95 protein-coding genes and 1 tRNA gene (1 of these 96 running past the window's edge) are annotated in these 115343 nt (G+C 73.2%); 52 read left to right on the top strand and 44 right to left on the bottom strand.

The features are described from left to right. Window positions 1–1172 carry the 5' portion of an NAD(P)/FAD-dependent oxidoreductase gene (locus SYYSPA8_RS00480; protein WP_323444838.1) on the bottom strand. 265 nt of this gene lie to the left of the window's left edge, so only the first 1172 of its 1437 coding nucleotides appear in the window; its start codon is at window positions 1170–1172; the stop codon falls past the left edge of the window. A 5-nt stretch (window positions 1173–1177) separates the two neighbouring features. Then, window positions 1178–2632 carry an FGGY family carbohydrate kinase gene (locus SYYSPA8_RS00475; protein ID WP_323444837.1) on the bottom strand — a complete coding sequence of 485 codons (1455 nt, stop codon included), beginning with the start codon at window positions 2630–2632 and terminating at the stop codon, window positions 1178–1180. 355 nt (window positions 2633–2987) lie between these two features. Between SYYSPA8_RS00475 and SYYSPA8_RS00470 the strand changes: the two genes are divergently transcribed. Then, window positions 2988–3983: a hypothetical protein gene (locus SYYSPA8_RS00470; RefSeq protein ID WP_323445491.1), complete on the top strand. Its 996-nt coding sequence runs from the start codon at window positions 2988–2990 to the stop codon at window positions 3981–3983. A gap of 145 nt (window positions 3984–4128) precedes the next feature. Then, window positions 4129–5667, top strand: coding sequence for an amino acid permease (locus tag SYYSPA8_RS00465; protein WP_323444836.1), 1539 nt, complete (start codon window positions 4129–4131; stop codon window positions 5665–5667). 144 nt (window positions 5668–5811) lie between these two features. On the opposite strand, the gene SYYSPA8_RS00460 is transcribed toward SYYSPA8_RS00465, so the two are convergent. Both SYYSPA8_RS00460 and SYYSPA8_RS00455 read right to left on the bottom strand, forming a co-directional pair. Next, window positions 5812–6231 (bottom strand): DoxX family membrane protein, encoded by a 420-nt coding sequence (locus SYYSPA8_RS00460; protein WP_323444835.1) that lies wholly within the window; start codon window positions 6229–6231, stop codon window positions 5812–5814. Window positions 6232–6395: 164 nt separating this feature from the next. After that, entirely contained in the window at window positions 6396–7442 is a 1047-nt protein-coding gene (locus tag SYYSPA8_RS00455) for a Ppx/GppA phosphatase family protein (RefSeq protein WP_323444834.1), read from the bottom strand. A gap of 242 nt (window positions 7443–7684) precedes the next feature. On the opposite strand from SYYSPA8_RS00455, the gene SYYSPA8_RS00450 reads away from it, so the two are divergent. The 4 genes from SYYSPA8_RS00450 to SYYSPA8_RS00435 all read left to right on the top strand — a co-directional run bounded on the left by SYYSPA8_RS00450 (window position 7685) and on the right by SYYSPA8_RS00435 (window position 10827). Beyond that, window positions 7685–8206: a hypothetical protein gene (locus tag SYYSPA8_RS00450; protein ID WP_323444833.1), complete on the top strand. Its 522-nt coding sequence runs from the start codon at window positions 7685–7687 to the stop codon at window positions 8204–8206. A gap of 120 nt (window positions 8207–8326) precedes the next feature. Then, a complete protein-coding gene (locus SYYSPA8_RS00445; protein ID WP_323444832.1) occupies window positions 8327–8734 on the top strand; it encodes an SHOCT domain-containing protein in 408 nt (135 codons plus the stop codon). 397 nt (window positions 8735–9131) lie between these two features. Then, window positions 9132–9419: a hypothetical protein gene (locus tag SYYSPA8_RS00440; protein ID WP_323444831.1), complete on the top strand. Its 288-nt coding sequence runs from the start codon at window positions 9132–9134 to the stop codon at window positions 9417–9419. A 280-nt stretch (window positions 9420–9699) separates the two neighbouring features. Then, a complete protein-coding gene (locus SYYSPA8_RS00435) occupies window positions 9700–10827 on the top strand; it encodes a hypothetical protein (protein ID WP_323444830.1) in 1128 nt (375 codons plus the stop codon). Here SYYSPA8_RS00435 and SYYSPA8_RS00430 read toward each other — a convergent pair. Beyond that, window positions 10778–11548, bottom strand: coding sequence for an N-acetyltransferase (locus SYYSPA8_RS00430; protein ID WP_323444829.1), 771 nt, complete (start codon window positions 11546–11548; stop codon window positions 10778–10780). The two genes, SYYSPA8_RS00435 and SYYSPA8_RS00430, sit on opposite strands and share 50 nt — an antisense overlap. Before the next feature lie 20 nt (window positions 11549–11568). Next, window positions 11569–12414, bottom strand: a complete 846-nt coding sequence (locus SYYSPA8_RS00425; protein WP_323444828.1) for a class I SAM-dependent methyltransferase — start codon at window positions 12412–12414, stop codon at window positions 11569–11571. A 262-nt stretch (window positions 12415–12676) separates the two neighbouring features. On the opposite strand from SYYSPA8_RS00425, the gene SYYSPA8_RS00420 reads away from it, so the two are divergent. Next, on the top strand, window positions 12677–14161 hold the full coding sequence (locus tag SYYSPA8_RS00420) for a N,N-dimethylformamidase beta subunit family domain-containing protein (protein ID WP_323444827.1): 1485 nt from the start codon (window positions 12677–12679) through the stop codon (window positions 14159–14161). Here SYYSPA8_RS00420 and SYYSPA8_RS00415 read toward each other — a convergent pair. Then, window positions 14127–14864: an HAD family hydrolase gene (locus SYYSPA8_RS00415; protein ID WP_323444826.1), complete on the bottom strand. Its 738-nt coding sequence runs from the start codon at window positions 14862–14864 to the stop codon at window positions 14127–14129. The two genes, SYYSPA8_RS00420 and SYYSPA8_RS00415, sit on opposite strands and share 35 nt — an antisense overlap. Window positions 14865–14867: 3 nt before the next feature. Beyond that, a complete protein-coding gene (locus SYYSPA8_RS00410; protein ID WP_323444825.1) occupies window positions 14868–16034 on the bottom strand; it encodes a serine/threonine protein kinase in 1167 nt (388 codons plus the stop codon). Between the two features lie 301 nt (window positions 16035–16335). Here SYYSPA8_RS00410 and SYYSPA8_RS00405 point away from each other — a divergent pair, with 301 nt between their 5' ends. The 4 genes from SYYSPA8_RS00405 to SYYSPA8_RS00390 all read left to right on the top strand — a co-directional run bounded on the left by SYYSPA8_RS00405 (window position 16336) and on the right by SYYSPA8_RS00390 (window position 20894). Further along, window positions 16336–17637 carry an extracellular solute-binding protein gene (locus SYYSPA8_RS00405; protein WP_323444824.1) on the top strand — a complete coding sequence of 434 codons (1302 nt, stop codon included), beginning with the start codon at window positions 16336–16338 and terminating at the stop codon, window positions 17635–17637. A gap of 177 nt (window positions 17638–17814) precedes the next feature. Further along, window positions 17815–18798: a carbohydrate ABC transporter permease gene (locus tag SYYSPA8_RS00400; RefSeq protein ID WP_323444823.1), complete on the top strand. Its 984-nt coding sequence runs from the start codon at window positions 17815–17817 to the stop codon at window positions 18796–18798. Beyond that, window positions 18795–19649, top strand: a complete 855-nt coding sequence (locus tag SYYSPA8_RS00395; protein ID WP_323444822.1) for a carbohydrate ABC transporter permease — start codon at window positions 18795–18797, stop codon at window positions 19647–19649. The genes SYYSPA8_RS00400 and SYYSPA8_RS00395 overlap by 4 nt, the downstream gene beginning before the upstream one ends. A gap of 144 nt (window positions 19650–19793) precedes the next feature. Next, a complete protein-coding gene (locus SYYSPA8_RS00390; protein WP_323444821.1) occupies window positions 19794–20894 on the top strand; it encodes a radical SAM protein in 1101 nt (366 codons plus the stop codon). A 3-nt stretch (window positions 20895–20897) separates the two neighbouring features. On the opposite strand, the gene SYYSPA8_RS00385 is transcribed toward SYYSPA8_RS00390, so the two are convergent. The 3 genes from SYYSPA8_RS00385 to SYYSPA8_RS00375 are packed head-to-tail and all read right to left on the bottom strand — an operon-like array spanning window position 20898 to window position 23478. Further along, the gene (locus tag SYYSPA8_RS00385; protein WP_323444820.1) at window positions 20898–21863 is read right to left on the bottom strand and encodes a GHMP family kinase ATP-binding protein; all 966 of its coding nucleotides are present in this window, start codon (window positions 21861–21863) and stop codon (window positions 20898–20900) included. After that, window positions 21860–22414, bottom strand: coding sequence for an NUDIX domain-containing protein (locus SYYSPA8_RS00380; protein WP_323444819.1), 555 nt, complete (start codon window positions 22412–22414; stop codon window positions 21860–21862). Before SYYSPA8_RS00380 ends, SYYSPA8_RS00385 begins: the two co-directional genes overlap by 4 nt. After that, window positions 22411–23478: an NAD-dependent epimerase/dehydratase family protein gene (locus tag SYYSPA8_RS00375; protein ID WP_323444818.1), complete on the bottom strand. Its 1068-nt coding sequence runs from the start codon at window positions 23476–23478 to the stop codon at window positions 22411–22413. Before SYYSPA8_RS00375 ends, SYYSPA8_RS00380 begins: the two co-directional genes overlap by 4 nt. A 247-nt stretch (window positions 23479–23725) precedes the next feature. Here SYYSPA8_RS00375 and SYYSPA8_RS00370 point away from each other — a divergent pair, with 247 nt between their 5' ends. After that, window positions 23726–25480 carry a hypothetical protein gene (locus SYYSPA8_RS00370; protein ID WP_323444817.1) on the top strand — a complete coding sequence of 585 codons (1755 nt, stop codon included), beginning with the start codon at window positions 23726–23728 and terminating at the stop codon, window positions 25478–25480. Window positions 25481–25748: 268 nt separating this feature from the next. On the opposite strand, the gene SYYSPA8_RS00365 is transcribed toward SYYSPA8_RS00370, so the two are convergent. The 3 genes from SYYSPA8_RS00365 to tpx form a co-directional block, all read right to left on the bottom strand. Continuing rightward, the gene (locus tag SYYSPA8_RS00365) at window positions 25749–26360 is read right to left on the bottom strand and encodes an RICIN domain-containing protein (RefSeq protein WP_323444816.1); all 612 of its coding nucleotides are present in this window, start codon (window positions 26358–26360) and stop codon (window positions 25749–25751) included. Window positions 26361–26645: 285 nt separating this feature from the next. Beyond that, window positions 26646–27161 carry a DUF2165 domain-containing protein gene (locus tag SYYSPA8_RS00360; RefSeq protein ID WP_323445490.1) on the bottom strand — a complete coding sequence of 172 codons (516 nt, stop codon included), beginning with the start codon at window positions 27159–27161 and terminating at the stop codon, window positions 26646–26648. Between the two features lie 255 nt (window positions 27162–27416). Next, complete coding sequence (tpx, locus tag SYYSPA8_RS00355; protein ID WP_323444815.1) at window positions 27417–27917, bottom strand: thiol peroxidase; 501 nt, start codon at window positions 27915–27917, stop codon at window positions 27417–27419. 56 nt (window positions 27918–27973) lie between these two features. Between tpx and SYYSPA8_RS00350 the strand changes: the two genes are divergently transcribed. The 3 genes from SYYSPA8_RS00350 (at window position 27974) to SYYSPA8_RS00340 (ending at window position 31258) form a co-directional block, all read left to right on the top strand. Beyond that, entirely contained in the window at window positions 27974–28249 is a 276-nt protein-coding gene (locus SYYSPA8_RS00350) for a hypothetical protein (RefSeq protein ID WP_323444814.1), read from the top strand. 210 nt (window positions 28250–28459) lie between these two features. Further along, the gene (locus SYYSPA8_RS00345; protein WP_323444813.1) at window positions 28460–29899 is read left to right on the top strand and encodes an aldehyde dehydrogenase family protein; all 1440 of its coding nucleotides are present in this window, start codon (window positions 28460–28462) and stop codon (window positions 29897–29899) included. Between the two features lie 90 nt (window positions 29900–29989). Then, window positions 29990–31258: an acyl-CoA dehydrogenase family protein gene (locus SYYSPA8_RS00340; RefSeq protein ID WP_323444812.1), complete on the top strand. Its 1269-nt coding sequence runs from the start codon at window positions 29990–29992 to the stop codon at window positions 31256–31258. 7 nt (window positions 31259–31265) lie between these two features. Here SYYSPA8_RS00340 and SYYSPA8_RS00335 read toward each other — a convergent pair whose 3' ends face one another. Together SYYSPA8_RS00335 and paaK are read right to left on the bottom strand one after the other, a co-directional pair. Further along, window positions 31266–32249: an AraC-like ligand-binding domain-containing protein gene (locus SYYSPA8_RS00335; protein ID WP_323444811.1), complete on the bottom strand. Its 984-nt coding sequence runs from the start codon at window positions 32247–32249 to the stop codon at window positions 31266–31268. Window positions 32250–32420: 171 nt separating this feature from the next. Then, window positions 32421–33905, bottom strand: a complete 1485-nt coding sequence (paaK, locus tag SYYSPA8_RS00330; protein ID WP_323444810.1) for a phenylacetate--CoA ligase PaaK — start codon at window positions 33903–33905, stop codon at window positions 32421–32423. 438 nt (window positions 33906–34343) lie between these two features. Here paaK and SYYSPA8_RS00325 point away from each other — a divergent pair, with 438 nt between their 5' ends. From SYYSPA8_RS00325 to paaE, 7 genes are all read left to right on the top strand, one after another. Next, on the top strand, window positions 34344–35555 hold the full coding sequence (locus SYYSPA8_RS00325) for a thiolase family protein (protein WP_323444809.1): 1212 nt from the start codon (window positions 34344–34346) through the stop codon (window positions 35553–35555). A gap of 67 nt (window positions 35556–35622) precedes the next feature. Continuing rightward, window positions 35623–36528: a 3-hydroxyacyl-CoA dehydrogenase family protein gene (locus SYYSPA8_RS00320; RefSeq protein ID WP_323444808.1), complete on the top strand. Its 906-nt coding sequence runs from the start codon at window positions 35623–35625 to the stop codon at window positions 36526–36528. Between the two features lie 160 nt (window positions 36529–36688). Beyond that, window positions 36689–37663 (top strand): 1,2-phenylacetyl-CoA epoxidase subunit PaaA, encoded by a 975-nt coding sequence (gene paaA, locus SYYSPA8_RS00315; protein ID WP_323444807.1) that lies wholly within the window; start codon window positions 36689–36691, stop codon window positions 37661–37663. Continuing rightward, window positions 37660–37956 carry a 1,2-phenylacetyl-CoA epoxidase subunit PaaB gene (gene paaB, locus SYYSPA8_RS00310; protein WP_323444806.1) on the top strand — a complete coding sequence of 99 codons (297 nt, stop codon included), beginning with the start codon at window positions 37660–37662 and terminating at the stop codon, window positions 37954–37956. Before paaA ends, paaB begins: the two co-directional genes overlap by 4 nt. A gap of 10 nt (window positions 37957–37966) precedes the next feature. Next, window positions 37967–38794 (top strand): 1,2-phenylacetyl-CoA epoxidase subunit PaaC, encoded by an 828-nt coding sequence (paaC, locus tag SYYSPA8_RS00305; RefSeq protein WP_323444805.1) that lies wholly within the window; start codon window positions 37967–37969, stop codon window positions 38792–38794. Then, window positions 38788–39306 carry a 1,2-phenylacetyl-CoA epoxidase subunit PaaD gene (gene paaD / locus SYYSPA8_RS00300; RefSeq protein ID WP_323444804.1) on the top strand — a complete coding sequence of 173 codons (519 nt, stop codon included), beginning with the start codon at window positions 38788–38790 and terminating at the stop codon, window positions 39304–39306. Before paaC ends, paaD begins: the two co-directional genes overlap by 7 nt. After that, window positions 39306–40433 carry a 1,2-phenylacetyl-CoA epoxidase subunit PaaE gene (paaE, locus tag SYYSPA8_RS00295; RefSeq protein WP_323444803.1) on the top strand — a complete coding sequence of 376 codons (1128 nt, stop codon included), beginning with the start codon at window positions 39306–39308 and terminating at the stop codon, window positions 40431–40433. The genes paaD and paaE overlap by 1 nt, the downstream gene beginning before the upstream one ends. A 33-nt stretch (window positions 40434–40466) precedes the next feature. Here paaE and SYYSPA8_RS00290 read toward each other — a convergent pair whose 3' ends face one another. The 6 genes from SYYSPA8_RS00290 to SYYSPA8_RS00265 form a co-directional block, all read right to left on the bottom strand. After that, window positions 40467–42308 (bottom strand): bifunctional serine/threonine-protein kinase/glutamate ABC transporter substrate-binding protein, encoded by a 1842-nt coding sequence (locus tag SYYSPA8_RS00290; protein ID WP_407705878.1) that lies wholly within the window; start codon window positions 42306–42308, stop codon window positions 40467–40469. A 272-nt stretch (window positions 42309–42580) separates the two neighbouring features. Further along, window positions 42581–43003, bottom strand: a complete 423-nt coding sequence (gene panD / locus SYYSPA8_RS00285; RefSeq protein WP_323445488.1) for an aspartate 1-decarboxylase — start codon at window positions 43001–43003, stop codon at window positions 42581–42583. 128 nt (window positions 43004–43131) lie between these two features. Then, complete coding sequence (locus SYYSPA8_RS00280; RefSeq protein WP_323444802.1) at window positions 43132–47229, bottom strand: non-ribosomal peptide synthetase; 4098 nt, start codon at window positions 47227–47229, stop codon at window positions 43132–43134. A gap of 31 nt (window positions 47230–47260) precedes the next feature. After that, window positions 47261–49141, bottom strand: a complete 1881-nt coding sequence (locus SYYSPA8_RS00275; RefSeq protein ID WP_323444801.1) for a non-ribosomal peptide synthetase — start codon at window positions 49139–49141, stop codon at window positions 47261–47263. A 1740-nt stretch (window positions 49142–50881) separates the two neighbouring features. Further along, window positions 50882–51835, bottom strand: a complete 954-nt coding sequence (locus SYYSPA8_RS00270; RefSeq protein WP_323444800.1) for a terpene synthase family protein — start codon at window positions 51833–51835, stop codon at window positions 50882–50884. Between the two features lie 86 nt (window positions 51836–51921). Further along, window positions 51922–52560: an HD domain-containing protein gene (locus tag SYYSPA8_RS00265; protein ID WP_323444799.1), complete on the bottom strand. Its 639-nt coding sequence runs from the start codon at window positions 52558–52560 to the stop codon at window positions 51922–51924. Between the two features lie 104 nt (window positions 52561–52664). Here SYYSPA8_RS00265 and SYYSPA8_RS00260 point away from each other — a divergent pair, with 104 nt between their 5' ends. Further along, window positions 52665–53639 (top strand): GlxA family transcriptional regulator, encoded by a 975-nt coding sequence (locus SYYSPA8_RS00260; RefSeq protein ID WP_323444798.1) that lies wholly within the window; start codon window positions 52665–52667, stop codon window positions 53637–53639. 94 nt (window positions 53640–53733) lie between these two features. On the opposite strand, the gene SYYSPA8_RS00255 is transcribed toward SYYSPA8_RS00260, so the two are convergent. Beyond that, complete coding sequence (locus tag SYYSPA8_RS00255; RefSeq protein WP_323444797.1) at window positions 53734–54408, bottom strand: TetR/AcrR family transcriptional regulator; 675 nt, start codon at window positions 54406–54408, stop codon at window positions 53734–53736. A 303-nt stretch (window positions 54409–54711) separates the two neighbouring features. Between SYYSPA8_RS00255 and SYYSPA8_RS00250 the strand changes: the two genes are divergently transcribed. Further along, window positions 54712–55770, top strand: a complete 1059-nt coding sequence (locus SYYSPA8_RS00250; RefSeq protein WP_323444796.1) for an alpha/beta hydrolase — start codon at window positions 54712–54714, stop codon at window positions 55768–55770. Between the two features lie 560 nt (window positions 55771–56330). Here the strand turns inward: SYYSPA8_RS00250 and SYYSPA8_RS00245 are convergent. Beyond that, complete coding sequence (locus SYYSPA8_RS00245; protein ID WP_323444795.1) at window positions 56331–57461, bottom strand: methyltransferase domain-containing protein; 1131 nt, start codon at window positions 57459–57461, stop codon at window positions 56331–56333. Window positions 57462–57521: 60 nt separating this feature from the next. Next, a complete protein-coding gene (locus SYYSPA8_RS00240) occupies window positions 57522–58100 on the bottom strand; it encodes a hypothetical protein (RefSeq protein ID WP_323444794.1) in 579 nt (192 codons plus the stop codon). A 225-nt stretch (window positions 58101–58325) separates the two neighbouring features. Between SYYSPA8_RS00240 and SYYSPA8_RS00235 the strand changes: the two genes are divergently transcribed. Next, complete coding sequence (locus tag SYYSPA8_RS00235) at window positions 58326–59366, top strand: transcriptional regulator (protein ID WP_323444793.1); 1041 nt, start codon at window positions 58326–58328, stop codon at window positions 59364–59366. Window positions 59367–59852: 486 nt separating this feature from the next. On the opposite strand, the gene SYYSPA8_RS00230 is transcribed toward SYYSPA8_RS00235, so the two are convergent. Next, window positions 59853–59929, bottom strand: a tRNA-Pro gene (locus SYYSPA8_RS00230). Between the two features lie 131 nt (window positions 59930–60060). Here SYYSPA8_RS00230 and SYYSPA8_RS00225 point away from each other — a divergent pair. Next, window positions 60061–60588, top strand: a complete 528-nt coding sequence (locus SYYSPA8_RS00225) for a DUF309 domain-containing protein (RefSeq protein ID WP_323444792.1) — start codon at window positions 60061–60063, stop codon at window positions 60586–60588. Window positions 60589–60630: 42 nt separating this feature from the next. Here the strand turns inward: SYYSPA8_RS00225 and SYYSPA8_RS00220 are convergent, their stop codons facing one another. The 8 genes from SYYSPA8_RS00220 to SYYSPA8_RS00185 form a co-directional block, all read right to left on the bottom strand. Beyond that, entirely contained in the window at window positions 60631–61317 is a 687-nt protein-coding gene (locus SYYSPA8_RS00220) for a LutC/YkgG family protein (RefSeq protein WP_323444791.1), read from the bottom strand. Then, window positions 61314–62759 (bottom strand): lactate utilization protein B, encoded by a 1446-nt coding sequence (locus SYYSPA8_RS00215; RefSeq protein WP_323444790.1) that lies wholly within the window; start codon window positions 62757–62759, stop codon window positions 61314–61316. Before SYYSPA8_RS00215 ends, SYYSPA8_RS00220 begins: the two co-directional genes overlap by 4 nt. Beyond that, window positions 62756–63514 carry a (Fe-S)-binding protein gene (locus tag SYYSPA8_RS00210; protein ID WP_323444789.1) on the bottom strand — a complete coding sequence of 253 codons (759 nt, stop codon included), beginning with the start codon at window positions 63512–63514 and terminating at the stop codon, window positions 62756–62758. The genes SYYSPA8_RS00215 and SYYSPA8_RS00210 overlap by 4 nt, the downstream gene beginning before the upstream one ends. A gap of 151 nt (window positions 63515–63665) precedes the next feature. Continuing rightward, on the bottom strand, window positions 63666–64724 hold the full coding sequence (locus tag SYYSPA8_RS00205; RefSeq protein ID WP_323444788.1) for a polyprenyl synthetase family protein: 1059 nt from the start codon (window positions 64722–64724) through the stop codon (window positions 63666–63668). A gap of 594 nt (window positions 64725–65318) precedes the next feature. Next, complete coding sequence (locus SYYSPA8_RS00200) at window positions 65319–65600, bottom strand: hypothetical protein (RefSeq protein WP_323444787.1); 282 nt, start codon at window positions 65598–65600, stop codon at window positions 65319–65321. 8 nt (window positions 65601–65608) lie between these two features. Next, the gene (locus tag SYYSPA8_RS00195; RefSeq protein ID WP_323444786.1) at window positions 65609–66286 is read right to left on the bottom strand and encodes a TNT domain-containing protein; all 678 of its coding nucleotides are present in this window, start codon (window positions 66284–66286) and stop codon (window positions 65609–65611) included. 253 nt (window positions 66287–66539) lie between these two features. Then, a complete protein-coding gene (locus tag SYYSPA8_RS00190; RefSeq protein WP_323444785.1) occupies window positions 66540–66758 on the bottom strand; it encodes a hypothetical protein in 219 nt (72 codons plus the stop codon). A 266-nt stretch (window positions 66759–67024) separates the two neighbouring features. Next, a complete protein-coding gene (locus SYYSPA8_RS00185) occupies window positions 67025–69853 on the bottom strand; it encodes a hypothetical protein (RefSeq protein ID WP_407705877.1) in 2829 nt (942 codons plus the stop codon). A gap of 380 nt (window positions 69854–70233) precedes the next feature. Here SYYSPA8_RS00185 and SYYSPA8_RS00180 point away from each other — a divergent pair, with 380 nt between their 5' ends. Together SYYSPA8_RS00180 and SYYSPA8_RS00175 are read left to right on the top strand one after the other, a co-directional pair. Beyond that, the gene (locus tag SYYSPA8_RS00180; RefSeq protein ID WP_323444784.1) at window positions 70234–71277 is read left to right on the top strand and encodes a Rossmann-fold NAD(P)-binding domain-containing protein; all 1044 of its coding nucleotides are present in this window, start codon (window positions 70234–70236) and stop codon (window positions 71275–71277) included. 103 nt (window positions 71278–71380) lie between these two features. Continuing rightward, window positions 71381–72505, top strand: a complete 1125-nt coding sequence (locus tag SYYSPA8_RS00175) for a saccharopine dehydrogenase C-terminal domain-containing protein (RefSeq protein WP_323445486.1) — start codon at window positions 71381–71383, stop codon at window positions 72503–72505. A 31-nt stretch (window positions 72506–72536) separates the two neighbouring features. Here SYYSPA8_RS00175 and SYYSPA8_RS00170 read toward each other — a convergent pair whose 3' ends face one another. Next, window positions 72537–72896, bottom strand: a complete 360-nt coding sequence (locus tag SYYSPA8_RS00170) for a hypothetical protein (protein ID WP_323444783.1) — start codon at window positions 72894–72896, stop codon at window positions 72537–72539. Between the two features lie 103 nt (window positions 72897–72999). Continuing rightward, a complete protein-coding gene (locus SYYSPA8_RS00165; RefSeq protein WP_323444782.1) occupies window positions 73000–74199 on the bottom strand; it encodes a hypothetical protein in 1200 nt (399 codons plus the stop codon). 294 nt (window positions 74200–74493) lie between these two features. Here SYYSPA8_RS00165 and SYYSPA8_RS00160 point away from each other — a divergent pair, with 294 nt between their 5' ends. The 6 genes from SYYSPA8_RS00160 (at window position 74494) to SYYSPA8_RS00135 (ending at window position 82523) form a co-directional block, all read left to right on the top strand. Continuing rightward, on the top strand, window positions 74494–74979 hold the full coding sequence (locus tag SYYSPA8_RS00160) for a histidine kinase (protein WP_323444781.1): 486 nt from the start codon (window positions 74494–74496) through the stop codon (window positions 74977–74979). Window positions 74980–75123: 144 nt separating this feature from the next. Next, window positions 75124–75672: an SRPBCC family protein gene (locus SYYSPA8_RS00155; RefSeq protein ID WP_323444780.1), complete on the top strand. Its 549-nt coding sequence runs from the start codon at window positions 75124–75126 to the stop codon at window positions 75670–75672. A gap of 266 nt (window positions 75673–75938) precedes the next feature. Further along, window positions 75939–77513, top strand: coding sequence for a class I adenylate-forming enzyme family protein (locus tag SYYSPA8_RS00150; protein WP_323444779.1), 1575 nt, complete (start codon window positions 75939–75941; stop codon window positions 77511–77513). Continuing rightward, window positions 77510–79501, top strand: a complete 1992-nt coding sequence (locus SYYSPA8_RS00145; RefSeq protein ID WP_323444778.1) for an FAD/NAD(P)-binding protein — start codon at window positions 77510–77512, stop codon at window positions 79499–79501. The genes SYYSPA8_RS00150 and SYYSPA8_RS00145 overlap by 4 nt, the downstream gene beginning before the upstream one ends. Beyond that, the gene (gene pcaB / locus SYYSPA8_RS00140; protein WP_323444777.1) at window positions 79498–80913 is read left to right on the top strand and encodes a 3-carboxy-cis,cis-muconate cycloisomerase; all 1416 of its coding nucleotides are present in this window, start codon (window positions 79498–79500) and stop codon (window positions 80911–80913) included. The genes SYYSPA8_RS00145 and pcaB overlap by 4 nt, the downstream gene beginning before the upstream one ends. Before the next feature lie 50 nt (window positions 80914–80963). Continuing rightward, window positions 80964–82523, top strand: coding sequence for a class I adenylate-forming enzyme family protein (locus SYYSPA8_RS00135; protein WP_323444776.1), 1560 nt, complete (start codon window positions 80964–80966; stop codon window positions 82521–82523). 1032 nt (window positions 82524–83555) lie between these two features. Here SYYSPA8_RS00135 and SYYSPA8_RS00130 read toward each other — a convergent pair. The 6 genes from SYYSPA8_RS00130 to SYYSPA8_RS00105 all read right to left on the bottom strand — a co-directional run bounded on the left by SYYSPA8_RS00130 (window position 83556) and on the right by SYYSPA8_RS00105 (window position 91352). Beyond that, entirely contained in the window at window positions 83556–85451 is a 1896-nt protein-coding gene (locus SYYSPA8_RS00130; protein WP_323444775.1) for an anthranilate synthase family protein, read from the bottom strand. Further along, entirely contained in the window at window positions 85448–86077 is a 630-nt protein-coding gene (locus tag SYYSPA8_RS00125) for an isochorismatase family protein (RefSeq protein ID WP_323444774.1), read from the bottom strand. The genes SYYSPA8_RS00130 and SYYSPA8_RS00125 overlap by 4 nt, the downstream gene beginning before the upstream one ends. 44 nt (window positions 86078–86121) lie before the next feature. Continuing rightward, window positions 86122–86892, bottom strand: a complete 771-nt coding sequence (locus SYYSPA8_RS00120; RefSeq protein ID WP_323444773.1) for a 2,3-dihydro-2,3-dihydroxybenzoate dehydrogenase — start codon at window positions 86890–86892, stop codon at window positions 86122–86124. Between the two features lie 43 nt (window positions 86893–86935). Next, window positions 86936–88111, bottom strand: coding sequence for a 3-deoxy-7-phosphoheptulonate synthase (locus tag SYYSPA8_RS00115; RefSeq protein ID WP_323444772.1), 1176 nt, complete (start codon window positions 88109–88111; stop codon window positions 86936–86938). Between the two features lie 307 nt (window positions 88112–88418). Beyond that, window positions 88419–90578, bottom strand: a complete 2160-nt coding sequence (pabB, locus tag SYYSPA8_RS00110; RefSeq protein WP_323444771.1) for an aminodeoxychorismate synthase component I — start codon at window positions 90576–90578, stop codon at window positions 88419–88421. Window positions 90579–90590: 12 nt separating this feature from the next. Beyond that, window positions 90591–91352 (bottom strand): class I SAM-dependent methyltransferase, encoded by a 762-nt coding sequence (locus SYYSPA8_RS00105; RefSeq protein ID WP_323444770.1) that lies wholly within the window; start codon window positions 91350–91352, stop codon window positions 90591–90593. 264 nt (window positions 91353–91616) lie between these two features. On the opposite strand from SYYSPA8_RS00105, the gene SYYSPA8_RS00100 reads away from it, so the two are divergent. Then, window positions 91617–93548 (top strand): helix-turn-helix domain-containing protein, encoded by a 1932-nt coding sequence (locus SYYSPA8_RS00100; RefSeq protein ID WP_323444769.1) that lies wholly within the window; start codon window positions 91617–91619, stop codon window positions 93546–93548. Between the two features lie 22 nt (window positions 93549–93570). On the opposite strand, the gene SYYSPA8_RS00095 is transcribed toward SYYSPA8_RS00100, so the two are convergent. Continuing rightward, window positions 93571–94839, bottom strand: coding sequence for an IS701 family transposase (locus SYYSPA8_RS00095; protein ID WP_456115154.1), 1269 nt, complete (start codon window positions 94837–94839; stop codon window positions 93571–93573). Window positions 94840–95309: 470 nt separating this feature from the next. On the opposite strand from SYYSPA8_RS00095, the gene SYYSPA8_RS00090 reads away from it, so the two are divergent. The 15 genes from SYYSPA8_RS00090 to SYYSPA8_RS00020 all read left to right on the top strand — a co-directional run bounded on the left by SYYSPA8_RS00090 (window position 95310) and on the right by SYYSPA8_RS00020 (window position 112467). After that, on the top strand, window positions 95310–96305 hold the full coding sequence (locus SYYSPA8_RS00090) for an NADPH:quinone reductase (protein ID WP_323444767.1): 996 nt from the start codon (window positions 95310–95312) through the stop codon (window positions 96303–96305). Between the two features lie 165 nt (window positions 96306–96470). After that, window positions 96471–96953 (top strand): RrF2 family transcriptional regulator, encoded by a 483-nt coding sequence (locus SYYSPA8_RS00085; protein WP_323444766.1) that lies wholly within the window; start codon window positions 96471–96473, stop codon window positions 96951–96953. 47 nt (window positions 96954–97000) lie between these two features. Further along, on the top strand, window positions 97001–98221 hold the full coding sequence (locus SYYSPA8_RS00080) for an MFS transporter (RefSeq protein ID WP_323444765.1): 1221 nt from the start codon (window positions 97001–97003) through the stop codon (window positions 98219–98221). Between the two features lie 325 nt (window positions 98222–98546). Continuing rightward, on the top strand, window positions 98547–100523 hold the full coding sequence (locus SYYSPA8_RS00075) for an acetolactate synthase large subunit (RefSeq protein WP_323444764.1): 1977 nt from the start codon (window positions 98547–98549) through the stop codon (window positions 100521–100523). A 370-nt stretch (window positions 100524–100893) separates the two neighbouring features. After that, window positions 100894–101334 carry an HD domain-containing protein gene (locus SYYSPA8_RS00070; protein WP_323445485.1) on the top strand — a complete coding sequence of 147 codons (441 nt, stop codon included), beginning with the start codon at window positions 100894–100896 and terminating at the stop codon, window positions 101332–101334. Between the two features lie 735 nt (window positions 101335–102069). Further along, window positions 102070–103074 (top strand): ABC transporter ATP-binding protein, encoded by a 1005-nt coding sequence (locus SYYSPA8_RS00065; RefSeq protein ID WP_323445484.1) that lies wholly within the window; start codon window positions 102070–102072, stop codon window positions 103072–103074. Beyond that, window positions 103071–103874 carry an ABC transporter permease gene (locus SYYSPA8_RS00060; protein WP_323444763.1) on the top strand — a complete coding sequence of 268 codons (804 nt, stop codon included), beginning with the start codon at window positions 103071–103073 and terminating at the stop codon, window positions 103872–103874. The genes SYYSPA8_RS00065 and SYYSPA8_RS00060 overlap by 4 nt, the downstream gene beginning before the upstream one ends. A gap of 1 nt (window position 103875) precedes the next feature. Beyond that, complete coding sequence (locus SYYSPA8_RS00055; RefSeq protein ID WP_323444762.1) at window positions 103876–104691, top strand: ABC transporter permease; 816 nt, start codon at window positions 103876–103878, stop codon at window positions 104689–104691. 185 nt (window positions 104692–104876) lie between these two features. Then, window positions 104877–105470 carry a hypothetical protein gene (locus SYYSPA8_RS00050; protein ID WP_323444761.1) on the top strand — a complete coding sequence of 198 codons (594 nt, stop codon included), beginning with the start codon at window positions 104877–104879 and terminating at the stop codon, window positions 105468–105470. Window positions 105471–105975: 505 nt separating this feature from the next. Beyond that, complete coding sequence (locus tag SYYSPA8_RS00045; RefSeq protein WP_323444760.1) at window positions 105976–107313, top strand: hypothetical protein; 1338 nt, start codon at window positions 105976–105978, stop codon at window positions 107311–107313. Window positions 107314–107525: 212 nt separating this feature from the next. Continuing rightward, the gene (locus tag SYYSPA8_RS00040) at window positions 107526–108629 is read left to right on the top strand and encodes a glycosyltransferase family 2 protein (protein WP_323445483.1); all 1104 of its coding nucleotides are present in this window, start codon (window positions 107526–107528) and stop codon (window positions 108627–108629) included. 77 nt (window positions 108630–108706) lie between these two features. Further along, a complete protein-coding gene (locus tag SYYSPA8_RS00035) occupies window positions 108707–108991 on the top strand; it encodes a hypothetical protein (protein ID WP_323444759.1) in 285 nt (94 codons plus the stop codon). 77 nt (window positions 108992–109068) lie between these two features. Next, window positions 109069–110223, top strand: a complete 1155-nt coding sequence (locus tag SYYSPA8_RS00030; protein WP_323444758.1) for a hypothetical protein — start codon at window positions 109069–109071, stop codon at window positions 110221–110223. Window positions 110224–110299: 76 nt separating this feature from the next. Further along, window positions 110300–111166, top strand: a complete 867-nt coding sequence (locus tag SYYSPA8_RS00025) for a DUF6065 family protein (RefSeq protein WP_323444757.1) — start codon at window positions 110300–110302, stop codon at window positions 111164–111166. After that, window positions 111163–112467, top strand: coding sequence for a glycosyltransferase family 2 protein (locus SYYSPA8_RS00020; protein ID WP_323444756.1), 1305 nt, complete (start codon window positions 111163–111165; stop codon window positions 112465–112467). Before SYYSPA8_RS00025 ends, SYYSPA8_RS00020 begins: the two co-directional genes overlap by 4 nt. A 52-nt stretch (window positions 112468–112519) precedes the next feature. Here the strand turns inward: SYYSPA8_RS00020 and SYYSPA8_RS00015 are convergent, their stop codons facing one another. Next, window positions 112520–112996 carry a ricin-type beta-trefoil lectin domain protein gene (locus tag SYYSPA8_RS00015; RefSeq protein WP_323444755.1) on the bottom strand — a complete coding sequence of 159 codons (477 nt, stop codon included), beginning with the start codon at window positions 112994–112996 and terminating at the stop codon, window positions 112520–112522. A 271-nt stretch (window positions 112997–113267) separates the two neighbouring features. On the opposite strand from SYYSPA8_RS00015, the gene SYYSPA8_RS00010 reads away from it, so the two are divergent. Continuing rightward, complete coding sequence (locus SYYSPA8_RS00010) at window positions 113268–114506, top strand: helix-turn-helix domain-containing protein (RefSeq protein ID WP_323444754.1); 1239 nt, start codon at window positions 113268–113270, stop codon at window positions 114504–114506. Window positions 114507–114631: 125 nt separating this feature from the next. Further along, window positions 114632–115343: helix-turn-helix domain-containing protein (locus tag SYYSPA8_RS00005; RefSeq protein WP_323444753.1), on the top strand; the 712-nt coding region annotated here is incomplete at its 3' end.

Below are 115343 nucleotides of genomic sequence, written 5' to 3'. Positions count from 1 at the left end.
AACGCCTCGCCGAGGTTGGGCATGCGGGGAGGCTCGTTCTCGCGGGCGGGCCCCGGGGCGAGTCCGGCGTCGGTGAGCAGGTCCTTCACGTACGCGGCGATGGCCATGCTCGCGGTGAGGCCGGTGGAGCGGATGCCGCCGACGGTAATGTACCGCTGCCCGGGGTGGGCGCGGATGCGGTAGTCGTCGTGTTCGGTGGCGGCGCGCAGCCCGGCGTAGACGGTGGTGACCTCCTCGTCGACCAGCTCCGGCAGGATGCGCCGGCCCTTCTCGCGCAGTGCCGCGAGCCCGTCGGCGGTGGAGCCGGTGTCGCGTTTGTCGTCCAGGTCCTCGGCGGTGGGGCCGAGCAGGACGTTCCCGTACACGGTCGGGGAGACGAGGACGCCCTTGCCGAGCGCGGTCGGCACCGGCAGCAGGATGTGGTTCACGAGGTCGCGGGCGAGCTTGTCGTAGACGATGAGCTGGCCCCGGCGCGGGGTGACGGTGAAGTCGTGGTGGCCGAGGAGCCGGTCGACGGTGTCGGCGTGCAGGCCGGCGGCGTTGACGAGGTACCGGGTGCGCAGGGTGCCGCGTCCGGTGGTGAGTTCGTGGTGGTCGCCGTGGTCGGTGACGGTCTCGACGCGGCAGCCGAGGTGGAGTCCGGTGCCCGCGCGCACGGCCTCGGTGGCGTAGGCGAGGGTGGTGGTCCAGGGGCAGATGATGCTCTCGCCGGGGACGTGGAGCGCGCCGAGGGCGCCGGGGCCGAGGCGGGGTTCGCGCCGGTGGACCTCGTCGGCGTCGATGATCCGGACGTCGTCGCAGCCGTTGCGCGCGGCCTTGGCGGCGAGGCCGGGCAGGGCGTCGAGCTGGTCGCGGTCCCAGGCGACGAGGAGCGCCCCGAGCCGTTCGACGGGGATGCCGGTCCCGGCCGCGTACGCGGTGAGGCGGCGGGCCCCGTCGCGTACGAGCCGGGATTCCAGTGAGCCGGGGACCGCGTCGAAACCGGTGTGCAGGATCGCGGTGTTGGCCTTGGAGGTGCCGTTGCCCACGTCGTCGGCGGCGTCCACGAGCGCGGTGCGCAGCCGGGGGTGGCGGGCGAGTTCGCGGGCGATGGCCGAGCCGACGACCCCGGCGCCGATGACGACGACGTCGTGGAGTTCGCCGGGGAGCGGGGCGTGATGGGTGGTTCTCACAACGATCAAGGTACCCGGGTGGTGGCGGGGCTCCGTTCGAGGAGGGCGGTCACCCCGCCCCGGAAGCGGGCCATCCGTTCGGCGGCCTCGTCGGGGCCGATGCGGGGTTCGTAGACGGCGGAGGGTTTGGCGTCGGGGAGCGCTTCGGCGACGGGGAGGGTGGGGTCCAGGCCGAGCCGGGCGAGGGCGCCCGCGCCGAGGGCGGTGACGTCGGGGAGGGCGGAGACCTCGACGGGGATCTGGAGCAGGTCGGCCTGGGTCTGCATCAGCAGTGCGGAACGGGTGAGTCCGCCGTCGGCGCGCAGCCCGGTGAGCGGGGCGCCGAGGTCGGCGGAGGCGGCCGAGGCCAACTCGACCACCTGGGCGGCGATTCCCTCGCAGAGGGCGCGGACGAGGTGGCCGGGGCCGCTGCCGAGGCCGAGGCCGGTCAGCGAGCCCCGGACGTCGCCGCGCCACCAGGGGGCGGCGAGCCCGGCGAGTGCGGGGACGAAGCAGACGCCGCCGCTGTCGGGCACGGATCCGCCGACGCGGTCGAGGTCGGCGGCGCCGGAGATCACTCCGAGGTCGGTGAGCCAGCGGACGGCGGAGGCGACGGTGTAGACCTGGCCGTCGAGGCAGTAGCTGGTGCGGCCGCCGAGCCGCCAGGCGACGCAGCTGACGAGGCCGCTGGTGGTGCGGCGGGGGCTGGTGCCGGTCTGGGCGAGGAGGAAGGCGCCGGTGCCGTAGGTGCACTTGGCGCCGCCGGCCTCGGTGACGTTCTGGGCGAGGAGGGCGGCCTGCTGGTCGACCAGGAGGCCGGTGAGCGGGACGGGGGCGCCGAAGGCGGTGGTGGTGCCCACGGGTCCGGCGGCGTCGACGATCGCGGGGAGGCGTTCGTCCCCGAGTCCGAAGATCTCCAGGGCGCGGGGGGACCAGTCGACGTCGTCCAGGTCGAGGAGCTGGGTGCGGCCGGCGGTGGCGGCGTCGGTGACGAAGGCCCCGGTGAGCCGGTGGACGAGCCAGGAGTCGCTGGTGGTGACGACGCCCTCGGAGGTGCGTTCCCGCCTGATCCAGGCCATCTTGGGCGCGGCGAAGTAGGGGTCGAGGGGGAGGCCGGTGATCCGGGTGAGTTCGGCCGCGCGGTCGTCGAGTCCGGCGCAGAGGTCCGCGGAGCGGCGGTCCTGCCAGACGACGGCGTCGGTGAGGGGTGTCCCGGTGTCGGGGTCCCAGGCCAGTACGGTCTCGCCCTGGTTGGCGAGGCCGACGGCGGCGACGGGTTCACCGGCCTCGGCGAGCGCCTGCCGGCCGGCGTCCAGGACGGAGGAGAGCAGGTGCGCCGGGTCGACCTCGACGCTGTCGCCGGGGCCGTACCGGGGGGTGACGGGAGCGGTTCCGGTGCCGATGACGCCCCTTTCGGGACAGATCACCAGGGCTTTGGTGCCCGAGGTTCCCTGGTCTACGGCCAGTACCGCTCTTGACATGGGCCACCACGCTTCTTTTCCGGAGGGGTGCGTCGCGGCGTCGGGCAAGTGGCCCACAGCGACGGATCATTGACCAGAAGGGACGAGAAGACAGGGTGGAGCAGGCGGAAGGCCCCGTCAAGCGCGGGTCAAATGTCCCTGTCTTCCCAGCTTCTGCCCCATCATGCGACCGATTGTGGCCAACTTCTTGTCGTCTTCGTCTGGTTGAGTAAGATCGGCGCGCAAACGGAGGGCAGATTGTGAACACTGCCCCCGGAGACCACCCCCCACTGTCCCGATGAGGACCCATGACGACCATTTCGCGACATCCGCACCGGCAGGGCCGGCCGAGAACGACGGAGGCGGCGGCGGACTGATGTCCCAGGACCAGTTCCGTCCCGTCTACCACCCGGCCGGCCACGACAACGAACTCCGCAGCGCTCTGCAGGATTTACGAACGGGACGCTGGCTGTCGATGCGCAATCTGCTGCATCACACCTCCAGTTGGGCCCAGTGGACCCAGCGGACCCAGGTGCTCGCGGCCGTCGCCGCGGGATCGGACGCGGTGCAGGCGTGGCGGGCCGAGGAGCCCGGTTCGGTCGCCGCGGCCGTCATGCACTGCCGGATCGGGGTCGAGCGGGCGCTGCGGGCGCACCGGGAGAACCACCCCCGGACGCAGGAGCTGTGGCACGAGGCCTGGGACGCCTGCCGGATCGCGGCCCACCAGGGGCCGGACGACCCGGTGCCCTGGGTGTGCCTGCTGGCGCTGGCGCAGCTCGACGAGCGGCAGCGGCTGGAGGAGCACCGGCAGATCCCCCCGGGTCCGATGCTCTTCCCCGGCCCCTGGGGGCTCCTCGCGGAGGCCCACAAGCGCGATCCGTACAACCGCGAGGCGTACCACCGGATGCTCCAGTTCGCGTACGCGCGCACCTCCGGCTCGCATGTCTCGGACGCGGTCAACTTCGTCCAGTGGGCGGCGTCGGCGGCTCCGGCGGGTTCGGCGCTGCTGGCGCTTCCGCTCCATGTCCGGGTCGAGCGCTACCGCCGTGACCGCGGCCATGAGCGCGCCCTCGACCTGCACTGGGTGACGGAGGACGCCATCCGGGAGGCCGTGATCGCGCTGGAGGGCTGGTTCGACCGCAGCGATCCGCGCGAGGCGTCCCTGCTCGATCTGAACCATCTCGCCCACGCGCTCTGGGGCGCGGGCCGGTTCGCGGAGGCCGCCCGGGTCTTCGAGGCGCTGGGCCCGTACTTCACCGCACCACCCTGGCTCTACCGGTCGCAGAACCCCGGCGACCCGGCGCTGGCGGAAGAGGTCTTCCTCCGCGCCCGTACCCGCTGTCTCTCCGCCGCGCGCGGCGCCGGTCAGTGATCTCCGCGGGACCCCGCGGCGGTCGCCGACCGGTCGCCGGGTCCGGCGGCCGGTGCGCCCACCCCCACCCAGGGCGGCGCATCAGTACCCCCCATCCCCCCACGACAGTTCAGTGCCACACCTTTCCCCCGGAGGTTGATCAAACATGTCCATGCCCTCATCACCCAGATGGTCGGGTTCGGACCCGAAGTCCCCCGTCGACGAGGAGGAACGGCTGAGGGAACTCGGCTATCAGCCGGTTCTCGCCCGCCGTATGGGAGGCTTCGGCAATTTCGCCATCAGCTTCTCCGTGATCTCCGTCCTGTCCGGCTGCATGACGCTGTACGGGTTCGGCATGAACACCGGCGGCCCGGCCGTGATGCTGTGGGGCTGGCTGGGCGTCGGGCTGTTCGTCCTCTGCGTCGGCATGGCGCTGGCCGAGGTGACCAGCGCCTATCCGACGTCCGGCGCCCTCTACTACATGGCCGACCGGCTCGGCGGCCGCAAGTGGGGCTGGTACACCGGCTGGCTGAACCTGCTGGGCCTGCTCGGCGCCATCGCCGGTATCGACTACGGCGCGGCCCTGTTCACCGGTGCCTTCCTCCATCTCCAGTTCGGCTTCGAGCCGTCCGCGGGCTCCACCATGGTCATCTTCATGATCATTCTGCTGCTCCACGCCACCCTGAACCTCTTCGGCGTGAAGCTCGTCAGCGTGCTCAACTCCATCAGCGTGTGGTGGCACATCGGCGGTGTGTCGATCATCGTCGGCGTGCTGGCCATCGTGCCGAAGAACCACCAGTCGCCGGAGTACGTCTTCACCGAGTTCGTCAACAACACCGGCTGGGAGAACCCGCTGTACGTGGCGGCGATCGGTCTGCTGCTCGCGCAGTACACCTTCTCCGGCTACGACGCGTCGGCCCATCTGTCGGAGGAGACGTCCAACGCCTCCGTCACCGCCGCGCGTGGCATCGTCCGGGCCATCTGGGCCTCCTGGATCGCCGGTTTCGCCCTGCTGGCGGGTCTCACCTTCGCCATCCAGGACTACGCCGGAGCACTGGACTCCGAGACCGGTGTGCCGCCGGCCCAGATCATGATCGACGCGCTGGGCACGGGCGGCGCTTCGGCGCTGCTGCTGATCGTGATCGTGGCCCAGCTCTTCTGCGGCAACGCCGAGGTCGCGGCGGCCAGCCGGATGGTCTTCGCCTTCAGCCGGGACAACGCCCTGCCGGGCTCCTCGCTGTGGCGCAAGGTCAGCGCCCGCACCCAGACCCCGGTGAACGCGGTGTGGCTGTCGGTCATCGTGGCCTGCCTGCTGGCGCTGCCGTCGCTCTACTCCCCGACCGCGTACGGCGCGGTGACGGCGATCAACGTCATCGGCATCACCCCGGCGTACGTGATCCCGGTCTACCTCAAGCTGCGCGCCGGCGACAAGTTCCAGCCGGGCCCGTGGAGCCTGGGCAAGTGGAGCAAGCCGATCGGCTGGATCGCGGTGGTCTGGGTCGCGTTCGTGACCGTGCTCTTCCTGCTGCCGCAGACCAACCCGGTCAACGTGGACACCATGAACTACGCCTCGATCGCGCTGGTCGTGGTGTTGACGCTGGCCACCGTCTGGTGGTTCGTGGCACGTCGTTCGTACGGGGTGCCCCAGCCGCAGTCCTACGGCTCGGCCCGGGAACAGGCGGAGCTGGCGGACCACATCGTCTGACGGACGGTCCGTACCGCTCCACCGGATGCCCCAGGGGCCCGGTCCACGCTCCTTCGGGAGCCGGGCCGGGCCCCTGCCGCATGCCCCGGTCGCATGCCCCGGTCACCCAGCCAGTCCGGGTCGCTCAGCCGGTCAGGGCGTCGCTCAGCCGATCCGGAACAGCGGCCCGGTGAGCGTCAGCCCGAGGTCGTGCCCGGCGTACGAGAAGAAGGCGATGAGCATCAGGGCGGCACCGCCGAGCGACACGTCCTTGAAGAAGTGGATCATGTCGCCCTGCTTCGCCATGGGGTCCTCCTCCTGCCAGAACCGGTGCATCAGCAGGGCGGTGGGGAAGAGGAAGAGCGCGAGGAGCAGCGCCCCGAGGTCGGCCCAGATGCCGAGCAGCACGCTCACGGAGCCCGCGAGCAGGAGCAGTCCGCTGAGCACCACGGCCGCGGCGGGGGCGGGGACGCCCTTGGACGCGGCGTACCCGCTCATCGCCCGGGCCTTGGTGAGATGGCCGACGGCGGAGTTGAGGAAGAGCAGCACGAAGAGAATGCGCCCGATGAGTACCAGCACGTCCATGAGTGCCTCCGGGGGAGGGCAGTTGAACCGCAGACGATCCCCGGTCCAGATTAACGCCGATCACCGGGGGCCGCCCGGCGACCCGGCCGGCCGCTCCCCCGGCGCTGAGGGGCAGGGCGGTTACGGTACGTGAACGGCCGGCCGGTCCGCGGCGAGGAGCGGGCTCAGCCGACGGCGTCGACCGCCGCGAGCACGGGTACCGGGCGTATCCGGGGCTCGTCGGCGTCCCCCGGGCCCTCGTGCCCGTCCGTCGTCTCCCCGTGCCGGGCCGCCGGGGGCCACCACACAGCGCCGCCCTCCTCGATGCACCGCAGCAGCATGCCCTCGCGCAGCCCCCAGGGGCAGATCGTCAGCCGCTCGATGCCCATCAGCCCCATCGCCGTGTGGGCCACCAGGGCTCCCGCGAGGCTCTGTCCGGCCCGCGCCGGGGAGATGCCGGGCAGGCCCGCGCGTTCGGCGGCGGTCAGCCCGCGCAGCCGTCGCACCGCGGGACGCAGATCGGCCAGGTCCAGCACCCGGGGCACGAACGGCCCGTGCCGCCCGGCCGGCGCCCCGCACAACCGTCCCAGTTGCTGGAACGTACGGGAGGTGGCCACCGTCGTCGCCGGGCCCTCCCAGCGGATCCGGGCGGCCACGTCCCGCAGCCGATGCCGTACGTACCGGCGCAGCGCCTTGCGGGCGGCCCGCGGCGGTGGATCGGACTCGCCGAAGAACTCCCTGGTCAGCACGTGCGCGCCCAGGGGGAGGGAGGCGGCGAAGTCGGGCAGCCGGGTGCGGCCGAAGGCCACGTCGAGGGAGCCGCCGCCGATGTCGAGCATGGCGAGCGGCCCGGCCCGCCAGCCCATCCACCGGCGCGCGGCGAGGAAAGTCAGCTCGGCCTCGGTCTCCCCGTCCAGCGTATGGAGGAGGACGCCGGTGCGGCGGGCCACCTCCCGCACCACCTGCCGGCGGTTGGGGGCGTCGCGGACGATCGCGGTGGCGAAGGCGAGCAGGGTGTCGGCGCCCTGGAACTCGGCCTGCGTCCGGGCGTCGGTGACCGCGTCGGCGAGCCGGTCCACATGCCCCGGGGGGAGTTCGCCGCCGGGGCCGAGGCCGTCGGCGAGCCTGAGCCGGTGTTTCGCGGTGTGGAGGGGCAGGGGCAGCGCGCCGCCCATGTCGGCGATCATCAGCCGTACGGTGTTGGAGCCCACGTCCAGAACAGCCATCCGCATTGGGGGCGCGTACCCGCTGGGGCCGGGAGCATGCGTGCGGCGGCCGGTCCGTCACCGGGTCGTGACCGGGCTCCCCCACCGCTCCGGGGCGTACCCCGGGCGCCCTGGTGGCCGGTGGACGGCGCCCGTCGCACGAGGTCCGACCGGGGCTGATCGGGGCCGGGGCGGATCGCGGCCGCGCGCGGGGCGGCGGGTGCGTGGCGGCGGGTGCGTGGCGGCGGGTGCGTGGTGACACTGAGGGCATGAGGGACAGCGCCGACGCACCGGAGCCATCGGGTCCGCGGCCGGCCGTGGTGGCGCGGGCCGACTACACGGGGGCCGTGTACGGCTCACTGCTCGCCGCGTCGGTGGTCGTCGGCACCGAGTCGCTGGCGTCGTTCTCGCGGCTGGGGCTCGTCCTGCTGTTGCTCGGCACCGGCGTGGTGTTCTGGGCCGCGCATGTCTTCGCCCGCCTGTTCGGCGAGCGGATCGCGGAGGGGACGCTGAGCGGCCGGAAGGTCCGCCAGGACTGCGTCGCGGAGTGGCCGATCGTCAAGGCGGCGGTCCCGCCGGCCCTCGCCGTGGCCCTCAGCCCGCTGCTCGGGCTCGGCCCGGAAGGGACGTTGTGGCTGGCCCTGGGTGTCGCGATCGCCGGTCAGGTCGGCTGGGCGACGCTCGCCGCGCTCCGGGCGGGCGCCACCGGGCGGCTGGTGCTGGTCGCGGGGGCGGCCAATCTGCTGCTCGGCCTGGTCATCGTGCTGCTCAAGGTCTCCCTGGGGCACTGAGGGACCGGGCCGGACCGCCTCGGCGGACGCCCGCGATGAGCGCGGCGCCCGGACCCGGGCCATGCTGGGAGATGACGCGGCCGCATCCGCGGCCCGCAGTTGTGGAGCAGGAGGAGTGCGATGGAGGACCAGCTGATCCTCGCCTACGACTATCCGCTGCTCGGTGCCTTCTGGACCGTGATGTGGATCTTCCTGTGGGTGATGTGGTTCCTGCTGCTGTTCCGGGTCATCACCGACATCTTCCGCGACGACAGCCTGGGCGGATGGGTGAAGGCGGCGTGGCTGATCTTCGTGCTGATCGTCCCCTTCCTCGGCGTCCTGGTGTACGTCATCGCCCGCGGCAAGCGGATGGGCACGCGCGAGATCCGCCATGCGCAGGAGCGGCAGGCCGCGATGGACGACTACATCCGTCAGACGGCCCGCACCGGCGGCAGCGCCGACGAACTGGCCAAACTGTCCGAGCTGAAGGCCAAGGGCGACATCACGGAGGCCGAGTTCCAGCAGGCCAAGGAGAAGATCCTCCGCTAGGGAGCGTCCGCGGGGGCGTCGGGGGCGTCCGGAAGGCATCCGGGACAGGCATCTGACAGGCGTCCGGGAGGCGTCTCGGACCTGTCGAACGGGCCGTGGCCGGCCGCCGCGCCTGAGCGCGACGACCGGCCACGGGTTCTCCCCTCGGGCACGGCCGCGAGCACGGCCCGTTCCCTCGCCTCCTGGACCCGGGCGCGGTCACCGGTCACCTCGGTCATCAGAGCACTCAAGAGGGACATGAGCACGGCATAAGGGTTCCGTGATCTTGCCCACTCACGGTCAAGGAATATGCCATTTGCGTAAAGGGCTGAGGGGGCCCACCCCGGCGGGGTATAGCTCGTAGCACGCGCGGGCGCGTTCCAGCCACGGCCCGCCCAACCGGGAGGCCGATGCCCCGATGAGACAGCACACACGCAACGCGGCCATGACCGCGGTCCTGCTCTTCCTCTGCGTGGAGGTGGCCGCCGTGCATCTGCTGCTCGCCCCGCCCCTGGCCGCCGCGCTGGCGGCCGACGCCGCCGTGATCCTGACCGCCGCCGCCGCTCTGCGCGCGCTCCTCGCGGTCCGCCGGTTACCGGCCGAGGACCCCCGCTTCAGCGAGCACCGATGTCAGGGCCGGGCCCTGCGCCACGGCACCGACCACGAGCGGCGCGCCCGGGAGTTCGGCCGGCCCGGCGGACTCTGACCGCCCGGCCCCGTCCCGGCCGGCCCGGTTCACCGGACCCGGCCGACCCGCCCGTTCCCGTATTCCGGACGGCACCGGCCCCCGCGATCGCCCACCCACCGGGCCCCGGGACGCCGCGGCACCCGCCGGCCGGATACGAGGACGACCCAGGACAGCTGAATCGAGTCAGTGAGCATCCGTTTCCGGTCGTCGTCCTGCCGCTCCCCCTGGCACCCGCCCGGACAGCCGCCATGATCGGCAGGGTATCTTTCCCGGTCATTGGCTGAAGGAGTGCCCCTCGATGCCCACAGCACGCGTCAGTTCGGCCGTCATGACCCACCCGGTCCGCCGGGCCCAGGCGGAGGAGCTGGTCGCACGCCTGGGGCTGGGCGGTCTCGCCCTGGACCCCGCGCCGGACGCGGACCCCTCGGCCCTGCGCACCGCGCTGGTCGCCTGGGGCCGGGTGGCCGACGGCGCCACCCACCAATTCATGATCCAGGACGATGTGGCCGCGCCCGACGACATGCTCGACCTGGTCGCCCACTGCGCCGACCGCTTCCCCGACGACGCCCTCGCCTTCTACACCAACTGGCACGCCCGCAACGGCGCGGCGGCCCGGCTCGCCGCGCTCGCGGGCGCCGGCTGGGTGCGGTCCGTCCCCGAGGAGTTCACGCCGACGCTGGCCATCTCGATGCCGGTCGCCCTGGCCGGGGCGTTCCGGCGGTACGCGGAGCGCAGCGGCGAGCGCCACGACGACGAGGTGCTGGCGACCTTCCTCCGGCAGGGCGGCCGGCGCAGCGCGCTGCTGGCCGTGCCCACCGTCACCGAGCACACCGGCACCAGCAGCATCAACGGCCATGCGGCCCAGGGGGTGCGCCTCGCGGTCTGCCCCGTCGGCGTGGACGACGCCCGTCCGCTGCTGTACGACGGGTGGGTGCTGGAGGAGTTGGAGTGGCTGCCGTACATGCGGTACGGGGAGGGGTTCATCCGGCTGCCCGGCCAGGACGCCACTCCGGCCGCCCGGTCCCACTACACGTGGCGCGAGGCGCTGCCCGGGGCGGGGCTGGTGACGGAGGGTTCGGTCCAGGACGTGGTGCGGGAGCTGCGGCCCGACGATCTGGCGGCGCGGGTGGGGGACCTCTTCGGGGCGTCCTTCGCGGACGAGCTGTGGATCCACTGCCTGCTGCTCGGCCGGCAGGCCGGGGACGCCGCCCGGCGCCACGCCCCCGGGGGCGCGGTGCGGGGCGGGTCCCCGGCGGCCGAGCGGCTGCGGGAGGCGGCGGTGTCGACCGTCGGTCCCGCCGGGCTCCCGCCCGAGCGCCGTCCGGAGGTGGACCCGGCGTCCGCGAAGCTGCTCACCGCGTACGCCTGGAGTGCCGTCAGGTCCGGGAAGGTCCTGCTGGAGCGGACGCGCGCAGATCGTAGGTGATCCACACGGCCGGCTCCCAGTAGACGGCCCGGTCCTCCTCGCGGTCGACCCGGAGGGTGGTGAGTCCCTCCGGGAAGACGTAATCGCCGCTCTCCGGGAAGGCCATGCCGGTCCAGGACTCCCACTCGGCGACGGTGCCGCTGATGAGGGAGGACTCCTCCATCGAGGCGGTGACCGTGCCCCCGAGCCGTACCTGGGTACGGATCCAGGGGTCGAAGGGCTCGCCGTCGTCCCGGGTCCAGGAGGCGTAGCGGGCCACGGGGACGAGCGGGTAGCGGTGCTTCCAGATCGGCCGGACGGGGACGATCAGATGGGGCAGGCCGTCGCGGCGGGCCATGTCGATCATCTGGCCGAGGAGCGCCTTGGAGAGGCTCCTGCCCTGATGGCGGGGGGCCACCTCGACCCCGAGCGCGCACAGGGCGGTGGGTTCGACCCCGGCGTCGTGGGCGGCGAAGGCGTCCCTGATCGACGCGTCGAGGCCGGTGCCCAGGTCCCCGGGGGTGCCGTCCCAGACCCGGGGCAGCGAGCGGCCCGCGCCGAGGATGTCGTCACTCTCCTCGTCGTACAGCAGGAACTGGTGGTCGCCGAAGTCGTCGAAGAGACGGTTCCAGTAGCCGTCGCTGATGTCCCCGTGCAGATTGTATTCGGGGATGACTCCGGCGAAGACCTCGGGGATTCGGTCCCAGAGTTCCGGGCGTTCGGTGTGCAGGACGACTCTCACAGATTTCCCTTTCTTGCGCTTCAGGCCTTGACGGCTTCCCAGACGATCACGATGGGAATTCCGTCCCAGGCCGCTCGTGCGGCGTCCGCGATGAACTCCTCATAACCGCCGGGGGCGAGCCGGCCGTTGAAGACTGGTTCGTAGCAGGCGCGTACCGAAAGTCCCGCTTCGGTAAAGGCGGAGATATAGTCCCCGGCCAGATGGACATGGTTGCGGACAAAGGCGAGTGTGTCGTCGCCGTGGACGAAGTGGCACTGTCCCTGGAGGGTGACGACAAAGGGGTGGAGGTCGGTGATGACCACCCGGCCGCCGGGCCGGACCACGCGGGCGAGTTCGGCGACCCCGGGGCGCAGGTCGGGCAGATGGGTCATGGCGAGCGTGGAGACGGCGAGGTCCACACTGGCGTCGTCGAGGGGCAGCTGTTCGAGGCGGCCCCGGTGGAACTCGGCGCCGGGGACCTTCCGGCGGGCGTGTTCCAGCATCTCGGGCGACTGGTCCACGCCGATCACGCGGTAGCCGCGGGCGGCCAGGGCGGCGGAGGTGCGGCCGGTGCCGCAGGCCGCGTCCAGGGCGGTGCCGGTGGGCCCCTGGTCGAACAGGCGGTGGGTGATCGGCTCCTCCACCTCGATGAAGGAGCTGGGGAGCGAGTCGTACACCGTCGACCAGGAGGCGTAGCCGTCCGCCGCGTCCAGCTCGCTCACGGCGGTGCCGGCGCCGGGCAGGCCGTCGCCCGCGCCCTCCGCGAATTTCCGGATCTCGGCCACGCGTGCTTCGAGGAACGCTTCGTCGGCGTCGTTGGCGGAGCGCAGCAGAGCCAGCCCCTCGATACCCAGGACCAGTTCCCGGACGCGAAATTCTCCTGCCATGGCATTCCCTTCGGCTTCGTTCTTCGTGCGGTGTCCGTGCTGTTCCGTTTTTCGTTCGCCCTACGGTGTGCCGCGCCGTCCGTGCATGGGGGCGCGCTACCCGTACAGCGGTTCGGGCATTCGCCAGCAAGATCGTTTGGCTGAAATTCGACCCGAGAAAGTCCGATCCCCCTCGATTGGTTGGTGTATGGCGAAACATCTTTTACCATCGAGCGCGCCGGAACCGCCGAGAAACGGCTTTCCGGTCACTGGGAGGGGAAAGATGATCGAGGGATATGTCGGCCGGGAGAGTGTGACGGCGGGGGAGGTGCTGCGCCTTCATGTCTCCACCGACGCCGAGGAGTTCCGCGTCCGCTTCCACCGGCTGGGCCGGGAGCTGGCGCCGATGGGCGAGTCCGGGCCGTACCCGGGGGTCCTCACGGCGCCGCCGCCGCACCCCGACGGGGTGCCGGAGCACGCCTCGCCCGCCGCCGACTGGGAGTTCCCGGCCTACGAGTTCGCCGTGCCCGAGGAGTGGCCGCCGGGGATCTACCTGGCGCACCTGGTCCCGGGGGACGAGCGGGCGGCCCGGTCCGTTCCGGTCCTCGGCGACGACGACATCGAGGGTTTCGCCCGCGAGTTCTTCGTCGTCCGGCCCCGGCACCCCGGCAGCCACGGCCGCATCCTCTACAAGAAGTCCACCTTCACCCGGCACGCGTACAACCGCTCCGACAACGAGGGGGCCGTACGGGACTCCAACCTCTACGAGAACCCCGTCTACCAGGAGGGCGGCGACGGCGAACCGCGCGGGCACAAGCTCAGCATGCGCCGGCCCGGCGGGGTGATCGACCTGGCGTGGTGGGACGCCCCCTTCATCGCCTGGCTGGAGCGGTCCGGGTACGCGGTGGAGTACTGCACCGACCTGGATCTCCACGAGGATCCCCACCTGCTCGCCCCGTACGACCTGCTGCTGAGCGTCGGGCACGACGAGTACTGGAGCGACGCGATGCGCGACCAGGTCGCCGCGTATGTGTCCGGGGGCGGGAACGTGGCCTTCCTGAGCGCCAACACCTGCTGGTGGCGGGTGCATCTGACGGACGGGAACACGGCCTTCGTCTCGGACACCGACCACCGGGTCGGGGAGGACTATCCGCATCTGCCCGCGACGGACCTGTGGTGGCCGCCCCCGCCGGAGGGGGTGGGCCGGCCGGAGAACACCCTGACCGGGGTGACCTTCCGCAACGGGGGCATGTGGCCGGGCGAGTGGCCGGGCGACCGGCCGCGCGAGGGGTACACCGTGCAGCACGCGGACCACTGGGTCTTCGAGGGCACGGGCCTGCGCGACGGCGGCGACGGCGGCCCGCCGGACCGGCTGGGCGCGGGCACGGCGCTGATCGGGTACGAGTGCGACGGCGCGGCCTTCGCGTACGACGAGCACGGGGTGGCGCGGGCGAGCGGTGTGGACGGCACCCCGGAGTCCTTCCTCATCCTCGGTATCTATCTGCTGGATCCGGTGCACGAGAACTTCCACCATCTGAAGTGGGGGCACTGGAACTGCCCGGAGCGGGAGCCGGCCATCACCAGCCCCCGGGCGGCGACCATGGGGATCCACACGGCGGGCGGCACGGTCTTCACCGCGGGCACCGTCGACTGGCCGGTGGTCTGCGGCCGGGAGCTGGACGCGGGCGTGGTGCGGGTGACCCGCAATGTGCTGGACCGGCTCTCGCACCGGGTCACAGAAGAGCCGGGAGGGAGTGCAGGGAGGTGATCCGGTGGGCCCGGCCGGGCAGCGGCGGGGCCTGTCCCTCCACCGCCCGGTCGGGCCGCCACAGATGGACCGCGCGCATCCCCTGCGCCAGGGGGCCGACCACGTCGGCCTCCCACATGTCGCCCACGAACAGGGTCTCGCCGGGGGCGGTGCCCACGGCGTCGAGGGCGGCCCGGTAGATCCGGGGGTGGGGCTTGCGCGCCCCGACCCTGGCGGAGGTGACGGTGGCGTCGATCAGACCGGTGAGTCCGACGTCCGCCACCGCCCGGTCCAGGTCCCAGAACCAGTTGGAGCAGAGGGCGACCCGCAGACCGTGTCCGCGCAGCCGGGTGAGCGCGGCCGTCACATCGTCGAAGAGCGCGATCCGCAGCCTCTTGTTGGCCCGGTCCAGCTCGGTGGCGAGCGGGCCGGCCGCCGGCCCGGGGATCCCGCGCTCCACGGCCAGCCGCCGCAGCCGCCCCACTTCCCAGGCCCGGTAGGTGTCCTCGTCCGCCGAGGCGGCGAGATGGTCCTCGCCGTCGCGGGGGCCGGTGGCCCACTGGTCGCCCCAGGCTTCGGCGTACTCCGCGAGACCCAGGCGCCGGAAGACGGACGCGTGGCTGGGCGGCAGGGGCGGCACCATCCGGACCAGCGTGCCGTAGAAGTCAAAGATCACGGCTTTGACGTCGGACGGCACACCGGGGCGTGCGGCTGCGGCGGTCATGGATCAGTACCGTCCGTGCCGGCGGGGGAAGTAGTCCTGGCAGTCGCCGTCCCGCTCGATGTCGACGGTGGCGCAGTGCAGTCCGCCGCCGAAGGGGCCGACCGCGCGGAACGGCACCGGGACGATGTCGAAGCCGTATCCGGCGAGCTGCTCGGAGAGGGCGACTTCCTTCTCCTCGATGCAGAGGGTGTTCTGGTCGAGGTTGAGCATGTTGCCGGCGAGCCAGGGGCTGCAGAAGGAGAGCTTCGGCGGGTGGTCCCAGCTCGCGGGCTGCACCGCCTCGACGATCTCCCAGTCGTTGAGCTTGAAGAAGTCCATCAGCTCGGGGTCGGCGAGGCGCTCGCCGCAGTGCAGCACCAGTCCGGGCCGCAGCGGCACCCAGGTGGCGTCGATGTGCAGCGGGTGGGTGTTGGTCGAGGTCACGGCGTGCACGCGGTGGTCGGGGAAGTGGCGCTTGAGCCACTGGTAGCCGCTGCGGTTGGTGACGAAGGAGAGCTGGACGAAGAGGTCCTTGCCGAAGCGGGCCACGTCGGCCGCGTCGAACAGGGGCTCCTCCTCGGTCAGCACCAGGTCGTAGTCGCGCACCTTGGCCAGCTGCACATCGGTGGGCAGATCGTTGTAGGTGTCCCAGAACTCGGTGTGGTAACTGGCGTCGGTCAGGCGCGGCTTGGGCGCGGCCTCCCAGCGCATCCGGTCGTCGGACCGGAAGAGGTCCTGGAGGATCGGGCGGTAACAGAGGTATTCGTACCAGCGGCTGCGGTAGGACATCGTGGCTTCCAGGACCTCGCTGCCCACGGTCAGCAGGATGTCCCGGGGCGGCATGCACCCGGACATGGTCTCCTGCTCCCAGTCGGGCGTGGAGACCTTCTGGTTGAAGTCCAGGGGGGTCGGGCGGTCCACCCGGATGCCCCGCTCGGTCAGCATCGCGGCAAAGTTGTCGAGCTGTTCATTGGCCTCGGCCATCATGTCGGCCGGCATCGTGCCGTAGGTGCCGAGCGGGAAGCCGTCCTCCGGGAAATCGCGGCGGACCGCGGGTTCGGGCGCCTGCACCACCGCCGCGTCGGCCCTTCCGACGATGACATGACGCAACGGATCCCAGCCGTTCCAGGAGTTGACCCGCACGGGTCGTTCGGTGGCCGAATCGCCGATGGTCGTGTCGTGGTTAATCACGTGCAACACCCTTCGATAGGGACGCGGGAGACACCAGGAGAAAAATGAGTCAGGAGGTGCGTCATCGTCAAGGGTGCCCAAGGGGTGCATCCTAGTATTTTGCGTCAATTAATATCGGCCGATCGGCCGTCAAGGCGGGTTATCACCGCTGCCCGCCCCTGTCCGCGGGGGCCGATCCGCGACAGGAACGTTCCATAAATCGCTGTCACATCCTGGCCAAAAAATGCCCCATCGGTAGTTTGCCGGTCTTCGCTGGGTAGATAGCAGCCCGGTTCAGCCAGTCCTCGAAAGGCGGAGACTCATGTCCTGGCGCTTACCCCGCTTCACCTCGGCTCTCGGGGCCGTCGCAGTGGTCGCTGCCCTCGCCTCGTGCGACTCGGGCGGTACGGACGGATCCGCCGGCGGGGGCAATGACCCGGGTTCCCTGACGGTCTGGCTGACCGTCGACGCCCGTGAGAGCTGGCCCGATCTGGTTGCCTCCACGAACAAACGATTCGCGAAGCGCTATCCAGGGACCGAGATCAAGGTGCAGTACCAGCAGTGGACCAGCAAGAACCAGAAGATTGACGCCGCCTTCGCGGGACGCGATGTACCAGACGTGGTGGAGATGGGCAATAGTGAAACCACCAACTACATCGTCAATGGGGCCTTCACCGAGCTGGAAAAGAGCGACTTCGACCATTCCCGCGACTGGCTTCCCGCACTGGCCGACGCCTGTCAGTACCAGGGGAAGACCTACTGTGTGCCCTACTACGCCGGGGCCCGCGTCGGCATCTACCGCACCGACCTCCTGAAGCAGGTCGGCGTCGTCGAGGCACCGCGCAGCTACCAGGAGATGCTGTCGGTCCTGGACAAGGTGAAGGCCGAGTTCGGCACCAAGGACAGGAACTTCTCCTCCTTCTACATGCCGGGACGGTACTGGTACGCCGCCATGGCCTGGGTCAAGGACGCCGGCGGCGAGATGGCCGTCGAGCGCGACGGCCGCTGGCACGGCGCGCTCTCCTCCCCCGCCTCCGTCCAGGGCCTGACCAGCTGGAAGAAGCTGATCGACGACTACTACGTCGGCGACCGCTCCAAGGACAACAGCGACGAACCGGGCGTGGTCGGCCAGGGCAAGGTCGCCATGTTCTACGGCAACACCTGGGAGGCGAACGCCGCGGCCGACCCGCGCGCCGGCGGCAACGCCAAGCTGCGCGGCCGATTCGCCACCTTCGCCTTCCCCGGCCCGTCCGGCGAGCTGATGCCGCCCTTCCTCGGCGGGTCCCTGCTGGCCGTCCCGGCCAAGTCCCGCAAGCAAGAACTCGCCCGGGAATGGATCAAGATCTTCACCGACCGGACCTCCCAGCAGCGGCTGATCGAGGCCGAGACCCTGCCCAACAACACGGTCCAGCTGCGCGACGTGCCCACCGACGGCATCAACGCCGCCGCCGCGCGCGCCGCCGAACGCGGCTGGGTGACCCCGCTCGCCCCGGGCTGGGCCGCCGTGGAGAAGTCCAACATCCTGCCCGCGATGCTCCAGACCATCGCCACCGGGAAGAAGTCCGTGCGCGACGCCACGCGGGACGCCGACCGGGAGATCGACGCCCTGATCAACGACAACTGACGCCCCCCGCCCCGTCCCCGACCACCCCGTCCCTCAACCCTCGTCCCCCCACCCCTGTGCCGCACCACACCGACCACTCCCCCGACCCTGCCGCGCCATCCCACCGCGCCGGCCGGCCCGCGGGCACGCAGGGCCGCCGCGCACGCCGGGAACGATGCTTCGAGGAGCTGCCCGTACATGGTGACCGCAGACCCACCGGGGCGCAGAGCCGTGTCCCCGGGCCCTTCCCCCGCCGTGTCCACGCGGCGGGCGGGGACCGGGGGCCGCCCGCTGCTGCGCCGCGCCGCCCCGTACCTCCTGATCGCCCCGACGGTGCTGGCCCTGACCGCCGTCCTCGGCTATCCGCTGGTCGAGCTGGTGCTGCTGTCGTTCCAGGACATGAGCCGCCGGGAGCTGTTCGCCGGTACGGAGCCGCCCTGGACGGGGCTGAAGCAGTACCGCGCCATCGCCCAGGACCGGTTCTTCTGGCAGGTGGTGGGGCGCACCGCGCTCTTCGCCACGGTCTGCACGGCCCTGACCATGGCGGCGGCCCTGGCGGTCGCGCTGCTGATGCGCCGGGTCTCCCCCTGGGTACGGGCGACGATGGCGGCGGTGCTGGTCGCCGTGTGGGCCATGCCCGTCATGGTGGCGGCCTCCGTCTTCCGCTGGCTGGCGGACGCCGACTACGGTGTGGCCAACTGGCTGCTCGGGCTGCTGCCCGGGCTGGACTTCACCAAGCACAACTGGTTCGAGGACCCCTGGCAGGGTTTCGCGGTCATCGTCGCCGTGGTGTTCTGGGGTTCCCTGCCCTTCGCCGCCATCACCCTCCAGGCGGCGCTGACCCAGGTCCCGCCCGAGCTGGCGGAGGCGGCCCGCGTGGACGGCGCCGGCCGCGGCCAGGTCTTCCGGCACATCACCTTCCCCGTCGTCAAACCCGCCTTCGTGATGGTGACCACGCTCAACGCCATCTGGAACTTCGGCGTGTTCAACCAGATCTGGCTGATGCGCTCGGGCCAGCCGGAGAAGGAGTACTACCTGCTCGGCGTCTACTCCTTCATCGAGTCGTTCGCCGTCAACCGCTACAGCGCCGGTGCGGCCATCGCGGTCGTCACCGTGGTCCTGCTGCTCGCCGGGGCCGTCTTCTACGTCCGTCAGCTCGTCAGGATGGGAGAGACCCGATGACCGGCGTATCGAAGGCCCCGCGCCGCGCGGAGGGCCGGCGCTCCCTGCGGGCCGACGGGCTGGGGCTGCTGTTCTGCGCGGTGATGGCCTTCCCCGTCTACTGGATGGTCCTCACCGCGATCCGGCCCGCCGCCGAGATCCGGAGCAACCCACCCCGCTTCTGGACCTCCGAGCCCACACTCGAACACGTCCGCCGCGCGATGGCGTCCGAGACCTTCTGGTCGAGCGTGCGGGCGAGCGTGCTCGTCGGCACGGGGACCGTGGTGGTCTCGCTGCTGATCGGGGTGCTCGCGGCCTATGCCGTGGCCCGGTTCTCCTTCGCCGGCCGCCGGGCCTTCGTCCTGGTGATCCTCTCCGTCCAGATGATCCCGCTGGCCGGGCTGATCATCCCGCTCTATCTGCTGCTCAGCGACGCCGGACTGACCGACAGCCTCACCGGGGTCATCCTGACCTATCTCGTCTTCATGCTGCCGTTCACGGTGTGGCTGCTGCGCGGCTTCGTCGCCGGGATCCCGATCGAGCTGGAGGAGGCGGCGATGGTCGACGGCTGCACCCGGGCCGGGGCCTTCCGCCGGGTGACCCTGCCCCTGCTCGCACCGGGCCTGGTGGCCACCTCCATCTACTCCCTGGTCCAGGCGTGGAACGAATACGTCCTGGCCTATGTGCTGCTGTCCAGCAACGACAAACAGACCGTGTCGATCTGGCTGGTCTCCTTCCAGACCAGCTTCGGCACCGACTACGGCGCGCTGATGGCGGGAGCCACGCTCACCGCCCTTCCCGTCGTGGTCTTTTTCATGATCGTGCAACGCCGGGTGGCGGCGGGCCTGGCCGCGGGAGCCGTCAAAGGGTGACCGCGTGCGGCCCGCCCGACCGGGCGTGGCACCGGTAAGGACGCCCGGACCACTGGGCGTCGGGGGCGTCTCGCAGCGCCCCGCCGAAAGACCGAGGGTACGGAGCCGGGCGGCGCCGTCCCTCTTGACCAGCAGGAGTTCTTTGTGACGTTCGACCGTCTTGACCTGGTGTCCAAGCTCTACCAGCCGTCCGGCTGGCCGCGGGTGCTGGAAGCGGCCGCGGGCGCCCCGTCCACCGGCCCTCTGGTGGTGGACCTGGATCCGACGACCTTCTGCGACCTCGCCTGCCCCGAGTGCATCAGCGGCAAGCTGCTCAACCAGGGGCGGTTCACCCCCGAGCGCCTCGCCGAGCTGGCCGGGGAGCTGATAGAGATGTCCGTCCGGGGCGTGGTCCTCATCGGCGGCGGCGAGCCGCTGGCGCACCGGGGCACCCGTCAGGTGCTGCGCACCCTGGGCGAGGCAGGGGTGGCCATCGGCGTGGTCACCAACGGCACCATGATCCAACAGAATCTGGACGAACTGTCCCAGTACGCCTCCTGGGTCCGGGTCTCGATGGACGCGGGGACCCGGGAGACCTACGGCGTGTTCCGTCCCGACCGCAAGGGCCGCAGCGTCTTCGACAAGGTCGTCGGGAACATGCGGCTCCTGGCCGGCGTCAAGAAGGGCGCCCTCGGCTACTCCTTCCTGGTGATGACCCGCCGTGAGCCGGACGGCACGATGGTCAGCAACCACCACGAGGTCTTCGAGGCGGCCCGGCTCGCCAAGGACATCGGCTGCGACTACTTCGAGACGAAGGCGATGTTCGACGACGGCCACCATGTGATCCAGGTGGCCGACGAGATCCTGGGCTCCGTCGACGACCAGCTCGCCGAGGCCGAACGATTGTGGGCCGACGACTCCTTCGAGATCATCAACTCCTCCACCCTGACCTCACTGCGGAACCGGGTGGGGGCCGTGCAGCCCAAGGACTACCACCGGTGCAAGGTGGCGGAGCTGCGGACCCTGATCACCCCGTCGGGGGTGTATGTCTGCTCCTATCACCGGGGCAACTCCCAGGCGAAGATCGGGGACGCGGTCACCGAGCGGCTTCCCGACATCTGGGAGAAGTCCGACCGGGGGATCATCGACCCGACGCGGGACTGCCGTTTCCACTGCGCGCGGCACCGCTCCAACCTCGAACTCGACAAGATCGCGACTGAAGCGGTGACGCCCGAACCCGGGTCCGACTACGACCCGTTCATCTAGCGATCAGAAGGCGGGGTCCGGCGCGGCCCGGGTGGGAATCACCCGGGCCGCGGGGTACGGATCCGCGAGCGCCCGCCGGACGGCCGCGACGACGTCGTCGCGGTCGTCCGTGCGGCAGACCCCCACCAGCGCCCCGCCGCCGCCGGCGCCGCTGAGCTTCAGCCGCAGTCCCGCGGAGCGCAGGGCCAGTTCCCTCAGCTCCTCCAGGACGGGGGTGGACATCCGCTGGTGGTCGCGCATGGTGACATGGGCGCGGTCCATGGCGGCGGCGAGGGCGTCCAGGTCGCGGGCGCCGATCGCCGCCCAGACCTCGCCGGACGCGGCGTCGGCCTCCTTGCGGTAGGCGGCCAGATCGGGGTCGCCCGCCGCGAGCTGGGCCCGTACCACCTTGATGTGGTCGCTGGTGTCCTTGCGGGTGGCGGAGTCCACGACGAGGACGCTCCACTCCCCGGGGAAGGCGGCCCGCTCGCGGATCGCGGGCAGCCCCTCCGTCCTCCCGTCCAGCAGCAGCGCTCCCCCCTCGATGACGGCGAGATGGTCCATGCCGCCGCCGTTGAAGCGGGCGAACTCGAAGGCGTACGCCCACTCGGCGAGGATCGGGGCGGGGATGCCGGGATCCGGGGCGCACGCCTCGGTGTACGCGCGGAACAGCGCCACGATCAGCGCCGTGGACGACGAGAGCCCGCTCGCGCCGGGCGCGTCGCTGCGCACCCGTACGGCGGGCGGGTCGGCGGGAAGGCCCGCGAGCCGTCCGCGCAGGAACTCCCACACCTCGCCGGACCAGCCGCCGTCCCGCGCGGGGGGCGGGCCGGGGACCGTCTCCACGGTGGTGACGAGGTCGAGGGCGAGGCTGACGGACCGGCCGCCGAGCCAGTCCAGGTCCTCGCCGGACAGACACGCCCGGCAGGGCACCCCGGCGCGTATCGCGCGCGGGGTGCCCTCCGGGCCCTGGTGGATATCCGTGCTCACCGGGCCTGGAACCTTCCTGTCGTGTCGAATTCCCGGAACATCGCGAGGACCACCCCGGTGGGCGGGTGGAGCGGGCGTGGCGGGTGGTCCGGGTCGGCGAACCGGATCCGGACCACCTCCGCCGGGTCCGGCCGTGGCTCGCCGGACCAGCGGCGGGCCAGGAAACAGAGGGCAAAGCAGTGGGTGACATCCCCGTTGGGGTAGGTGAGGGTGTGCACCCCGGGATCGGAGAGCGAGCCGAAGGGGACCAGGTCGTCCCGGTCGACCAGCAGCCCGGTCTCCTCCGCCAGTTCCCTGACGGCGGTCCCGGCGAAGTCGCTGCCCTCCTCGCAGGCCCCGGCGGGCAGCTCCCACACCCCGGTGTCGGCGCGCTGCTGGAAGAGCACCCGCCCGGCGGGGTCGATCAGCAGGACCTGCGCCCCGGGGACGAGCAGCGGCCGGCTGCCCACCCGCTGCCGCAGTGACCAGATGTACGAACCGGTGTACCCCATCGGCACCGTGCCCTCCGCCTCGTGCGGCCGTGCTGTGGCCGTCCGGTGGGACAGTGTCACGCGACCTGCTCGGTGAGCCAGGACGGCACGGCCTCGGGCGTGGCGTTCAGCCACCGGACGTACCGCTCCACGCCCTCCGCGACGGTGATCCCGGGCCGCCAGCGCATGAGTTCCGCCAGGCGCGCGGTCTCCGCGAAGCCGCCCAGGGGGTCGTCCGCCGGGCGGGGGGTGATGATGAACTCGGAGCCGGGGTAGTGCGGGGCGATCAGCTCGCCCACGTCGCGCACCGAGGTCGGCACCCCGGAGCCCACGTTGACGGTCTCGCCGACGACGCCCTCCTCCACCAGGGCGAGGGCGGTGGCCATGGCGATGTCGTCCACGTGGACCAGGTCGCGCACCTGGACGCCGCCGCCGTTGAGCCGCATGGGGAGCCCCACGCGGGCGTGCATCGCCAGCCACGCCACCATCCAGGAGTGGCTGCCCGGCTTGGGTATCTGCGGGTCCCCGTAGACGGAGAAGTACCGCAGGATCGCGTACTCGGTGCCCGTGCCGCCGAGCAGCAGCCGGGTCTGGTGCTCGGCCCAGAGCTTGGAGTTGGCGTAGACGGACAGGGGGTAGGGGGTCTGGTCCTCGTGGAAGCGCTGCGGGCCGGCGGCCGGATCGGCCCCGTTGCCGTAGACGGCGGCCGACGAGACGAGCACCAGGCGGCGCACCTCGGCCCGGACGGCCTCCTCCAAGATCACCTCGGTGCCCTCGACATTGGCCTTGAAGGCGATGTCGGGCCGGCGGGTGCAGGCGGCGACATCGGCGAAGGCGGCGGCGTGGACCACGTGGTCGGCGCCTTCGAGCACGCTCCTGACCAGTGTGCGGTCGCGGATGTCGCCCACCACCAGACGGGACGCCCGGCGCGGGGCGCCGAAGAGTTCATGGATGGAATCCGGATAGGCGTCCATCCGGTCGAGGACGGTCACCTCGGCGTCCACACCACGCAAAAGGGCGGTGAGCCTGCTGCCCACCAGGCCCGCACCACCGGTCACCACGATCCGGGAGCCGCGCAGCTTTTCCAGCCGGGAGACCCCGGACTCACCTGCGTCAATGACCTTGTCATCCGGTTTCACGGTCATCAGGACTCCTCCAGGAAATGATACGCATGATGTTCTTGCGCAGACAGCATGAACGATCATCAGTGGCCGTAACCAGGGTGCCTTTTCGGCGCTCCCACAGCCCTCGAAAGCACCCCCGTGCTGTCTGAAACTGATTAGTACGAAAGGACAAACGGGTGAGTTCGAACGGGATGCTCCGGGCGGTCGGCACCGCCGGTCGCCCCGCCGGGATTCGCCCGTCCGAAACCGGATCGAGTACGGAGGACCTGTGACGCGTTATCGCATCAGCGGCGCGGTGATGACCCATCCCCGACGGCTGCCCGCCGCCGAGGCACTGGCCCGGTCGGGCCCGCCCGGAGCGCTGCGGGTGGTCATGGACCCCGACCCCGGCGGGAAGCCGTCGGTGCTGCGGACGGCGCTGGCGGCGTGGTCGTCCATCGAGGAGGGCGCCACCCACCAGCTCGTCGTCCAGGACGACATGATCCTCTCGGATTCCTTCTTCGAACGGGTGGGGGCCGCCGTGGCGGCGCGGCCGGACGCGGCGCTGGCCCTCTTCGCGCTCTGGGACTCCCGCAACGGCGCCGCCGTCCGGCTGGGCGCGATGGCCGGGGCGCGCTGGGTGCGGGCCGTCGGCGAGTACTTCCCCTGTGTGGCCATCGTGCTGCCGCGCGAGGTCGCCGCCGGGTTCGTGGAGTACGGCCGCAAGCGGCTGGACGCCTGGGCCGACGACATCCTGATGCGCCAGTATCTGCTGACCCGGGGGATACCGTCCTATGTGTCGGTTCCGAGCCTGACGGAACACGACGACCGGGGCAGCATTTCCGGCAACGCTTTCCGGGGGCCGCGGCGTTCGGTCTGTTTTCTTCCCGACGATCCCGGCACCGACGAGAGAAAGTCCCTGGAGGACATCCGGGTCGTCCCGTTCTTCAAGCACGGGGTCGCCCAGTGCGCGGTCCGGGTGCAGGGGCCCGGCCCCGAGCGCTGGCTCCACCTGGAGAGCGAGGAATATCTCGCAGGCCTGGGCATCCAGGCCGACAGATATAAATCAGCCAATTCCGTGTTGACCGAAGTGCCCGATGAAAAGGCTGCCCGAGGCACCTGGTTGACCGCCTTCACCATGGGTTTCGTCCATCGGACGACCCTCGGGAGCGACGACCTTTCCCGGACAGCGGCCTGCGCGGAGTCCCTGGCCACCATCGGGCCGGGCGGTGTGAGCCACGACCAGGGCGAGGAGCGGATCGCCGAACTCCGCGAGGGACTCGCGCGGATCGCCCGCGCCGGGGTGGAGGCGGGCCTCGAAGCCGGACGCGAGGCGGGCCGGGCGACCGGCGGCCCACCGGCCCGCACCGGCCGCTCGGTCGCCGTCGTCGGCGCGGCGAGCCCGCTCGGCGAACACGTCGTCCGCGGCCTCACCGACCGGGGCCACCGGGTGACACCGCTGTCCGGTGTCCCGGTCGGCGGGGCACCGGGCACCCGGGACGCGCTGATCGACCTGCGCCCGCTGCGGGACGGGACCGACCCCGCGCGGACCGGGATCGTCGTACGCGCCTTCGACCGCGCCACCGGCACCGCACGGCCGCCGGTGACCCTGCGCACCGGCGATCTGTACGGCCCTGGCTGCTCCCGGCACTCGCCCATCGGCCGGATGGTGTGGAGCGCGCTGCGCAGCCATCCCGTCGTCCTCACCGACCCACCGGGGCGGGAGCTGCGGCCGCTGCATGTGTACGACCTGATCGGCGCGGTGGACCGGGTCCTGGAGGAGCCCCCGGCGGAATCGGTCCTCGACCTCGCGGGCGGGCCGGCCGTCCCGGAGGCGGCCCTGGCCGAAGCGGTCCTGGCGGCGGTCCGTCCGGTGCCGACCGAGACGGTCCCGGGGCCGCCCGCGGCCCTCCGGCCGGAGCGGGACCCGGAACCGGAGGTGCCGGGGCCCCGGGGCTGGGAACCGGCCATGGACCTCCACCACGGACTGCACACCTTCATGCAGTGGCTGGCGTACGAAGGGCTCGGCCACGCCGCCGACTGACCGCACGGGGCCGCGCCGCACGGGGCCGCGCCGCTCGGGGCCGCGCCGCACGGCCGGGGCGGCCCCGTACCCGTACCCCGTCCTCGTCCCCGTGACAGGACTGTGCCCACGGCGCCCGGGACGGCTCGGACTGCTGTCCGCTGTGCCGCGAGTCCCTGGGCCCCGGGGACCGGGCACGGCCCGCCCTGAGCGGCTGACGAGGGCTTATCACGGGTGCCGGTGGTGCCCGGCCCACCGGGGCCGGGCACCCTGGGACCGGCGGCCGCGATCAGTACGCGCTGAGCCAGAACCGCTGGTAGTTGGCGTACGGGCCGTACTGGTCCTGACAGCCGAAGTGCCGCAGACCGAACTCGCTGTCATCCATGCACAGCCCGGTCGCCACGCTCTTGAGCACATTGCTGCCGCCTGGGGCCGCGTGCAGCTCGAACCGCTGGAACGTGGCGTACGGGCCGTTCTGGTCGTTGCAGCCGAAGTGCCGCAGACCGAACTCGCTGTCGTCGACGCACAGCCCGGTGGCGTGGTTCCGCAGGACGTAGATGCCGACCACGTTGGTCGTGATGAGGTCGAACTTCTGGTAATTGGCGTACCGGCCGTACTTGTCCTGGCAGTCGAAGTGCCGCAGGCCGATGACACTGTCGTCGACGCACTTCCAGGTCGACCAGTTGCGCAACTGGCGTGTGTAGACGGCCTGCGGTACGGGCCCGGCGTCGGCGGCCCGGTCGGAAGCGGTACCGTCCGCCGTGATCACGGGCGGCTGCGCCGGGGCGGGCGGGGCGGCGGCGGTCGCGGTGCCCGCCGGCACCAGGGTGAGCGCGGCGGCGGCGAACAGTGCGGCGGCGGCTGTGAGGAATCTGCCGCCGAGCGTGCGGATGCTGTTCAACGTACCTCCTGCTGGTGGTCATCACTGACATCGAGGTGACACGAGGTGACACGAGGAGACGGCGCGCGCCGACGGTGCGGGGTACGAGTATGTCCAGGGGCGGGATCCCCGAGGATCCCGGAATCGGCCAGTCCTGCGGGCCGCGCGGAGGGTACCGGGCGGCCCGGAGCGGAACCGCCCGGAGCCGCCGGGCACGGGGCCGGACCGGGCGGCTCCGGGGCCTGGGGCGGGGGGAGCAATCCGGTCACCCGGCCTCCGGGGCGGCGGGCCTGGGCCGCGTGCCGCCTACCGGGTTTCCTCCCGGGATCCGCGTGCGGCGGGCAGATGGATCACCACCAGCACGAAGGCCGCCATCATCACATTGCGGCCCGCCGGCTCCAGCCCGTTCCAGTCGGACGACTGCCACATCTGGAACCATTCGCCGCCGATGACGACGAAGCCGAACCCGAAGAGCAGCAGCACCATGGTCAGCCCGAGTGTGGTCGTGCGCCGCGCCCGGCGCAGATCGCCGCGCCGCAGCCCGCCCGCCCACAGCCGGACCGCGATGAGCAGGACGGCGGCGGCGGCCGTCTCCCAGGCGATCACGGCGATGTAGGCCGCGTCGGCGACCGCGCGGGACTCGATCGCCCGCCACATGACGTCCTCGTCCTTGAACGTGGTGTCCATGGCCAGAACATGGCGGACGAATTCCCGGTTGGTGTCGAAGTCGGTGAGATTTCCGAACGCGACCAACGTCATGTAGGCGGCGATCGTGGCCGTGAGCGCGGTGGCCGCGACCGGCAGGGTGCCGAGCGCGAGCACCCGGTCCCACCGGCCGGTGCCCCCGGTCGTCCCCGCCCCTGCGGGCTTCTCCCCTGTCACTGGGGCTCCTTTCCGGCCCGTGCACCCCACTGGTGCACGGGGACCACGCATGGTGGCACGCGATCCGGTACCGGAACACCCCGGCGCGCTGCGGCGGTTGACGCCGAAGCGCGGACGGCGGGTGCCCCGTCGTGACAGGGCACCCGCCGTGCGTCTTCCTTGCCGTCCTTGTCGACCGTGTCGACCTTGCCGTCCTTACGCCAGGGGGGCGAGAGCGGCGTCGTAGTCCGGCTCGTCGGCGATCTCCGGGACCAGCTCCACGTGCAGAACCGTGTTGTCGGTGTCCAGCACGACCACGGCGCGGGCGGCCAGACCGGCCAGCGGCCCGTCCTGGATGGCCACGCCGTACGCGGTCAGGAAGTCCTGGTTCCGGAAGGTGGAGAGATTGTGCACGCTCTCCAGGCCCTCACTGCCGCAGAAGCGCGCCTGCGCGAAGGGCAGGTCGGCGGAGATGCACAGAACGACCGTGTTCTCCAGCTTGGCGGCGCGCTCGTTGAACTGGCGCACGGAGTTCGCGCAGGTGGGGGTGTCGACGCTGGGGAAGATGCTCAGGACCTTGCGCTGCTCGGCGAAGTCGGCGAGCGAGCGCTCGGCCAGGCCCGCACCCACCAGGGTGAACTCCGGAGCGGTGCTGCCGGTCGCCGGCAGCGCGCCGCCGACCTCGACCGGGTTGCCCTTCAATGTGACCTTGGCCATGAGAATTCTCCTACGGAACGGGTGAAGTGATACCTGCGACCGCCATCCTACGGAGCGTGCGGGGCACGGGGTGCGGGGCACGGGTCCCACCCGCCGCCGTCCGCTCCCTCCGCCCCTCCCCCGCTCAGGCCGGTGCCGTCTGGGTGGACCTGGACCCCGCCTACCGGCAGTTGTTCGGCCGGTCCCTCGGAGTACGGATGCCCGACAAGCGGCTGTGGAACCCGCTCGGCAAGGTGGAGAAACGTTTCGAGCACGGGCCGCCGAAGTCGGTGTCCCTCCTCTTCCACCAGCTCCACGGCCGCGTCCCCCGTCACCGCCGCGCGCGCCGGTGAGACCCGGCACGGTGGTGTGCGCCCGCTGGCGACTGCCCGTGCGCCCGGTGGAGAGCCGGGTCCGGGGCGCCGGGCCTAGTTTTCCGTCACAGCGACGACGAGGTCGCGGGAGCGCCGGCGACGGCGCGGCGGCACGGTGCCGTGTCCACCGCGGGCGGGCAGGTGGCCGCCCCGCTTCCTCACCGGCTCGACCCTCCAGGGAGTACAGCAATGCGCACCGACATGCTCATCGGCGGCGAGTGGACCGCGGGGAGCGGTACCACCTTCCCCACCCTCAACCCCGCGACCGGAGAGGTCATCGCCGAGGTGCCCGACGCCACCGGGGCGGACGTGGACGCGGCCGTACGGGCGGCCGCCGCCGCGTTCGTGTCGCCCGAGTGGGGCGGGCTGCTGCCCGCCGCCCGCGCGAAGCTGCTGCTGCGGGTCGCGGATCTGATGGAGGAGCACGCGGAGGAGCTGGCCCGGCTGGAGACGCGGGACCAGGGGCAGCCCCTCGGCGTCAGCGCCGGTTTCTCCGTACCCAACGCGATCGAGCACTTCCGCTACTACGCCGGCTGGGTCACCAAGATCACCGGAGTGACGGCGCCGCTGTCCGTGCCGGACGTCGACTACCGGACGGTCCGTGAGCCGCTGGGGGTCTGCGGGCTGATCACGCCGTGGAACTTCCCGCTGATGATCCTGGTGTGGAAGCTGGCGCCCGCGCTCGCCACCGGGAACACCGTGGTCGTCAAGCCCGCCGAGCAGACCCCGCTGTCCACCCTGCTGCTGGCGGAGCTGATCGAGCGGGCCGGGGTGCCGGCCGGGGTGGTCAACGTCGTCACCGGCGGCCCCGGCACGGGCCGGGCGCTGGTGCGCCACCCCCTGGTGAAGAAGATCTCCTTCACCGGGTCCACCGCCGTCGGGCGGGAGATAGGCGCCGAGTGCGGCCGGAGCCTGAAGAAGGTCTCCCTGGAGCTGGGCGGCAAGGCACCGAGCGTGATCACCGCCGACGCCGACATCGACGCGGCCGTGAGCGGCAATCTGCTGGGAGGGCTGCTGAACACCGGCCAGGTGTGCGCCGCGTACACCCGCTTCTACGTCGACCGGAAGCGCCACGACGAGTTCGCGGAGAAGCTGGCAGCGGCGGCGGGCTCGCTCCGGCTCGGCGACGGTCTCGACCCCGGGACCCACCTCGGCCCCCTGGTCTCGGCCGAGCAGGTCGAGCTGACCGCCCGCTATGTCGGCATCGGCCGCGAGGAGGGCGCCGAACTCCTCACCGGCGGCGGCCGCCCCGGCGGTGACCTGGCGCACGGGTTCTTCTTCGAGCCGACGGTCTTCGCCGGGGTCCGGCAGGACATGCGGATCGCCCGCGAGGAGATCTTCGGTCCCGTGCTCGCCGTGCTGCCGTACGACGACCCCGAGGAGCTGGCCGCCCTCGCCAACGACTCCGAGTACGGGCTCGCCGCCGCGATCTGGTCCCGGGACATCGGCACGGCGGGCCGGCTCGCCCGGCAGATCAAGGCGGGCACGGTGTGGATCAACATGATGCAGGGCCTGGACGCGGCGGCCGCCTGGGGCGGCACCAAGTCCTCCGGAATCGGCCGCGAGATGGGCTGGTCGGCCATCGAGGCGTACACCGAGGTCAAGAGCGTCTGGACCAGCCTCGCCTGAGCCCTGCACGGCCGGCACGGCCCCGGCGCGAACGCCGCGAGCCCCGACCGGGCGGCGGCGCGGAGAGAACGAGTACGAGGAGGACCCCGCATGGCCATCGATTTCACCCTGACCCCCGAGCAGCTGCGGCTGCGGCAGTCCGCGCGGGAATTCGCCCGGCGGGTCCTGACCGGGGTCGGCCCCGCGACCCGGCACCTGACCACCCCCGAGGAGCGCTGGCGGGCGACCCGTCCCGCCTACGAGCGGATGATCGCCGAGGGCTGGCTGCGCCGGATCCTCCCCGCGCCGGTGGGCGGCGAAGGACAGGGGATGGTCGACTTCGCGCTGATCGCGGAGGAGTTCACCGCCGTCGACGCGGATGTGTCCCTGACGCTGTTCGCGGTGACGCTCGGCCTCACCCCGCTCATGGCCGCCGGGAGTCCCGAGCAGATACGCGAGCACTTCGGCCGGTTCCTGGAGCCCTCGGGCGCCCCGCTCGCCGCCTTCGCGTTCAGCGAGCCGGGCGGCAGCGCCAACTACGACGCCCCCGCGCCGGCCGAGGGCATCCGCACCACCGCCGTACTCGACGAGGACCGCGACGAGTGGGTCGTCAACGGCGCGAAGAAGTGGGTGTCGAGCGCGGGCGGCTGGGACGGCACCGGCCCCGATCTGCTGGCCGTCGTCTGCCGTACGGACCGGGACGCACCGCCCGACCGGGCCCTGTCGGTGCTCCTCGTGCCCGGCCCGGTCGCCGGTCTCACCGTCGCCGCCGGCCTGGACCTGCTCGGGCACCGCGCCCACCAGACCCCGCTGATCACCCTGCGGGATGTGCGGGTGCCCCGGGGCAACGTCCTGGGCGCACCCGGCTCCGGAGGCGCGGTCGTGGCGGGCAGCTTCATCCCGACCGCCGCGCTCGTCGGTGTCCTCGCCCTGGCCAGGATGCGCGCGGCGTTCGAGTTCGCGCTCGCCTTCGCCCGGCGGGAACACCGCGCCGGGGCGGTGCCGATCATCGACCACCAGGCCGTCGGCTACGCGCTCGCGGACGCCAAGTCGGCCATGGAGGCGGTGCGCTATCTGTCCTGGAAGGCATGCCACGCGCTGGACACGGGGAGCCCGGCCGCCGCCGAACTCGCCCTGCACGCGAAGATCTTCGGTTCGGAGACGGCGGTACGGGTGATCACCGACCTGATGCGGGTGGTCGGCATGGAGAGCTACAGCCATGAGAACCCGCTCGCGGGGATCCTTCAGGACGCGCTGGTCTATCCGCTGTTCGACGGCGGCAACATGGGGGTCCGCCGCCGCCAGTTGCACGGGATGCTCGCCGATCCGGCGTACGACCCGTCCGCGACCTTCCTCGGCTCCGCCCCGCAACGCTCCTGACCGCCGGTCAGGCCGATTCCCCGGGCGCGGTGCCGGCCCCGTCGCCGCGCCCGCCCGCCACCGCCGCCGCCCGGCGGATCTCGGCCGCGCTCTGCCCGTACTCCGCGCGCAGGGCGCGGCTGAGGTGCTTGGCGTCGAGAACGCCCCACCCCGCCGCGATCACCGACACGCTGCGGTCCGCCAGGGCCGGGTCGGTCAGGTCGCGGCGGATGCGTTCCAGGCGGCGGAGGCGGATCCAGGACGCGAGGCTCACCCCGCGCCGCTGGAGGATCTTGTGCAGATAGCGCACGGAGACATGGTGGGCGCGGGCGACCGACTCCGGTGACAGGCGGGGGTCGGAGAGGCGGCCGAGGCAGTGCGCGAGGATGCGCTCGGCGAGGTCGTCGCTGCCGGGCCGGTCCGGGACCGGTTGTTCGGCCAGGGCCGACAGGACCATGGAGACCAGTGCGTCGGCGAGGTGCGGGGCCCCGCCGCCGGTACAGGCGGCGAGGTCGCCCGCCGTGTCCCGCAGGAGGGCCGCGGCCAGCCGCCGGCCGCCGCCGTCGGTCGGCACCGCCGACGCGGTACGGGCGGCGAGCGGTTCGGCGCGGGGGCCGAGCAGGGCCCGGGGGATGCCGAGGACCACCAGGTCGAACGGCTCCCAGAAGCGCAGTTCGTAGGGGCGTACGGTCTCGTAGACGACGAGGTCGCCGGGGGCGGTCAGAACCTGGCGGCCGTCCTGGGCGACGCCCGCGCGGCCGTGGCCGTACAGGGCGACCTTGACCAGCTCCCGGTCGCCGGAGCCGATGAGGGAGGGCGTGCGCGCCACCGTGCAGGGGCCGCCGCTGATCCTGGTGACCAGGACCTCGCCCGGCCGGGCGCAGCTCAGTGTGGCGGCCGGCCCGGCGGCGGGGGCGGTGCGGTCGGGGCTCACCCGCAACGGCGCGAAGGCGTCGGACACCAGCCGCTGGAACTGCTCGGTCTGCTCATCGGGGTCCCCGACGTCCGCCATGGGCCGCCTCCTTCGCGATCACGTCATGGTGCCCGGTCGCAGCGGTGGGGGAAGGGGTGTCCCCCACCGCCCGTGCCGTACCCCGGGGCACAGGGCACAGGGCACGGGATCGGGATCGGGATCGGGATCGGGATCGGGATACGGCACGGAACGCGTCATCGCGCCGCGCGGTCACTCCGCACGGAGGTCCTTCACCCGGCGCAGCTTCCCCTGCGAGCGCTCCAGGGTCCCGGGCTCCACGATCGCCACCTCGACCGTGACCCCCACCCCGTCCTTGACGCCCTGGGCGATCGACCGCGCCGCTTCCTCCCGCTGCCCGGGGGCGGCCTGCGGCTGTGCCTCCACACGTACGGTCATGTGGTCCATGCGGCCGCGCCGGGTCAGCCGGATCTGGAAGTGGGGGGCGACGGCGGGGGTGCGCAGGACGATCTCCTCGATCTGGCTGGGGAAGACGTTCACCCCCCGCAGGATGATCATGTCGTCGCTGCGGCCGGTGACCTTCTGGATCCGGCGGAAGGCGGGCCGGGCGGTGCCGGGCAGCAGCCGGGTCAGGTCGCGCGTCCGGTAGCGGATGACCGGCAGCGCCTCCTTGGTGAGGGAGGTGAGGACGAGTTCGCCCTCCTCGCCCTCGGGCAGGACCTCGCCGGTGAAGGGGTCGACTATCTCCGGAAAGAAGTGGTCCTCCCAGACGTGCAGGCCGTCCTTGGTCTCCACGCACTCCTGGGCGACGCCGGGGCCGATCACCTCGGACAGACCGTAGATGTCGACGGCGTGGATACCGGCGCGTTCCTCGATCTCGCGGCGCATCTCCTCGGTCCACGGCTCGGCGCCGAAGATGCCCACCCGCAGGGAGGTGGTCCGGGGGTCGATGCCCTGCTTCTCGAACTCGTCGAGGAGGGTGAGCATGTACGACGGGGTGATCATGATGATCTCGGGCCGGAAGTCCTGGATGATCCGCACCTGGCGGGCGGTCATGCCGCCGGACGCCGGGATCACGGTGCAGCCGGCCCGTTCGGCGCCGTAGTGGGCGCCGAGGCCACCCGTGAACAGGCCGTAGCCGTAGGAGATGTGGACCTTGTGCCCGGGGCGGCCCCCGGCGGCCCGGATCGAGCGGGCGACGACGTCCGCCCACAGGGAGATGTCCTTCTCGGTGTAGCCGACGACCGTGGGGCGGCCGGTGGTGCCGCTGGAGGCGTGCACGCGCCGGACGTCGGCCATCGGGACGGCGAACATCCCGAACGGGTAGGTGTCCCGCAGATCGGCCTTGGTGGTGAAGGGGAAGCGGGCCAGGTCCCCGAGGGAACGGCAGTCGTCGGGCCGGACCCCGGCGGCGTCGAATTTGTCCCGGTACGTCTCCACATGGTCGTAGGCGTGCCGCAGGGTGGCCCGGAGCCGGTCGAGCTGGAGTTCCCGGAGCTGGTCGCGGGTCAGCCGCTCACTGTCGTCCAGCAGCTCGGGCGGGAGGGGTTCGCCCAGCCGGGCGGGACGGGGGTCCGCCGCCTTCCGGTCCGGCGCCGCTCGGTCCGCCGCTCGGCCCGCCGCCGTCCGGTCCGCCGCAGTCGGGCTCGCCACCGCTCGGTCCGTCGCCGTCCGACCGTTCGCCGTCCGGTCCGGGACCGGGTCCGGGCCCGCCGTGGCCGTCGGTTCGCTGCTCATCGCGACTCCTTCGTTCTCCGTGCTCGGCACCCTGTGCACCGTTGTCTCCCGTGTCCTGGCCGCGCCGCCGTGGGGCCATCGTCCACCCGGGGGGCGCGGGGCCGCCGTCCGGTCGCCGCCCGTACCGCACGGGCCCTCCGGATCGTCCCTGCCCATGCCCGCCCGCGCCCGCCCCTGCGGTCGCGGGCCCCGCCGCCCGGCCACGTCACGGGACTCGGCCCCACGGGCGCCCCGGCGGTGGCCCGCCTCGCCGGGTCCGCGGCCTTGCCTCCCGACCGAACATTCGGTTAGCGTGCGGCACGCCCAGTAATCCAGCCCTACCGTTTGCCTGTCAAGAGGTGTGATCCATGCCGAGTGACCTGCCGACCGGACCGGCCGGGGAATCCCCCGCCCACCCCCTGCCCACCGCTCGGCCCGTTCCCGTGGAGGAGTCCAGCCATGCCCGATGAGGTCTACCTGATCGACGGAGCCCGTACCCCCCAGGGCCGTTACGGCGGCGCACTGGCCTCCGTACGCCCCGACGACCTGGCGGCCCTGGTCGTCGGCGAGGCCGTCCGCCGGGCCGGCGTCCCCGGCGCGGCCGTGGACGAGGTGATCCTCGGGGCCGCGAACCAGGCGGGCGAGGACAACCGCGACGTGGCCCGCATGGCGGTGCTGCTCGCCGGGCTCCCGGACACCGTGCCCGGATACACCGTCAACCGGCTCTGCGCCTCCGGCCTGACGGCGGTGGCGTCGGCGGCGCAGGCGATCCGCTCCGGCGAGGCCGAGGTGGTCGTCGCGGGCGGCGTGGAGTCGATGACCCGGGCGCCGTGGGTGATGGAGAAGCCCGGCACCCCGTGGGCCAAGCCGGGAGAGGTCCACGACACCTCGCTGGGCTGGCGGTTCACCAACCCGAGCTTCCGGGACGCCGACCGGGCCGCCGGTGCGGGGACGGGGCGGATCACCCTGTCCATGGGGGAGACGGCGGAGGAGGTGGCCGCGCTCGACGGCATCACGCGCGCCGACTCCGACGCGTTCGCGCTCCGCAGCCACCGGCGGGCCGTCGCCGCGCAGGGGGCCGGCCGCTTCGACCGCGAGATCGTGCCCGTTCCCGTACGGGACGGCGAGGTGACCCGCGACGAGGGTCCGCGCCCCACCACCACACCGGAGAAGCTGGCGGGCCTGCGGCCCCTCTTCCGCGCCGACGGCATCGTCACCGCGGGCTCGGCGTCGCCGCTCTCCGACGGCGCCACCGCGCTGGTGGTGGCGGGCGCCGAGGCGGTACGGCGGTACGGGCTCACTCCCCGGGCCCGGATCGTCACCTCCGCCTCGGCCGGGGTCCAGCCCCATCTGATGGGTCTCGGCCCGGTCCCCGCCACCGAGAAGGCGCTCGCCCGCGCGGGCTGGCGGACGGAGGATCTCGACGCGGTCGAGCTGAACGAGGCGTTCGCCGCCCAGGCGCTCGCGGTGGTGCGGCGGCTGAAGCTGGACGAGGAGCGGGTCAACGCCGACGGCGGGGCCATCGCCCTGGGGCACCCGTTGGGCTGCTCGGGGGCACGGATCCTGCTCACCCTGCTGGGGCGGCTGGAGCGCGAGGACGCGCGCCGGGGGCTGGCCACGCTCTGTGTGGGCGTCGGACAGGGCGTGGCGATGCTGGTGGAGCGGGTGTGACGCGTGGGACGGGCTCGCGGGAACGCGGCCACGGAGAGCGGGAACGGCACCGGGAAGGGAGCAGGGCATGAGCACGGCAGACGGCACCGACGGCGGGGACAGGGGAACGCGCGTGGACCGGGAGGCCGCTCCGGCGGTGGTCGGTGTGATCGGCGGGGGCCGGATGGGCGCCGGCATCGCCCAGTCGTTCGCTGCGGCGGGTTCACACGTGACCGTGGTCGAGGGCGGTGCCGGGGCAGCGGCGGCGGCCCTGGAGCGGGTCGCCGGCGGGCTGCGGCGGGCGGCGGAGCGGGGCGCGCTCACGGAGCCCGTCGAGCGGGTGCTCGCCCGGGTCACCGTGGTGGAGTCGGTGGCGGCGCTGCCCGCGACGGCGGACCTGGTGGTCGAGGCCGTGCCCGAGGACGCCGCGCTGAAGGCGCGGCTGCTGGCGGCCGCCGAGCGGGCCGTGGGCCCCGGGGCGGTCCTGGCCACGAACACCAGCTCACTGTCGGTCACCGAGCTGGCCTCGGCCCTCTCCCGCCCCGCCCGCTTCGTCGGGATGCACTTCTTCAACCCGGTCCCGGCCTCCGAGCTGATCGAGATCGTGCGCGCGCCGGGGACCGGCGACGAAACGGTACGGGCGGCGCTGGCCTGGACGCACGCACTCGGCAAGAAGGACGTGGTGGTCCGGGACTCCCCCGGGTTCGCCAGCAGCCGCCTCGGGGTGGCGCTGGGCCTGGAGGCCATCCGCATGGTGGCGGAGGGGGTCGCCGAACCGGAGGCCATCGACGACGCGATGCGCCTCGGCTACCGGCACCCGATGGGCCCGCTGCGCCTGACCGACCTGGTCGGCCTGGACGTACGCCTGGCCATCGCGGAGCATCTGCACGCCACGCTCGGTGACCGCTTCGCGCCGCCGGAGCTGCTCCGCGAGAAGGTCGCCCGGGGCGAGCTGGGCCGCAAGAGCGGGCAGGGGTTCTACGCGTGGCCCTGAGGACGCACCCCTGAGCGCATGCCCTTGAGCGCATGGCTCTGAGCGCGCGACCCTGAAGGTCTCGCCGCTCCCGGGTCTCGCACGCTCCCGGGTCTTGCCCGGCCGGGTCGAACACGTCACACTAGTACCGAACGAATGGTCGGTAGGGAAGCTGGTATCGATGACCACGACACACGCCGCACACTCCGCCGAAGCGCCGCTCCAGGAGCATTTCGACGCGACGATCGCGCGGGACCAGCGGATCGAGCCGCGCGACTGGATGCCCGACGGCTACCGCGGGACGCTCGTCCGCCAGATCGCGCAGCACGCGCACTCCGAGATCATCGGCATGCAGCCCGAGGGCGAGTGGATCAGCCGGGCGCCGTCGCTGCGCCGCAAGGCCATCCTGTTCGCGAAGGTCCAGGACGAGGCCGGGCACGGCCTCTACCTCTACTCGGCGGCCGAGACCCTCGGCGCCGACCGCGCGGACCTCACCCGGCGGCTGATCGAAGGCCGCCAGAAGTACTCGTCGATCTTCAACTACCCGACCGGGTCCTTCGCGGACATCGGAGTGATCGGCTGGTTCGTGGACGGCGCGGCGATCTGCAACCAGGTGCCGCTGTGCCGCAGCTCGTACGGGCCCTACGCCCGCGCGATGGTACGGATCTGCAAGGAGGAGTCCTTCCACCAGCGGCAGGGCTACGAGCTGCTGATGACGATGATGCGCGGCACCGCCGCCCAGCGGGAGATGGTGCAGGACGCGGTGGACCGCTGGTGGTGGCCGTCGCTGATGATGTTCGGCCCGCCCGACGGGGACTCGCCCAACTCGGCCGCCTCGATGGCGTGGAAGATCAAGCGCCACAGCAACGACGAACTGCGCCGGCGGTTCGTCGACATGACCGTCCCCCAGGCCGAGAAGCTGGGCGTGACCCTGCCCGACCCCGAGCTGCGCTGGAACGAGGAGCGCGGCCACCACGACTTCGGCACCCCCGACTGGTCCGAACTCCAGCGCGTCATCCACGGCGACGGCCCCTGCAACACCGAGCGGGTGGAGCGCCGCAGGTCCGCCCATGAGGACGGCGCCTGGGTCCGGGAGGCGGCCACCGCCCACGCCGCCAAGCAGGCGGCCCGCGCACGGAAGGGAGCGGCGGCATGAGCGACACCGTCCGGGGCGACTGGCCACTGTACGAGGTGTTCGTCCGCGGCAAGCGGGGACTGAACCACGTCCACGTGGGCTCGCTGCACGCGGCGGACGACGCCATGGCTCTCACCCACGCGCGCGACCTGTACACCCGGCGGAACGAGGGCGTGTCCCTGTGGGTGGTGCGCTCCGAGCACATCGCCGCCTCCACCCGCGACGAGAAGGACCCCTTCTTCTCCCCGAGCGCGGACAAGGTCTACCGCCACCCCACCTTCTACGACATCCCCGACGACGTCCCGCACATCTGAGGAGCAGGGCATGAGCGACGACCACGTCTACCTCACCCTCGTCGAGGGGCACGAGGACGACAGCCGCTGGGCGTACGGCACCGGGTTCGAGGACCCCCTGCACGGGGTGGACACCACCGTGCCCGAGGGCGTCGACGCCGGCCCGCTGGCCGCGCTGTGCACGGCCCTCGCCGACGATGCCCTGGTCTCGGCGCAGCGGCTGGCCGAGTGGACCACCCGCGCGCCGGAGCTGGAGGAGGAGGTGGCGCTCGCGAACATCGGGCTCGACCTCCTCGGCCAGGCCCGGCTGCTGTACGCGCGGACCGGCCAGGTCGACGGCAGCGGGCGCGGGGAGGACGCGTACGCCTACTTCCGGGACGCCCCGGAGTTCCGGTGCGTGCGGCTGACCGAACTTCCCCGCGGGGACTTCGCGTTCACGATCGTACGGCTGCTGGTGCTGTCGAGCTGGCGGCTCGCCCACCTGACGGAGCTGTCCGCGCACCCCGATCCCGTCCTGGCGGCGATCGCCGCGAAGGGCGTCAAGGAGCTGGCCTACCACCGGCAGTACGCGGCCGAGTGGCTGGTGCGGCTCGGTGACGGGACCGAGGAGTCGCACCGCCGCACCCGCGCCGCCCTGGCGGACACCGGCCCCTGGGTGGAGGAGCTGTTCGCCGCGTACGACGCGCGGGACGAGGTCGTCGCCGTACTGCGGCAGGTCACGGAGGCGGCCCGGGTGCCCCTGCCCGACTGGTCGCCCCGGCCGGGGTCGGGCCGCGACGGCGACCACACCGAGCACCTCGCGCCGCTGCTCGCCGAGTTGCAGAGCGTGGCCCGCGCCCACCCGGAGGCGACATGGTGACCACCACCGATCTCACCACGCGGCGGGCCCGGCGGATCGCCGGGCAGGTGCCCGACCCCGAGCTGCCCATGCTGACCCTGGCCGACCTCGGTGTCCTGCGGGACGTCGAGGTGCTGCCGGACGGGACGGTGGTCGCGAGCCTGACGCCGACCTACTCGGGCTGCCCGGCCATGGCGGAGATGCGGGCGGACGTGGCCGCGCGGCTGCGGGACGCCGGTTTCGAGCGGGTGGAGATCCGGACCTGCCTCTCCCCGCCGTGGACCAGCGACTGGATCACCCCGGCGGGCCGCCGCACCCTCGCCGACCACGGCATCGCCCCGCCGGGGGCGGCCCCCCCTGCGGTCCGGGGCCCGGTGCCGCTGGTCCTCACGCCCACCCGCCGCACGGTCCCGTGTCCCCGCTGCGGCTCGGCGGAGACCGAGGAGACCTCCCGCTTCGCCGCCACCGCCTGCAAGGCGCTGTGGCGCTGCCGTACCTGCCGCGAGCCGTTCGAGTACCTCAAGGAGATCTGATGACAGGCCCGATGGGCGCGGCGGCCCCCGCCGCCCCCGCCCAGGCACCGCGCCCGCGGGTGCGCCGCCGTCCGGTCTTCCACGCCCTGCGGGTCGCCTCCGTCCAGCCGCTCTGCGCGGACGCGGCGGCGGTGGGCTTCGTGATACCGCCCGCTCTGGCGGAGGAGTTCGCGTTCGCCGCCGGCCAGTCCCTGACCCTGCGGCGCGAGATCGACGGCCGGGACGAGCGCCGTTCGTACTCCATCTGCTCCCCCGTCGGCGCGGAGCCCCGGATCGGGGTGCGGATGGTGCCGGGCGGGCTGTTCTCCTCCTGGCTGGTGCGCGAGGTGCGCCCCGGCGACACGGTCGAGGTGATGGCACCGACCGGCGCCTTCACACCCGACCTGACCGTCCCGGGCCACCATGTGCTGATCGCGGCCGGCTCCGGGATCACGCCGATGCTCTCCATCGCCGAATCCGTCCTGGCCGCCGACTCCCGCTCGTCCGTCACGCTCTTCTACGGGAACCGGCGCACGGGGACGGTGATGTTCACCGACGAGCTGGCGGATCTGAAGGATCTGTACCCGAGCCGGTTCGAGCTGGCGCACATCCTGTCCCGCGAGCCCCGCGAGGCCGAGGTCCTGTCGGGCCGCCTCGACGGCGACCGGCTCGCCGCGCTCGTCGGCTCCCTGGTCGACGTGGGGAGCGCCGACCACTGGTGGCTCTGCGGCCCGCACGGGATGGTCCGGGACGCGCAGCGGGTCCTCAAGGGCCTGGGGGTGCCGGGCGACCGCGTCCACCAGGAACTCTTCTACGCCGACGACGAGCCGGTGCGGGAGGCGCGGCACGAGGAGCCCACCGCCGAGGGGCCCGTCAGCCAGGTCACGATCACGCTCGACGGCCGCTCCACCACGTCGGCCCTGCCCCGGGGGCGGTCGGTGCTGGACGGGGCCCAGCAGGTCCGCCCCGACCTGCCCTTCGCCTGCAAGGGCGGCGTCTGCGGGACCTGCCGTGCGCTGGTCACCGACGGCAGGGCCGACATGCGGCGGAACTTCGCGCTGGAGCCCTCGGAGGTCGACGCCGGCTATGTCCTCACCTGCCAGTCGTATCCGGCGTCGGACAGCCTGACCGTCGACTTCGACAGCTGATCGCCGGCGGGGCGGGTGGGGCCCCGCCGGCGGTCACGAGAGCGGTCTGCCCCGCTGGAGCTGCGGAAGGTTCTTCTCCAGCGACTTGATCCACTCCTTACTGGTCTCCATCTTCTTCAGCGCGGCCTCGATCCCCGCCTTGAGATGGCTGCCCTTCGGCACCCCGATCCCGTAGCGCTCCTCGGTGAGCCGGAAGCCCCCGAGCCGGTACTTGTCGGGGTTCTGGGCGGCGTACCCGGCGAGGATGGCGTCGTCGGCCGTGACGGCGTCCACGGCACCCCGCGACAGATCGGTCAGGCACCGGGTGTAGCTGGGGCGCTCCTCGATCACGGCCTCCGGGGCGACCCTCGTCCGGATGTTCAGCAGGGTGCTGGAACCCGTGGGCCCGCAGACCTTCTTGCCGTTCAGGTCGGCGGGCCGGACGATGGCCGTCTGGGTCACGCTCATCAGGACGTCCTGTCCGGCCACGAGGTAGGGGCCGACGAAGTCGACTTCCTGCTTCCGCTTCTCGTTGATGGTGTAGGTGGCCACCACGTAGTCGACCTCCCCGCTCGTCAGCATCCGCTCCCGCTCGGCGCTCATGGCCTCCTTCCAGACGATGTCCTCGGGGTCGTGGCCGAGTTCACGGGCGATGTAGGTCGCCACGTCCACGTCGAAGCCCGTGTACGTGTCGGACGTCTTGAGCCCCAGGCCGGGCTGGTCGAACTTGATCCCGATGGTGATCTTCTGGCTGTCGGCCGACTCGCCACCGGCCGGCTCGCCACCGGCCGGCTTGTCGTCGCCGTTGTCGCCCTCCGGGAGCAGGGTCCACAGGAGGACGCCCGCGAGCGGTACGGCGGTGAGGGCCACCGCCCAGCGGCGCCGCCGCCAGAAGGCCGGGACAGGGACGGACGGCCGTGGCGGCTGTGGCGCCTGCGCCACCGGCGTGGACTGCGCCGGGGCCGGGGCCGGGGGGACGTCGGCGGAGGGAGTCCGGTCCGGGGGCGCGAGGGGGTACGAGGTCGGCGTGTCGCGCCCGCCGGCCACCGGCTCCGCCCCGGCCCCCGCCTCTGCGTCGGACTCGGCCCGCGCCAGCAGGCCGTCCAGTTCCCCGGCGGTGGGCCGTGCTCCCGGGTCCCGTACGAGTACGGCCGTCAGCGCACCGGTCAGCGGGCCCGCCGAGGTCGGCGGCGGTACGTCCTCGCTGAGCACCGCCGCGAGGGTGGCCAGGGTGTTCGCCCGGCGCAGCGGATTGCGTCCTTCGACGGCGGCGTACAGCATCAGGGCGAGCGACCAGAGGTCGGCCGCCGGTCCGGCGTCCTCGCCGGCGACACGTTCGGGGGCCATGTAGTCGGGTGTGCCGATGAGGGACCCGGTGGCGGTGAGGGCCGTGGAGTCGCGGATCGCCGCGATCCCGAAGTCGGTGAGGACCGGGCGGCCGTCCGGGCGCAGCAGGACGTTCGCGGGCTTGATGTCCCGGTGCTGGATGCCGGCGTCGTGCGCGGCGCGCAGCCCGGCCAGTACGCCGCGCCCCAGCCGGGCGGCCTCCCCCGGGGTGAGGACGCCCCGGCCGAGCCGGTCCTGGAGCGAGCCTCCGGTGACCAGTTCCATGACCAGCCACGGGTATGTGCCCTCGCCGCCGTCCACGATGTGATGGATGGTCACGACATGGGGGTGGTCGACCCGGGCGAGTGCCCTGGCCTCCCGCAGGACGCGGGCGCGCAGCTCCCGGGCGCCGTCGGGGTCGTACTCGGTCAGTGCCGGATCCGGTGGACGCACTTCCTTGAGGGCCACCTCCCGGTGGAGCGCCAGATCGCGCGCCCGCCACACGAGGCCCATGCCCCCGCCGCCGAGCCGGGCCAGCAACTCGAACCGGCCGTCGATCACTTGCGCCACACAGTCCCCCTCAACACCCCGGCCGATGGCCGGACATGGCGCCACGCGTCCTCGTGCCGCCGGGACCGATGGCCCGCGCCAGACTCTGCCACACCGCCCTGGGCCGTGTACTCACTCCGCGGGAGCGGACGTCACCCGTCCGGTCCTGGTGCCCGCCTCGGTCCGGGGCGCCCCCGGCTCCCGCCCCCACCACGCCGGACAGCCGCACCGTGCGGCGGGCAGTGCCCGCCGCACGGTGCGGCATCCGTCCGTCCCCCCCTTCGGGCGTGGGCTCAGCCGGTGGTGTGGACGACGTCGCCGCGCCGCGCCCCGGGCAGGGCGCCGGGGTCCGCCGGGTCCTGGCCGAGCGTGGTGACCCGGTTGCGCTCGTCCACGAAGACGACGAGTGGTTCCGTCTCCCCCGCCGTGGCCTCCGGGCACATCCGGTAGGCGATGATGATCACCAGGTCACCGACGCCGATCAGCCGGGCGGCGGCGCCGTTGATGCCGACCACCCCGGACCCCTTCGGCCCCTTGATCACATAGGTCGACAGCCGGTTGCCGTTGTTGATGTCGACGATGTCGACTTTCTCGCCCGGCAGCAGACCGGCCTCGGTCATCAGGTCCTCGTCCAGGGTCAGCGATCCGACGTAGTGCAGATCGGCCTGGGTCACGGTGGCTCGGTGGATCTTGGACTTGAGCATGGTCAGATACATGGCGTTCTCGTTCTCCTGGTTCACGGTGCGGTCGGGTACTGCGGTCTTGGGGGTGTGGTCGGGTACGGCGGCTTCACGGGGCCGCCGGGGCCGCCGGGGCCTGCGGTGCGCCTGCGGTGGGGGCGTCGTCACCCCTTCCGCGGGGCACGGGCGGCCAGCCGGGCGAGCAGTCCGCGCGCCGTGTCGCCGAGGCCGGGCGGCCGCATCATGGCGTAGTGGTCGGCGTCCACCGTGGCCTCGGTCCACGGGCCCGAGGTGAAGCGCCCCCAGTCGGTACGCGGGACACTGCCGTCGCGCAGGCTGGGCCCGGCGTACACGGCGTGCAGCGGGAGGTGCAGCGGCAGGGGTTCCCACTCCCGGAACAGCTCCGTCTGGTGCCGGATCACCCGGAGGTGCCGGGGCAGCGCGTCGTTGTCGGCCGCGGTGCCGAGCGCCCGGGTCCGCTCCTGGACGGAGCGCACGGATGCCGCGTCGATCCGTTCGCCCTCCGCGACCCCGGCGAGGATCCGGCCGACGAGCGGGGCGTGCCGCAGCAGGGCCTCGGGGCCGTAGGCCGCCCGCAGCGCCAGGCGCAGGGGCTCCCGGTCGCCGGGGGGTTCCTCGGTGCCGACGCCGCAGTCCCAGATCTCGGCGAAGTCGATCCGGACGCCGCGCGCCTCCAGTTCGGCGGCGACCGCGAGGGCGATCAGGCCGCCGAGCGACCAGCCGAACAGCGTCAGGCGCGGGGCGGGGACCCGCCGGACGACCTCGTCGGCGTACCGCGCCGCCAGGCTCGCGACGTCCGGGGCCTCGGGTCCGGCCTCGGCGGCGGTGGGCGAGCGCACACCCCATACCGCCGTGGTGTCCGGCAGCAGGCCGAGCAGTGGCTGGTAGGAGTAGAGGGTTCCGCCGAGCGGGTGGAACATCACCAGCGGGGCGGGGTCGCCGCCCGCCGCGGCGCCCCCGGTGAGGGGGACCACCAGGCCGTCGGCCGCGGCGGGGGCGCCGTCCCGGCCCTCCTGGGCGGGCCCGGCCTCCAGCGCCTCGGCCATGGCCGCCAGGGTGCGGCGGCCGAAGACCGCGCCCAGCGGCAGACGGATGCCGAACTCCGCCCTGACCTCGCGGACGAGCCGGGAGGCGAGCAGCGAGTTCCCGCCGAGTGCGAAGAAGTCGTCCCCGGCGGTGACGGTCTCGCGGCACAGCAGCCGGGCCCAGAGGGACGCCAGCCGCCCCTGCACCCCGGGGGTTCCCTGAATCCCCCGGACCTCCGGGACTTCATGGCCCTCCCCGGCTCCCCCGGCTTCACGGGACGGGGTGTCCGTCCGCAGGCCGTCGGTCTCCGCACCGGCGACGAGGGCGGCCCGGTCGAGTTTTCCCGCGGTGGTCCGCGGGAGGCGCGGCAGGACGGCGAAGGACGAGGGCATCATGTACGCCGGGAGCCGGGCGACGGCGACGGCGCGGACCGGGTCCGGTCCGGCCGCCGGGTCCGTCAGGACGAGGGCCGCGTGCAGGGCGGCCGTGGGGGTGCCGGGGCGGACCAGGACGACGGCGGCGTCCGCGACCCCTGGTACGGACCGCAGCACGGTCGTGATCTCCCCCGGTTCGATCCGGTGGCCCCGCAGTTTGACCTGGTCGTCGGCCCGGCCCAGGAATTCGAGGTTCCCCCCGTCCAGCACGCGGACCACGTCACCGGTCGCATAGCCGCGCGTCCCGTCCGGCGCCCGGTGGAAGCGCTCGGCGGTGAGGTCGGGCCGGCCGAGGTAGCCGACGGCCAGCTGCGGCCCGGACAGGTGCAGTTCGCCGGGGAAGCCGACCGGTACGGGGCGCCGCCGGGCGTCCAGGACCCGTGCGGTCACCCCGGCGAGCGGGCGGCCGATGGTGGGCCGGGCCCCGGTGTCCTCGATCCGGCCGCCGGTGGCGTTCACGGTGAACTCGGTCGGGCCGTAGACGTTGAACGCCCGGGTACGGGCCGCCGCGAGCCGCCGCCACAGCGCGGGCGGTACCGCCTCGCCGCCGAGGAGCAGGCAGGACGGGACATGGGCGGCCCCGTCGAGCAGACCCGCGTCGACGAGGGAGACGATATGGGTGGGGGTGCCGTCCAGGACGTCGATGGCGTGGTCGCGGAGGAAGCCCACCATGGCCTCGGGGTCCGCCCGGACCTCGTCGGGCACCGGGTGGAGGGTGTGGCCCGAGCGCAGCAGCTGGGTGTTCTGCCAGAAGGCGTCGAAGGAGAACGGCGCGTTGACGGCGACCCGGGAGGGCTCGGGCAGCTCCCCGAAGGCCAGCCGGTCCATGGCCGGTCCGAACGCCGCGAGGCTGAGATGCCGTACCGCGACGGGCTTCGGCACGCCGGTGGTCCCGGAAGTGAAGATCACATAGGCCACGTCCTCGGGGGTGACCTTCGCCGCCGGGGGTCCCCCGGGGGCCGTCTCGTGCCCCGGGGAGCCGTGGTCCCGCAGGGAGACCGTCCGTACGCCGCTGAAGGCCGGGGACCCCTCGGCCCCTTCGTCCGTCACGACGACGCGGATGCCCGCCGCCCGCATCATCGTGCCGAGCCGCTCGGCCGGGAGAGCGGGGTCGAGGGGCGCGCAGGCGGCCCCCGCCGACCAGACACCGAACAGGGCGCAGGTCTGGTCGGGCGAGCGGCGCACCGCCACGCCCACGACGTCGCCGGGTCCGGCTCCGGCCGCTGCGACGGCGGCTCCGACGCGGTCCGCCCGCCGGACGAACTCCTCGTAGCCGATGACGTCCGCGCCGAGGACGAGGGCGGGCCGGTCGGGGTGGAGCGCGGCCCGCTCGCGTACGGCGTCGGGCAGCGGGACGAGGCACCGTCCGGGGGCCGGGCCGGCCGGTCCGTCCCCGGCCGTGGCGGCGCCCGGGGCGCTCTCCTCCGGGTCCACGAGCGGCAGCTGTTCCAGCGTCGGGTCCTCGGCCGCGCACACTCCGTCCAGCAGGGTGCGGAACGCTCCGGCGAGGGCTTCGGCGGTCGCCGCGTCATAAACCCCGGTCCGGTACTCGACGAAGCTCAGGGCCCCCGGTGCGGCGGCGAGGTGGAAGCTGACGTCGAACTTCGCCGTCCCGGGGTCGAGCGGCAGCGGGCGCGCCGACACTCCCGGCAGCCGCAGGACGCTGGGGGCGTAGTGCAGTTCCAGTGCGCTGCGGAAGACCGGCGTGTGCGCGTCGCCGACGCGGTCGAGCCCGGCCAGGATCTCGTCGAACTCGACGGCCGTGTGCTCCATCGCGTCGAGCACCGCCTCCTGGGTCTGTCGCAGCAGATCGGCCGCGGGGGCGGACTCGTCGATCCGCAGCCGCAGCGGCACGGTCTTCATGAAGTAGCCGACCGCGTCCTCCGCGTCGGCGTCGGCGCGCATGTTCACGGTGGTGCCGAGGAGGACGTCGTCGCCGCGGGTGAACCGGGACAGGACGACGGACAGCGCGGAGGCGACGACGGCGAACGGCGAGACCCGCGCCGCCGCCGCGGTGGCCCGCACCCGGTCGAACCAGTCCTCGTCCAGCGGCACCGGGCATCTGCCGCCGCGGTGGCCGACGTGGCCGGGGTCCTCGCCCGGGGCGTGACCGGCCGAGTGCGTCGGGAGGCCCGTCAGCCGGCCGTGCCAGTGGTCGAGGTCGGCCCGGATCTGCTCCTCCCCGGCCTCTTCCCGCAGCCGCGCCTGGGCCCCGATGGGATCCGGGTGGGGTGCGGGAAGGGCGTCCCCGGCGTAGAGCGCGCCCAGTTCGGCGAAGAGCGTCCGGAAGCTGTCGCCGTCGCAGACGAGATGGTGCAGGACGAGGACGAGCAGCCACTCCTCCTCGTCGCAGCGGATCAGACGGGCCCGGGCCAACGGGCCGGTTTCGAGGTCGAAGACGGTACGGGCCGCCTCGGTGGCCGCCTGCTCCGCCAGCGCCGCGGCCCGCTCGGCGCCGTGTCCGCGCAGATCGAGTTCGGTCAGGGGGAAGGGGTCGCCGGGCAGGACGCGGACCCGGGGCCGGCCGTCGGCGTCCTCCGTGACCACGGTACGCAGGGCGGGGTGCCGGGCGTACAGCGCGTCCAGGGCGCGGATCAGGGCGGGCCGGTCGACGGGGCCGGTCAGCCGGAAGCCCTCGGCCTCGGTGTAGACCGGCAGATCCTGGGTGATGCGGCTCGCGGTCCACAGCGGACGCTGGATGGGGGGCAGTGCACGGATCTCTCCGACCCCTGTGGCCTCTTCGATTGTTCGGGTTGCTCTGGTTGTGCTGGTTCTCGACATGCTTGACCGCCTCCGCGGGAAGACAAGGGCGTTACGGCTGCGAGCCGGGGGCAGTGTCCGGGGCGGGTTCCGGGGCGGGTTCCGGGGCCGGGGCGGCGGCCGTGACGGCGGCTCCCACCAGCGCCGCCTGGTCGGCCAGGGTCGTCGCCCGCATCATCCGCGCCGCGTTCAGCCGGACTCCGAAGCGGGCGCGCACGCTCGTGACCATGCGCATGATGTCCAGCGATGTGCCGCCCAGGGCGAAGAAGTCGGCCCCGGGGGCGGGGGGTGTCCCGATGCTCAGGACTTCCTGCCAGATGCCCGCGAGCGTGCGAACGGTCCCGTCCGTGCTCCCGTCCGTGCTCCTGTCCGGGGCCGCGTCGCCGCCGTCCCCCGGTCCGGTGGCCGGGCCCGTCGCCCGGGCCGGCGGCTCCGGCAGCGCCCGCCGGTCGATCTTGCCGTTGGGGGTGCGCGGCCAGGTGTCGACCATGAGGTACGCGGCGGGCAGCATGGGGCGGGGCAGCCGGATCTCCGCGTGCTCCCGGAGCCGGGCCTCCGTGCAGACGGCGCCCCGCTGCGGCCGCACATAGGCCACCAGCCGGAGCTGGTCGCCGTCCTGCCGGGGCAGGACCACCGCCTCCGCCACGGACGGCTCCTCCGCCAGCCAGCTCTCGATCTCCCCGGGTTCCACCCGGTGTCCACGGATCTTGACCTGGTGGTCCGCGCGGCCGAGGAGTTCCAGGGTCCCGTCGGGGCGCTGCCGCCCCAGGTCGCCGGTGCGGTAGAGCCTGCCTCCCGGCGGGCCGAAGGGGTCGGGCACAAAGCGCTCGGCGGTGAGGGCGGGCTGTCCGGCATAGCCCCGGGCGACCCCGCCGCCGCCGATCCAGACCTCTCCGCGCTCCCCGCGGACGACCGGCCGGCGGTCCCCGTCGAGGAGATGGACCTCTGTGTCGGGGAGCGGCCGCCCGACCGGGACGACGCCCTGGTCGGCGGGGGTGACGCGATGGGCCGTCGACCAGATGGTGGTCTCGGTCGGCCCGTAGATGTTCCACACCTCGCGGGACCTTTGGGACAGTGCGGCCGCCAGGGAGGGCGTGAGCGGCTCCCCGCCGCACAGGGCGACGCGCAGGCCGCCGCGCCACCCGCCGTCGAGGAGCATGCTCCAGATGAGCGGTGTGGCCTGGAGGACGTCCGCCCCGCTGCCGTCCAGCAGTTCGCCCAGCGCGTGGCCGTCGAGGATCTGCTGTTCCTCGGCCATGACCACGGACCCGCCGGTCATCAACGGGAGGAACAGTTCGACCAGGACGGGGTCGAAGGACGCCGACGTCAGCGCGAGCCAGACGTCGTCGGGGCCGGGGCGGACCACGGACGCCATGGCGAGCACGCCCTTGACGAGGCAGCGGTGGTCCACGGCGACGCCCTTGGGCCGGCCGGTGGAGCCGGAGGTGTACATCAGATAGGCGAGGTCTTCGGGGCCGGCGGAGCGGCGGAGCGCTTCGGGTGTGCCGCCGGCCGGGGCGCCCGGCTCCTCCTCGTCCAGGACGAGGACCCCGGGGGTACGGACCCGGTCGGCGCACCGGCGGTTCGTGACGGTGAGCAGGGCGCCCGCGTCCCGCAGCATGTGCTCCTGCCGCTCCGGGGGGTAGGCCGGGTCGACGGGGACGAAGGCGGCTCCCGAGCGGAGCACCGCCAGCAGGGCCACGGGGAGGTCGGCCGAGCGGTCCACGGTCACGGCGATCCGGTCACCCGGGCCGGCGCCGCGCCGGACCAGGCGGTCCGCGGCCGTCTGTGCGGCGCCGATGAGTTCCCGGTAGTTCAGGGAGTGCGGGCCGCAGCGCACGGCTTCCCGGGCGGGGGTGCGGTCCGCCTGTCGGGCGATCAGTTCGTACAGGCCGCATGACGGCCATGGGGGTCCGGTGGGGAGGTCCGGCACGGTGCATCCGTTCTTCTGGTCGTGGTGAAGGGCGGTGAGGGGTGAGGGCACGGACCCGGCGGGCAGTCGCGGGGATCCGGGGAACGGCTCGCGGGGCAGCCCGTCGCGCGACGCGGATCAGCGGCGCCGCGAACGGCGGAAGGGGCGGCGCGAGCGGGGAAGCCGCGCGAGCGGGAATACGGGTGCGGTCATCGGCGGGCCACCTCGGAAGGCGTCCGGGGGAGGCCGGTGGATAGCGGGTACGGACGGTGTCCTGCTCCGGCCCGAGGACGTCGTCGTCCACGGGGTACTCGTCCAACGGCGACGGCCGCACACCGGCGCCGGGTCTGATGTCACGCGTGGCCGGCCGGGCCGGCAGTCGCGACAGTGGCCCCGGGCCGCTTCCGGCGGAAGCGGCAGGCACGGCCTCAAGGGTGTCCCGCGCCCATGGGCAGCGGGGCCGGCGGGGGCCGGGGAAGGGAGAGGGCGGTCGGTCCGACGGACGGCGTGTGACCCGACTGTCGTCATTGACCTACGGGTTCGGACACACAGGGCGCCTGTCGGAGGCATCCGGCTCCCGCACAGGGGCGGGGTGGGCACGGGGCCACCGCTCCCGGGAAGAGGGCACTCCACACCGAGCACCTGGCATCCGGGGCGACCGCGTCGGTTCACATGCCGAGGCGTCGCACCGCACATCGGTCACGCGCAGGAACCGCCGGCTGCTCGACGGCCGCATCAGCCACCTGGAACTTCCCTTCTCGCAAAGAACGTTTACCGCCGAACTCTCGAAAAAATGGTTCTACTGACACGCACATCACAACGAGGGTGGACGCCCTCGAATCCCTTGTGAGGATCCCCAAGGACACCGGGTTGAAAACAAAGGAGCCCGAAACCGAAGCAGTTGACCTCCACACCGAACTCCTCGAAACAACTGTCTCCTGCCCTTTCGCAATCGGCAAGTGTGACGTGAATCACAATTCAATTCCGAGTGGTAATCCCCTGGAAAAAGCGAGGAATCCCTGGCCGATTCCACCGTCTCCACGATCCCGTCCGGCCGGCCCGGAGACGATCAGGACTCGCCCTTCCTGCATGAACGGAGAGAATCCCCTCCCGGCGGCGGAACCAAGGGAATGGCTGAAAACGCCGTGCTGGCGACAGGGTTGACATGAGGTGCGGAATCGGGCATTCGCCTCGGCCCGGCCGAGCGGCTCCGCATGCCGGGAGCCCGGCCCGTCCATCGGGACACGTCGCAGGCGGACCTGCGGGAACGGGCCCGGAGGCGGCGCCCCGCCACCCCCACCGACGCCGATGGGCCGTGCCGGGGTTGCCCCGCCAGGGAAACCCGCACCTCGACCATCGGCGACCTTCGGCCAGACTTCGGTGCCCTCGAAAATGACCGGCCGGACAAGACAACCTCCGGGGCCCGCACTCCCTCTCTCTTTGTGGCACGCGTCCCGCCCCGGGACAGGGAGGTGAGGAGAGGGAGGCACAGGGCGGCCGGGCCGGTTTCCGCTGTACGACTCGACAAGCCGACGTTTTCCGTAAGAGCGCCGCAGCAACGGCCGGTGACCGGACCGGAAATTCCCCCGGGAAATCCGATCGGGCCACCGGTACGTGATATTCACCGAACGAGCCGAAAGCGCCCGCGGGTATGAGTCGTGTCATTCGCGCGCACCATCGCCTCGCGCATTTTTCCCGGGAACCCGGTGCCGGCAGAACGCACGGATGTACACCGGGGCACGCCCGCAGCCGGTGGCCCTGTCAGGTCCCGTGGTACCGGCCGGTCGACAGCGACCAGGTCAGGTTGCCGCGCATCCATGACTCCAGGCCGGCGAGGTAGCGCTCCAGCTCGGGGCCGGCCGGGACCCGGGGGCGGAGGTCGCGATAGGCCACCACCTCGGCGTCGTGCATCCCGGCGGCGAGGTCGATCGCCTCCTGGACCGTGCCCCGGTCACGGCGGTGCAGCAGCGTGGGCAGGTTGACCGGGTGCCTGCTGCGGGCGGCCTCCTTCTCGTAGGAGTGGATGTCGTTGGCCCAGCAGACCACGTTGACGGCCCTGGCGGTCAGCTCCCGGACATCGGGGCGCGCCAGCTCGGTCGCCGGCAGCTCGAATCGGCCGATGACGTCGATCAGTGCCAGACAGGTCGGCACCGCGCCGGTGTGCACGCGCATGGCCGTGTACTCCTCGACGGTGGGCCACACCTCGTCCGCCCGGTTGACGGCCTCCCAGACCTGGGCGAACCAGTAACCCAGTACCGAGGTGACGAACCGGTCCACCTGCACCCGGCCGGCCACCGCCGTCAGCCGCCACCGCAGATCCCGCAGGGCCGCGGTGAAGGGATCCTCCTCGCCCACCGGTGTGCCCGGGTCCTGGAGGACCCGCAGGAAGGTCGCCAGACTCCGTGCCATCGGACCGGGTCGGGCCTCCTCCCCGCCCTCCTCCGAGCGGACGTCGTCGAAGGCGAACAGCCACATCTGCCAGTCGGCGTGCAGCTGCACCAGCGCCGTGTCGGCATGCGGTGTCGTACGGGATGCCTGCCAGCCGATCCCCGACCGGCCGAAGCGGGCCCGTACGGCGGGGTCGGCCAGGAGTCCGTGGGTGTCGAGCCAGTGCAGGGACGCACGGTCGATCTCGGCGGCGTCGGGATGGACATGGTCGGGGAAGGGGCAGTACAGCGCGGGAATCCGTAACGCCGTTGTCCTCGCTGATGTCATGCGGGCGCTCCGTGGTCAGTGGTGGCACGGCCCTGCCGGGGACGGGTCGCCCCTCCCCGGTGCCGCTGGAATGCGGGGTCCACGCCTCACTCCGGCCAGGCGGATTCCTTGATGACCTCGACGAAGTCACGGCGCACGAAACCGGGTACGCAGTGCGCCAGCACATCCGCCTTGACGTTGCCGAAGGTGGTGTCCGGGCGATCCTGGACGCCCTCGGCGAAGGCCGCGAGGATCCGGTTCTTGAAGTCCGGGCGCGGATGGGCCGCGACGACGGCGGCCCGCTGCGCCTCCGGCACCGCCGCGTACCCGATGCCGAGGACGTCCAGCTCCACGCCCCTCGTGACCAGGGCGATCTCCGGTGCCATACGCAGCGGGACCTCGGGGGTGGTGTGCAGGGCCACGGCGGTCCAGACCCGGTCGGCCGGTTCGCCGGTGATGCCGTGGGCGTGCAGGAACCGGCGGGCCTCGTCGGCGCCGTCGATCTCGAAGCGCTGATCGGTGCGACGGTGCCGCGCGGTGAGACCGAGGTCGTGGAACATCGCGCCCACGTAGAGCAGTTCCGCGTCGAAGGCGAGTCCCTGCTCACGCCCGCGCAGCGCACCCCAGAGGAACACCCTCCGGGAGTGGTGGAACAGCAACGGCCCGGCCGTCTCCCGCACCAGCTCGGTCGCTTCGCGCACCAGCGCGCTGTCCGGGATCCGTACCCCCGCGATCTTCTCGCTCATGGCTGTCCCTGTCTGTTCGCCGGATCGGTGGTGTGCCACCACCGTCCCCCGGCGGCCTACGCTGGGGCCATGTCCTCACAGCCAGAGAACCCCCGGATCCGGACATGAGGCCGGGACCGCGGCGGGTCGTCTTCGTGGTCTTCGACGGTGTGACCATGCTCGACGTCACCGGCCCCTGCGAGGTGCTGGACCAGGCGGGCCGCCTCGCCCGGCCCTACGACCTCGTCCTCGTCTCGCCGGACGGCGGCCCCGTGGCCGGCTCCGCCGGACTGGCGCTGACCGGCACGGTGACGGCGGCCGAGGCCGGGGTGCCGCACACCCTGGTGGTCGCCGGGGGCGACCGGCTCACCCGGCGGCCCATCGAGCGTGAGCTGCTCGACACCGCCCGTGCCCTCGCCGAGCGCGCGGAGCGGGTCGCGTCCGTCTGCACCGGCGCGTTCGTCCTCGCCGAGCTGGGTCTGCTCGACGGACACCGTGCGACGACCCACTGGCGCCACGCCGAAGCGCTCGCCCGCCGCTACCCCCGGGCGCTGGTCGAGCCCGACGCCATCCATGTCCGCGACGGGCGCTATCTCACCTCGGCGGGCGTCAGCGCCGGCATCGATCTCGCCCTCGCGCTGGTGGAGGAGGACCACGGCCCGGACGTGGCCCGGGCCGTCGCCCGGGAACTGGTGGTCTTCATGCAACGTCCCGGCGGACAGTCGCAGTTCTCCACCGCCCTCGCCACCCCGCCGCCCCACGGCGACCCGCTGCGCTCACTGATCGCCGGCGTGCTCGCCGACCCCGGGGCCGACCACAGCCTGTCCGCTCTGGCCGCGCGCGCCGCCGTCAGCCCCCGCCACCTGAACCGGCTCTTCCGCGACGGACTCGGCACCACGCCCGCCCGCTGGCTCGAACGGGTCCGCCTCGACCGGGCGCAGCAGCTCCTCCTCGACGGACACAGCGTCACTTCGGCCGCCCGCATCAGCGGTCTGGGCAGCGACGAGACCCTGCGCCGGGCCTTCGCCCGCCATCTGGGCACCACGCCGTCCGAGTACCGCACCCGCTTCCGCACGACCGGCCCGCCGGGCGGCATCTGAGGTCGCGCCCCTGCGGCCGGTCCGCCGAGGGGTCCGGGAACCGGCCGTGTCCGTGCCCCGGACCGTCACCGGGGCGCGGGGGGTCCGGCGGCGCCTACTCGGGCCTGACGATGCCCATCGCCCGCTCCACCACCTCGTTGCTCAGGCTCGGTGTCGCCAGGGAGGGGTCGTCGGGGCGGCGGCGAAGCCCGTTGAGGAGGACTTCGAGGTAACGGCGCCAGACATCCGGCTGCTGCCCCTGGGAGAACTGGGCAGCGGCGTGCAGCATGTGTTGAATGACGGGAATGTCGGAGGGAGTCACCTCCGGACGGAGGTCCCCGCTCGCCTGGGCCCGGAGGATCAGCGCTTCGAGGAAGGGCAGCATGTCGCCGCGTGCCGCGTCGATGGGCCCGGATGTGTGCGCGCCCAGCAGGAGCACCTCGTACAGACCGCGGTTCTCGGCGATGTCGGCCGTCGTCCCGGCGAGGAAGTCGACCAGGCCCTGCCAGGGGTCGGGGTGGGCGAGCGCGCTCTCGGCGGCCTTCTGACGCATCCGGAGATCCTGCTCGAACAGGGCCCGGATGAGCGCCTCCTTGGTGGGGAAGCGACGGTAGACGGTCCCGACGCCGACCTTCGCATGCCGGGCCACGTGGTCGAGCGTGACCCCGAGCCCCTGTTGGCAGAAGACCTCACGTGCCGCGTGGAGAATGCGTTCGCGGTTACGGGCGGCATCCCGCCGCAGCGGGCGCCCGCCCTCGACCGGATCGCTCTGCCGGGACCTCTCCGTCATGCAGCACAGGGTAGCCCTGCCGCCCGGACCCGCCCCCGGTGCCCCCGCTCGCGCGTGACCTGCCGCGCGTACCCGGCCGGGGCCGGGCGGCCGCGACCCGGCCCCGCCTCCGCCGTCTCCGGGCCTTCCCCCAGGGGGAGTCGAGGCCTGGCACTCCGACCGCGACGGTGCTACGGTTCCCGAACTGGAGATACCTTCTCCACTTACTGGGAGGTCACTATGGCTGTGCGTGGCAGGTTAGGTGCGATCGCAGGGGTCGTGGTGCTCGGTCTGGGCGCGACGGCATGCTCGTCCGCGGGGCCCGTGGCATCCACCGGAGCGCTGGGACTCGTGGCCGCGACGGCGGCGGCCGACTGCCCGGCGTCTCCCGTCACCCCCGGCCCGCCGCCCGGCACCTCCATTCCGATCGCGAAGACGGTCCTGCCGGCCAGTACGAGGTCCAGCACGGTCATCGTGCCGAACGGCCCGCAGATCCAGTGCGGCAGCACACAGGTGATCACGCGTCAGGACATCGTGTACGCGTCGCCCACCGCCGGGGGCCGGCAGGTCGACCTGAAGCTGGATCTTCAGATACCGCAGACGAGGGGTCCGAAGCCGCTGGTGGTCTACATCACGGGCGGCGGGTTCGTCATGGCGGACAAGAGGGGCAACCTCGCCCAGCGCACCTATATCGCCGAGCAGGGCTATGCCGTGGCGAGCATCGAGTACCGGACCACGCGGACCGGCTCCACCTACAGGGACGGCGTCGCGGATGTGAAGTCGGCGATCCGCTATCTGCGCGCCCACGCCGGTGAGCTGGGCATCGACGCGGACAAGGTCGCGGTCTGGGGCCAATCGGCGGGCGGCTACCTGGCGTCGATGACGGGCGCGACCAACGGCAGGGCCGAGTTCGAGCAGGGCGACAACCTCGACCGGAGCAGCGCCGTCCAGGCCGTCGTCGACCAGTTCGGCGCGGGCGACCTCGCCAGGATCGCCGACGACTTCGACGCGGAGACCAGGGCCGCGATTCTGGCGCCCGGCACCTCCGTCAACGCCTATGTCTTCGGCCCTGACTCCAGCGGAACCGTCGTGACGGACCCCGCCGCGAACGCCGCGGCGGACCCCGCCACGTACCTCAGCCGGTCATCGGCGCCCACCGTCCTGTTCCACGGCGACAGCGACCGCATCATTTCGTCCAGTCAGTCACTGATCAAGCTCGACGCCCTCAGAGGAAAGCACGTGGAGAGCGCCCGGTACCTCGTCAAGGGCGCCGACCACGGGGATCTGCCCATCCTCAACGATCCGGAGGCCGCCAGGATGTGGAGCACCCAGAAGGTGATGGGCACGATCACCCGGTTCCTGGACAGGAAACTCCAGGGCTGACCCCGTGGTCCCCGGTCCTCGGTCCCTGGTCCCTGGTCCCTGGTCCCCGAGAATGGCGGAAAGGCGGCAGCGGATTTCTCCGATACCGCCTACGACCTGCGAGAACGCTGGTCGGGACGACAGGATGTGAACCTGCGACCCCTTGACCCCCAGAAGTGAGAGTGAAGGACATTCTCAGGATAAAGCGGGCTTTAGTCAGGGTGTAGAGCGTGCACGTGGACAAGGCCGGAGGCGGCCGATCCCCGCCGTCACAGACTCCTCTGCATACTCCAGCTCCCTGTCGAACCTGGTCCGTCCCATCGCTCGTGCTTCTTTCACCCGTCGTATTCGTTCCGGGCACTCAAGACCCGGACGCAGATACGGTGACAAGCAGTCGCCGGCAGGAGGGATACCGGCCCCCGGCGGGCATCCGCCGACCGGAAGCCGAAGCCCCAGTCTCTCGGGTTCTACGATCTGCTCACGGTCCGAAGGGGGATGCGGCACAGGTGCCTGGGCAGACGCGGCACGGTGGTCAGTCCGCAGTGCCCCGGTGTCTGGGCACCGGGGCACTGCTGTGGATGTCAGAGCGTCCACACCGCAGGGGACGACCCCGTTCGCCTGATCGTGTGTGCACCGCAGGAGCTGACGGTGAGGGTGTAAGCACTGGGACCAGGTCGGTCGGCGGTGATCCATGATGCGGTGAGGTCCAGGCGTTCGGCCCAAAGGTCCCGGGGCCCAGCGTGGGTGATCGTGACCTGGCCGCCGTCAGGGGTGATCCGGGCCCATGACCCGCTTGGCGGGTGGACCAGGCCGAACACGGTGTGGCCGCCGGGGTCGAAGGTCATGGCGAGCACGTCGTGGTGCAGCATCCAGATCTCGTGGGCGGTGGCGTGGACCACCTCTTCGATGGGTACCCGGGCGGCTTCGGTCCTGCTGTTGCCAGCGCTGTTCATGATCAGGCCGGTGAACTGGTTCGCGGCAGGTGCCGTGTGGCCGGGGTGGGGGCGGGCACGCATGAACATGGCGTCGTCCAGAAGGAAGGAGCCCGATGCGCTCCCGTCCTCGTCCACGGTGAGAGTGGCTACTCCGTTGCCGATGTTCGTCACGATGAGCCCGCCGGAGCGGACCTGCTGGGGCCATGCGGTCGGGAGCCGGTCGACGCCGCAGGTGGCGAGGATCCCCTCGTACGGCGCTCCTCCGGCGTGGCCTTCGATGCCGTCGCCGGCCAGGACGAGGGGAGTGTGGCCGCTTGCGGCCAGGCGCTCGCGGGCGGCGGCGGTGAGGTCGGGGTCGACATCGATGCTGGTGACCTGGCCCGCGCCGAACCGGTGGCAGAGCAGGGCCGTGTTGTAGCCGGTCCCGGTGCCGATCTCCAGGACCCGCGCGCCGTCAGGGACGGTGAACGTCTCCAGCATGCGGGCCATGAGCGAGGGCTGGCTGGAGGAGCTGACGGGGGTTCCGGCGCTGTCCCTGCGGATGGTCAGGGTGGTGTCGGCGTAGACGGCGCCGAGATACCCAGGGTCGCCGGGTTCGATGTCGCGCCGGCCGTCCGGTCCGGCGATGGTGAACCGGGGGACGAAGACCTCCCGGGGAGTTTCGGCGAAGGCCGCGTGCCACGGGGAGCCCGGGGCCAGCGCGCCCTGGGCAGTGAGGGTGTCGGCCAGGCGTCGGCGGGCCTCGGCCGAGTCGGCGGGGACGATGCTCGTGGTCACGCGGTTTCTCCTTCTTGCAGAACGTCGGCGATGGCGCTGGTGATGGGGTCACGCAAGTGGTCAACAAAAGCAAACTGGCCATTGGGGTTGACGTCGACCGCGTACCACCCCCTTGGAGGTAACGAGAAAGTCCATGGCGACGTAGCGCAGGCGGAAGGCGGACATGAGCTGACGGACGCCGGTGCGTACGGTGTGGGGGATGTCGTCGCAGGTGGCGTAGGTGAGTGCGTCGTAGTCGCGGCGGAAGTCCACCCGGGACGCTTCCGATCCGGCGTGGATCTCCGCCGCAAAGAGATGGTCGTCCACGGCGGTGAGCCGTACCTCGTAGGCTTTGTCCACCCATGCCTGGAAGAGGTGGGCGGTGAGCTGGACGGCCGGGGTGAGCTGGTCGGCGGTGACCGGTGTTGTCCACAGGGCTCGCTGTCCGCCGGGGGCGGTGTTCCCCAGTGGTTTGTAGGCGGCCCGGCCGTCGGGGAGCGATGTGATGAACGAGCGGGCCTCGGCAGGGTCGTTGGTGATCAGGGTCGGGGGGACCCGGAGTCCGCTGCGGGCGGCCGTGGCGAGTGCCACCGGCTGGCAGTCGGCGACCGCGTTGTGGTGGGGGTGATTGATCCACGTGCAGGTCAGGGAGGTCAGCACGCCGCCGAGACCGGCACGGGCCTCGGCCTGGGCCCAGGCGGCGTCGTCGGTGGACAGGCCCGGATTCAGCCGGCTGCGGGAAGGCCGCCGGTAGTCTGCGAAGCGCTGGCCCGCCGGCTCGGTCGTCCGATCACCGTCGCCCAGGCCGGAATCGGCGCAGTTCCCGCCACGGCCACCGCATCCGGGGATACCGTTGCTGAACTGATCGAGCTGGGGAGCGCCGACATGGACCCTTCACGGCGAGCGGTACTCGGCGGCGCCGCCGGACTGTTCCCGACCGCCCTGACCATTCCTGGATATGCCGAAGCCGCCGATCGCTTCGATTCCTTCACCCGCAACCCGCGCGCACGGATCGGTCACGCGGAAGTGACCGCGGTGACGACGATGACCACCCGTCTGATCGGCATGGACGATCAGTTCGGCGGCCGGCACGCCCGGCCCATGGCCGCCGCGTTCCTGGTGAACACTGTGGCGCCCTATCTCAATGCAGCCGCTCCACCCGATGTCACCCGGGCCATGCTGTCCGCCGCGGCCGATCACGTCTATCTGACCGGTTGGATGGCCATGGACGAACGTGAGGACGGTCTCGCCCAGCGCTACTTCGTGAAAGCCCTCGAACTGGCCGCCGGCGCTCAGGACCAGCCCCGGTACCGCAGGGTCCTGCGGGGCATGAGTGTCCACTCCATCGACCAGGGCCACATCGCTCTCGCCGTCCGCACGGCCAACGCCGCCGCCCAGATCCTGCCCAAAGCCGACCCCCGCTTCGCTGCCTTCCTCTCAGGACAGCAAGCCCACGTAGCGGCTGCCAGCGGCGACAAAGCGGGAGCGCTGGCCAGCATGAGTCGCGCCGAGGCTGCGGTGGAGCGAGCCGAGCAAGAAGGAGACAACACCTTCGGGTCCTACACGCCCTCCGCTCTGCGCTACCACATCAGCGAGGTACGGGCCCACCTCGGCGACCTCTCCGGGTCCATCCGCGAAATGGAACAGGCACACCGGATGCGGGCGACCGGGCTGCGGCGCACCCGGATCCGCTACAACGCGCTCCTCGCCGAACGCAAACTTCACGCCGGACGGTTGGAGGAAGCGTGCCACTCCTGGCATGCCGTCCTCGACGAGTACCCCTACGTCCAGTCCGGACGCTGCGACGACCGATTCACCGCCATGGTTTCGGCCCTCCGTCCCCACCGGAACAATACCGGCGCCCGCCTCGTCCTCGACCGGGCCCGGGAGATCCAGAGCGGGCTGCGCCTCGACCCGCCCGGCTGAGCGTTGTCCATCTGACCCGGCCCCGGTCTGACCATCGCCCGCCTCTCCGACGGGATGACCGTCGGCCACCTCACACCCACATCGGCCGCCGTCCTCACCCAGGACGGGCAGCTCATCGCCGACGCCCCCGACTCTCCTTCCCTGACCGTGGTCCGGGACTGGATCACCGGCTGGAACACCGCCGGACGCTACTGGCAGGAACCCCTGTTCCTGTCACGGCCGATACCGGACCCTCCGCTGCCGAAAGGTGTACGGATCATCCCGGGTGAAGGGTGCAGCACCGGGGCATCCAGGCGTACATCGCCGGAGTCAGCCGCCCGCGCTGAACGCCCCGAAGGCCCGGCCCTGGCGCACCAGAGGGTGTGCTGGGAGCACGCGACCCTACTCTGCAACACCCTTGAGACCCGCTGGTCGCCAACTGGTCCCCAAGAAAACCGAAAGGCGGCACCGGATTTCTCCGATACCGCCTACGACCTGCGAAAACGCTGGTCGGGACGACAGGATTTGAACCTGCGACCCCTTGACCCCCAGTCAAGTGCGCTACCAAGCTGCGCCACGTCCCGTTCGCGTCCCCCGGCCTTGCGGCCCGGCGCGCAGAAGCAACATTACCGCACTTCCGGGATGGTTCGGGACGCCCGCCGCGCGGGGTGGCGGGCGGTGCGGGGCGAGGGCCGGGGCGCGGGAGAATCGGGGGGTGAGCCGAGAAGCGAGGGACCGGGACGACGAGGGGCGGGCGCGCAGCGCGCGGCCCCGGGACGGGCTCGGGCGGCCGCTGCCGTACGGGTCCGAGGGGGTGCCGAGGCAGCCCGAAGGGGTCGCGCGGCCGCCGCACGAGACGGTGGCCGAGGCGCAGCGACTGCTGGACGCGGGGATGCCGTTCCACGCGCACGAGGTCTTCGAGGACGCGTGGAAGACGGGTCCGGCCGGGGAGCGCGAGCTGTGGCAGGGGCTCGCGCAGCTGGCGGTGGGGCTGACGCACGCGGCCCGGGGGAACGTCCGGGGCGGGGAGCGGCTGCTGCTGCGGGGGGCCGCCAGGATCGCCGGGTACGACGATCCGTACGGTCTGGACGTGTCCGGGCTGACGGCGTGGGCGCGGGCGCTGGCCGCGCGGATCGGCGCCGGCCCCGGCCCGTCCGCTCCGGGCGCGGGTGCGGTGGCCGCCGTGGACGCGGCGGCCGAGGCACCGCGGCTGACCCGGCCGCCGCGCGCGCCCGGGCCCTGAGCACCGTCGGCCGGGTGACGGGCGTGGGAACCCGTGGCGGGGTCACGGGTTCCCTTCGGACAGCAGGATCACCTCCAGCCGCCGGGGCCCGTGCACGCCCTCGACCCGGTCGAGTTCGATGTCGCTGGTGGCGGAGGGGCCGGAGATCCAGGTGAGCGGACGGAGGGGGTCGAGCAGCGGCAGGGCCGCGGGCACGGACGCCACCAGCCGGCCGGGCACCGGCACCACGCACAGATGCAGATCGGGTACGAGGGTGAGGGCCCGGCGGCCCTGCCCCGGGCCCCCGTTCAGGACCAGCGTTCCGGTCTCGGCGATGGCGAGCGCGCAGCCGGTGAGGACGGCGTCGCAGCCGTCGAGCGCGGCGGCGGTGAGCGTTCCGTCGTCGCGGCGCTGCCCGGCGTCGGTGGCGGCCGTCCACCAGGGGGGCACCCCGTCGGGGACGACCAGGGAGCGGGCGCCGTGCCCGGCCAGTACCCGGGCGATCAGCGCGGGCAGCTCCTGGGGGGTGGCGCGGTGCACGGTGGCCCGGTAGTCGGTGAGGTTCCGCCGGAGGAGGTCGGCGAGGGCCGCCGGGTCGTCGCCGGAGTGGCCGGGGAGGTAGTCGCGGAGGACGGGCGGTGGTTCCGGGGCGCCGGCGACGGCGGAGCGGATCCGGGCGAGGATCCGCGTCCGCGCGCAGCCGCCGCTCGTCCCGGGCGCGCCGGCCCCGTGGTGCGCGTCCCCGGTCATGTGTCGCTCCCCGTCTCCGTGCGGTTCTTCCGCCACCAGTCGCGGAAGGACTGTTCGGGCAGCTCGGGCAGGTCCCGGCTGTCGGTCCAGGCGCCGGTGCCCGGCAGCCGCCGGGGCTGGACGCGGCGGGTCGCGTTGGCCAGCCGCTCCCCCGCCGCGAGCGCCCCGGGGTGGTCCAGGAGCCAGCCGGCGGCGCGGATCGCGGCCTTCTCCAGGCGGTGGCCGGGCCCGCCGCGCGTGGCGACCCGTTCCCGCAGATGGACCAGGATCCCGGGGATGTCGATGGCGACCGGGCAGACGTCGTAGCAGGCGCCGCAGAGGGAGGAGGCGTACGGGAGCGAGGCGTCGACGGGGTTGTCGACGCCCCGCAGTTGGGGGCTGAGGACGGCCCCGATCGGCCCCGGGTAGACCGTTCCGTACGCGTGGCCCCCGGCCCGTTCGTACACCGGGCAGACGTTGAGGCAGGCGGAGCAGCGGATGCAGCGCAGGGCCTGCCGGCCGATGTCGTCGGCGAGGACGGTGGTGCGCCCGTTGTCGAGGAGGACGAGGTGGAAGGCGCGGGGCCCGTCGCCGCCGGTGGTGCCTGTCCACATCGAGGTGTACGGGTTCATCCGCTCGGCGGTCGAGGAGCGGGGCAGGGTCTGGAGGAAGACTTCCAGGTCGCGCCAGGTCGGCACGGTCTTCTCGACGCCGACGACGGAGATCAGGGTGTCGGGCAGGGTCAGGCACATCCGGCCGTTGCCCTCGGATTCGAGGACGACGAGGGTGCCGGTCTCGGCGACCATGAAGTTGGCGCCGGAGACGGCGACCTTCGCCCGGAGGAACTTCTCCCGCAGATGGCGGCGGGCGGCCTCGGCGAGTTCGGCGGGGGTGTCGCCGAGGCCGTCGGGGGCCGGGCGGCCCCAGGCGCCCATGGTGGTGCGGAAGATGTCGCGGATCTCGGCCCGGTTGCGGTGGATGGCGGGGACCAGGATGTGCGAGGGCCGGTCGTCGCCGAGCTGCACGATGAGTTCGGCGAGGTCCGTCTCGTACACCCGGATGCCCTCGGCGGCCAGCGCCTCGTTCAGTCCGATCTCCTGTGTGGCCATCGACTTGACCTTGACGACCTCGTCCTCGCCGGTGGCGCGGACCAGGCCGGCGACGATCCGGTTGGCCTCGTCGGCGTCCTCGGCCCAGTGCACGGTGCCGCCGGCGGCGGTGACGGCGCTCTCCAGCTGTTCCAGGTAGCGGTCGAGATGGCGCAGGGTGTGGTCCTTGATCCGGCGGCCGGCCTCGCGGAGCTGTGCCCAGTCGTCCAGTTCGGCGACGGCGCGGGCGCGCTTGTCGCGGATGGTGTGGGTGGCGTGGCGCAGGTTGGCGCGGAGCACCGGGTCGCGTACGGCCTCGGCCGCCGCCTCGGGGAACGGGGGGAAGGCCGGCATGCCGAGGTCGGTCCGGGTCATGGCCGTGCCTCCTTCGGGTGGGGCGCCGTCCCGGGGGCGGGGGCGAGCGGATGGGGATGCTCCTCGGTGGCGGCCAGGATCTCCGCGAGGTGCAGGGGGACGAGCGGGGAGTCGGCGCGGCGCAGCAGGCCGCCGAGGTGCATCAGGCAGGAGTTGTCCGCGCCGCAGAGCACGCCGGCGCCGGTGGCTTCGGCGGCCCGGGTCTTGTCCCGGCCCATCGCGGTGGAGACGGCGGGGTTCTTGACCGCGAAGGTGCCGCCGAAGCCGCAGCACTCGTCGGCGCCGTCCAGTTCCCGCAGCCGCAGTCCGCGGACGGCCCGCAGCAGCCGCAGCGGGCGGTCGCCGAGGCGCAGGGCGCGTACTCCGTGGCAGGAGGGGTGGTAGGTGACGGTGCGCGGGAAGTACGCGCCGACGTCGGTGGTGCCGAGGACGTCGACCAGGAATTCGGTCAGCTCGTACGTCCGGGGTCCCAGGGAGCTTTCGCCGAACCGGGGGTAGTGCTCGCGCACCATCGCCGCGCAGGAGCCGGAGGGGGTGACGACGTACTCGTATCCGGCGAAGGCCCGCGCGGTGCGCCGGACCAGGGGGGCGGCTTCCCGCCGGTAGCCGGTGTTGAACTGGGGCTGGCCGCAGCAGGTCTGGGCGGCCGGGAAGTCGACCGCGACCCCGAGGCGTTCCAGGAGCCGTACGGTGGCGACGCCGGTGGACGGGTGGAGCGCGTCGTTGACGCAGGTGACGAAGAGGGCCACGCGCATGGTCGGAGGATAGTCGCCCGGCCCGCCGGGGCGGGGGGCGCGATCGCGCCGAGATCGGCACGGATCCGGCGGGCGCGGTGCCTGCCGGTCCGGGTACGGGGTTTCGGCGCTGCGACCCGAGGGCGCAGGCGCGGGCGCGGGCGCGGGCGGGTCACTGGAACGGGCCGGGTCCGGCGGGTGCCGGGACCAGTGCCAGCAGGCGCCGCCGGTGGGCGTTGTCGGGCAGCGCGGTCAGCGCGCCCGCCGCGCGGATGGCGTGCCGCCGGCCGAGACCGGCCGCCGCGAGATGGCCGCCGGTCTCGACGACCAGGGCGTGGATCGCGCGGGCCGGGCCGGGGCCGGGGGCGGCGGCGAGCGCCCCGTCCAGGGCGAGCCGCTGGGCGGGGTCGGCGAGATCGTGCGCGAGCAGCACCGGCAGGGTGCGCGCGATCCGGTGGTCGCCGGGGTCCTGCGCCCTGTGCCCGTTCCCGTCCCCGTGCGGGGAGAGGGTGAAGGGCCTGAGCACGTACTGGATCCGCAGCGCCATCCCGAGGTGTTCGCCGTAGACGGCGAGCGCGGCGGCCCCTTCGGCCGGTGCTCCGGCGAGGGTCGCGCCGATACGGCACGCGGCGGCGAACGGGGCCGCCGTGATCAGCCGTGCCGCGTCCAGCCAGCCCGCGGCGTCCGGTGGTCCGGTGCGGCCCCGTTCGCCGGCCGTTCCCGCCCGGACCGCGCGCGCGGCGGCGGCGTGGATCCGGCAGGCGAGGATGATCCGGTCCTCCGGCACTCCGCGCGCGGCGCACTCGGACAGCGCCTCGAACCAGGTGTGGAAGGGGGTGGTGGCCAGGACGACCGCGGTGGCGGAACCCAGCCGGTCGTGGATGGCGGTCCGGGGGCCGGGGGCCCCGGGGACGGCCCGGTCCGCCCGGTCGCCGTCGGCCGAGGGGTGCCGGGCGCCGCCGGAGTGGACGTACTCCAGTCCCACGGCGGCGGGCAGCACCCGGGCGAGCGAGCCACCGGTCGCGAGGGCGCTGCGGACGAGGAGCAGCGGGCGCAGGAGTCCGTCCGGGCCGGCGGGGGCGGCAGGGGCCCCGCCGGCGAGCGTGCGCCCGGCGCCCGCGGGCAGCCGCCGGTCCAGCTCACGGATGATCAGGTCGGCGAGCCGGGCGTCCGGCGCCGCCGGCGCTCCGCCCCCCGGGGGTAAGAGGGGGTCGGGCTGGGCGCTGGCCATGGTGGTCTCCTGAAGATCGGTGGGGAACGGGGACAGGGGGCCGCGCCGCACCCGCGCCGGCGGGGGAGAACCGTGCCGCGCCGCCGGGGCCCGGGGCTGGTGCGCCACGGCCGGGGGGACCGGGGCCCGCGTCCGGGCGAGGGCCCGTGGCGCGGATACCGGAGGTGGTCCGGTGGCCGCTCCCGCTGTCGATTCCGCTGCCGTTCCGGTGTCCGCTGCCGCCGTCGTCCCGGTCCGGGCCGTCGGTCCCGCTGCCGTGCCCGTCTCCGTTCCCGTTCCGGTACGCGTTCGCGTTGCCGTGCCCGTTCGCGTCCCCGGACATCCGGCTGCCTCCGCAGACCTCGTCGGACAGAGACCGGCGCGGATGCCGCGGTCCGCGCCGGCGGGCCGGGAACGCCCGGTCACGAGGATCCGGAAATCCCGTCCCACAGTGAGCACGTCTCCTCCCCCGGCATTGTTCACAGCGGGCCGGGAATGGTTCGGCGCCGTCCCCCGGCCCACCCGGCAAGTGGCCGGATCCGGACGGTCACGGCCCGCCGTTGTGCTGGTGCCCGGCGGGCCGCTCGCGTCGGCGGACGGCTTCGGCCAGCGGTTTCACGGCGACGGCAGCAGGAGCCGCAGCAGATGGGCGCAGGCATCCGCCTCGCGCGCATGCCGGGCAATGACCTGATGGGTGCCCCGCTCGTATGCCCCGGTCTCCCACTCCCCCTCCGGGTTCGTCCGCAGGAAGAGGAAGTCGGGAGGGGTGGGGGCGGGCTCGTGGACCCCTTCGACCCGGTAGTACCCGTCGGGGACTCCCGCCGTACGCAGCGCCGCCCTCAGCGCGTACCGGTCGGACACGGCGTCCGGGCCGGGGGCGGCGTGCGGGCCGGGCACCGCGGGCGTCAGAGCGCCACCCGGGTCAGATAGCCGTTGTCGATGAGCCACTTGACGTTGAGCCGCTGGCCCTGGCCCGGGTCGAGGAAGACCGGGTCCAGCTTGATCTGCTGCCCGCCGCCGGGCTGCTCGAACCAGGGGGCGATGCTGCCCTGCCAGACCCAGAACGGCTTCTTCACCCGGTAGACGCGGTAGTCGCAGGGGACGGCCGCCTCCCGGGTGTTGAGGTTCTGCGGCGGCAGCGCGCGCTCGGCGTACGCGTCACCGGCGGGCGCCAGGTAGCTGCCGAACTCCGAGCCGAAGCGGTCCAGCCGCTGCCCGGTCCGCAGCTTGCCGGGCTCCTTGTCCAGCTGCCCGTTCACCTCGGCGAAGCCGTCGTTCGGCGGGTACTTCCAGCTGCCGGTGTCGGCGGGGCCCTCCCAGTACTTCTTCAGGAACGCGGACGGGGACAGCGCGCCGGTGCGCTGGTAGCCCTTCAGCAGGGGGCCCACCGGGGCGAGCCTCTTGTTCGGCAGCCACTGGGGGCCGAGCCGGGCGTCGTTCCGGAACTTCCCGGTGCACTGCTTGCTCTGGGGAGCGGCGGCCGACGGCTTCTCCACGGACGCCGGGGCGGCGTGCGCGGCGGGTGCCGTGAGCAGGCCGGCGGTGACTCCGAGGGCGGCGAGCGCGGTACGTATTCGATTCAAGGGGGGATTCCTCGCACTGATGATCGATCAGAAGGCAGCCGGAGACTACCCCTTCCTGCGGGAGGCCGGGGCCCCGCAGATCATTTCCCGCCCTTCTGCCTCGTCGTTCCACGCCTCCTGACGGGGAGCGACGAGGTTGCCGCAGGCCCGGACGGTGGCCGGAACGGGTGCGGAGGGGTGCGGAAGGGCTCAGGGGCGGTGAAAGGGTGAGGGGCTCGTCCACGGGGGATGTTCGACAAGCCCCTCACCCGGTCTAGGGCCTCGCCGTCCGTGCGGCCCGCAGGACCCCGGCCCACCAGGCGAGCTGGTCGGGCGTCGAGGTGGCCGCGGCGAGGATGGGCCCGGGCTCCCTGAGCCGGCCGTCCGCGTCGAACCGTTCCCGGCGGTGCGGAAGGCGGACGGAGTGGTGGACGGAGTGACGGACGGAGTGACGGACGGTGGCGGTGGCCACCCGCAGCTGACGCCCGGACATCCCTGCCCCCTTTCGCCCTCGGACCGTTTCGACACTCCTCACCATGCCCGGTGGCGGTCCTGTTCCTCTCTCGCCGGCCTCTCGACGGCCTCTCGACGCCGGTGGCGGCACTCTCGGTCCTCTCGCCGACTCCCCCGGCGCATCCGCGCCCTGCCGAGCCGCCCGCTGCGGGACACCGCTCACGAAAGGGGGTGCCACCGGTCCGCTGTGGACCGGTGGCACCCCCTTCCTCGCGTGCTACGGCGCGGGATCGGCCGGTACGGGTGTCAGGAGCCGTCCCGCACGGTGCCGGTGAACTCGGGCCCGCCGACGGGCTCGCCGTTCTCGTCGTACGTCAGCAGGCGCAGCCGCAGCGACTCCTCCGGCTCGGCGACCGCGTCGGTCACGGTGGGCACGGAGACCAGGGCCTCGCGCGCTCCCACCGGGAAGTCGGCCCACAGCCGGGGGCCGTCGTGCACCGAGGAGAACGGGCGCTCGGGGGCCGGTGACACCCCGAAGTACAGGTCCAGCCAGCCCGGGGAGACATCGAGCGTGGACAGCTCGGGCGCCCCGCCCGGCGGTTCGACGGCCAGGTCGGCCGAGAGGTGCGCGTCCGCCGGGGCGGACATCGACACCTTCCACACCAGTTCCCCGCCCTCGGTGACCCGGTCGGCGACGGGCGTCACCGTGAAGGTGGGCAGGGGGTCGTCGTTCTCGACGGTCACCCCGCCGCTGTACGCGCCGGTCACCGCGCCGCGCACGCCCTTGACGAACACGTGGTGGCCCTGGTCGTACCCGTAGCGGGTGTCGCCCTTCACCGTGATGCTCACCTCGGGGGCACGGCCCGCGCGGACCGTCACCACCTTGGAGGTGACGCGTTCGGTCACGGGGTCGGTGACGAAGACCCGGACCTGGCCGCTGCCCTGGCCCAGGACCCGGGCGGGGAGGCGGTAGGTGCGGCTGCCGAAGTCGCCTTCCTTGACCGTGATCCGGCCCAGGTCGACGCGGGGCAGGGCGGCGGGCCGGGCGGCGGGGGTGCCGGGGCGCCAGCCCCAGGCGTCCATCAGCCAGGCGCTGCCGGAGGCCGTCCGGGGGACCAGCTCCAGGGACGTGAGCTTCTTCGGGTCCACTCCGGCGCGGACGGCGGCCGAGAGCGGCACCCGGACCTCCCGCGCCCAGTGGGCGGTGGTCCGGTCGGTCCCGGGCAGTCCGTCGACGCGGACCCGGCCGAGGACGGCCCGGCGGCCCGAGCTGTCGGCGACGGCCACGTCGAGAAGGGTGCCGGTGGTGTTGGGCGGCACGATCACCCGCAGCGCCAGGGCCTTGGCGCCCGCCACGGAGACCGGGCGGGCGGGCGTCATCCGGGTCGCGGCGCCCGGCTTCCTCCAGCGCAGCGCCACCGCGTGGCGGCCCGGTTCGTTCGGGCCGACCCAGGGGGTGAAGTGCGGGGACGCGCCGACGGTGCCCTGGGGCAGACAGGCGGCGGCCCGGTCGGCCGAGACCTGGGCGCAGAGCCTGCCGCCGGTCACCTTCGGGGCGGCGTCGGGGAGGACGAAGGGGGTGCGGTGGCCGCCGACGGCGTGGCTGAGCACCCGCGCGGGGCCTGCCGACGGGGCACGCCGTCCGGTGCCGTCGAGCAGCGGCCGCACCCGGTCGTCACCGGCGACGAAGAGCCGGGTCGCGGCGGCGATGTAGGTGGAGCCTGCGGTCTGCTGCTGCTTCGCGGTGAGCCGGGTCCGGGTGCCGGGCGCGCACACCCGGTCCCGGGGGTCGCCCGCGTAGAAGTCGTCCTGGGCCGGCGCCTGGGCCTGGCCCGGCGTCCACTCGGTGTTGAAGAAGTTGTGGTTGGCGCCGACCATGTAGACCGTGCTGTGCAGGGCAGCGCCCCGGCCCACGCCCCGGGTGTCGTCGGCGAAGAACTGGCCCTGGAGGTCCTGGACATCGCCGTCGCAGCCCGGCAGGACGGTCATCGAGGGCACGTCGGGGACCGGGTTGCGGCCGAAGAGGGTGGGGCCGATCAGCACGGTGCCCCGGATGTTCCAGCGCACCGGGCCCCGATGGCCGTCCTGGTCGGCCGGGGGCCGCGTGAGGCTGTCGAGTGCGGCGCGGTTGACGCCCTCGCCGCCCCGGGAGTGGCCCACGAGCAGCGTCCGGCCCGGATCGGCCGGGGAGACGGCACGTACCGCCGGGGGTGCCTTCTTGCGGTCGGCGGCCCACGCGGCCCAGCGGGCGAGATGCTGCCGTACGAGGGAGGAGCGGGCCTGGGCGCCGCCGTCCTCGGCCGCGTCGTCCTGGGCGTTGATGCCGTTGGCGGCGACGGAGACCGTCACATACCCCTGGGAGGCGAGGAGTCGCTGGTCGTGCCGGTAGCCCTGGTGGCTGGGCACGGGCTTGGTGCCGGCCGGGCAGGGCCAGGCCAGGTCCTCGCCGCCCTGGTCGCTGTAGCAGGTGTAGTGGCGGCCGTGCAGGAAGAGCACGAGGGGCCGGGTGCCGGTGGCGTTCCTCGGTCCCACGACGGTGCCGAGCATCTCGACCGGCTCGGGGAAGCCGGGCAGCTTCACCGGCGGCAGCCGGTACTCGCCGGTGACGGTGCGGTAGGGGCCCGGCTTCCCGGGGTCGACCCCGTTGACGGGGTCGGCGGCGGCCAGGGACGCGGCGGGCGGGAGCGGAGCCGGTGACCGCCGGCCGGCGGGGCCCCGCTCCCCTGCCGCGTCCAGGCGCCGGCCGGCGGCCACGGCCCGCAGGTCGCTGCCGTCCCCGATCCGGGCGCCGTCCAGCCGGAGCCGGAAGGTGCGCTGGTCGTCGTCGGCGAGGGGGCGGCCGATGAGCCGGTCCCCGGAGTGGAACTCCACCCGGGCGCCGCCGACCGGGACGGGCCGGGGGGCGACCCAGACCAGTTCGCGGTCCGTGCCGCTGCCGGCGGTCCGCCAGCCCTGGGGCAGCGCGCCGCCGGGATCCACCGGCGGCGCGTCGGCTATCCCGCCGGGCAGTGTGCCGGACATACGGTCCGCAGCCGAGGGCGGGGCTCCGGGCGCGGCCTGCGCCCATCCCGGCGCCACCGCCGTCAGCGCGAGTGCCGCCAGCGTGGCGGTCACCATGCGCGGGACACGGGTCACGTGGTTCTCCTGTCGTTCGGTCGGCACCCCGTTGGGGGTGGGATGCCGATCCCCAGTCCTCCAGGACGGCGGCGGGACCCCGGAGGTTGCCTCTCCGGTGATCACGAAACGTGCGGGCCCGGAGCCCGGCGCGTAAGGGAACGGGAGGGAACGGACGGCAGGGAACGCGGCCGGGGGCGGCGCGGCGCCGGGCACGGACAGCGGCGGAAGGGGCGGTGCGGAACCGCTCGTTCGGCCCGGTGGCCCGGCGGCGGGTCCCGATCCGCTCGGGCGCGGCACCGGGTCCGGCGGGGCCTGCGCCCCTACGCTGGACGCGTTCGCGGCGTCGGCCCGGCACGGCCCCGCCTGCACACCGCATCCGCAGGGAGAGGTTGGCGAACATGCGGAACAGCACGGGGTTCTGGCTGCGCGGCGAGGCATCGGAGAACGAACGGCGCACCCCTCTCGTACCCGCCGACGCGGCCCGCCTGATCGCCGGGGGCGTCCCGGTCACCGTCGAGGAGTCCGCGCACCGCGCCTTCCCCGCCGCCGCGTACGCGGCGGCGGGCGCCCGGGTGGTCCCCGGCGGCACCTGGCCGGACGCGCCGCCCGCCGCCGTGGTCCTCGGGCTGAAGGAACCGTCCTCCGCTTCGGTGCCGCTGAGCCACCGTCATGTCTTCTTCGGCCACGCCTACAAGGGGCAGGGCGGCGGTCCCGCGCTGCTGCGCCGTTTCGCCGAGGGCGGCGGCGTCCTGCTCGACCTGGAGTATCTGACCGACGAGCACGGCCGGCGGGTGGTGGCCTTCGGGCACTGGGCGGGGTACGTGGGTGCCGCGCTCGCCGTACTGCACCGGCGCGGCCTGCTCGCCGCCCCGCTCCGCCCGGGCACCCGCGAGGAGCTGGACGAGCGGCTGCGCGGGGCGCGGGACGACGCCAGGGCGCTGGTCGTCGGCGCGCTCGGCAGGTCGGGCCGGGGGGCGTGCGAGGCGCTGGCCGTGGCCGGGGTGCGCACCACCGCGTGGGACGTGGCCGAGACCCGGGACCTGGACCGGGCCGCGCTGCTCGGCCACGACCTCCTCGTCAACACGGTCTTCACCACCGAACCGGGCCCGGCGTTCCTCGGCCCGGACGATGTGGCGCGCGCGGACCGCCGGCTGGCGGTGGTCTCCGACGTCACCTGCGATGTGACGTCGGCCTGCCACCGGCTGCCCGTGTACGACCGGGTCACCGACTGGGCGGCGCCGGTGCGGCGGCTGTGGTCCGCTCCCCCGCTGGACGTGATCGCCATCGACAACCTGCCCTCGCTGCTGCCCCGGGAGTCGAGTACGGCGTTCTCCCGGGGCCTGCTGCCGCATCTGGCGGTCCTGCCGCGCGGGGGCGGCGTCTGGAGCCGCTGCGAGGAGCACTTCCACAACGCCCGGCGAGGGCCGGCGAGCGAGAGATGAGGAAGAACCCGTGAAAGAACAGAAAGAGCAGAAAGAGCAACAAGAGCAGCAGGACCGGGGAGAGCGGGGAGAGCGGCGGGAACCGACGGCTCCGAGCGGGCGGGTGCACTGGATAGGCACCGGCATGTCCACCGGGAGCGGCCTGGCCCTCCTCTGCGAGGGCACGTCCGTGGTCCTGTGGGGCCGCACCGTCGCGAAGGCCGAAGCCTGTCTGGCGCGGCTCGGGCTCACGGGCCGGGCCGCGGCCGGGGCGTACACCCCCGGGGCGCTCGCCGCCGAACTCGCCCCCGGTGACATCGTGGTGTCGATGCTCCCGGCGACCGAGCACCCGCCCCTGATCGACCTGGCCCTGGCGCACCGGGCGCACTTCGCGTGTTCCAGCTATGCCGGCCCGGCGATCGAGGCACGGGCCGGCGCCGCACGGCGCCGGGGCTCGGTCCTCCTCACCGAGCTGGGTCTCGACCCGGGCATCGACCACCTGCTCGCCCACGAACTGGTCCGCAAGGCCCGGCAGGTGACCGGTGAGCGGCCGGCGACGGCGCACTTCACCTCGTACTGCGGCAGCAACCCGGCGGTACCGAACGCCTTCCGGTACCGGTTCAGCTGGGCGCCGCGCGGGGTGCTCACCGCGCTGCTGACACCCGCCCGGCTGATCGAGGACGGCGCGGAGCGGGCGGTCGCCCGCCCGTGGGAGGCCGTCACCACGCAGGTCGTCGGCGGTGAGACCGTCGAGGTCTACCCCAACCGGGACAGCGTGCCCTTCGTCCTGGCCTACGGCTTTCCCGCGACCTGGCACCTCGGGACCTTCGTCCGGGGCACCCTGCGCCTGGCCGGCTGGAGCGAGGCATGGCGGCCGGTCCTGGACGAACTCCCGGGCGCCACGGACGCGCGTCTGACGGAACTCGCGGACGAACTGGCCGCCCGGTACCCCACCACGGCCGCCGACCACGACCGCGTGGTGATGTCGGTCAAGCTGCGGGTGCACACCGGGGCGGGGGAATCCTGGTGGGGCGAGTATGTGCTCGACATGACGGGCGACGCGCGGGAGAGCGCCACTGCCCGGCTGGTCTCCACCCCGCTGGCCTGCGGTGTCCTCGACATCGCCACCGGGCGGACGCCACCGGGCCCGCACCGGGCCACCGATGACCCCCGGACGGTCGCGCGCTGGCTGGATTTCCTGCGCGTCCAGTCGATCACGGCGTCCTACGCGGAGGGCGCGGGCACCTGAGCGGGCCGCGCGGACCCGGGCGGCGGCCCGGTCAGTCGCCGGGCCCAAAGGGATCGGTCCCCAAAGGGTCGGTCCCGTCCTCGTCGAGGCCGAAGCCCTCGGGGAATCCCGCCAGGAAGTCCCGCCGCCCGGGATCGCTCTCGCCCTCCGCCATCGCGCGCAGCAGTTCCCGCAGCTCCTGCCGCTGCTCCTCGGAGAGCAGGTCCACGACGTGGGCCATGCCCTCCAGGATGCGGACGGCGTCGTCCAGGGCCACTTGCCCGTCGTCGCAGGCGTCGACGTACCGCAGGATGTCGATCAGCGCGTCGGCCAGGGCGTGGGTCAGCGAGGAGTACGCCGCAGGTTCCCGGGCAGGGTCCGGCGACAGGGTGGGGGTGGTTGGCTGCGGCACGGCGGAACTCCTGGAGAAAGGGGGTGGAATCCTATGATTCCATCACGGGCCACTGACAGCGCTCACCGGGCGCGGTCCGGGACCGCGCCCCCCGCTCAGCCGCTCAGCGGCGAGCGGTCAGGACCACCGCGGGCCTCGCCGCGCCGGCGTCGAGCACGCCGGAGACATCGAGGGTGTCGTCGTACGCGGAGAGGCTGAGCGCGGTCAGCCGCGCGCCTCCGACGGCGGTGGGCAGGTCCATGGACTTCCAGGTGTTCCCGGCCAGCCGGAGTACCGACGGAACGCGTTCATTCGATTTGACGAGGACCACGGGGGCGCCCTCGCTGAGGGTCACCGACGTCAGGGCGCCGGTGCCCTCCGGCAGGGCCGTCCGCGTCCACTGCGTCCCGTCGTACCGCAGGGCGAGGCCGGTCGACGGGCCGCCGCGGGCGGCGATCTCCCCGACCGCCCACACCGTGCCGTCGGGCGCGGCGGCCACCCCGTTCAGCCGGGCCCGCTCGCCGATGGCGGGAAGGTCGGTCCTCTTCCAGGCGGAGCCGTCATAGTGCAGCGCCACGGGCACCGCCTTCTCGCGGCTGAACGTACCGCCGACGGCCCAGACATCCCGGCTGTTCCGCGCGGAGACCTCCGCCAGTGTCCAGCCGCCGCCCGGTCCCTCGTCCACGTCGGGGAGGTCGGACCGGGTCCACTGCTGGCCGTCCCAGTGCTGGATCTGCCCCACGCTGCGGGAGCCGTCCGGCGACGGCACCTGGTCCCAGCCCACCGCCCAGCCGTCGCGCGGGGACAGGGACTCCACGGACAGGAACCCGGCGCCCCACGAGCCCGGGGAGACGGGGGCGATGGCGGTCCGCCACTTCGTGCCGTCCCAGCGCTGGGTGACGATGCCTTGGGCGGCCTCGGAGTGGTCGCCGACGGCCAGCGCGTTTCTCCGGGACGAGGCGTCGACGTCGTTGAAGCGGGTGTCGTACTCGGGTACGGGCGCGGTCGCCAGCTCCTTCCAGCCGGGTCCTGTGCGGTCGTCCCGCTCCCAGATCACCGGCTGGAAGCGGAGACCGCCGCTCTGGTGGAGGAAGCGCATGCCCGCCACCCAGGTGGTGTGGGCGTCGACGCGGGTGGTGGTGATGGCCGTCGCGTCGTCCGCGGCCACCTGCGAGGCGGTCCAGACCGGGCCGCGGGCGCCCGGGGGCGGGGACGCGGAGCCGGGGGCGGCGAACGCCGGGGTGGTGGTCGCCGCCACCGCCATGGCGGCGCAGGCGACGAGCACGGCACGGGGGGTGCGGCGGGTGGCGCTGGTGTTCCTCATGGTCGGCCTTCCGGGTCGGTCGGTTCCTGGACGAGGCGGTCCGGGCCCGGACGGGGGCGTCCGGTGCGCGCACGGGGTCCGCGCTGCCCGTTGCCCCAAGGAGCGTTCATGACCGGACGACGGTTCCTGATCACGTGATCAGGGGCTGCGGCGGGCGGCCACCGGGCGGGCGGGGCCGCCCGCCGCGCCGACGGGTCCGGCAATACCGCCGCCACCGCCCGTACCGGTCTACGGTCTGTCCGGCGGATCTTGCCGGGCTCGCGTGCCGGGGCGTACGAAGGAGGTTCACGGAACGTGTCCGTCCACCGGGTGGTCACCCTGCCCTTCAGCGACCACGGCCCGAGCCGGGCCGCCTTCACCGAGGCCGTCGGCCTTCCCGGGCTGCGCCAGGCCGCCGTCATCGAACGCGCGGCCGACGGCACGGTCGACGTACCCGAGAACCAGGCCGTCGGCGTCGGTGCGGCGACCGTGGGCGCGGCCGCCACCGGCGGTCTGATCGGCCTGCTCGCCGGACCGCTCGGCACCCTGACGGGAACCACCGCCGGGGCCCTGCTGGGCGACGCCCTGGCGGCCCGGCGCGACCAGGAGAGCACGGCAGCCCTCATCGTCCTGAGCGCCGATGTCGCCGACGGCGGCGCCCTCCTCGTCCTCGACATCACCGAGGACTCCGACGGGCCGGTCGACGAGCTGGCCGCCCGTCATGGCACCACCGCGCACCGGGAGCAGGCGGCCTCCTTCACCGCCCGGGTCCGCAAGGCGTGGAAGTCGGCGGGCTCCTGACCCGGCCCGGCCCCGGGGGTGCGGCGGCAGCCGGAGCGCCGGACGGGCCGCACGGCCCGGTGGAGTTGACACGAAAACGTCGAGTTGACGGAAGAGCGGGCCCCGTCTTGACCCCCGCCGGGGCCCGGCTGCGACGATTCCCTTATGGGCGAAGCCAGCACTGAGAAGCAGCCGATATTCTCCGCCGACGCCGGTATTCACATTTCCGCCGCACCGTTCGACGTCTATGCGGTGATCAGCGATCTGCCGCGCAGCGGCGAATGGAGCCGGGAATGCCGGGGCGGCGCATGGATCACCGGTGAACCGGCCGCCGTGGGGTCCGTGTTCCGGGGGGACAATGTGCGCGCGACGGATGTCGTCGGCTGGGCGCCGGTCGTCCGCGGGGAGTGGACGACCCATGCGGAGGTGGTCGCCGCGGAGCCGGGGCGGACCTTCCGGTGGGCCATGTGCGACTCGGCGGGCCGCCGGCAGCAGAGCGTCTGGGGATTCGACATCGCGCCCGCGAGCAGCGGCGGGGGCAGTCTGCTGATCCATCACTTCCGGATGGACTCGCCCACCGAGGGGATCCGGGTCATCGTCTCGGAGATGGGCCCCGCCGAGAAGGAACGATTCTTCGCCGAGTGGGGCGACAAGATCGCCGACGATCTGTCCGCGACCCTGCGCCGCGTCAAGGACGTCATCGAGAGCGCATGACACCGGGCCGGCACAGGCCTGTGCCCGACGACGGCACGGACACCTCTGCCTGAAAAATGCCCTCCCCCTCTTCACGCTCTGCTTTCCCTTCGCGCTCTTCGTTCCCTTCACTCTCTGCGGGAATTCCCGGTACGGGCCCGTGCGTCCGCGTCCGGGACCCCGGAATTTCCCCATTCACGTCATGGACCGACGGCGCGCAGCCGGGTCCGGGAGGCGGACAGGTGCTTCTTCAACGTATCCGAAACCGGGGAATCCGGCTCGGGAACATGTTCGAACGCGCGGCGGCCCGACACGGCGCGAACGTCCTCGTTCTCGACCACGACCTCGATGTCGCCCCGGAACTGGGCCGCCGGGCGACCGTCGCCGAGGTGGCCGATCTGGTGGACGACCTCGCCTCCCGGCTGTGGGCGGCGGGCGTACGGCCGGGCCGGCGGGTCGTCGTGTACAAGTCCGACGGCTTCGACATCACCCTGCTCGCCTGTGCCGCGGCACGGGCCGGGGCCGTCCCGGTACTGCTCTCGCCGAAGCTGGACGGCGCCACCGTCGCGGAACTGGTGCGCCGTACCGACCGGCCGTTCCTCGTCACCGACCAGGAGAAGCTGGCGAACGAGCTGCCCGCGACGGTCCCCGGCCTCGCCGAGCGGGTGGTGCTCGCCTCGGGGTCCTACCCGGACGCCGTCGAACTGCGCGCGCTCGCCGGGGTGGAGCGCGTCCCGGCGGTCGTGCTGCCGCCCGACCGTCCGACCCTGGTCACCCACACCTCGGGCACCACCGGAACGCCCAAGCTCGCCGTGCACACCGGCTTCAGCCTCCAGTCCCGCTACCGCCCGCAGGCGTCCGTCGTCGGCCCGCTGATCCGGGGCCGGGAGACCGTCGCGATCCATGTCTCCTTCGTCCACTCCCGGCTGATCACCGCGCTCGCGATCGCGCTGTACCGGGGCTTCCCGCTGGTGGTGCTGCGCGACGCGGACCCCAAGAAGGCGGGGGACCTGTTCGCGCGGCTGAAGCCGGGCATCCTGGAGGCCCACCCCAACTCCTTCCTGGAGTGGGAGGAGCTGGCGGACGACCCGCGCGGCCCGCTGTCCAACGTCAAGCTGTTCAGCAGCACCTTCGACGCGATCCATCCGCGTACCGTGCACCGGCTGCTGCGGGCCACCCGGCGCCGCTCACCGGTGTTCGGGCAGTTGTACGGGCAGAGCGAGGTCGGCCCCGCCGTGGTGCGCGGCTTCACCCGGCGCCGGACGCCCGACGACGACGGCCGCTGCGTCGGGATGCCGTTCCCGGGGATGACCGACGTCCGCGTGGTCAGCAGGGACGGCCGTCCGCCGTCCGCGCTGAACCCGGGCCATATCGAGGTGCGCAGCGACGGACGGATCGTCACCTACCTCGGTGAGCAGGATCGTTACGACGCCCAGGTGTCCCCGGACGGCTGGTGGCGCATGGGGGACGTCGGCTATCGCACCCGGTGGGGCTGTGTCCATCTGCTGGACCGGGAGGTCGATGTGATCGAGGGCTTCGGCAGCACGCTCGCCGCCGAGGACACCCTGTTCGGGAAGTTGCCGGGGCTCGCCGAGGTCATCATCGTCCCCGGTCCGGACGGCGCGGCCGTGCCGGTGGTGTGCACCAAGGACGATCTGCCGCTCGACCCGGCGGCCTGGCGGCGGGCCGCCGCGTCGCTGCCGCCGATGGCCGAGCCGGTGCAGTGGCGGCTGGGCGAGCTGCCGCAGACCGCCACCACCAAGATCAAACGCCTGGAACTCGCCCGGTTGCTCCTCGCCGGGGAACGCCCCGGCGCCGTCGACGGGCGGCAGGGTTCTGGCGTGCCGGAGGTGACCCCGTGACCGGGCCGAAGGGGAAGGCCGACCTCGAAGTCTGCGTGGTGGGCGCGGGGCCGCGCGGCCTGTCGGTGCTGGAGCGGCTGTGCGCCAACGAGCGCGCGGAGCCCTCCCGTACCTCCGTCACCGTGCACGTGGTCGATCCGGCCGCGCCCGGCGCCGGCGCGGTGTGGCGCTCCGACCAGTCGCGCCATCTCCTGATGAACACGGTGGCCTCGCAGATCACGGTGTACACCGACGATAGCTCGACGATCGACGGGCCGATCGAGCCGGGGCCGAGCCTGTACGAGTGGGCCCGGGAGATCGCCGGGCCCGGCGCCGCGCCCGGACCGGACCCGGCGACCGTCGCGGAGGCCCGCGCCCTGGGTCCCGACACCTACCCCACCCGCGCGTTCTACGGCCGCTATCTGCACGCGAGCTTCCGCCGGGTGGTGGATGCCGCGCCCGCGCACCTCACCGTGCGGGTGCACCGCTCGCGGGCGGTCGCCATGGCGGACACCCACGGCGTCCCGGGCGGCCCGCAGGGCGTCCGGCTGGAGAACGGCACCCGGCTCGACGCCCTGGACGCCATCGTCCTCGCCCAGGGCCATGTCTCCGCCCGGCTGACCCCGCACGAGGAGCGGACGGCGAGCCTCGCCCGGATCCACCACCTCACCTACATCACCCCGGCCAACCCGGCCGACCTGAACCTGGACGGCATCCCGGCGGGGCACCACGTGTTCCTGCGCGGCCTGGGGCTCAACTTCTTCGACCACATGGCCCTGTTCACGATCGGTCGCGGCGGCTCCTTCGGCCGGGACGGCGACGGACGGCTGGTGTACCGCCCCTCGGGCCGGGAGCCGAGGCTGTTCGCCAGCTCGCGGCGCGGCATCCCGTACCACGCGCGCGGCGAGAACGAGAAGGGCGCGTACGGGCGTTACTTCCCCAGGCTGCTGACCGCCGAGTACATCGCCGGGCTGCGCGGGCGGTCCGCCGGGGGCGAGCCGGTGCGCTTCGGCACCTGCCTGTGGCCGCTGATCGCGCGCGAGGTGGAGAGCGTCTACTACGGGACGCTCCTCGACGCGCGGGGGCGCGGCGCCGAGCGGGAGGACTTCACCCAGCGGTATCTGGCGGCCGGCGACGGCGCGGGCACGGGGGAACTCCTCGACGCGTACCGGATCCCCGCGGAGGACCGCTGGGACTGGGACCGGCTCGTCCGCCCCTACGGGGAGCGGACGTTCACCGGCCGGGACGACTTCCGCGCCTGGCTCCTCGGCTATCTCGCCCGGGATGTCGAGGCGGCCCGTGCGGGCAATCTCAGCGGACCGCTCAAGGCGGCGCTGGACGTCCTGCGCGACCTGCGCAACGAGATCCGTCTCGCCGTCGACCACGGCGGCCTGGCGGGCGATTCGCACCGGGACGACCTGGAGGGCTGGTACACCCCGCTCAACGCCTTCCTGTCGATCGGCCCGCCGGTCTCCCGGATCGAGGAGCTGATCGCCCTGATCGAGGCCGGCACGGTGGAGCTGACCGGCCCGGGTACCGAGATCCGGATCGACACCGACGCGCCCGCGTACGTCCTCACCTCCCGGTCGGTGCCGGGGCCGCCCATCCGGGCCACCGTCCTGATCGAGGCCCGGCTGCCGGAGCCGGACCTGCGCCGGACCACCGATCCGCTGCTGCTGCACCTGCTGAGCACCGAGCAGGCGGCGGTGTACCGGATCCCCGGAGCCGGCGGCGGGTACGAGACCGGCGGCCTGGCCGTCACCGAGCGTCCGTACCGGCTGCTGGACACCCGGGGCCGGGCGCATCCGAGGCGGTACGCGTACGGCGTCCCCACGGAGTCCGTGCACTGGGTCACGGCGGCCGGGATCCGGCCCGGGGTGGACTCGGTGACCCTCGGGGACTCCGACGCCATCGCCCGGTCGGTGCTGGCCCTGCCGCCCGCCACCCAGGTGCCGTCCGGGGTCCGTCCGGGCGCGGCCGAGACCGACCTGACCGGGGTCCTCGTATGAGCCGCGCCGGCCGGCCGGACGACGAACGCGGCATCCTGGCCGACACCGGGCTGCTGTCGCCGGTACGGGCCGGGACACCGGCCGAGGCCGCCGTCTGCGACCGGGCCTGGCTCCAGGCCATGCTGGACGCGGAGGCGGCCCTCGCCCGGGCCCAGGCCGGGCTGGGCACCCTGCCGCAGGCCGCAGCCGACGCCATCGGCCGCGCGGCACGGGCCGGACGGCTGGACGCGCGGGCCCTGGCCCTCGCCTCCCGGGAGACCGCGAACCCGGTGGTCGCCCTGGTCGGGGCGGTCACCCGGCTGGTGGCCGAGGAGGACCCGGCGGCGGCCGAGTACGTGCACCGGGGCTCGACCAGCCAGGACATCCTCGACACCGGGACGATGCTGGTCGCGGCGCGCACCCTGGGAATCGTCCGGGCCGATCTGGCCCGGACCGCACGGGCGCTGGCCGTCCTCGCCGAACGGCACCGGGACACCGTCATCGCCGGGCGGACGCTCGCCCTCCACGCCGTGCCGACGACCTTCGGCCTCAAGGCGGCGGGCTGGCGCCGGCTCGTCCTGGACGCCGAACAGCGGCTCGGACGGATCGCCGAAGGAGGGCTTCCGGTCTCCCTCGGCGGGGCCGCCGGCACCCTCGCCGGATATCTGGAGTACGCCCGCGTCGACGGCGACACCGGCCCCGGCTCCTACGCCGACCGGCTGGTCTCCGCGTTCGCCGCCGAGACCGGGCTCGCCCGCCCGACGCTGCCCTGGCACGCCCTGCGCACCCCCGTCGCCGACCTCGCCGCCGCCCTGGCGTTCACCGCCGGCGCCCTCGGCAAGTTCGCGATCGACGTGCAGTCGCTGACGCGGACCGAGGTCGGCGAGGTCGCCGAACCGGCCGCCGCCGGGCGCGGCGGCTCCTCCGCGATGCCCCACAAACGCAACCCGGTCCTCGCCACCCTGATCCGCAGCGCCGCCCTCCAGGTGCCGGTCCTCGCCACCGGCCTCACCCAGTGCCTGCTGTCCGAGGACGAACGCTCGGCGGGCGCCTGGCACGCCGAATGGCAGCTGCTGCGCGAAGCCCTGCGGCTCACCGGGGGTGCCGCGCACACCGCCGTCGAACTCGCCGAAGGCCTGGAGGTGCGGCCGGAGCGGATGCGGACCAACCTGGCGCTCACCGGCAGCCAGGTCGTCTCGGAACGGATCGCGGCGGTCCTCGCCCCCCGCATCGGCAGGGCCGCCGCCCGGCGGCTGCTCACCGACGCGTCCACCGAGGCCGACCGCACCGGGCGGCCCCTCGGCGACATCCTCGCCGGCCTCCCCGAAGCGGCCGCGCTCCTCGGTACGGGCGAACTGGCCCGGCTCTGCGACCCCGCCGGCTACACCGGGGCGGCCGGCCCCCTCGTCGACCGGGCCCTCAGCCAACCCTGAGCCCGGCCCGCGCCCGTCCGATCCGCCACCGACCGAACAGGAAGAGACGCATGTTCTTGCAACGCGTGGGCAACAAGGGCATCCGGCTGGGCACGGTCTTCGACCGGGCCGCCGCCCGGCACCCGGCGAGCCCCGTCTACCTCGACCACCACCTCGACATCGCCCCCGGCCTCGGCCGCCGGCTGACCCTGACCGAGATCGCCGACCTGATCGACGACCACGCCACCCGGCTGTGGGCCGCCCGGGTCCGGCCGGGCGAACGCGTCGTGATCCACAAGTCCGACAACTTCGACATCTCCCTCCTCGCCTACAGCGTCGCCCGCGCCGGTGCCATCCCCGTCCTGCTCTCGCCCCAGCTGGACGGGGTCACCGTCGCCCGGCTGCTGGAACGCCTGCGCCGGCCGACCCTCCTCACCGACGCGGCCAAACTGGAGAAGGAACTCCCGCCCGAGGTCTTCGACCTGACGGAACGGGTCCTGACGGCCACCGGCGACTTCCCCGGCGCGACCCCGCTCACCGGCCTCTCCGGGATCGAACGCATCGCACCGGTGCCCCGGCCACAGGACCAGCCGGCCCTGATCACCCACACCTCCGGCACCACCGGCCTGCCCAAACTCGCCGTCCAGACCGGGATCACCATCCAGGCCCGCTGCCGCCCTCAGTCGGTGCTGCTCGCCCCCGTCGGCCGGCACGAACCGATCGCCGTGCACGTCTCCTTCGCCCACTCCCGGATGATCAGCGGAGCCGCGCTGTTCGCCCTGCGCGGCCACCCCCTGATCATCCTGCGCGACGACGACCCCGAACAGGTCGCCGAGCTGTTCGCCCGCGTCCCGCCCGGAGTGATCGAGTCCCACCCCAACACCCTCCTGCACTGGGAGGTCCTCGCGGACCACCCGGCGAAGCCGCTGGCCAACGTCCGCTGCTTCAGCAACACCTTCGACGCCATCCACCCCCGTACCGTCGGCACACTCCTCGGCGCCTCCGAACGCCGACTGCCCTTCTTCGCCCAGACCTACGGACAGAGCGAGACCGGCGCCATCGCCGCACGGACCTACACCCGGCACCGCCGGGCCGGCGCCGACGGGCGCTGCGTCGGACGGACCTTCCCCGGCATGACCGAAGTACGGATCGTGAGCCGCGACGGCCGCACACCCACCAAGGACTCACCCGGACACATCGAAGTGCGCAGCGGCGGGCGGATCGTCGACTACTTCGGCGAACACGAGCGCTACGACCGGCAGTTCTCGCGGGACGGCTGGTGGCGGATGGGCGACCTCGGGTACCGCACCCGGTGGGGGTGCCTGCATCTGCTGGACCGCGAGGTCGACGAGATCCCGGGCATCAGCAGCACCCTGGAGCTGGAGGACAAGCTCTTCACCCGGCTGCCCGAACTCCTCGAAGTCATCATCGTGCCCGGCGGGGACGGCGCCCCGGTACCCGTGGTGTGCACCCGCGACGACCGGCCGCTGGACCGCGGACGCTGGGAGAGCGCGGTGGAGGGGCTGCCGGGGCTGGCGGCGCCGGTGCAGAGGCGGTTGGACGAGTTGCCGCACACGGCGACGACGAAGGTGAAGCGGCTGGAACTGGCCCGCGAACTGTCCCAGCCCTGACCTTGCGCTGGCCGACCCGGGTCGATGCGGGCGGGGTGCGCTCGCCCGGGGCCGCGCCCTGCCTGCCCGTGTCGGTACGGGTGCCTCGGCCTCCCGTCCGGGGTCCCGGCTGCCTTGCCCGTGTCGGTACGGGGTCCCGCACCCTTCTTTCCCCCGCCGGGGGTACCGGCCGCCCCGTTCTTGCCCGTGGGCGGGGGTGCAGGGTCGCCCCCGCAGGGGATCGGCGGACCTACCGGCCCAGTGGGACAGCCGCTTCGCGCTCGCCGACCCCGAGGAGGTGAGCCCGGAGGCCCCGCCAACCCGCACCACCACCCGGACCCGGGTCGACCCGCACAAACCCGCCTCGCCAACGATCACCCGAGCAAATCCAGCCTCGCCGTCGACCTGGGCAAAATCCAGCCCCGCCGGCGATTGAGGCGCAGGGGTTCGGGGACTGGTCCCCGACACGGGCCCGCACACTGCGGGACGTTCGCCTGTGCGGCGGGGCAAGGTGCTGGTCCGTCCTCAATCGCCGGACCGGCTGGATGTGCTCGGGTCGTCGTCGGCGAGGCTGAGTTTTCCGGGTTGCCGCAGGGGCGGACAGGTTCCCGGGCACATGGCATGTGCGGCCCCTCGTCGGGGGCCAGCCCCCGAGGCCCCGCGCCTCAATCTCCCCCAGACTTCGTCCGGGGGGACCCCCAAGAGGCTGGATTTTGCCGGGTGATCGTCGGCGAAGCGGGTTTGCGCGGGTCAACGTTGACGGGGCGGGTCTGTGCGGGTGGTCCCTGGCCCGGGCAAGTGGTGCGGGTTGGCGGGGCCTCCGGGCTCACCTCCTCGGGGTCGGCGAGCGTACTCACCAGGTTGAGTGCGGGTCGGCCTCCGCCGATCCCCTGCGGGGGCGACCCTGCACCCCCACCCACACAGCAAGCGAAGCCGGACCGTACCCCCGGCGGGGAGAAGAAGGGTGCGGGACCCCGTACCGACACGGGTTGGGCAGCCGGAACCCCGGACGAGCGCCGCGACCCCGTACCGACACGGGCGGACAGCGCGAGGCTAGCCGGTCGGGACCGGGGTGGCGCGGAGGGCGGTCCCGATCAATTCACCCGTGATCCTCGGGCCTTCGCGCGTCAGGACCGACTCCGCGTGGAACTGCGTCGACGCAAACCCCCGCCCCCGCATCGCATGCACCTCCCCCGTCCCCGGATCCCGGCTGATCTCGACCGCGCCGACCCCCGCCACCTCCACCCTCGCCTCCGCGCTGACCGCCGCGAAGGTGTTGTAGAACCCGACGCGTTCGCGCGTGCCGAAGAGGTCGATCTCGCGCTGGACCCCTTGGTTGGGGTGGTCCCGGCGGCGCAGTGGCAGGCCGAGGAGGGTGGCGAGGACCTGGTGGCTGAGGCAGACCGCGATGAACGGGAGTCGCCGGGTGAGGAGTTGGGTGATGGTCGAGCGCAGGTGGGCGATTTTGGGGTGGGTGGTCCGCCGGGGGTCGCCGGGGCCGGGGCCCATGACGATCAGGTCGTGGCCGTCGAGGGTGTAGGGCTCGTCGAAGCGGCGGTTGGTCACGTGGAGGCCGAGGGCGCGCAGCTGGTGCTCGATCATGGCGGTGAAGGTGTCCTCGGCGTCGATGACGAGGACCCGGCGCCCGGCCAGGTCCACCGGTCGTGGTTCCCGGTCGGTGCCGTCGGCGAGCCAGAAGTCGGAGATGACGGTGTTGCGCCGGGCGAGGGCGGCCCGCACGCTCGGGTGGCCGGCGAAGGTGCGGGGTCCGTGGGGTTCCAGGGCGGCGAGCAGTCCGGCGGCCTTGGCGCGGGTTTCGGCGACTTCGGACGCGGGGTCGGAGTGGCGGACGAGGGTGGCGCCGACGCCGATGGCGAGCCGTCCGGTGGTGTCGATGTCGGCGGTGCGGATCAGGATGGCCGAGTCCATGACCCGTTCTCCGGCGGCGTCGCGGCCGATGAGGGCGGCGACGCCGCTGTAGTAGCCGCGTCCGGCGGGCTCGTAGCGGCGGATGACGCGCGCGGCGCTCTCCAGGGGGCTGCCGGTGACGGTGGGGGCGAACAGGGTTTCGCGCAGGATGTCGCGGGGGTCGCGTGCGGTGCGGCCCTCGATGAGGTATTCGGTGTGGGCGAGCCGGGTCATCTCCTTGAGGTAGGGGCCGGTGATCCGGCCGCCGGTGTCGCAGATCCGGGCCATCATCTTCAGTTCCTCGTCGACGACCATGTACAGCTCGTCGGCTTCCTTGCGGTCGGCGAGGAAGTCCATGACGCCGGGCAGGGTGGGGCCGGTGGGCGGGTAGCGGTAGGTGCCGCTGATGGGGTTCATGACGGCGGTGCCGCCGGTGAGGCTGATGTGCCGTTCGGGGCTGGCGCCGACGAGGGTCCTGTCGCCGGTGTGGACGATGAACGTCCAGTAGGCGCCGGACTCGTGGTGGACGAGGCGGCGGAAGAAGGCGAGCGCGGCGCGGGGGGTGTAGTCGGTGATGTCGGCGAGGAAGGTGCGCCGGATGACGAAGTTGGCGCCCTGGCCCTGGCCGATCTCGTCGGCGATCACGCGGCGGACGATGTCGGCGTACGCGTCGTCACCGGGCTCGAAGCGGGCGCCGGCGAGTTCGGTGGGCCGGTCGGGCAGGAGGGCCAGTGCCTCGTCGAGGGCGGCGGTGGCCCGTTCGGTCACGGTCAGGGCGAGCAGGGGGGCGCCGTCGTCGGGGACGTCGAAGCCGCGTTCGGCGATCTGCCGGTACGGGACGAGGACGAGCACCTCGGGCCCCGGGCGACCGGGCGGCGGGCCGAGGGGGACGCGGTCGAGGGTCGCGGGGGTGGTGATGTCGCCGAGCAGGATGTCCAGGGTGCCGGGTCCGGCTGTCTCAGGGCGGTGCAGCAGGGCGAAGGCGGGGGGCCGGTCCGCGAGGATCCGCCGCAGGAGGTGCGCGGTGGTCCCGCCGGTCATGCGAACACCTCCTGGGCGGTGAGCAGCATCGCGCAGCGCGAGGCGGCGTACTCCAGGGCGAGCCGGTGGTGGGTGGCGGAGAAGTCGGCGACGGCGTCGGCGACCAGGAACGGCCGGATGTCGTGGGTGAACGCGTCGACGGCGGTCATGAGGACGCCCACATGGGCGTACACACCGCAGAGGACGATCTGGTCCCGGCCCTGGAAGCGCATCCGGTCCAGCAGGTCGGAGCGGAAGAAGGCGCTGTAGCGCCATTTGCTCAGGAGCCAGTCGCCGGGGGCGGGCGCCAGGGGGTCGACGATCTCGCGGTCGGCGGGGTCGACGCGCATGCCGGGCCCCCAGAAGTCCGCGAGGAGTCCGCGCTGTTCGGGGGTCATGCCGCCGGGCTGGGCGGTGTAGGCGACGGGTACGCCGAGGGCGGCGGCCCGCCGGCGCAGCAGTGCGGTGTTGCGGAGCAGGTCGGAGCCGGGTTCCCCGCCGGGTGGGAAGGGCTTGAGGAAGTAGCGCTGCATGTCGTGGACGAGCAGCACCGCGCGGTCCGGGTCGACGGTCCACGACGCGGTGTTGCGGGGCAGGTCGCCCGCGGTCGGCATCGGGTAGGGCGCGATGGTGGGAATGCCTGCCATGGGATGGGGTCTCCTGGGGCGGGGTTCGGTGAGGGGGTGGCGGGTCAGGCGCCGAGGCCGGCGCCGCCGTCGACGGTGAGGTCGTGGAGGGTGATGTGGCCGGCGCGGTCCGAGAGGAGGAAGAGGACGGCGTCGGCGACGTCGGCGGGCAGGGCCAGCTTCCGCAGCGGGATGCCGACGCGGTAGGCCTCGGGCCGGCCCTGGACGGTGCCGCGGGGGCCTGATGCGTCGTGCCACATCGAGCTGAGCATCGGGGTGTCGGTGGAGCCGGGGGCGACCACGTTGCAGCGGATGCCGTACCGGGCGACCTCCAGGCCGAGGCTCTTGGTGAACATGGTCGCGGCGGCCTTGGAGGCGGCGTAGGCGGCCATCTCGGTCCGGGGGGTGCGGGCGGCGTTGGACGCGATGGTGACGATGGCGCCGCGCCCGCGCGGGATCATCCGGTCGACCACGGCGCGGGAGACGTGGAAGACGCCGTTGACGTTGACGGCGAAGGTGGTGGTCCAGTCGTCGTCGGTGCAGTCGCGGACCTCGCCGAGCCGGAGTACTCCGGCGGCGTTGACGAGCCGGTCCACCGGTCCGAGTGTCCGTTCCACGGTGTCGACGAGGCTGTTGACCGCGGCCGGGTCGCTGACGTCCGCCGGGTAGGCGTGGGCGCGCAGGCCGTCGGCGGTCAGGCGGGCCACGGTGGCGCGCAGGCCCTCCTCGTCGCGGTCGACGGCGGCCACGGTGGTGCCGTGGGCGGCGAGGGCCTGGACCACGGCCGTGCCGATGCCGCCTGCTGCTCCGGTGACCAGCGCGATCGTGTTCGTCACTGTCCGAACCTCCCTCTGGGTGGATGGGCGAAGGCGGGCCGCGTCAGCCCCGCCAGGCGAAGGCCACGGCGATGGCCTGGCCGGGGTTGAGGCGCGGATCGCAGAAGCTGGTGTACGTGTCGCCGACGCGGTCGGTGCCGGAGGCGTCGTGGACGCATTCGGTGACGTCGTCGGGTGTGGTCTCCAGGTGCAGTCCGCCGGCGACGCCTCCCTCGGTGCGGACGGCGTGCTGGAAGCGCTGGACTTCTCGTACGACGTGCTCCACGAAGCGGGTCTTCAGTCCGCCGGGCGCGGTGACGGTGTTCCCGTGCATGGGGTCGGTGAGCCAGACGACGGGGTGTCCGGCCGCCCGTACGGCCCGGACCAGCGGGGGCAGCCGGGCGGCGACGAGGTCGGCGCCCATCCGGGCGATCAGGGTCAGCCGGCCGGGCTCGCGGCGCGGGTCGAGCCGGGCGCACAGCTCCAGTGCCTCGTCCGGGGTGGTGCCGGGGCCGATCTTGCAGGCGACCGGGTTGGCCACGGAGGCGAGCAGGGCGACGTGGGCGCCGTCGGGCTGGCGGGTGCGCTCGCCGATCCAGGGCCAGTGGGTGGAGGTCAGCAGGGGGTCGGTGTCGTCGCCGGTGGGGCGGACCAGGGGGAGTTCGTAGTCGAGGAGCAGTGCTTCGTGGCTGGTCCAGACCGGTGGGCTGAGCGGGGACCGGCGGGCCGGGTCGGGCCGGCCGAGGTGGGTCATGGCCTCGGCGGCGGCCCGGTAGCAGGTGAGCAGGCGCCGGGGGTCGGGGCGGCGCAGCTCGGGGTCGGGTTCCGGGCTGTTGACCAGGTGGCCGCGGTAGACGGGGAGTTCGAGGCCGCCGATGTGTTCGGTGGGGCGGGAGCGGGGCTTGGCGAACTGGCCCGCCATCCGGCCGACCCGGACCACGGGCCGCCGGGTGGCCATTCCGACGATGCCGGCCAGGACGTCGAGCAGGCCGGCCTTGCGGGCGATGTATCCCGCCGAGCACTCCTCGGGGTCCTCGGCGCAGTCGCCGATCTGGACCACGTGGGCCTGTCCGGCGGCGACGGCGGCGAGCTGGGCGCGCAGCCGCCGGACGTCGGCCGCTTCGACCAGGGGTGGCAGTTCGGCCAGCCGGTCCGTGATGTCGCGCAGCTGCTCGTGGCCGGCCCAGTCGGGCTGGTGGCGGGCGGGCCGGGTGCGGAGGGCGGACAGGGCGGTGACCATGGGTGTCTCCCGGGGCAAAGGTGCGCGGGCGCGTCGGCGCACGGCGGGCGAACGTCGTGGGATGTGCCGCGGGGCTGCGGGGGCAGGGGTGGTGGACGGCCGGCGGGCGCGGCGGGGCCCGTGCGGCCGTTCCCGGTCCGGCGGCGGTCCGCGGGCCGCCGGACGGCTGAGGCTCTTTCAGATCTTGTGGCGCGGCACCGGGTGCCGCCAACGCCGCCGGGCTCACTCCGTCAGGTGGCCGATACTCCATCAGGTCGCGCGGGGGCCCGGGCGGGGCGTGCGGCGCCCGGCCCCCGAGGGGGTGGCGTCAGCCGCGGGTTCCCAGGGCGAAGGGGGCGCGGGGGCCGGTCGCGGGTCCGTCATCGCCGGTCAGGGCGAGGAACGGGGCGGCTTTGACCATGGTCTCCTCGAACTCCTCCGCCGGGTCGGAGAGGGCGATGACGGCGCCGCCCACGCCGTACCGGATCCGGCCGGGGGTGATCACGGCGGTACGGATCGCGACGCTGAGGTCGGCGGCGCCGGTGAGCGAGAAGTAGCCGATGGCGCCGGAGTAGGCCCCGCGCGGGCCGTTTTCGAGCCGGTCGATGATCTCCATCGTGCGCAGTTTGGGGGCGCCGGTCATGGAGCCGGGCGGGAAGGCCGCGCGGACGCACCGCACGGTGGTGCTGTCGGCCCGCAGCCGGGCCCGTACGGTGCTGACGAGCTGGTGGGCGCGGGCGTGGGTCTCGACGCGGAAGATGTCGTCGGCCGTCACCGATCCGGTCCTGGCGCACTTTCCGAGGTCGTTGCGGACCAGGTCGACGATCATCAGGTTCTCGGCGCGGTCCTTGGGGCTGGTCCTCAGGTCGGCGGCGAGGGCGCGGTCCTCGGCCGGTGTCGTGCCGCGTGGCCGGGTGCCCTTGATGGGGCGGGATTCGGCGTGGCCGTGGCGGTCGACCCTGAGGAAGCGTTCCGGTGAGGTGCTGAGGACGGCGATCCCGTCGAAGGGGAGGAAGGCGCCGAGGGGGCTGGGGCTGGTGCGGCGCAGATAGCGGTAGTCCTGCCAGGGGTCCCGGTCGCCGTCGGCCTCGGCCATGTTGGTGAGGCAGACCTCGTAGGTCTCGCCCGCGGCGATCTCCTCCTGGCAGCTGTCGATCAGGCCCAGGTACGCGGTGCGGTCGTGGCGCAGCCGCAGTGCGCGGGGTGGTGCGGGCCGGGCGGCGGCGGGGGCGGCCCGCCGGGGCAGGGCGGCGAGGGTGCGGGCGGCTTCGTCGAGCCATTGGCGGGCGGCCCGTTCGGCCGCGCCGCCGCAGGCACCCCGGCCGCCGGCACCGTCAGCGGCGTCGTCTTCGACGAGCGTGAGCAGATGGCCGGTTCCGGTGGTGTGGTCGAGGACGAGCGCGCGGTCGCCGAAGACGAGGACGGCGTCCGGTTCGGTGGAGCGGTGCGCCGGCCGGCCGCCGCACTCGGCCTTCAGCCCGTACCCCAGGTAGCCGACCCAGCCGAGGGCGAAGTCGAAGGGCAGCTCGGGGACGCGGGTGTCGAGTGCGGCGAGGTCCCGGTCCAGCCAGTCCAGGAAGGGGCCGTGGGTGGTGACGGTGCCGGCCGCCGAGCGGACGGTCACGGTCTGGTCCCACGCGTCGGCGCGGACGACCCGGCCGAGCGGTCCCGAGGCGTCGCCCATGACGGAGCGCCGGCCGGTGCCGGAGTCGGGCCGGGCGGCGTCCAGCCAGTAGGGGTGGTCGCCCCGGCGGAAGAGCCGGTCGAAGGCGGTCTCGCCGTCCCCGTGGAAGGGGAGCGTACGGGTCAGGACGCGCAGCCGCCGCCGGGGAGCGGGCGTGGCGGGCGTACGAGGGATCTCGACGGCCGGGGCGGGGGCCGTGGCCCGTGGCGCGGGCCGGTGTCGTCCGCCGTGCCGGAGCGTCAGGGTGCGGAAGTTGTCGAGGAGCCGGTGGCCGTGTTCGCCGCCGATCGACTCGGGGTGGAACTGCACGCCCCAGAGCGGGCGCAGGCGGTGCCGCAGGGCCATGAGGACGCCGTCCGGGGTCCAGGCGGTGGCCTGGAGCGCGGCGGGCAGCCGGTCGACGGCCAGGGAGTGGTAGCGGACCGCCGCGAAGGGGGACGGCAGCCCGTCGAAGAGGTCCGTTCCGGTGTGCAGGACCGGCGAGGTCCGCCCGTGGTACGGCTCGGGCGCGCGGCCCACGCGGGCTCCGTGGAGGGCCGCGAGGCCCTGGTGGCCGAGGCACACCCCGAGGGTGGGCAGGCCACCGTGGTCCAGGACGTCGCGACAGATGCCGAAGTCGGCGGGGCGCCCGGGGTGGCCGGGGCCGGGCGAGAGGACGACGTTGTCGAAGGCGGCGAGGTGGCCGGGGTGCCAGCGCGGGTCGTTGTTGACGACGACCTCGGGCTCCCGGCCGTTGACCTCGGCCAGGTAGTGGAAGAGGTTGTAGGTGAACGAGTCGTGGTTGTCGATGAGCAGGGTGCGCACGCCGGTCCCCCGTCAGACGCCGGTGCCGGACGGCGGCTCCGCGCCACCGCAGCCACCGGAAGCCCGGGGTGTCCCGGTCACCTCGATCAGCAGGTGCTCGACGTCGTACTCGCCCTCCCGGAAGACGGCGCCGCGCACCACCCGCAGGCCCCGGCCGCACTCGCCGGCGACCCGGGACAGGGTGTCCAGGTCGCCCCGCGCGCTGAAGTGCAGCAGGACCGTGCCGCCCGGGGCGAGCACGCCGAACGCGTCCGTGAGGAAGCGGCGGTGGGTGGCGTAGCCCGGGTCGACGTATCCGCGTTCGTGCATCGTCCGGTAGCGGTATTCCGCCGGTGCGAGCACGTAGTTGGAGTGCCAGAAGACGGTGTCGAAGCGTTCCCCGGGAGGGATCGCGTCGAAGAGGTCGCCGTGGGCGCCGCGGACCCGGTCGGCGACGCCGTGTCTGCGGGCGTTCAGCACGGCGTTGCGGACGGCGGCCTCGTTGATGTCGGCGGCCACCACCCGGTCGTGGCCGGCCAGTGCTCCGGCCACCGCGATGACTCCGGTGCCGCAGCCGATCTCCAGCAGGGAGCCGGTGCGGCCGCCGGCCGCCGGGTCGTCCAGGCCGAGCAGTCGCAGGGAGAACTCGGTGGTGGGCGAGTAGACGGGGGCGAAGACCCCGGGCAGCAGGTCCCAGGTGCGGCCGCAGAGGTCGAAGGTGTCCGGCCGGTTCCGGTGCTCCAGGGCCTGTCTGCTGCGTTCCAGGGAGCGCCGATAGTCCCGTATGCCCAGCATGTCGCCCGTCCTCGGCCCTCGTCCGCCGAGCGGTCACCGCCGCTCGGGCCACCACTCTGCCGTCTTCGGCTCCATCCTCCTGAGCGGCCCCGGCCTGCGGGAAGGTGAGCAGGCACCACATCGATCACCGGTCGGCGGTGTCCCGGCCACCGTCCAGAGTATGGATCACCCTGCCGTTGACTCAGGGTCACGTGATACACACGGGACACGACATGGCATATGCACAGCGTGGAGCGACTGCTACAGGTTGGGGCGGGTGAGGACATGGCGCAGCAGGGGTCCGGGGACTGGCCGGACGCACTCACCGTACTGACACTCCTGGCGGAGGAGGCACCACCGGCACGGATCACCGCGCTGCCGGCCGAGGCACGCCGCGGCGGCGCGGGCGAGGCGGAGCTGACCGTACTGGAACAGGCCACCCGGCTCGGACTCGACGTCCACGCCCAGCGCCGCGAGCGCCAGCAGCGCGAGGCGGGGCTGTCCGCGCTCCTCGACACCGCCCGCGATCTCGTCGTCCCGCACGACCTCAACGGCATCCTCAAGGTCATCACCCGCCGTTCGCGCCTGCTCCTCGGCGCGGACATGGCGTACGTCAGCTTCCCCGGACCGGAGGACGGCGTCTTCCACATCCGCGCGTCGGACGGTCACACCTCCGCGCTCAACGTCGGCCTGCGGCTGGCCGGTGACGCCGGACTCGGCCACGCAGCGCTGGCCAGTCACGCACCCGCCTGGACGCCGGACTACCTCGGCGACAGCAGGTTCAACCACAGCGCCGCCATCGACACGGTGGTCCGGGTCGAGGGCCTGCGCGCGATCATGGCGGTGCCGCTGAGCCACGGCCCGCGCCCGTTCGGCGCGCTCTACATCGCCGACCGCAATGTCCGGCACTACACCCGCGAGGAGATCTCGACGGCCAGCTCCCTCGGCGAGCTGGCCGGTCTGGCGATCGAGCGCGCCCGGCTGCTGGACGAGGCCCGGTCCGCCATGGAGTCGCTGTACGAGGAGAAGAGCCGCGTCGCGGAGGCCCTGGGCGTCCTGCGCGAACACCGGCGGGCCCATGGCGAGCTGGTCGAACAGGCGCTGTCGGACACCGGGCTGAGCGGCCTGGTCACCGCCGCCGGCCGGTTTCTGCGCGGCGCGCTGCGGATCCACGCCGCCGACGGCACCGTCCTCGCCGCCGCCGGGCGGATCCCCGGGGACGAGCCCGCGGAGACCGGCCCGGCCGTCATGGAGGCGCACTCCGCCCGGCGCCCGGTCCGGACGCCCGACGGCCTGTGGGCGGCGCCGGTCACCGCGGGACGGGAAGTCCTCGGGACCCTGGTCCTGTGGCCCGAACAGCCGTCGGACGAGGGGACGGAGGAGCTGCTGCGGCTGGTCGCCCAGGCGGTGGCCGTGCAGCTGCTGGGGGCGGGCAACCCGAGCGCCGCGCAGGGCCGCGCCCACGACGAACTCCTGGAGGACCTGCTCGCCGGCCCCCAGCGGCCACCGCAGCAGCTCGTGGAGCGGGCCCGCCGGCTCGGCGTCGATCTGACCACGCCGCATGTGGTGGTGGTCGCCCGCCCCGAGGCCCGCGGCCACGGCCGCGCCGTCGCCCTGGTGTCGGGCATGGCCCAGCGGTCGAACGGGCTGCGGGCGGGCCACGGCGGCAACGTCGTGCTGCTGTTACCCGGTGGCGACCCCGGGGCCGCGGCCCGCGCCGTCCTCGACGAGCTGACCCCGCTGCTCGGCGAACCCGTCACCGTGGCCGGTGCCGGGCCCGTCACCGATGTCGCCTCCGTCTACCACTCCCACCAGGAGGCGCTGCGCTGCCTCGACGCGATGACCGTCCTCGGCACGGCAGGCCGCTCGGCCTCCACCCGTGAGCTGGGCTTCCTCGGCGTCCTGCTCGCCGACAACCGGGACGTCCGCGCGTTCGTGGACTCGGTCATCGGCCCGGTGCTCGACTACGACCGGCAGCGCGGCACCGAGCTGGGCCGCACCCTGGACGTGTACTTCGAGACGGGCGGCAGCCCGACCCGCGCGGCGCAGAGGCTGCACGTCCATCCGAACACCGTGGCCCGCCGCCTGGAGCGGGTCGGCGAACTGATCGGCGCCGGCTGGCAGGACCCGGGGCAGGCCCTCGAAGTACAGCTCGCGCTGCGGCTCTCGCGCATCCGCGACGTCCTGCTGGACGACGGGCCCCCGCCACCCGGCTGACCCGTGCGGCGGTGGGCCGCGCTCAGCAGGCCCGGCGCAGCGGGCGGTCGCCCGTGTTCGCCAGCGCGGCCACCGCGTGCGCGGCCGACGCGAGCGTGACATGGCGGTGCCAGCCGTTGAACGAACGGCCGGTGTAGTCGCGGATGCCGGTACGGTCCGCGATCCCCTCGAAGTCGCGCTCGACCCGGCCGGTGAGCCGGCTCAGCCGGAACAGGGTCGCCGGGGGCAGGTCCGGCGCGGTCGCCAGCCAGAGTTCCTGCGGCCAGCGCCGGCCGGGCGCACCCGCCCCGAGCAGCAGCAGTTCCCCGCCGGCACCCCGTGGCCGACCGCCCGCGCCCGGCAGCCGGGCCGACCCCGCCGGGTCGGCGACCCGTACGGCGGCGACCAGGTCCGTGCGCCGCCCGCCGCCCGTGCCATGGTCCGTCCAGGCCACCGGACGGCAGCGGCCCTGGTGCGCGCCGATGATCCGGTGCGCGGGGACCGCCTCGGCGCCGGGCCCGGCCGGACCGCCGTCGACGGGCACCAGCGGCAGGGTGCTGTTGACCCGGACCATGAACGGCACCCCGCCGGTGCGCAGCCGCCGCACCACCTTCATCCCGTCGGTCTCCCGCACGTCCGCCACCACCGGCCGGGCGGGCAGCCCCCAGGCCGAGGTCAGCTCCAGTACGGCCGCGACCGCGCAGTCGCCCAGGGAGCGGGTGTTCACGCTCGCCGGAATGGACGCCTGGCTGCGCCGCGGCACGTCGTCCAGCCAGGCCTGGGACAGATGCAGCCGCCAGTTCACCGGCATGCTGACCTCGTCGGACGCGGACCAGACCCCGATCGCCTGCTGCGCGTTGAGCACCTGGCCGAGGGAGGAGATGAATCGGCGGTCCACACCGACCGAATGCTCGCCCGCCTTCGGGATGACGGTCTGCCGCACCACCCACGCCCGCGGGGGCGCCACCGCGGTGACATACTGGGCCAGGGCGGCGCGCACCGGGTCCCAGTCCCAGGTGGAGCTGCTGATGAAGTGGTGCAGATTCTGCTCCGTGGCCTGTCCGCCGATCAACCGGGCGATGTTCCGTATCGATTTGCGGCCCTCGGCGCCGAGCAGCCCGCGCAGATACTCCACCCCCTTGCGCCGCTGGTCCGCCCTGGGCAGCGAGGCGAAGAGCACGGAGCACAGCTCGGTGAGGAGGACGTCGTGGGCATCGGAACGCGCCGGCGCGCGACCGGGCCCGTCCGCGTCCGCCGCCGGGTCCCCCGCTTCCCTCCTCCCGTCCCCTGCTTCCCTCTCCGCGTTCCTCATCCTCAGAACCACGTCGCTCATCGGGATCCCTACCCTGGAATTGGTATAGGCCAGTTCGGTCGAGTCGACGGTAGGCAGCCGGCCCCGGCCCGGCCCAGGTGTACAGAACACACGCCTGCCACGGAGACCGATGGCAGGGCCACCGAACGGGCCGCGCGAGCGGCCGGAACGACCCCCGTGGCCTACGGAAAGGGGTGTGCCGGGACCATCGGAGGGGCGCGAGGGGCACGGGTGACTCGCCGAATGCCGGTACGAGGGCCGCCCGAGGACGCCCGAGGGCCGGCGCGGAGACCGTACGGAGGGGTCGCGCCCATCGAAGAGACCGCCGAAAAGGCCGCCGAAGAGACCGCAGGCGCGACCGTCGAAGAGGTCACCGGAGGGGCCATCGGAGGGGTGTCGCGGGCCCGAGTTGACGGACAAGGCACTTCCCGGCTGCGCCCGCCACCGGCCGGGTGCGAGACTCCACCACCATGCGAGCAGCCTTCATCGAGGCCCTGGGCCCGCCCGAGAACATTCGCTACGGCGAACTGCCCTCCCCGGTGCCGGGGCCGACGGACGTCCTCGTCGACACCCTCGCCACCACGGTCAACCCGGTGGACACCTTCGTCCGCTCCGGGCTGTTCCCCACGCCGGTCCCGTTCCCCTTCGTGATCGGCCGCGACCTGGTCGGCACGGTCGCCGCCGCCGGGCCCGGAGCCCCCGGCTTCGCCGCCGGCGACCGGGTGTGGACCAACAGCCTGGGGCACGGCGGGCGCCAGGGCGCAGCCGCCGGGCGGGCGGTCGTCCCCGCCGACCGGCTCTACCACCTCCCGGCCGGGGTCCGCGCCGAGGACGCCGTCGCCGTCGTCCACCCGGCGGCGACCGCCCACCTCGGGCTGTTCGCACACGGCCGGCTGCGGGCCGGCGAGACCGTGCTGGTGGCCGGGGCCGCGGGGAACGTCGGAGCGGCGCTGGTGACCCTGGCCGTGGACGCCGGGGCCCGGGTCGTCGCCACCGCCGCCGCCCGCGACCTCGATCACTGCCGCTCCCTGGGGGCGGCCGTGGCGCTGGACTACCGGGACCCGGACCTCGCCGGGCGGCTCGCGGCGGCCTGCCCCGCGGGCGTCGACCTCCATCTCGACACCTCCGGGGCGAACGACCTGGAAGCCGCCGTGGAACTGCTGGCCCCGCGCGGCCGGATCGTCCTGCTGGCCGGCGCCCGCTCCCGGCCCGTGCTCCCCGTCGGGCCGCTCTACATGAAGGACTGCTCGATCGCCGGCTTCGTGATCTCCCATGCGACCAGCACCGAACTGGCCGGGGCGGCGACCACGGTGAACCGGCTGCTCGCGGACGGGCGGCTGCGCCCCCGCTCCGTCGAGACCCTCCCGCTGAGCGCCGCCGCCGAGGTCCACGGCCGGATGGAGCGCGGCGAACTGCACGGCAGACGGATGGTCCTGTGTCCCGCCCTCGACCCGCCCGGCACCTGACCGACGCGCTGTCAGGGCCGCCATGACCGGGGCGCGTACGCCGGGCCGCACCGCGATCCGGCGTACGCGATACGGCGTACGCGCGAGCCCCGCGCCCGCCGCGCGCCACCACGGATCGCGCGCGCGGGCCCGCCGCACGGAACCTGGACGTGTATGGTCCTGGTTATGCGTATGGGCGAGGGAGTCGAGTGGGGCCTGCACTGCTGCCTCACGCTGGCATGGCTCGGAGACGACCGGCCGGTGCCGACCGCCCGGCTGGCCACCTGGTTCGATCTGCCGCCCGCCTATCTGGCCAAGCGCCTCCAGGCGCTGGTCCGGGCCGGCGTCCTCGCGTCCACCCCCGGCGCCCGGGGCGGCTTCAGCCTGGGCCGGCCGCCGGAGCGGATCACCCTGATGGATGTGGTCACCGCCATCGAGGGCACCGACGACGCGTTCCGCTGCACGGAGATCCGGCAGCGGGGCGAGGGCGGCGGCGGGGCGCTCGCGCGGGAGTTCCAGCGGCCCTGCGGGGTCGCCACGGCGATGCGCCGGGCCGAGCTGGCCTGGCGCCGGGAGCTGGCCGGGCAGACGGTGGCCGATCTCATGGCCGCCGCGCCCCCCGGCGCCGCCGACCGCACCCGGCGCACCTACGCCCGTATGACCGGCTGATCACGCGGCCCTTCCGGAGCACGCGCGGACCCACAAGGAGAATCCGGATGTCCAATGTCTCGATTCCGGCGGGGCGGTCGACCGCCCCCGGACCGGACGCGCCGCCCCGGGGTGGTCTCTCGTCCACCCTCGTCCTCGCCTTAGGGACCTTCGCCGTCGGGACGGACGCCTTCGTCCTGGCCGGGTTCCTGCCGTCCATGGCCGACGATCTGCGGGTGTCCGAGGCGACGGCCGGCCAGTCGATCACCGTCTTCGCGGCCGCCTACGCGATCCTCTCCCCCGTCCTGGCCACCGCCCTCGCCCGGGTGCCGCGCCGCACCGTGCTGATCGTCGCGCTGCTCGTCCTCGCGGTCGCCAACCTCGGCTCGGCACTGGCACCGGACATGACCGTGATGATCGTCAGCCGGGTCCTCGCGGCCGCCGGCGCCGCGGCCTACACGCCCAACGCCGGAGCGGTGAGCGCGGCCCTCGTCCGCCCCGAACTGCGGGCCCGTGCCCTGGCGGTGGTGATCGGCGGCCTCACCGTCGCCACCGCGCTCGGCGTGCCGCTGGGCAACGCGGCCAGCGACCGGCTCGGCTGGCGCACCGCGCTCGCCCTGGTCGCGGCGGTCTGCCTGCTCACCGCAGTGGTGCTGCGGCTGACCATGCCGTGGCTGCCGGGCGGTGTCCGCGTACCGCTGCGGACCCGCCTGTCCGTCCTGCGCCGGCCGGCCGTCCTGGCCGTCCTGCCGCTCAGCGTGCTCGGGATGGGCGCCTGCTACACCGCGTACGCCTACACCGTGCCCGTGCTGGAGGCGGTCGGGGTCCCCGGGAGCGGCGTCGTGTGGATGCTCTTCCTGTACGGGCTGGGTGCCGTCATCGGCAATCTGGCCGCCGGTTACGCGACGGACCGCTGGGGCTCCACCCGGGTGCTGACCACCGGGTACGTCACCATGGCTGCCACCCTCGGGGTCCTGGCGTGGCTCGCCGCCGCCGACGCGGACATCGAGCCGCTGGTCGGTCTCCTCGCCCTGCTGTGGGGTGCCTCCAGCTGGTGCCAGACCCCGCCGCAGCAGCACCGTCTGATCGGAGTGGCGCCGCAGGAGGCCCCGCTCGTGGTGTCGCTCAACTCCTCCTCGATCTATCTGGGCATCGGTCTCGGCACCGCGCTCGGCGGCGCCGCCCTCGGTGCGGGGGCGGCCACCGTGTACGGGCTGGGCGCGGTCATCGCCGCCGTGGCGCTGGTCTTCCTGCTGGCCACCTCGCGTTCCCCGGCGGACGACGGCTGACACGCACGGCCCGGCCGCCCGTACCCCCTTTCCGTATCCGTCCCGTACCCACGACCCTTCCACGACCCTTCCACGACCCTTTCCGCGGCCCGGACGACGACTCCGTCCGGCCGCCGCCTTCTGGACGGCGGCGTCGCACCACCGCTGAACCACCCCTCAGCACGCGACGACCGACGACCGGCGCGGAGAGAGACCCTGCTGCCCCGGTTTTCCCGACGCAACACCCAGGCCGCCCGCGGCGCCGCGCACCGGAGCGGACCCGCGGGCCTGGAGGCCACCCCGCCCCGGCGGGACCACCACGTCGACGAAACCGAGAGGTTGTCACATGACCGACCGCACCGCGGACCTCACCGGACGGGCGGACGCCACCACCGTCCTCCCGGCGCTCCCCTCCCCTTCCCCCGGCCCGGATGCCCCCGACCCCTGTTCCGACACCGACACCGGGTCCGCTTCCGGGTCCGCTTCCGGGTCCGCTTCCGGTCCGGACGACCCGGGTTCCGGTACGGACCGGGGGGCCGACGCCGCCGCCGGGCTCGTGGCGCCCCGTATGACGGGCGCCCAGGCACTGATCCGGGCCCTCGAAGAGATGGGCGTGGACACCGTCTTCGGCATCCCCGGCGGCGCGGTCCTCCCCGCGTACGACCCGTTGATGGACTCCACCCGGGTGCGGCACGTCCTGGTCCGGCACGAGCAGGGCGCCGGCCACGCGGCCACCGGTTACGCGCAGGCCACCGGCAGGGTCGGCGTCTGCATGGCGACCTCGGGGCCGGGCGCCACCAACCTGGTCACCCCCATCGCCGACGCGTACATGGACTCGGTCCCGATCGTCGCGATCACCGGCCAGGTGCCGTCCGCGATGATCGGTACGGACGCCTTCCAGGAGGCCGACATCTGCGGCATCACCCTGCCGATCACCAAGCACAACTACCTCGTCACCGACCCGGACGAGATCCCCCGGGTGATCGCCGAGGCATTCCGCATCGCCTCCACCGGCCGCCCAGGACCGGTCCTGGTCGACATCACCAAGGACGCCCTCCAGGCCCGGACGGAGTACCGCCCGCCGCGCCGGCCGGAGCTGCCCGGCTACCACCCGATCGTCAAACCCCACGGCAAGCAGATCCGGCAGGCCGCCAGGCTGATCCTCCAGGCGGAACGCCCGGTGCTGTACGTCGGCGGCGGCGTCGTCAAGGCCGGTGCCACGGAGGAGTTGCGGGCCCTGGCGGAGCTGACCGGGGTGCCGGTCACCACCACCCTGATGGCGCTGGGTGCCTTCCCCGACAGCCACCCGCTGCATGTCGGCATGCCCGGCATGCACGGCTCGGTCACCGCCGTCACCGCGCTCCAGAAGGCCGACCTGATCGTCGCCCTCGGCGCCCGCTTCGACGACCGCGTCACCGGCAAGCTGGACAGCTTCGCCCCGCACGCCAAGATCGTCCACGCGGACATCGACCCCGCCGAGATCGGCAAGAACCGCGCCGCCGACGTCCCCATCGTCGGCGACGCCCGCGAAGTCATCGACGGTCTCGTCCAGGCGGTCCGGGCCGAGTACGAGGAGGGCAACCGGGCCGACTTCGGGCCCTGGCGGGAGCGGCTGGAGAGCTGGCGGGAGCGTTATCCGCTCGGCTACGACCCGGCCCCGGCGGGCAGGCTCTCGCCGCAGCAGGTCATCGAGCGGATCGGACAACTCGCCCCGGCGGACACGATCTTCACCGCGGGTGTGGGCCAGCACCAGATGTGGGCCAGTCAGTTCATCCGCTTCGAGCGCCCCGGTCACTGGCTGAACTCCGGCGGCGCCGGGACGATGGGGTACGCCGTCCCCGCCGCGATGGGCGCCAGGGCCGGCCGGCCGGACCGTACGGTGTGGGCCATCGACGGCGACGGCTGCTTCCAGATGACCAATCAGGAACTGGCCACCTGCGCCCTGAACAACATCCCGATCAAGGTCGCCATCATCAACAACGGCGCCCTCGGGATGGTCCGCCAGTGGCAGACCCTCTTCTACGACCAGCGCTACTCCCACACCACGCTGCACGGCGGGTCCACCGGCCCGCACGGCACCCGGGTCCCCGACTTCGTGCTCCTCGCGGAGGCGATGGGCTGCGCCGCGCTGCGCTGCGAGTCGCCCGATGACCTGGACGAGGTCATCGCCGAGGCCAACGCGATCGACGACCGGCCCGTCGTCGTCGACTTCATCGTGCACCAGGACGCCATGGTCTGGCCGATGGTCGCCGCCGGGACCAGCAACGACGAGATCCAGTTCGCGCGCGGGATCCGGCCGGACTTCGGTGACCAGAGCGACTGACCCCACCAAAGGGCGAGATCGGGCCAGGTCCGGAACTTGCTGGTGCGGTGACCGGTCCTGTCCGCCGAGCGCCGGTCGCGCGGACTGTTCACCCGCGCGACCGGCGCGCACGACACCTCCGTCGCGCCGGTTCACCCGGTCGCTGTGGGGATCCTCACGCGACCGGTGCCCGAAGCGGTCCGTGCGGACGGGTGTGGGGCGGGCACCGGTCCGGCGGCCGACGGGCGGCGCCCCCCGGACGTCCACCCGTTCCTCTCCTCTGGAGGTACCCGTGCGCCGTACCGCCCGGCTGGCCGCGGCACCGAACCCGGCCACCACCACCGCTCCCTCCCCCGCCCGCCACGGCTGCGGCGACCGATCGGCGTCCCGGCTGTGGACTCTCGCGGAGATCGAGACCGTCGCCCGGCGGGCGCACGCCGGCCACACCGACCGGACCGGACAGCCCTACGCGGAGCACATCGCCGCCGTGGCCGAAGGAGTGCGGGCCCGGGGTGGCACCGCCGAACAGATCGCCGCCGGCTGGCTGCACGACACCGTGGAGCACCACCGGCGCCCGCCGGAGTGGCTGCGCTCGGCCCCGCTGCCGCAGTCGGTGAAGGACATGGTGACCGCCCTCACCCGGGGCGAGGACGAGGACCTGGAGTCCTACGTGGGGCGGATCCACGAGACCCCGGGCGCGCGGCTCGTCAAGGAAGCCGATCTCGCGAGCAACACCGACCCGGAGCGGCTGGCCGCGCTGGACGCGCCGACCCGGGACCGCCTCACCGAGAAGTACACGCGGACCCGGACCCTGCTGGGACGCTCGCGGTAGAGGTGTACGCGGTGACCGGCGCGGGGCCGACCGCGCCGGTCACGGCGTGTCCCGTCGCCGGGTGCGCCCGCGCCGCAGGGCGGGCGGGACCGGGCGAACAGCGGGAGCGGGACCCCGCGCCCGGGCTCCGGGCGGCCGCCCACCGCAGCGGCGCCCCGCGCAGGCCGGTTCCGTATCGACCGGTGGCCCCGGCCCGTCGAGCGCCGGCCCGCCCCACGTTCCCGTACGGGCGGCCTCGCGCGCCCCCGGCCCCCAACCACACCGTGATCCCCGGGCGGCGGCCCGCGCCGATGGCGCCCTCCCCGTGGCCGCCGCCCGCGGCCTGCCCGCCCCATTGCCGTCCGGAGCTGCGGTGATACCCAGGAATTCGATGGCAGCGGGGCCGACGGCGCGGGTAGGGTCCGAGCTGCCGGAGAGCCGCACCGGCGGTCACCGCGGCCCGAGGGCGATGTCCCCGTCCGGCCGGCACACCACCATGAATCCGTCCCGCTGAAGCGGGGCCGCCCACGCCGTCAGGGTGCGTGAGGCGACCGCTCGGGCCGATGCCGCCCCGGGAATCCCCCGCGCGCCCCGCCCCTGCGCCCGAGCCGCACCGTCGCGCCGGGCCGGGCCGATTCCGCCGTACCCCCACACACCCGTTCCAACAAACCCGTGCCGACACACCTGTACCAACACATACCCGTACGGCCGACACCCGTACGCACACCACGAATCCGGGGAGGATACGTGTCCGCGATGATCAGCGTCGACGGCCTGGTGAAGGAGTTCAGGAAGGTGAGGCCGCACGAAGGACGGCTGGGCGCGGTCCGTACGCTCTTCACCCGCCACCACGACGTGACCCGGGCGGTCGACGGTGTCTCCTTCTCCGTCGGCGAGGGCGAACTCGTCGGCTATCTGGGGCCGAACGGCGCCGGCAAGAGCACGACCATCAAGATGATGACCGGGATCGTGATGCCGACGCGGGGCAGTGTCCGGATATCCGGCCTCGACCCCTGGCGGGACCGTTCACGCAACGCCGCCCGAATGGGTGTCGTCTTCGGCCAGCGCACCCAGCTGTGGTGGGACCTGCCGCTGCGGGAGTCGTTCCGGCTGGTCGGGGCCATCTACGGGGTGTCGCCCGCGGACTACCGCGAGAGCCTGGCGCGCTTTGTCGACCTGCTGGACCTGGGGGAGTTCCTCGACCGTCCGGTGCGCCAGCTCAGCCTGGGGCAGCGGATGCGCGGCGATCTCGCCGCCGCCATGCTGCACCGGCCCCGGGTGGTCTATCTGGACGAGCCGACGATCGGCCTGGACGTGGTGGCGAAGGACCGGATGCGGGCCTTCGTCGAGGAGACGGCGCGGGCCGGTGCCACGACGATCGTCCTGACCACGCACGATCTCGCCGACGTGGAACGGCTCTGCCCCCGGGTCATCCTGATCGACCACGGCCGGGTCCTGTACGACGGGGATGTCCGGGGCCTCAAGGCGGCCTACGCCACCCACCGGGAACTCGTCGTCCACCTCGCCCCCGACGAGAGAACCGGCCGGGCGCCCGCAATCAGCCCCGGGGACGTCCTCGGGGCGGAGATCGTCTCCCAGGAACAGGGGCTGGTCCGGATCCGGTTCGAGGCGTCCCGGATCGCCGTCCAGCACCTCATCGACTCGGTCAACCGGAACTACCCGGTGCGCGACCTGTCCATCGTGGAACCCGATCTGGAGGGCGTGGTGCGCCGGATCTACAGCGAGGGGCTCACCCCGTGACCGCGACCGCCCCCGGCCTGCGGCGGATCGCCGCCGCCCGGATGAGGACGGCACTGACGTACCGCCAGAACGTGCTGCTGCTCCAGGTGATCGTCATCCTGAACATCTTCATCCTCTCCCGCCTGTGGACGACCCTCTTCGAGGGCCGGCAGACGGTCGACGGGATGACGCTGCACGCCTTCCTCCTCTACCTCACCGTCGTCAATCTCCAGAGCTGGATCTTCACCGACTTCACGGTCAGCCAGTACGTCTACGAGCGGGTCCGCACCGGCGAGGTCGTCTTCGACCTGATGCGGCCGATCGGATTCATCCCCCAGCTGCTGGCGCACATGGCCGGATCGCATCTGTTCATGGCCCTGTCGGTCGTGGTCGCGCTGCCGGTCGTCATGGTGGTGGGCACGCTGGCCGCCCCCGCGTCGACGGCCGCGCTCGCCCTGTATCTGCCGGCGCTCCTGTGCGGATACGTCATCTCGGTGCTGATGGCCGTCCTGCTGTCGATGGTGGCCTTCTGGACGGTGGAGACCAGCGGATTCACCGTGCTCTACCGGCTGATCAACCAGTTCTTCGCGGGCACGATGCTCCCCGTCTCCCTCTTCCCCGAGCCGCTGCGGATCCTCGCCGCGCTGCTGCCCTTCCAGAGCACGGGATACGTTCCCGCCGCCATCTACGTGGGGCGGATCGAGGGCGGTGAGGCGCTGCGGGCGCTGGCGTTCCAGGGCGTCTGGATCCTCGTACTCACGCTGGCCGCCGCGGCGGTCTGGCACCGCGGCCGGCGGCGGATCGCCGTCCAGGGAGGGTGAGATGAACCGATCGTTCAAGGAGACGCTGTCGCTCTACTGGACGCTCCAGAAGGCGGCGTTCCGCGCGGAGACCGGCTACCGGTTCAACTTCGTGCTGCTGGTCTGCATGGGCATCGTCTACCAGGGCAGCGGAATCGCCTTCATCTGGGTGGTCCTGAGCCGGTTCGACTCGATCGGCTCCTGGACCTTCTCGGACGTGGCGTTCCTCTACGCGCTGCGGCTGCTGGCGCACGCCGTGTGGATCGTCCCGTTCAACCAGCTGACGTCCCTGGACACGACGGTCCGCGAGGGGCGCTTCGACATCTATCTGCTGCGGCCGCTGAACCCGCTGATCCAGGTCATCACCGGGCGGGTGCGGATGAACATCCTCGGCGACGTCATCACCGGCGTCACCCTGTTCTGTTTCGCGCTGTCGGCGGCGGACGTCGACTGGACCGTGACGAAGGCGCTCTATCTCGTCCTCGCGGTGCTCGGCGGAGCGGCGGCGGAGGGCGCGGTGGTCCTGCTGGTGTCGGCGCTCTCGTTCCGTTTCCTCCAGACCTGGTCGGCGCACATGCTGACGGACAATGTGTTCCTCCTCTTCGGCTCCTATCCGCTGCACATCTTCGGTACGGCGACGGCGTGGCTGCTCACCTGGACAGTGCCGGTGGCGTTCGTGGCGTACGTGCCCGCGAGCGTGCTCCTGGACCGGACCGGCGATCTGCCCGTGCCCGCCGTCCTGGCGTGGGCGGCGCCGGCGATCGGCTTCCTCTGGCTGTACGCGGCGTACCGGATCTGGGGCCGGCAGATGCGCCACTACCAGAGCACCGGGAGCTGAGGCCGGTCCGGTGGGTTCGCCGCACCCGGTTCGCTGCCCCCGCGGTGGGCGGAGTTGCCGTTTCCGGGCCACCGGGCCCCCGGGATCGGGCATTCTGGGGCCGTTGACGCGCGGCCCTGAAGCGTCCGCGATGGAGACGGGCGCCGCCGGGCCCGCCCGAGACCGACCAACGATACGGTGGAACAATGGGCTGGAAGTCCGATGCGTTCGGTTCGTCCCACGAAGGCAGGGCGGGAGCGGTCCTGGCCGACGGCAGCGAGCCGAAGCCGGTGTACTTCGACTCGGTGAGCGGCGGCTCCGGCCATACGAGCAGCGACTGGTGGGTGTACGACGGCACGCTGGGAGCGCCGTTGGCGCCGTTCGTCAGGGGCGCGTGCTCGTGCGGCTGGCGTGGTGTGCCGCGCCATCCGGTCAACTGGGCCGAGGTGGAGGAGGACGGCCCGTACGGGTTCGACACCTCGGGTCCGCAGGACGACTGGTGGCTGCACATCGACGAGGTCGAGGCCCGTTCGGTGCCGCTGCCGACCGGGCTGGCGGATCTGCTGGAGCAGCTGGGCGAGCAGTTGCACACCCTGGCGGGTGACGCGCCGCTGGCCGCGCTGCGGGCGGCGGCGACACTGGAGCGCACGCTCCGGGAGACCGGTCGCACCGCCGCGCTCCTCGTGGAGGCCGACGCGAACAGCGGCGAGGTCTCGTGGGAGTCGATCGGGACGGCTCTCGGGCTCACCCGGGAGGACGCCCGCTCGCGCGTGTGGCACTACACCTCGGCCCGCCCGTGACTCGATAGTTCCCCCTGGCCCCGCCTGTCCCGCCCCGCCCCGCCCCCACGTCATGGGGGCGGGGCGGCTGCCGTTCGGGGGCGCGCCGCCCCGCTGGGAGCGATCTTGGAAGAGGGGGAGCGACAAGCCGAAAACCATACCAGTGGCACGTGCCCGCCCCGGCTCGAACCGGACGGATGGGGGCAGCACTCCCTGCACTCACGAACCTTCCGGATCGGGACGTTGGCCGAAGTCGGTTTGTCCATATGGCGCCAGCACCGGATTCGGGGCGCGCCGTACCTCAGCGCACGTGCGCTGTCACTGGCCGGAATCGCGCCCGCTCGCACGGCGCCCGATTGACCCGTGATCATGCGCCGGTTTGACTTGCCCACCAGCCGCGCCCCCCACGTCGCTCGATCTGTTGGGACCGGCCCTGCCCCCACCACCCACGGGGGCCCGGCCGGAGCAGGATTTCCGCACGTCAGCACAGCGTCCACGGAATCAGCGAGAAGCGGAGACATCACACATGACACCTCCCGGCGCAGGCCAGGGAACGCCCCTCCTCGTCATCCGGACCCTGGGGCACGCCAACCGATTCGCCACCTGGGACAGTGAGTTCCGCTACGACGGGCGGATCAGGGTCCCCATGGGTGTGAAGATCAAGGAAGTCAGGTACTCCTACACCGGCAACGGGATCACGGATGTGTCCGCCATCGAGCTCAAGCGCGGGCAGGGCGGGATGAACCAGGAGTACGAGGTCATCGATCTGACCTTCCTCGACGACGCGGATCTGATCACCTTCACCCTGCGCGGCGACCTGAACGTCGACGCCGACCCCCGGCCCGCCTACGGCCGCAAGTACTGGATCAAGGTCGAGGCCATCCTGGACAACGGGGAGGTCCGCACCGCGAACGCCGAGATCGAGGTGCTCGACGGGGCCTGGCAGAAGAGCGACCCCGAGGTCACCGGGCGGCCCTTCGTCCGGCTCCCCTGGGACAACGCCTGGGCCGTGGCCGGCGGCAACAGCCAGGCCGGCTTCGGGTACGTGGCCGACAACGGCCGCATTCCCGGTGACAAGTTCATCATCGACCTGGTCAATCTGCGCCAGGGCACGGCGGGCGTCCCCAGCAACAACAGCGACCACGTCTTCTTCCAGCTGGTGCACGAGGACGGCACTCCGTCCCGCTACACCCCGACGCCGCAGCTGCACAAGGCGACGGGGCACAGCGGTGCCGGCATCGAGAACAAGACGCTGCTGCCCGCCATCGATCTGCGGCAGCTCGGCGACAAGCCGGGCTACTACCGTCTCCTCGTCTGGCCGCAGTCCACCGACCCGGACGGCTCCCCCAGCAAGCTGCGCTGGGACCAGGACAAGCCGGAGGACGCCTTCCAGATCGGCAGCGTCTACTACCGCTACACGGCGCCCCGGAGCGCCGACCCCGGGCTGCGGGCCACCGTGAAGACGACGACGCTCACCGCCACCGCGGGTCAGGAGCGCTGGCTGTACCCGCCGTTCGTCGTCCGCAACACCGGTCAGCAGACCATCGGCAGCGTCAAGGCCGTCTTCACGGCCCCGGAAGGGCTGCGCTTCCTGGAGGACCGCGTGGCGTTCACCCGGTGGGGCGACGAGACCCAGGAGATCGTCGCCCTGGGTGTGCTGTCGGCGGACCGCCGCACCCTGACCTGCCCCGCCGTGCCCCTCAACCTCGAACCCAGCGGGCCCGGCAGGGACGCCTGGGTCTCGCTGTACCCGGCGGTGGCCGTCGAGGGCACGGCCACGGGCCGGCTCCAGGTGGGCATCCAGCTGGGCGATCCGGTCTTCGCCACCGGCGAGGACACCATCGCCGTCGAGCCGAGGGCCTGACCTCCGGCACGGCGAGGGGTGGGGGTGCCGCGCGTACGGCCGTGGCACCCCCGTACGCCCGACACGTACGACCGCGACACGTACGACCACGACGCGTACAGCCGACGCGTACGACCGACACGTACGACCACGACGCGTACAGCCGACGGGTACAGCCGATGCGTACGGGACGAAGCGCCAACAGCGAACAGCCCAGGAGCCCTTGTATGGACATGCCGGCCTTCCAGGCCAGGGTGCGGCGCGCGCGGTCCCGTGCGGCCGGCCCGGCGGCGCACATCGTGGCGCTGATACCCGCCCACAACGAGGCGGAGCGCATCGCCGCGGCCGTCGCGGCGCTGCACCGCCAGGAGCGGCCGCCGCACCGGATCGTCGTCGTGGCCGACAACTGCTCCGACGACACCGGGGCGGTCGCCGAGGCCAACGGCGCGACCGTCCTCGCGTCCCGCGACAACCCGCACAAGAAGGCCGGAGCCCTCAACCAGGCCCTGGACCGGCTGCTCCCCGGGCTCGACGGCACGGACCTGGTCCTCGTCCAGGACGCCGACACCGTGCTGTCCCCCTCCTTCCTGGCCAGCGCCATCGAGGCCATGGACCGCACCGTGGGCGCCGTCGGCGGCATCTTCTACGGAGAGCGCGGCGGCGGTCTGCTCGGTGCCCTCCAGCGCATCGAGTTCCACCGCTACGCACGGGAGATCGCCCGGCGCGGCTACCGCGCCGACGTCCTCACCGGCACCGCCACCCTGTTCCGGGTCTCGACCCTGCGCGAGGTCAAGGAGGCCCGCGGGAGCGGCCGGATCGGCGGCGGGTCCTCCTACTACTCGCTGGCCTCCCTCACCGAGGACGACGAGATCACCAAGGCGGTGCGGACCCTCGGCTACCGCACCGTCTCACCGCCCGGCTGCGCGGTCGTCACCGAGGTCATGACGAGCCTGCCCAAACTCTGGCACCAGCGGCTGCGCTGGCAGCGCGGCGCGCTGGAGAACCTGCGCGACTACGGCTGGACCAGGGTGACGGCGCCCTACATCGTCCGTCAGGGCCTGATGGGGCTCTCCGTGCTCTGCCTCGCCCTGTATCTGGTGTTCACGGTGTGGATGTTCAGCCGGGGCCGCCCCGAGTTCACCCCGTTCTGGCTCGCGGTCGGCCTCGTGTTCGTCGTGGAGAAGGTGGTCACCGCGCGCGGCGCGGGCTGGAGGTCCCAGCTCCTGGCGGGGACCCTCGGCGTCGAACTCGCCTACGACATGTTCCAGCACGCCGTCTACCTCCGGTCCCTCTGGGACATGCTCGGGCGCCGGGAGGAGCAGTGGCGGGCCACCTGAGCCGCCGCCGTCCCTGTCGGCCCCACCGCCTGCCGGCACCCGGTCAGCAACCGGAACCCGGTGAACAAAGGGGGAACGTGTACGCAGGAGTACCGCCGCTCGGCGCGCTGGGCGCGGGCGGGGCGTCCGCACTGTCGGTCAGGTCGTCGGGGCCGGGGGCGCGGTCGGGCTTCCAGACACTGGCCACGGTGGTCGCGGCGACCACTCTGATCATGGCAGGGGCGTCCGTGTACAAGCTCCTGCCCCGGCGGCGCGCCGGCTACGTGCCGAGCGGAGTCCCCGTACCGGCCCGCCGGAACCACGCCGGCCGCCGGGACCACCCCGCGCCCCACCCGGAGCGGCGGTGGGTGGCGGTGCCGTGACACGGGTCGGGGGCGGCGCCCGCCCATGGCCCCGCACCCGTGCGCATCCTCTTCAACCTCACGAAACGGAAGGTGTCATGACCGATGATGTGAGCACGCCGGAGCAGCCGGGCGAAGAGCCCGGGGCCGGTGCGGAGCAGCCGCTGGAGATCATCGAGGCCGGGGCGGAGCAACCCACCGACGTGCCAGGGGCCGAGGAAGGCGCCGGGGGCGAGGAAGGGGTGATCCAGACCCGGGGGATATGGATTCCGCTTCCGTGGATTCCGGTTCCCACGCCCGCCCCGCCGCCGCCGACGCCGGCCCCGACGCCCGCTCCGACCCCGCCGCCGACGCCTCGGCCGACCCCGGCTCCCACACCGGCCCCCACCCCCGCTCCGACGCCGGCTCCGACCCCTCCGCCGCCACCGCCGCTGACGGCGTCCGTCGCGGAGCGGCCCCCCACCCCGGCGAAGAACCCGGGCGACGCGTGGGTGTACGCGTCGGTGCTGATCCGGAACACCGGTGCGCACCCGATCGGCTCGGTGCCGGTGACGGTGACGGCCCCGGCGGGCACCCGGTTCTCCAGCGCCACCCTCGCCATGTACCGGTTCGACAGCGGGGCGGAGACCCAGCACACGGGCACGCTCTCCCCGGACGGTCGGCAGCTCACCCTGCCCGCCGTCCCGGTCGTTCTCGCACCCGACCCGGCCCAGTGGATCGTCCTCGTGGCCGAACTGAAGGTCGACCCCGGCGCCGCCCCCGGCGATGTGTCCGTCACGTTCTCCCTCGGTTCACCCGCCTTCGCCACCGGCCCCACGCGGATCACCGTCCTCGGGCTGCGTGCCTCGGTGCAGGAACGCACTCCCTTCCACGAGGCTCCCGCGGGCGCTCCCTGGGCGCTGTACCCGTCGGTGCTGATCCGGAACGCCGGTACGCACCGGATCGGCTCCGAGCCGGTGACGGTGACGGCTCCGGCGGGCACCCGGTTCGCGAGCCCCACCCTCACGATGTACCGCTCCGACAGCGCCGGGGAGACCCGGCACACCGGCACCCTCTCCCCCGACCGCCTCCAGCTCCTGCTGCCCGCCGTCCCCGTCGACCTCCCGCCCGACCCGGCGCAGTGGATCGTCCTCGTCGCCGAACTCCAGATCGACGCGGGCACCGCCCCCGGGGAGGCCCCCGTCGCCTTCGTCCTCGGCACGCACGCCTTCGCCACCGGAGCCACGCGCATCAGGGTCCTCCCGAGTCCCTGAGACCCCGACCGGCCGGTGTGCCGATGTGCTCCCGCCGTCGGCACACCGGTCGACCTCCCTGCCTGGAGACCACCCGTTGCCCCCCGAAGACGAGACCGAGCCGGAACCCGTCCTGCTGGCCTACCGGTTGCCCGACACCCCCGACCTGCCCATCGTTCCCGCGCCCGCCCGGCGGGACTGGTGGGACGGCACGACCCTGCACTACGCCTATCGGTGCCTGCCGCTGCTCATGGCCAACCAGAACGGCTGGTGGGTCCTCAACGACCGGGCGTTCACCGTGCGCTGGAACGGCGGCACGGCGACCTCCGACCTGTGTGTCCGGTACGCGGACGGGGGCACCGGCGCCCGCCCGGCCATGAGCCACTTCGGCCACGGCATCCTCACCTTCCAGGTCCCCTACCTCTTCCGGACGCCACCGGGCTGGAACCTCGTCGTCCGTGGCCCTGCCAATCTCCCCAAGGACGGGGCGCACCCGCTGGAAGGGCTCGTGGAGACCGACTGGGCGGTGGCCACCTTCACCATGAACTGGAAGATCACCAGACCCGGTGCGGAGATCGGCTTCGAGGCGGGGGAGCCCTTCCTGATGCTGCTCCCCCAGCGGCGCGGGGAGCTGGAACGGTTCCGCGCCGCCGAGGTCCCGATCTCCCGGATGCCGGACGCCGACGACCACCGCGCCTGGCACGACAGCCGGATGGGGTTCGCGCACGAGATCCTGGCCGCCGATGCGGCCGTGGCGGCGGACATGTGGCAACGGCACTACATGCGCGGCACCCACCCGGCCGCCGACCAGCCCTTCCCCGGCCATCAGCGGCGGCTGCGGCTGCGCGATTTCTCGCCCGCGCCCACGGACTCTCCCACGGACCGCCCCGCGGATTCCCCCACGCATTCCCCCGCGGACTCCCCCTCGGCTGTCCCGAGCGCGGAGGAAGGGGCCGCCCGGTGAGCCGGATCACCGTCGGCATGGCGACGTACGACGACTACGACGGCGTGTACTTCACCCTCCAGGCGCTGCGGCTCTTCCACGGCCCCGAGCTGGCCGACGCCGAGTTCGTCGTGGTGGACAACCACCCCTGGGGACCGGCCGCGCCGTCGCTCCGTGCCCTCGGCGACCTCGTACCGGGATACCGGTACGTGCCCTTCGGGCAGTACGCGAGCACCGCCGTCCGGGACCTCGTCTTCCGGGTGGCCCGGTCGCCCGTCACCCTGTGCCTGGATTCCCACGTACTCCTCGCCCCGGGCGCGGTCCGTGCCGTGCTGGAGTTCTTCGAGACCCGGCCGGGCTCCCCCGATCTGCTCCAGGGCCCCATGCTCGGGGACGCCCTCGCCGACGAGCGGCAGCCTCCGTCGACCCATATGGCTCCGGAGTGGAACGACGGCATGCTGGGCGCCTGGCGTGCCGACCCCCGGGGCGCGGACCCCGGGGGCGCACCCTTCGAGGTGGGCCTTCAGGGCCTGGGGCTGTTCGCCTGCCGTACCGACGCCTGGCCCGGGCTGAATCCGCGCCTGCGCGCCCACGGCGGGGAGGAGGGCTATCTGCACGAGAAGTTCCGCCGCGCCGGCGGCCGGGTGCTGTGCCACCCGGGCGTCCGCTGGCTGCACCGTTTCACCCGGCCGCAGGGACCGTCCTTCCCGATCGGGATGCTGGAACGGGTCCGCAACTACGCCATCGGCCACCGGGAACTCGGCCTCCCCACGGACGGTCTTGAGCATCATCTGCTCGGCCTCGTCGGCGAGGCGCGGGGCCGGGACGTGCTCGCCCGCGCCCAGCGGCAGCTGGACAGCCCGCTGGCCTACTTCGACGCCGTCCTCTGCCTGGTGGACGACGGCTCGGAGGCGACCGCCGGACAGGCGCTGCGCGCACTCGACGCACTGGACATCGGCTGGCTGGCCGAATGGCTGACACCCCCGGCCGGCGACGCTCCCCTCACCACCGGGGACCGTACGGCAGTGCTCCGGCAGATCGCCGGGGACGCCGCCACCCGGGGGCTCGACCGGGTCCTCGTCATCGACGCCGACACGGTCTTCGCCCCCGGCGACGCGCGGTGGCTCGCCGGAGCCGTCGACTCCCTGAGGACCCGCCGCTGGGGCCTGTGCCCCCTGTCCGCTCCGGGTACGGCGGGCACGGCCCTGGCCGTGCACCGCAGGGCCTTCGACGGCGTCCGGCGCGGCGACCCCACCGCACTGGCCGACGCCGGACCCTGGCTGCGCCGCACCGCTGAGGGCGGGGCGCACCGCTGGGAGTGACCGATGCGCTCCGGCCACCCCCGTGGAACGGTCGCGGAGGCAGGGGACGTGCCTACTGCCAGTTCCACTTCCACTGGTACTTGGCGGGGTCGTCGACGGTGCCGGGGGCGGCCAGGCCGACCGTGCCGGTGGCCCAGCCCACGAGTGCCCTGCCGGGGAAGCCCCGGGAGACGACACCGACCGTGGTGCCCGGGATGCGTTCCCACAGCTGGCCCGGGTCGGTGGTGTTGCACACCGAGAGGTAGAGCCGGGTGCCGTTGGTGTCGAGGCAGGAGTCGCTCTGGTAGCCGTTGCGCAGCCAGCCGTCCTTGCTCAGATGCCACGAGTTGTCGTTCGTGGGCCGGCAGGCCACCTGGGAGACGGGCTTGGGCCCGGCGATCGCGGTGTTGATGCCGAGACAGGCCCGGGTGTACGCGTTCTGCAGGACGACCCAGGCACCGGGTCCGGTGGCATGGGCCGGCTGGGGCACGAGGCCGACCCCCAGGCAGGCGGCGGCGGTCAGCAGAGCGGTATGGATGCGGTGATTCATGGTGTCAGCAGAACTTTCCGGGTCGGAAACCGTGGATCTCGTCGTGGCTCCGGGACGGCCGCGGCTCAGCGGCGGACGGCCCTCCCGGAACGGGTCCCACTCTGCGTGCCGTCTTCGCCTTCGCCCCAGCTGATGGGGAGAATGTCGAACGCCGGAACGTTCGGAACGGGGCCGACCTGGGGGAATACGCCCCTCCCCGAACGCGCGACCGGAACGGCGAACGGCAGGACGAACGGCAGGGCGACGGAAAATGGGGGCACCCGGGGTGGGGATGGACAGTGACGGCGTCGCGGTTCTTCTGCGGGAGTTGAAGGAACGTTCCGGCCTGAGCTACGGGAGGCTCGCCCGGCGGCTGCACATGAGCCCGTCGACCGTGCACCGCTACTGCAACAGCGACGCCGTGCCGGCGGACTTCGCCCCCGTGGAGAGGATCGCGCGGCTGTGCGGGGCGGACCGCGAGGAACTGTCGCGGCTGCACCGGAGCTGGATCGTGGCGGACGAGACCCGCCGCCGCGCCAAGGGCGCCCGCCCGGAGGACGCCACGGGCACCGGGACGGACGGACCCGAAGCGGCGGAACCCGCCGTACCGCCGCCCGGACCGGGTCCCGAACGGCCACCGGTGCGCACGGACACCGAGGAGCCACGGCAGCCGGAGGCCACCCTCAGGGAGCCCGGCCCTCCGGTCACGCGCCGTCGGCGGCGACGGGTCTGGGCCCTGGCCACCACGACTGTAGTGGTGGTCCTCGCCGCGTTGGGTGCCGCCCTGGTCTGGCCCCTGACATCGAAGGCTTCCCGCCCCGACAGCCCGGTCGGCACGGGCGGAAGCAGCCCCTCGCCCGTCGGCGCCCGGCCGGCCGTCGAACCCGCCGGGCGTGGGCAGTCGCCCCGGGTGCCGCTGACGGCGGATGTCGACCCGTATGTCTGGAAGGACCCGTGCAGCCAGGTCTACGTGGTGGACCAGCCCCCGGAGCAGGTGCCTCCGCCGCCTTCCGGACAGGACGCACGGGGCTGGGTGACCGCCCTGTCCGGGGTTCCGGGAGGGGCGATGGTGATCGACGTGACGCTCCAGGGGCTCGGTGACGAGGTCGTCGTCCTCAAGGCCCTGCATGTCCGTGTGGTCGCCACCGGCGAGCCGCTGCCCGGCAACGCCTATGTGATGGGCGTCGGCTGCGGCGGCGAGGCACGCCTTCGCAGCCTGGACATCAACCTGGACACCGCACGCCCCCGCCCCGTCCCCGTCGCCGGACACCGGGGCGACCGGACACTGCCCGCGACCGACTTCCCCTACCAGGTGTCCGCCCGCGACCCGCAGACCCTGAGGATCACCGCACATACCCGTGCCCGCGGCGTCCGTTGGTACCTGGAACTCGACTGGACCAGCGGCGGACACAGCGGCACCCTCCGCCTGGACAACAAGGGACAGCCCTTCACCACCAGTGGCACCACAGGGCTGCCTGCCTACCAGTTCCCTCTGGGGGCCGACGCCTGGGAACCCTTCCAGGGCGGGTGACCCTCCTGCCGGAATCTGCTTCCGCCCGGTGATCAATAGCTCAGGCAACCCTTCTGACCTGCGACGCACCCGACGTACTGTGTTCACTGGTCGATCAAGGGTGGTTCACCGCGGGGGTGTTGGTGGTGGCGGGGCGTCATGAGGTGCCGGTGGATCCGCAGGCGGGTCCGGTGGAGGAGTTCGCGTTCGGGTTGCGGAAGCTGCGGGTGGAGGCCGGGCAGCCGACGTACCGGGTGCTCGCTTCCCGGGCGGGTTTCTCGGTGAGTGCGCTGTCGCAGGCGGCCGGGGGGCGGGAGCTGCCGAGTCTGCGGGTGGCGCTGGCGTATGTGCGGGCGTGTGGGGGTGAGGTGGGTGAGTGGGAGGCCCGGTGGCGTCGGGCCGCGGCGGCCGTCCGGGACACCACCACCGCTGGCGCTGGTGTGGAGGTGGTGCCGTACCGGGGTCTGGCCCGGTACGAGAGCGGGGACAGTGCTCTGTTCTTCGGGCGGGAGCGGGTGACGGCGGATGTGCTGGCCCTGGTGGGGCGGCGCAGGTTCGCGGCGGTGTTCGGGCCGTCGGGGAGCGGGAAGTCCTCGCTGCTGCGGGCGGCCGTGATCCCCGCCCTGCGCCGGCCCGGCACACCGGACGGCCCGGGCGGCCCGGGGCTGGGGCTGGGGGCGATCCGAATCCTCACCCCCGGCAGCCACCCCGCCCGCACCCACACCCACCTCCTCACCCCCACCGCAGAGAGCGGGGAGGTGCTGGTGGTGGTGGACCAGTTCGAGGAGGTGTTCACCCTCTGCCGCGACCCCGACCAGCGCGAGGGGTTCCTGCGCCTGCTCCTGGCCGCCCGTAACG

It is taken from the genome of Streptomyces yaizuensis, assembly GCF_034961445.1.
GTDB classification, from domain to species: Bacteria; Actinomycetota; Actinomycetes; order Streptomycetales; family Streptomycetaceae; genus Streptomyces; species Streptomyces yaizuensis.
The sequence above is the reverse complement of the archived record's forward strand: the minus strand, read 5'-3'. Positions and strand labels throughout refer to the sequence as shown.

Coding starts and splice junctions, on each gene's coding strand:
- SYYSPA8_RS00435 (WP_323444830.1), top strand. CDS start 9,700: ATGCCCACAGCACGCGTCAGTTCGGCCGTCATGACCCACCCGGTCCGC.
- SYYSPA8_RS00115 (WP_323444772.1), bottom strand. CDS start 88,111: ATGGTCACCGCCCTGTCCGCCCTCCGCACCCGGCCCGCCCGCCACCAG.
- SYYSPA8_RS00320 (WP_323444808.1), top strand. CDS start 35,623: ATGAGCACGGCAGACGGCACCGACGGCGGGGACAGGGGAACGCGCGTG.
- SYYSPA8_RS00345 (WP_323444813.1), top strand. CDS start 28,460: ATGCGCACCGACATGCTCATCGGCGGCGAGTGGACCGCGGGGAGCGGT.
- SYYSPA8_RS00325 (WP_323444809.1), top strand. CDS start 34,344: ATGCCCGATGAGGTCTACCTGATCGACGGAGCCCGTACCCCCCAGGGC.
- SYYSPA8_RS00405 (WP_323444824.1), top strand. CDS start 16,336: ATGTCCTGGCGCTTACCCCGCTTCACCTCGGCTCTCGGGGCCGTCGCA.
- SYYSPA8_RS00440 (WP_323444831.1), top strand. CDS start 9,132: ATGAGACAGCACACACGCAACGCGGCCATGACCGCGGTCCTGCTCTTC.
- SYYSPA8_RS00220 (WP_323444791.1), bottom strand. CDS start 61,317: ATGACCGGGGACGCGCACCACGGGGCCGGCGCGCCCGGGACGAGCGGC.
- SYYSPA8_RS00155 (WP_323444780.1), top strand. CDS start 75,124: ATGGGCGAAGCCAGCACTGAGAAGCAGCCGATATTCTCCGCCGACGCC.
- SYYSPA8_RS00255 (WP_323444797.1), bottom strand. CDS start 54,408: ATGACGGAGAGGTCCCGGCAGAGCGATCCGGTCGAGGGCGGGCGCCCG.
- paaC (WP_323444805.1), top strand. CDS start 37,967: ATGAGCGACGACCACGTCTACCTCACCCTCGTCGAGGGGCACGAGGAC.
- paaB (WP_323444806.1), top strand. CDS start 37,660: ATGAGCGACACCGTCCGGGGCGACTGGCCACTGTACGAGGTGTTCGTC.
- SYYSPA8_RS00395 (WP_323444822.1), top strand. CDS start 18,795: ATGACCGGCGTATCGAAGGCCCCGCGCCGCGCGGAGGGCCGGCGCTCC.
- SYYSPA8_RS00080 (WP_323444765.1), top strand. CDS start 97,001: ATGTCCAATGTCTCGATTCCGGCGGGGCGGTCGACCGCCCCCGGACCG.
- SYYSPA8_RS00045 (WP_323444760.1), top strand. CDS start 105,976: ATGACACCTCCCGGCGCAGGCCAGGGAACGCCCCTCCTCGTCATCCGG.
- SYYSPA8_RS00075 (WP_323444764.1), top strand. CDS start 98,547: ATGACCGACCGCACCGCGGACCTCACCGGACGGGCGGACGCCACCACC.
- SYYSPA8_RS00050 (WP_323444761.1), top strand. CDS start 104,877: ATGGGCTGGAAGTCCGATGCGTTCGGTTCGTCCCACGAAGGCAGGGCG.
- SYYSPA8_RS00265 (WP_323444799.1), bottom strand. CDS start 52,560: ATGAGCGAGAAGATCGCGGGGGTACGGATCCCGGACAGCGCGCTGGTG.
- paaE (WP_323444803.1), top strand. CDS start 39,306: ATGACAGGCCCGATGGGCGCGGCGGCCCCCGCCGCCCCCGCCCAGGCA.
- SYYSPA8_RS00065 (WP_323445484.1), top strand. CDS start 102,070: ATGATCAGCGTCGACGGCCTGGTGAAGGAGTTCAGGAAGGTGAGGCCG.
- SYYSPA8_RS00445 (WP_323444832.1), top strand. CDS start 8,327: ATGGAGGACCAGCTGATCCTCGCCTACGACTATCCGCTGCTCGGTGCC.
- panD (WP_323445488.1), bottom strand. CDS start 43,003: ATGTATCTGACCATGCTCAAGTCCAAGATCCACCGAGCCACCGTGACC.
- SYYSPA8_RS00040 (WP_323445483.1), top strand. CDS start 107,526: ATGCCGGCCTTCCAGGCCAGGGTGCGGCGCGCGCGGTCCCGTGCGGCC.
- SYYSPA8_RS00090 (WP_323444767.1), top strand. CDS start 95,310: ATGCGAGCAGCCTTCATCGAGGCCCTGGGCCCGCCCGAGAACATTCGC.
- SYYSPA8_RS00340 (WP_323444812.1), top strand. CDS start 29,990: ATGGCCATCGATTTCACCCTGACCCCCGAGCAGCTGCGGCTGCGGCAG.
- paaA (WP_323444807.1), top strand. CDS start 36,689: ATGACCACGACACACGCCGCACACTCCGCCGAAGCGCCGCTCCAGGAG.
- SYYSPA8_RS00450 (WP_323444833.1), top strand. CDS start 7,685: ATGAGGGACAGCGCCGACGCACCGGAGCCATCGGGTCCGCGGCCGGCC.
- SYYSPA8_RS00135 (WP_323444776.1), top strand. CDS start 80,964: ATGTTCTTGCAACGCGTGGGCAACAAGGGCATCCGGCTGGGCACGGTC.
- SYYSPA8_RS00465 (WP_323444836.1), top strand. CDS start 4,129: ATGTCCATGCCCTCATCACCCAGATGGTCGGGTTCGGACCCGAAGTCC.
- SYYSPA8_RS00210 (WP_323444789.1), bottom strand. CDS start 63,514: ATGCGCGTGGCCCTCTTCGTCACCTGCGTCAACGACGCGCTCCACCCG.
- SYYSPA8_RS00235 (WP_323444793.1), top strand. CDS start 58,326: ATGGACCCTTCACGGCGAGCGGTACTCGGCGGCGCCGCCGGACTGTTC.
- SYYSPA8_RS00280 (WP_323444802.1), bottom strand. CDS start 47,229: ATGTCGAGAACCAGCACAACCAGAGCAACCCGAACAATCGAAGAGGCC.
- SYYSPA8_RS00475 (WP_323444837.1), bottom strand. CDS start 2,632: ATGTCAAGAGCGGTACTGGCCGTAGACCAGGGAACCTCGGGCACCAAA.
- paaK (WP_323444810.1), bottom strand. CDS start 33,905: ATGAGCAGCGAACCGACGGCCACGGCGGGCCCGGACCCGGTCCCGGAC.
- SYYSPA8_RS00460 (WP_323444835.1), bottom strand. CDS start 6,231: ATGGACGTGCTGGTACTCATCGGGCGCATTCTCTTCGTGCTGCTCTTC.
- SYYSPA8_RS00205 (WP_323444788.1), bottom strand. CDS start 64,724: ATGGCCAGCGCCCAGCCCGACCCCCTCTTACCCCCGGGGGGCGGAGCG.
- SYYSPA8_RS00420 (WP_323444827.1), top strand. CDS start 12,677: ATGATCGAGGGATATGTCGGCCGGGAGAGTGTGACGGCGGGGGAGGTG.
- SYYSPA8_RS00375 (WP_323444818.1), bottom strand. CDS start 23,478: ATGACCGTGAAACCGGATGACAAGGTCATTGACGCAGGTGAGTCCGGG.
- SYYSPA8_RS00105 (WP_323444770.1), bottom strand. CDS start 91,352: ATGCTGGGCATACGGGACTATCGGCGCTCCCTGGAACGCAGCAGACAG.
- SYYSPA8_RS00180 (WP_323444784.1), top strand. CDS start 70,234: ATGCGGAACAGCACGGGGTTCTGGCTGCGCGGCGAGGCATCGGAGAAC.
- paaD (WP_323444804.1), top strand. CDS start 38,788: ATGGTGACCACCACCGATCTCACCACGCGGCGGGCCCGGCGGATCGCC.
- SYYSPA8_RS00125 (WP_323444774.1), bottom strand. CDS start 86,077: ATGGCAGGCATTCCCACCATCGCGCCCTACCCGATGCCGACCGCGGGC.
- tpx (WP_323444815.1), bottom strand. CDS start 27,917: ATGGCCAAGGTCACATTGAAGGGCAACCCGGTCGAGGTCGGCGGCGCG.
- pcaB (WP_323444777.1), top strand. CDS start 79,498: ATGAGCCGCGCCGGCCGGCCGGACGACGAACGCGGCATCCTGGCCGAC.
- SYYSPA8_RS00335 (WP_323444811.1), bottom strand. CDS start 32,249: ATGGCGGACGTCGGGGACCCCGATGAGCAGACCGAGCAGTTCCAGCGG.
- SYYSPA8_RS00085 (WP_323444766.1), top strand. CDS start 96,471: ATGCGTATGGGCGAGGGAGTCGAGTGGGGCCTGCACTGCTGCCTCACG.
- SYYSPA8_RS00030 (WP_323444758.1), top strand. CDS start 109,069: ATGACCGATGATGTGAGCACGCCGGAGCAGCCGGGCGAAGAGCCCGGG.
- SYYSPA8_RS00095 (WP_456115154.1), bottom strand. CDS start 94,839: ATGAGGAACGCGGAGAGGGAAGCAGGGGACGGGAGGAGGGAAGCGGGG.
- SYYSPA8_RS00270 (WP_323444800.1), bottom strand. CDS start 51,835: ATGACATCAGCGAGGACAACGGCGTTACGGATTCCCGCGCTGTACTGC.
- SYYSPA8_RS00400 (WP_323444823.1), top strand. CDS start 17,815: ATGGTGACCGCAGACCCACCGGGGCGCAGAGCCGTGTCCCCGGGCCCT.
- SYYSPA8_RS00470 (WP_323445491.1), top strand. CDS start 2,988: ATGTCCCAGGACCAGTTCCGTCCCGTCTACCACCCGGCCGGCCACGAC.
- SYYSPA8_RS00215 (WP_323444790.1), bottom strand. CDS start 62,759: ATGACCCGGACCGACCTCGGCATGCCGGCCTTCCCCCCGTTCCCCGAG.
- SYYSPA8_RS00150 (WP_323444779.1), top strand. CDS start 75,939: ATGTTCGAACGCGCGGCGGCCCGACACGGCGCGAACGTCCTCGTTCTC.
- SYYSPA8_RS00415 (WP_323444826.1), bottom strand. CDS start 14,864: ATGACCGCCGCAGCCGCACGCCCCGGTGTGCCGTCCGACGTCAAAGCC.
- SYYSPA8_RS00100 (WP_323444769.1), top strand. CDS start 91,617: ATGGCGCAGCAGGGGTCCGGGGACTGGCCGGACGCACTCACCGTACTG.
- SYYSPA8_RS00055 (WP_323444762.1), top strand. CDS start 103,876: ATGAACCGATCGTTCAAGGAGACGCTGTCGCTCTACTGGACGCTCCAG.
- SYYSPA8_RS00455 (WP_323444834.1), bottom strand. CDS start 7,442: ATGCGGATGGCTGTTCTGGACGTGGGCTCCAACACCGTACGGCTGATG.
- SYYSPA8_RS00260 (WP_323444798.1), top strand. CDS start 52,665: ATGAGGCCGGGACCGCGGCGGGTCGTCTTCGTGGTCTTCGACGGTGTG.
- SYYSPA8_RS00425 (WP_323444828.1), bottom strand. CDS start 12,414: ATGGCAGGAGAATTTCGCGTCCGGGAACTGGTCCTGGGTATCGAGGGG.
- SYYSPA8_RS00190 (WP_323444785.1), bottom strand. CDS start 66,758: ATGTCCGGGCGTCAGCTGCGGGTGGCCACCGCCACCGTCCGTCACTCC.
- SYYSPA8_RS00130 (WP_323444775.1), bottom strand. CDS start 85,451: ATGACCGGCGGGACCACCGCGCACCTCCTGCGGCGGATCCTCGCGGAC.
- SYYSPA8_RS00010 (WP_323444754.1), top strand. CDS start 113,268: ATGGACAGTGACGGCGTCGCGGTTCTTCTGCGGGAGTTGAAGGAACGT.
- SYYSPA8_RS00165 (WP_323444782.1), bottom strand. CDS start 74,199: ATGAGGAACACCAGCGCCACCCGCCGCACCCCCCGTGCCGTGCTCGTC.
- SYYSPA8_RS00015 (WP_323444755.1), bottom strand. CDS start 112,996: ATGAATCACCGCATCCATACCGCTCTGCTGACCGCCGCCGCCTGCCTG.